The organism is Pseudomonas sp. 2 (assembly GCF_056627435.1).
Window position 1 is genome coordinate 56,874 of the sequence record NZ_JBWXNG010000018.1, and the last position, 81,688, is coordinate 138,561.

The 81,688-nt window shown below is 62.0% G+C and carries 75 protein-coding genes and 1 tRNA gene (1 of these 76 running past the window's edge); 43 read left to right on the top strand and 33 right to left on the bottom strand.

Annotated features, from left to right (window positions below):
- The 4 genes in view from AC1MEK_RS24530 to AC1MEK_RS24545 are tightly spaced (each overlapping or abutting the next) and all read left to right on the top strand, a layout consistent with a single transcriptional unit that may run on beyond the window.
- Window positions 1-164: the 3' portion of a monovalent cation/H+ antiporter subunit D gene (locus AC1MEK_RS24530; protein ID WP_480398863.1), read on the top strand. 1,513 nt of this gene lie to the left of the window's left edge; 164 of the gene's 1,677 nt are visible here — the last part of the coding sequence; its start codon lies beyond the left edge, outside the window; its stop codon occupies window positions 162-164.
- Window positions 161-649: a Na+/H+ antiporter subunit E gene (locus AC1MEK_RS24535; protein WP_480398864.1), complete on the top strand. Its 489-nt coding sequence runs from the start codon at window positions 161-163 to the stop codon at window positions 647-649. Before AC1MEK_RS24530 ends, AC1MEK_RS24535 begins: the two co-directional genes overlap by 4 nt.
- Window positions 646-924, top strand: coding sequence for a K+/H+ antiporter subunit F (locus tag AC1MEK_RS24540; protein ID WP_480398865.1), 279 nt, complete (start codon window positions 646-648; stop codon window positions 922-924). The genes AC1MEK_RS24535 and AC1MEK_RS24540 overlap by 4 nt, the downstream gene beginning before the upstream one ends.
- Window positions 921-1,289, top strand: coding sequence for a Na+/H+ antiporter subunit G (locus AC1MEK_RS24545; protein WP_480398866.1), 369 nt, complete (start codon window positions 921-923; stop codon window positions 1,287-1,289). Before AC1MEK_RS24540 ends, AC1MEK_RS24545 begins: the two co-directional genes overlap by 4 nt.
- A 19-nt stretch (window positions 1,290-1,308) precedes the next feature.
- Here AC1MEK_RS24545 and AC1MEK_RS24550 read toward each other — a convergent pair whose 3' ends face one another.
- Window positions 1,309-2,634 (bottom strand): LLM class flavin-dependent oxidoreductase, encoded by a 1,326-nt coding sequence (locus tag AC1MEK_RS24550; protein ID WP_480398867.1) that lies wholly within the window; start codon window positions 2,632-2,634, stop codon window positions 1,309-1,311.
- A 15-nt stretch (window positions 2,635-2,649) separates the two neighbouring features.
- Window positions 2,650-3,591, bottom strand: a complete 942-nt coding sequence (locus tag AC1MEK_RS24555) for an aliphatic sulfonate ABC transporter substrate-binding protein (RefSeq protein WP_480398868.1) — start codon at window positions 3,589-3,591, stop codon at window positions 2,650-2,652.
- Between the two features lie 193 nt (window positions 3,592-3,784).
- On the opposite strand from AC1MEK_RS24555, the gene AC1MEK_RS24560 reads away from it, so the two are divergent.
- Window positions 3,785-4,228, top strand: a complete 444-nt coding sequence (locus tag AC1MEK_RS24560; RefSeq protein WP_480398869.1) for a hemerythrin domain-containing protein — start codon at window positions 3,785-3,787, stop codon at window positions 4,226-4,228.
- A gap of 55 nt (window positions 4,229-4,283) precedes the next feature.
- Here AC1MEK_RS24560 and AC1MEK_RS24565 read toward each other — a convergent pair whose 3' ends face one another.
- From AC1MEK_RS24565 to AC1MEK_RS24580, 4 genes are all read right to left on the bottom strand, one after another.
- Window positions 4,284-5,282 (bottom strand): bile acid:sodium symporter family protein, encoded by a 999-nt coding sequence (locus tag AC1MEK_RS24565; protein WP_480398870.1) that lies wholly within the window; start codon window positions 5,280-5,282, stop codon window positions 4,284-4,286.
- A 107-nt stretch (window positions 5,283-5,389) separates the two neighbouring features.
- Window positions 5,390-5,626: a hypothetical protein gene (locus tag AC1MEK_RS24570; protein WP_480398871.1), complete on the bottom strand. Its 237-nt coding sequence runs from the start codon at window positions 5,624-5,626 to the stop codon at window positions 5,390-5,392.
- 187 nt (window positions 5,627-5,813) lie between these two features.
- Window positions 5,814-6,989, bottom strand: coding sequence for a GGDEF domain-containing protein (locus AC1MEK_RS24575; protein WP_480398872.1), 1,176 nt, complete (start codon window positions 6,987-6,989; stop codon window positions 5,814-5,816).
- A 234-nt stretch (window positions 6,990-7,223) separates the two neighbouring features.
- Window positions 7,224-7,311: transfer RNA gene (locus AC1MEK_RS24580), tRNA-Ser, on the bottom strand.
- Between the two features lie 135 nt (window positions 7,312-7,446).
- Here AC1MEK_RS24580 and AC1MEK_RS24585 point away from each other — a divergent pair.
- From AC1MEK_RS24585 to AC1MEK_RS24615, 7 genes are all read left to right on the top strand, one after another.
- Window positions 7,447-8,118: a Bax inhibitor-1/YccA family protein gene (locus AC1MEK_RS24585; protein WP_480398873.1), complete on the top strand. Its 672-nt coding sequence runs from the start codon at window positions 7,447-7,449 to the stop codon at window positions 8,116-8,118.
- Window positions 8,119-8,254: 136 nt separating this feature from the next.
- Window positions 8,255-8,647 carry a sulfurtransferase complex subunit TusD gene (tusD, locus tag AC1MEK_RS24590; protein WP_480398874.1) on the top strand — a complete coding sequence of 131 codons (393 nt, stop codon included), beginning with the start codon at window positions 8,255-8,257 and terminating at the stop codon, window positions 8,645-8,647.
- Between the two features lies 1 nt (window position 8,648).
- Window positions 8,649-9,011 (top strand): sulfurtransferase complex subunit TusC, encoded by a 363-nt coding sequence (gene tusC, locus AC1MEK_RS24595; protein WP_480398875.1) that lies wholly within the window; start codon window positions 8,649-8,651, stop codon window positions 9,009-9,011.
- Window positions 9,011-9,310 carry a sulfurtransferase complex subunit TusB gene (gene tusB / locus AC1MEK_RS24600; RefSeq protein ID WP_480398876.1) on the top strand — a complete coding sequence of 100 codons (300 nt, stop codon included), beginning with the start codon at window positions 9,011-9,013 and terminating at the stop codon, window positions 9,308-9,310. The genes tusC and tusB overlap by 1 nt, the downstream gene beginning before the upstream one ends.
- Window positions 9,307-9,642 carry a TusE/DsrC/DsvC family sulfur relay protein gene (locus tag AC1MEK_RS24605; protein ID WP_480398877.1) on the top strand — a complete coding sequence of 112 codons (336 nt, stop codon included), beginning with the start codon at window positions 9,307-9,309 and terminating at the stop codon, window positions 9,640-9,642. The genes tusB and AC1MEK_RS24605 overlap by 4 nt, the downstream gene beginning before the upstream one ends.
- Window positions 9,639-10,640, top strand: a complete 1,002-nt coding sequence (locus AC1MEK_RS24610; RefSeq protein ID WP_480398878.1) for a glycosyl transferase family protein — start codon at window positions 9,639-9,641, stop codon at window positions 10,638-10,640. The genes AC1MEK_RS24605 and AC1MEK_RS24610 overlap by 4 nt, the downstream gene beginning before the upstream one ends.
- Before the next feature lie 97 nt (window positions 10,641-10,737).
- The gene (locus tag AC1MEK_RS24615) at window positions 10,738-11,739 is read left to right on the top strand and encodes a glutathione S-transferase family protein (RefSeq protein ID WP_480398879.1); all 1,002 of its coding nucleotides are present in this window, start codon (window positions 10,738-10,740) and stop codon (window positions 11,737-11,739) included.
- A 119-nt stretch (window positions 11,740-11,858) separates the two neighbouring features.
- On the opposite strand, the gene cysG is transcribed toward AC1MEK_RS24615, so the two are convergent.
- The 6 genes from cysG to AC1MEK_RS24645 form a co-directional block, all read right to left on the bottom strand.
- Entirely contained in the window at window positions 11,859-13,253 is a 1,395-nt protein-coding gene (gene cysG / locus AC1MEK_RS24620) for a siroheme synthase CysG (RefSeq protein WP_480398880.1), read from the bottom strand.
- The gene (gene serS / locus AC1MEK_RS24625) at window positions 13,254-14,534 is read right to left on the bottom strand and encodes a serine--tRNA ligase (RefSeq protein WP_480398881.1); all 1,281 of its coding nucleotides are present in this window, start codon (window positions 14,532-14,534) and stop codon (window positions 13,254-13,256) included. It lies immediately after the preceding gene.
- Between the two features lie 62 nt (window positions 14,535-14,596).
- Window positions 14,597-14,971 (bottom strand): fluoride efflux transporter CrcB, encoded by a 375-nt coding sequence (crcB, locus tag AC1MEK_RS24630; RefSeq protein WP_480398882.1) that lies wholly within the window; start codon window positions 14,969-14,971, stop codon window positions 14,597-14,599.
- On the bottom strand, window positions 14,968-16,293 hold the full coding sequence (locus tag AC1MEK_RS24635) for a replication-associated recombination protein A (RefSeq protein ID WP_480398883.1): 1,326 nt from the start codon (window positions 16,291-16,293) through the stop codon (window positions 14,968-14,970). Before AC1MEK_RS24635 ends, crcB begins: the two co-directional genes overlap by 4 nt.
- Before the next feature lie 18 nt (window positions 16,294-16,311).
- Window positions 16,312-16,935, bottom strand: coding sequence for an outer membrane lipoprotein periplasmic chaperone LolA (gene lolA / locus AC1MEK_RS24640; protein ID WP_480398884.1), 624 nt, complete (start codon window positions 16,933-16,935; stop codon window positions 16,312-16,314).
- A 78-nt stretch (window positions 16,936-17,013) separates the two neighbouring features.
- Entirely contained in the window at window positions 17,014-19,422 is a 2,409-nt protein-coding gene (locus AC1MEK_RS24645; protein ID WP_480398885.1) for a DNA translocase FtsK, read from the bottom strand.
- Between the two features lie 469 nt (window positions 19,423-19,891).
- Between AC1MEK_RS24645 and aat the strand changes: the two genes are divergently transcribed.
- The 3 genes from aat (at window position 19,892) to infA (ending at window position 21,674) form a co-directional block, all read left to right on the top strand.
- Window positions 19,892-20,599, top strand: a complete 708-nt coding sequence (gene aat, locus AC1MEK_RS24650; RefSeq protein WP_480398886.1) for a leucyl/phenylalanyl-tRNA--protein transferase — start codon at window positions 19,892-19,894, stop codon at window positions 20,597-20,599.
- 47 nt (window positions 20,600-20,646) lie between these two features.
- Window positions 20,647-21,354, top strand: a complete 708-nt coding sequence (locus AC1MEK_RS24655) for an arginyltransferase (protein WP_480398887.1) — start codon at window positions 20,647-20,649, stop codon at window positions 21,352-21,354.
- Window positions 21,355-21,455: 101 nt separating this feature from the next.
- The gene (gene infA, locus AC1MEK_RS24660; protein ID WP_002553999.1) at window positions 21,456-21,674 is read left to right on the top strand and encodes a translation initiation factor IF-1; all 219 of its coding nucleotides are present in this window, start codon (window positions 21,456-21,458) and stop codon (window positions 21,672-21,674) included.
- An 868-nt stretch (window positions 21,675-22,542) separates the two neighbouring features.
- Here the strand turns inward: infA and clpA are convergent.
- A complete protein-coding gene (clpA, locus tag AC1MEK_RS24665; RefSeq protein WP_480398888.1) occupies window positions 22,543-24,813 on the bottom strand; it encodes an ATP-dependent Clp protease ATP-binding subunit ClpA in 2,271 nt (756 codons plus the stop codon).
- Window positions 24,814-24,842: 29 nt separating this feature from the next.
- On the bottom strand, window positions 24,843-25,205 hold the full coding sequence (gene clpS, locus AC1MEK_RS24670) for an ATP-dependent Clp protease adapter ClpS (RefSeq protein WP_480398889.1): 363 nt from the start codon (window positions 25,203-25,205) through the stop codon (window positions 24,843-24,845).
- A gap of 222 nt (window positions 25,206-25,427) precedes the next feature.
- Between clpS and cspD the strand changes: the two genes are divergently transcribed.
- From cspD to nuoN, 23 genes are all read left to right on the top strand, one after another.
- Complete coding sequence (gene cspD, locus AC1MEK_RS24675; protein ID WP_480398890.1) at window positions 25,428-25,694, top strand: cold shock domain-containing protein CspD; 267 nt, start codon at window positions 25,428-25,430, stop codon at window positions 25,692-25,694.
- A 569-nt stretch (window positions 25,695-26,263) separates the two neighbouring features.
- Window positions 26,264-28,489: an NADP-dependent isocitrate dehydrogenase gene (locus tag AC1MEK_RS24680; RefSeq protein WP_480398891.1), complete on the top strand. Its 2,226-nt coding sequence runs from the start codon at window positions 26,264-26,266 to the stop codon at window positions 28,487-28,489.
- A gap of 212 nt (window positions 28,490-28,701) precedes the next feature.
- The gene (locus AC1MEK_RS24685; protein ID WP_480398892.1) at window positions 28,702-29,142 is read left to right on the top strand and encodes an NUDIX hydrolase; all 441 of its coding nucleotides are present in this window, start codon (window positions 28,702-28,704) and stop codon (window positions 29,140-29,142) included.
- Between the two features lie 70 nt (window positions 29,143-29,212).
- Complete coding sequence (gene mnmA, locus AC1MEK_RS24690) at window positions 29,213-30,343, top strand: tRNA 2-thiouridine(34) synthase MnmA (protein ID WP_480398893.1); 1,131 nt, start codon at window positions 29,213-29,215, stop codon at window positions 30,341-30,343.
- Window positions 30,343-30,963 carry a high frequency lysogenization protein HflD gene (gene hflD, locus AC1MEK_RS24695; protein WP_480398894.1) on the top strand — a complete coding sequence of 207 codons (621 nt, stop codon included), beginning with the start codon at window positions 30,343-30,345 and terminating at the stop codon, window positions 30,961-30,963. The genes mnmA and hflD overlap by 1 nt, the downstream gene beginning before the upstream one ends.
- 131 nt (window positions 30,964-31,094) lie before the next feature.
- Window positions 31,095-32,465 (top strand): adenylosuccinate lyase, encoded by a 1,371-nt coding sequence (purB, locus tag AC1MEK_RS24700; protein WP_480398895.1) that lies wholly within the window; start codon window positions 31,095-31,097, stop codon window positions 32,463-32,465.
- A gap of 84 nt (window positions 32,466-32,549) precedes the next feature.
- On the top strand, window positions 32,550-33,716 hold the full coding sequence (locus tag AC1MEK_RS24705; protein WP_480398896.1) for a ribosomal protein uL16 3-hydroxylase: 1,167 nt from the start codon (window positions 32,550-32,552) through the stop codon (window positions 33,714-33,716).
- The gene (locus AC1MEK_RS24710) at window positions 33,709-34,134 is read left to right on the top strand and encodes a GNAT family N-acetyltransferase (RefSeq protein ID WP_480398897.1); all 426 of its coding nucleotides are present in this window, start codon (window positions 33,709-33,711) and stop codon (window positions 34,132-34,134) included. The genes AC1MEK_RS24705 and AC1MEK_RS24710 overlap by 8 nt, the downstream gene beginning before the upstream one ends.
- A 184-nt stretch (window positions 34,135-34,318) precedes the next feature.
- Complete coding sequence (locus tag AC1MEK_RS24715; RefSeq protein ID WP_480398898.1) at window positions 34,319-35,107, top strand: secretin N-terminal domain-containing protein; 789 nt, start codon at window positions 34,319-34,321, stop codon at window positions 35,105-35,107.
- A gap of 565 nt (window positions 35,108-35,672) precedes the next feature.
- Window positions 35,673-36,998, top strand: coding sequence for an isocitrate lyase (gene aceA / locus AC1MEK_RS24720; protein WP_480398899.1), 1,326 nt, complete (start codon window positions 35,673-35,675; stop codon window positions 36,996-36,998).
- Between the two features lie 487 nt (window positions 36,999-37,485).
- Window positions 37,486-37,899: an NADH-quinone oxidoreductase subunit A gene (locus tag AC1MEK_RS24725; protein WP_062380742.1), complete on the top strand. Its 414-nt coding sequence runs from the start codon at window positions 37,486-37,488 to the stop codon at window positions 37,897-37,899.
- A 10-nt stretch (window positions 37,900-37,909) separates the two neighbouring features.
- Window positions 37,910-38,584 carry a NuoB/complex I 20 kDa subunit family protein gene (locus AC1MEK_RS24730; RefSeq protein WP_480398900.1) on the top strand — a complete coding sequence of 225 codons (675 nt, stop codon included), beginning with the start codon at window positions 37,910-37,912 and terminating at the stop codon, window positions 38,582-38,584.
- A gap of 73 nt (window positions 38,585-38,657) precedes the next feature.
- The gene (gene nuoC / locus AC1MEK_RS24735) at window positions 38,658-40,439 is read left to right on the top strand and encodes an NADH-quinone oxidoreductase subunit C/D (RefSeq protein WP_480398901.1); all 1,782 of its coding nucleotides are present in this window, start codon (window positions 38,658-38,660) and stop codon (window positions 40,437-40,439) included.
- Window positions 40,440-40,441: 2 nt separating this feature from the next.
- Window positions 40,442-40,939 (top strand): NADH-quinone oxidoreductase subunit NuoE, encoded by a 498-nt coding sequence (gene nuoE / locus AC1MEK_RS24740; protein WP_274135645.1) that lies wholly within the window; start codon window positions 40,442-40,444, stop codon window positions 40,937-40,939.
- Window positions 40,936-42,300, top strand: a complete 1,365-nt coding sequence (gene nuoF / locus AC1MEK_RS24745) for an NADH-quinone oxidoreductase subunit NuoF (protein ID WP_480398902.1) — start codon at window positions 40,936-40,938, stop codon at window positions 42,298-42,300. The genes nuoE and nuoF overlap by 4 nt, the downstream gene beginning before the upstream one ends.
- A gap of 153 nt (window positions 42,301-42,453) precedes the next feature.
- A complete protein-coding gene (nuoG, locus tag AC1MEK_RS24750; RefSeq protein ID WP_480398903.1) occupies window positions 42,454-45,165 on the top strand; it encodes an NADH-quinone oxidoreductase subunit NuoG in 2,712 nt (903 codons plus the stop codon).
- On the top strand, window positions 45,162-46,151 hold the full coding sequence (gene nuoH / locus AC1MEK_RS24755; RefSeq protein WP_108239288.1) for an NADH-quinone oxidoreductase subunit NuoH: 990 nt from the start codon (window positions 45,162-45,164) through the stop codon (window positions 46,149-46,151). Before nuoG ends, nuoH begins: the two co-directional genes overlap by 4 nt.
- Window positions 46,152-46,162: 11 nt before the next feature.
- Complete coding sequence (gene nuoI, locus AC1MEK_RS24760; protein ID WP_047227738.1) at window positions 46,163-46,711, top strand: NADH-quinone oxidoreductase subunit NuoI; 549 nt, start codon at window positions 46,163-46,165, stop codon at window positions 46,709-46,711.
- A 9-nt stretch (window positions 46,712-46,720) separates the two neighbouring features.
- Window positions 46,721-47,221 (top strand): NADH-quinone oxidoreductase subunit J, encoded by a 501-nt coding sequence (gene nuoJ / locus AC1MEK_RS24765; RefSeq protein WP_480398904.1) that lies wholly within the window; start codon window positions 46,721-46,723, stop codon window positions 47,219-47,221.
- Window positions 47,222-47,223: 2 nt separating this feature from the next.
- Window positions 47,224-47,535: an NADH-quinone oxidoreductase subunit NuoK gene (gene nuoK, locus AC1MEK_RS24770; RefSeq protein WP_480398905.1), complete on the top strand. Its 312-nt coding sequence runs from the start codon at window positions 47,224-47,226 to the stop codon at window positions 47,533-47,535.
- On the top strand, window positions 47,532-49,379 hold the full coding sequence (nuoL, locus tag AC1MEK_RS24775; RefSeq protein ID WP_480398906.1) for an NADH-quinone oxidoreductase subunit L: 1,848 nt from the start codon (window positions 47,532-47,534) through the stop codon (window positions 49,377-49,379). The genes nuoK and nuoL overlap by 4 nt, the downstream gene beginning before the upstream one ends.
- A gap of 52 nt (window positions 49,380-49,431) precedes the next feature.
- Complete coding sequence (gene nuoM, locus AC1MEK_RS24780) at window positions 49,432-50,964, top strand: NADH-quinone oxidoreductase subunit M (protein ID WP_480398907.1); 1,533 nt, start codon at window positions 49,432-49,434, stop codon at window positions 50,962-50,964.
- A 7-nt stretch (window positions 50,965-50,971) separates the two neighbouring features.
- The gene (nuoN, locus tag AC1MEK_RS24785; protein WP_480398908.1) at window positions 50,972-52,429 is read left to right on the top strand and encodes an NADH-quinone oxidoreductase subunit NuoN; all 1,458 of its coding nucleotides are present in this window, start codon (window positions 50,972-50,974) and stop codon (window positions 52,427-52,429) included.
- A 910-nt stretch (window positions 52,430-53,339) separates the two neighbouring features.
- Here the strand turns inward: nuoN and AC1MEK_RS24790 are convergent.
- The 5 genes from AC1MEK_RS24790 to AC1MEK_RS24810 form a co-directional block, all read right to left on the bottom strand.
- Window positions 53,340-54,404 (bottom strand): AI-2E family transporter, encoded by a 1,065-nt coding sequence (locus AC1MEK_RS24790; RefSeq protein ID WP_480398909.1) that lies wholly within the window; start codon window positions 54,402-54,404, stop codon window positions 53,340-53,342.
- Between the two features lie 108 nt (window positions 54,405-54,512).
- Complete coding sequence (locus tag AC1MEK_RS24795) at window positions 54,513-55,850, bottom strand: sensor histidine kinase (RefSeq protein ID WP_480398910.1); 1,338 nt, start codon at window positions 55,848-55,850, stop codon at window positions 54,513-54,515.
- Window positions 55,847-56,515 (bottom strand): response regulator transcription factor, encoded by a 669-nt coding sequence (locus AC1MEK_RS24800; protein ID WP_480398911.1) that lies wholly within the window; start codon window positions 56,513-56,515, stop codon window positions 55,847-55,849. The genes AC1MEK_RS24795 and AC1MEK_RS24800 overlap by 4 nt, the downstream gene beginning before the upstream one ends.
- Window positions 56,515-56,763 (bottom strand): PepSY domain-containing protein, encoded by a 249-nt coding sequence (locus AC1MEK_RS24805; RefSeq protein ID WP_480398933.1) that lies wholly within the window; start codon window positions 56,761-56,763, stop codon window positions 56,515-56,517. Before AC1MEK_RS24805 ends, AC1MEK_RS24800 begins: the two co-directional genes overlap by 1 nt.
- Before the next feature lie 80 nt (window positions 56,764-56,843).
- Complete coding sequence (locus tag AC1MEK_RS24810) at window positions 56,844-57,152, bottom strand: PepSY domain-containing protein (protein WP_480398912.1); 309 nt, start codon at window positions 57,150-57,152, stop codon at window positions 56,844-56,846.
- A 167-nt stretch (window positions 57,153-57,319) separates the two neighbouring features.
- On the opposite strand from AC1MEK_RS24810, the gene AC1MEK_RS24815 reads away from it, so the two are divergent.
- The gene (locus AC1MEK_RS24815) at window positions 57,320-58,402 is read left to right on the top strand and encodes a patatin-like phospholipase domain-containing protein (RefSeq protein ID WP_480398913.1); all 1,083 of its coding nucleotides are present in this window, start codon (window positions 57,320-57,322) and stop codon (window positions 58,400-58,402) included.
- 106 nt (window positions 58,403-58,508) lie between these two features.
- Window positions 58,509-58,865, top strand: coding sequence for a 6-carboxytetrahydropterin synthase QueD (gene queD / locus AC1MEK_RS24820; RefSeq protein WP_480398934.1), 357 nt, complete (start codon window positions 58,509-58,511; stop codon window positions 58,863-58,865).
- Between the two features lie 436 nt (window positions 58,866-59,301).
- Here queD and AC1MEK_RS24825 read toward each other — a convergent pair whose 3' ends face one another.
- The 7 genes from AC1MEK_RS24825 to AC1MEK_RS24855 form a co-directional block, all read right to left on the bottom strand.
- Complete coding sequence (locus AC1MEK_RS24825) at window positions 59,302-60,264, bottom strand: omptin family outer membrane protease (protein WP_480398914.1); 963 nt, start codon at window positions 60,262-60,264, stop codon at window positions 59,302-59,304.
- A 191-nt stretch (window positions 60,265-60,455) separates the two neighbouring features.
- Window positions 60,456-63,119, bottom strand: coding sequence for an aminopeptidase N (gene pepN / locus AC1MEK_RS24830; protein ID WP_480398915.1), 2,664 nt, complete (start codon window positions 63,117-63,119; stop codon window positions 60,456-60,458).
- A 32-nt stretch (window positions 63,120-63,151) separates the two neighbouring features.
- Entirely contained in the window at window positions 63,152-63,982 is an 831-nt protein-coding gene (locus AC1MEK_RS24835; protein WP_480398916.1) for a DUF2797 domain-containing protein, read from the bottom strand.
- Window positions 63,979-64,239, bottom strand: a complete 261-nt coding sequence (locus tag AC1MEK_RS24840; RefSeq protein WP_062380693.1) for a YeaC family protein — start codon at window positions 64,237-64,239, stop codon at window positions 63,979-63,981. Before AC1MEK_RS24840 ends, AC1MEK_RS24835 begins: the two co-directional genes overlap by 4 nt.
- A gap of 29 nt (window positions 64,240-64,268) precedes the next feature.
- A complete protein-coding gene (locus AC1MEK_RS24845; RefSeq protein WP_480398917.1) occupies window positions 64,269-65,141 on the bottom strand; it encodes a rhomboid family intramembrane serine protease in 873 nt (290 codons plus the stop codon).
- Window positions 65,138-66,109, bottom strand: a complete 972-nt coding sequence (locus tag AC1MEK_RS24850) for a metallophosphoesterase (RefSeq protein WP_480398918.1) — start codon at window positions 66,107-66,109, stop codon at window positions 65,138-65,140. Before AC1MEK_RS24850 ends, AC1MEK_RS24845 begins: the two co-directional genes overlap by 4 nt.
- Window positions 66,109-66,999, bottom strand: coding sequence for an NAD(+) kinase (locus AC1MEK_RS24855; protein WP_480398919.1), 891 nt, complete (start codon window positions 66,997-66,999; stop codon window positions 66,109-66,111). Before AC1MEK_RS24855 ends, AC1MEK_RS24850 begins: the two co-directional genes overlap by 1 nt.
- 248 nt (window positions 67,000-67,247) lie before the next feature.
- On the opposite strand from AC1MEK_RS24855, the gene AC1MEK_RS24860 reads away from it, so the two are divergent.
- The gene (locus AC1MEK_RS24860; RefSeq protein ID WP_480398920.1) at window positions 67,248-68,231 is read left to right on the top strand and encodes a DUF1853 family protein; all 984 of its coding nucleotides are present in this window, start codon (window positions 67,248-67,250) and stop codon (window positions 68,229-68,231) included.
- On the opposite strand, the gene AC1MEK_RS24865 is transcribed toward AC1MEK_RS24860, so the two are convergent.
- The 7 genes from AC1MEK_RS24865 to AC1MEK_RS24895 form a co-directional block, all read right to left on the bottom strand.
- Window positions 68,194-69,477 (bottom strand): arsenic transporter, encoded by a 1,284-nt coding sequence (locus AC1MEK_RS24865; RefSeq protein ID WP_480398921.1) that lies wholly within the window; start codon window positions 69,475-69,477, stop codon window positions 68,194-68,196. The genes AC1MEK_RS24860 and AC1MEK_RS24865 overlap by 38 nt on opposite strands.
- 11 nt (window positions 69,478-69,488) lie before the next feature.
- The gene (locus AC1MEK_RS24870; protein ID WP_480398922.1) at window positions 69,489-70,721 is read right to left on the bottom strand and encodes an MFS transporter; all 1,233 of its coding nucleotides are present in this window, start codon (window positions 70,719-70,721) and stop codon (window positions 69,489-69,491) included.
- A 246-nt stretch (window positions 70,722-70,967) separates the two neighbouring features.
- Entirely contained in the window at window positions 70,968-72,308 is a 1,341-nt protein-coding gene (locus AC1MEK_RS24875) for an MFS transporter (protein ID WP_480398923.1), read from the bottom strand.
- Window positions 72,309-72,552: 244 nt separating this feature from the next.
- Window positions 72,553-73,446: a 1-aminocyclopropane-1-carboxylate deaminase/D-cysteine desulfhydrase gene (locus AC1MEK_RS24880; protein WP_480398924.1), complete on the bottom strand. Its 894-nt coding sequence runs from the start codon at window positions 73,444-73,446 to the stop codon at window positions 72,553-72,555.
- Between the two features lie 168 nt (window positions 73,447-73,614).
- Window positions 73,615-75,654 carry an oxidoreductase gene (locus AC1MEK_RS24885; protein WP_480398925.1) on the bottom strand — a complete coding sequence of 680 codons (2,040 nt, stop codon included), beginning with the start codon at window positions 75,652-75,654 and terminating at the stop codon, window positions 73,615-73,617.
- A gap of 182 nt (window positions 75,655-75,836) precedes the next feature.
- Window positions 75,837-76,940, bottom strand: a complete 1,104-nt coding sequence (gene gbdR / locus AC1MEK_RS24890; protein WP_480398926.1) for a choline metabolism transcriptional regulator GbdR — start codon at window positions 76,938-76,940, stop codon at window positions 75,837-75,839.
- Complete coding sequence (locus AC1MEK_RS24895; protein ID WP_480398927.1) at window positions 76,940-78,373, bottom strand: amino acid permease; 1,434 nt, start codon at window positions 78,371-78,373, stop codon at window positions 76,940-76,942. Before AC1MEK_RS24895 ends, gbdR begins: the two co-directional genes overlap by 1 nt.
- A gap of 400 nt (window positions 78,374-78,773) precedes the next feature.
- Between AC1MEK_RS24895 and AC1MEK_RS24900 the strand changes: the two genes are divergently transcribed.
- On the top strand, window positions 78,774-79,925 hold the full coding sequence (locus tag AC1MEK_RS24900) for a carbon-nitrogen hydrolase family protein (RefSeq protein WP_480398928.1): 1,152 nt from the start codon (window positions 78,774-78,776) through the stop codon (window positions 79,923-79,925).
- 3 nt (window positions 79,926-79,928) lie between these two features.
- Window positions 79,929-80,969, top strand: a complete 1,041-nt coding sequence (locus AC1MEK_RS24905) for an AraC family transcriptional regulator (RefSeq protein WP_480398929.1) — start codon at window positions 79,929-79,931, stop codon at window positions 80,967-80,969.
- Window positions 80,970-81,688: the final 719 nt, after the last annotated feature.

Genomic DNA, 81,688 nt, shown 5'->3' on the forward strand with positions numbered 1-81,688 from the left:
TGCTGCTGGGGCTTTGCATCGCCCTGACCTTCAAGGCCCAGGCGCTGTTGCGCTACACCCAGGACACCGCCCAGGCGCTGCACGATCCGCAGCAATACGTGCTGTCGGTGATGGCCGCCAAACCGGTGCCCAGCCCCACCGACATCGCCGAGGTGCAGCCATGAAACGTCTGTTTCCTGCGCCGCTTTTGTCGCTGTCACTGCTGGCGCTATGGCTGGTGCTCAACCTGTCCCTGAGTGCCGGCAACCTGGTGTTTGGCGCGCTGCTGGGCTTTCTCGCGCCGATCCTGTTCGCGCCGTTGCGTCCTTTGCCTGTGCGCATTCGCAAACCCGGTGTGGCCTTCAAGCTGTTCTTTCTGGTGGGGCGCGACGTGCTGGTGTCGAATCTGCAGGTGGGCTGGACCGTGTGGCGCGCGCGCAGGCAGTCGCCACGCTCGGCCTTCGTCAAGGTGCCGCTGGATCTTTCCGACGCCCACGGCCTGGCCGCGCTGTCGATGATCTGCACCGTGGTGCCCGGTACTGTCTGGTCCGAATTGGCGCTCGATCGCAGCGTGCTGTTGATGCACGTGTTCGATCTGGACGACGAGGCACGCTTCATCGAGCACTTCAAGCGCACCTATGAACGCCCCCTGATGGAGATTTTCCAATGAGCCCGCTGCTCGCCAACGCCATCCTGCTCACCCTGGGGTTGTTCACGGTGGCCATGGTCATGACCCTGATTCGCCTGTTCAAGGGCCCTTCGGCGCAGGACCGGGTATTGGCACTGGATTACCTGTACCTGCTGGCGATGCTCATGATGCTGGTGCTGGGCATTCGCTACGCCAGTGACACGTATTTCGAGGCGGCATTGTTGATTGCGCTGTTCGGCTTCGTCGGCTCGTTCGCCCTGGCCAAGTTCCTGCTGCGCGGTGAGGTGATCGAATGAATACGCTGCATGAGTTGCCATTCTGGGTCGAGGTGCTGACGGCCGTTTTGCTGGTGCTGAGCGGGTTGTTCGCGCTGACCGGGGCGATGGGGCTGTTGCGCATGAAGGACTTTTTCCAGCGCATGCATCCGCCTGCCCTGGCGTCGACGATAGGTGCCTGGTGTGTGGCGTTGGCGTCGATCATTTACTTTTCGGGGCTCAAGCAAGGGCCGGTGTTGCATGCCTGGCTGATTCCGATTCTGTTGGCGATCACTGTGCCGGTGACGACGCTGTTGCTGGCCAGGACCGGGTTGTTTCGCAAACGCATGGCCGGGGATGAGGGCGTGCCGCCCGAGGTGAGTGAGGGACGGCACGAGGGTCACTGACGTTCTCTTTTACCCGCGTTCAGTCTTCAAGCTCAGCCAAGCCCAGATGCTCTCGCAGCGTCGAGCCTTCATAGGCGGTGCGGAACAGCCCCTTGCGCTGCAAATGCGGGATCACGCTTTCGGCAAATTCGCTGAACGAACCCGGCAGATAGGCCGGAGAAATCACGAAGCCATCGCAGCCCCCCTGAGTGAACAGTTCGGCCAGTTGATCGGCGATCTGCGCCCCGGTGCCGATCAGTTGCGGCACGCGCACGCTGCTGGCGAAGATCCGGCCCAGCTCTTCCAGCGTCGTGTCCGCGCCCTGCATCAAGAGTTTTTCCGCAGCCGCAGGATGGATCGACGGCGCCCGAGCCACCTCGGCCAGCGTGGATGACAGCGAAAACGGCGACAAGTCGACATTCAACTGAGAGGCCAGGGTCACCAGCCCCAGTTCCGCGCGCGCCAAGGCATTGTGCCGGTCACGCTTGGCCCGCGCTTCGGCTTCGCTGCCGCCAATGAACGGCATCACCGCCGTCAGCACCTTGCAACTGTCGGCGTGGCGGCCCTGCTGCACCACCTGGCCGCGCACGTCCTCGCGAAACGCCTGCATCGCCCTGAGGTGCGGATGGATGGTAAAAATCGCCTCCGCCCAGCGCGCGCCAAAACGCCGCCCGCGCCCGGACGAGCCGGCCTGAATCAACACCGGCCGGCCCTGAGGCGTGCGCGGAATGTTCAACGGGCCATGCACCTTGAACCACTCGCCCTGATGCGCCACCGAGGTGATCTTCGACGGATCGGCCAGCACACCACTTTCCCGATCCAGCTTCAAAGCATCCGGCGCCCAGCTTTTCCAGAGCTTGAGCGCGACTTCGACGAACTCGTCGGCGCGGTCGTAACGCAGATCGTGCTCCAGGTGTTTTTCCTTGCCGAACAGGCGCCCTTCGCTGTCGTTCATCGAAGTGACGATGTTCCACGCCGCCCGGCCTTTGGACAGGTGATCGAGGGTGGCGAACTCCCGGGCGATGTGCGCGGGCTCGAAATAGGTCGTGGAGCGCGTGCATCCCAGCCCCAACTTGCTCGTCTGCCCCACCAGATACGAGAGGATCGGCAGAGGATCCAGCCGGGTCGCATCCTGCGCGCCATAGCGCAGCGCTACCTCGCGCGAGCCGCCCATCTGATCGCCCACCGCAAGCCGGTCGGCGAAAAACAGAAAATCGAACAGCCCCTCCTCCACCACCCGCGCAGTGCGCGCGTAGTAATCGGGGTCGAGGTAGTTGCCGACCGTCTCGGGATGACGCCAGGCCGCGTGGCTGTGGATAACCGGACCGCTGAGCAGGAAAGCCGAGAGGTGAATTTGACGACTCATGAATGCACTCCTGCCTTATTTACCTTGAGGCACCCAGACGGCGATGTCGGAAATCTTCAACGGCTTGGGAATCAGTTTCGCCTCGTAGTAGTAATCGGCGATGCGCTGCTGCTCGGCCAATTGATCGACCTTCACCGGCACGATGTCGTAGCTGCGGCGGCTGTTGGCCAGTTCTACGGTTTCCGGCGCGATATTGCCCCACAGCGGCGCCAGGTTCTTCGCGGCCTCCTGCGGATGGCCCTTGACCCACTGGCCAGCGTCATGAAGGGTGTCGAACACCACCTGCAACACCTCCGGGTGCGCTTTGGCGAAACTGGTGTTGGCGACATAGAAACGGTTGTAGTTGGCGACGCCGTCGGTGCCATCAGCCAGCACACGGACATGGTGCTCGCGCTGCTGGGTGGCCAGGAACGGGTCCCAGATCGCCCAAGCATCGACATTGCCGCTTGAAAACGCGGCCACGCCGTCCGGCGCTTCCAGGTACACCGGCTGGATATCGGCCAGGCTCAGGCCGGCCTTCTTCAGTGCCGAGATCAACAAAAAGTTGCTGCCCGATCCCTTGGAGACCGCCACGCGCTTGCCTTTGAGTTCGGCAACGCTGTGAATCGGTGAGCCGTCCTGCACGATGATCGCCTGGGCGCTGGGCGAAGGATTCTCGCGCGCGTAGTAGGTCAAAGGCGTATTCGCCGCCTGAGTGAACAGGGCGAAGGCGTCTGCCACGTCAGCGTGCAGGTCGACGCTGCCCGCATTCATCGCGCTCAACAGCCCGCTGCTGAACTCATGCCACTGCACGGTAAAGCCCAGCGGTTTGAGGCGCTGTTCGATCTGCCCGTCATTCTTGAGCAGCAGCCACAGCGTGGAAGAACGTTGGTAACCGATGCTGATGACTTGCTCGGCATGAGCGGTGACCGTTGCCAGCATCAGAGCGGCGGCAACGAAGAGTCTGCGAAGGGGCATGGCAATCCTTGAATGGGTCAAATGACGAAACGCTATGAGCACACGGGCTTAAAGTCATTTTCATTATAAAAATATCAAATGATTATGAAAGAAACGTATAGCTCTAAGCTTATGCCGCTCACACCAATGGAACGTCTGTTCACGGATATGGGTCTAGCCACTAGTAGCCCATCCGTCCATTGAGGGATCCACCTTGAACATTTTTGAAGCCCTGAGAGAAAGCCATGACCGGCAACGCGGCTACGCCGACGCCCTGATCCACACCCACGGCGAGAGCAAGGCACGCGTCGAAGCCTACAAACAGTTGAAAGCCGAATTGCAGGCCCATGAAACCGCCGAAGAGCGCTTCTTTTATGTGCCGCTGATGAAGTTCGATAACGGCGTCGACCTCAGCCGCCATGCCATCTCCGAGCACCATGAGATGGACGAGCTGATGGAAGAGCTGGATGAACTGGACATGTCCAGCCCGGCCTGGCTGGCCACCGCCAAGAAGCTGTCGGAGAAGGTGCACCACCACCTGAAGGAAGAGGAACAGAAATTCTTCCAGATGGCGGGCAAGCTGCTGGATGACAAGCAGAAGGAAAAACTGGCCGGCGGCTATGTGAAGGAATACGAAGAACAACTGGCAGAAGAATGACAGTCAGACATGAAAAAGCCCCGAACTGTCGGGGCTTTTTCGTACAGCGTGTCAGTCAAGGATCGACTTGCGCCATCATCTCCGGCACCGACTCCTGACGCTTGGCATAACGCTGGGCCAGGGATGCACAGACCATCAACTGAATCTGATGGAACAGCATCAGCGGCAGGATCAGCACGCCGATGGTACTGCCAGCAAACAGCACCTGCGCCATCGGCACGCCGGTCGCCAGGCTCTTTTTCGAGCCGCAGAACAGGATGGTGATGCGGTCCTCGATATTGAAACCCAGCAGCTTGCCCAGCACGTTGGAGATCACCAGGATCACCCCCAGCACCACGCAGCACACCACCACCAGGCCGGCAAGATCCCACGCCGGAATCTTGTGCCAGATGCCCTCGTTCACCGCTTCGCTGAACGCGCCGTAGACCACCAGCAAAATCGAACCCTGGTCTACGAACTTCAGCCAGCTCTTGTTACGCCCCACCCAGGCGCCGATCCAGCGCCGAGCGATCTGCCCGGCCACGAACGGCAGCAGCAACTGCACACTGATCTTGACGATGGCGTCCAGGGTCGAGCCGCCATCACCGTGCACGTTCAGCAGCAGCGTCACCAACAGCGGCGTCAGGAAAATCCCGAACAGGCTTGATGCCGCCGCGCTGCAGATGGCCGCCGGAATATTGCCGCGCGCCAGCGAAGTGAAGGCGATGGCCGACTGCACCGTCGCCGGCAGCGCGCACAGGTACAGGATGCCCATGTACAGGTCTTTGCCGATCAGCGGCGACAGCACCGGCTTGAGCGCCAGCCCCACCAGCGGAAAGATCACGAAGGTCAGACCGAACACCAGCAGGTGCAAACGCCAGTGGCCCGCGCCGGCGATGATCGACTCGCGGGACAATTTGGCGCCGTGCATGAAGAACAGCAGCGCGATCGCGATATTGGTCAGCCAGTTGAAGCCCACGGCCACTTGACCACTGGCGGGCAGGAAGCTGGCGATGATCACCACGGTGACCAGCGTCAGGGTGAAGTTATCGGGCAGGAAACGAGGACGGGTCATCTGATTTTTTCCGGATGTGCCAGGAACATGATCGCAACGATACGCCCCTGGCACACGACCGGCTAACGCCAGAAAGTCGATGAATAGCGGCTAACGGACACAAATGCTTACGACAGGCCGCCTTCGATCACCCGCAAGACCGTGACACGGCGTTTCCCCGGGTTATCGGCGATCAACTGGCTCAGGGCTGCCTGCCATTTGTGCACGTCCTTTTCCCGGGACAGCGCCATCAGGTGCTCCAGGCCCACCGCCTGCTGCGCCGTCGTGCCCGCACTCGTGCTGCCACCCTCGGCCATACGTTCACGCTTCAAAAGATTTGCTGCAATTTCCGAGAGGGTACTCAAGGCTGGCTCCATGGCACGCGCGTCGGAGGCGTGCCGAACATATCGGCGGGATGGGCGCAGGTCGGCGCGAGCGTCAATTTTTGATTGTCGCGGCCCCTGCCCCAGCGTCGCAGCAATGTTCAGACCACAACGATGGGCCGTTCGGGCAGTGGAGAGATGAGGTGATGAACGGTCGCAAGCCGCCGGTTCAGGGCGTTTGCACAGGCTCGACCGCCTGCGTGCGGTCGACCAGACGAATGCTGTCGCGCCCGCTGCGCTTGGACACATACAGCGCCGCATCGCCCTGCTCGATCAAGGCGCCTAGGCTCGCCGGCGGCTGGTCGAACAGGCTTGCGCCGATACTCAGCGTTACCGCCTCGGGGGTGGCAAACTCCTGGGAAGCAGCCGTGTGAAAGCGCTCGCGCAAGGTGCTGCCCAGCTCATGAATATGCGCGGCGGACGCATTGCTCAGCAGCAGCACGAACTCGTCCCCACCCAGCCGCGCGGCCAGCGAGCCATCGGGCAGAATCGAGCGGATCATCTCGCTCAGGGTGATCAGCAGCCGATCCCCGGCGGTGTGCCCATACAGATCGTTGACCGATTTGAAGTTGTCGATATCGATCAACAACAGCGCCCCCGGCCCTGCAGGCGAGACTTCTTCGAGCAGACGCGGCGCCCGCACTTCCAGCGCCCGACGGTTATATAAAGCCGTGAGCGGATCGCGCGCCGCCAGACGCTCGATGCGCTTCTCACGGCGATACCGCTCGGAGCCGGTCATCGACAGCGCGATCAGCATGATCGCAATCGCCCCCTCGACCAGGGAAATGCGGATGATTTCGCCGCCGAACGATGCCAGATCGATCAAGGTCCCCGGCACGATCGCCGTAATCACCTTGCACAAATAGAACAGCCCGTGGATCAGCAGCACATAGCGCAACTGCCCGGCGCCGACGCTGATGGTCTTGCCATGGGGGCGCAGCAGGAAACTGGCCTTGAGCGTCACCACCGCGATCATCGTCGACTGGATCGCCAGCATGACCTTCGACCACCACGGCTCGGCGGGCAAAAAGAGCATGCCCAGCCACAACAGAAAAATCAGGTACCAGGCCTTGTGCAGCCGCGACTCGGTGAACCGCACCACCCCCATCAGAAACAGGAAGTGCGCGGTGATCAGCAGGCCGTTGGCGAACCAGATCCCCACCACCAGAATGCCGCTGTTGCGCAACAGCGCGAGAATGCAGCCAATGCTGATGGTCGCGAACCCCGCGCTCCAGAACACCAGCGAAGGCTCGCGCACATTACCCCACTCGATCGCCAGGTACAGCGACGCTGCGGCCGCCAGGGCAATCGAAAGGGTCAGCATCGTGGAGGGATCGAGTGCCATGTACTGCCTGGGTCATGTGAGGTGCGAGAAAGAGCCGCAATTGTAACCGTTCAGGGCATTTTTTCGAGACTCTGGCGCCTCTGCCCTCCCGAAGAGTTGTATCGGGGGAGATACGACTTACTACATCGGCGCGTCGTGAAATGCCTTGAATGGGTCTTTTATGGGAAAGTTGTCCCGATCCAGACGCCAGAAACGACAAAGCCCTGAATAATCAGGGCTTTGTCGTATGAAATATGGCGGAGGCGCAGAGATTCGAACTCAGGGACCTGTTACAGTCGGCAGTTTTCAAGACTGCTGCCTTAAACCACTCGGCCACACCTCCGTTTTGTTGCGGGCGCCATAATACCGTAATGAAACAAGCTGTCAAACTCTCTGCCTCGCACCTTGCGCGGCCTCTGTTATGATCTTTGCAACTTGAGATTTCAAATCGCTCATTTCAACCACCAGGAGTAGCGCCATGCGCGAACAGGATTACGCAGTCAACAACCGCGTGCAGGTCGAGCAGCTAGAGGTTAGCCGCGTCCTGCGCAACACATACGGCCTTCTGGCCCTGACCCTCGCCTTCAGCGGCATAATGGCGTTCGTCGCGCAGCAGATGAACGTGCGCTACCCGAACGTGTTCGTGGTGCTGATCGGCTTCTACGGCCTGTTCTTCCTCACCGCCAAGCTGCGCGATTCGGTGTGGGGCATCGTGTCCACCTTCGCTCTGACCGGTTTCATGGGTTTCATCCTCGGCCCGATCCTCAACCGTTACCTGGGCATGCAGGGCGGCGCTGAAGTGGTGTCTTCGGCCTTCGCCATGACCGCACTGGTGTTCGGTGGCCTGTCGGCCTACGTGCTGATCACCCGCAAGGACATGAGCTTCCTGGGCGGCTTTATCACCGCCGGTTTCTTCGTCCTGCTGGCGGCGGTGCTGGCGAGCATGTTCTTCCAGATCAGCGGCCTGCAACTGGCGATCAGCGCAGGTTTCGTGCTGTTCTCGTCGGTGTGCATCCTGTTCCAGACCAGCGCCATCATCCATGGCGGCGAGCGCAACTACATCATGGCAACCATCAGCCTGTATGTGTCGATTTACAACCTGTTCATCAGCCTGTTGCAGATCTTCGGCATCATGAGCAGCGACGACTGATCGCCCTCAGCGCTCGAACGATGTAAACAAAAAGCCCGCTCCGGCGGGCTTTTTGCTGTCTCGCGTTCGTGAATTCTTTATCATGGCTTTCATTGTTCCATGTCGTTCCTCGCACCACTCGCTGACAGAGCCACCCATGAAGTTCGCCATCGCCCTCTATTCGCCCGCTCACGCGCCCTCCTCGCGCCGCGCCCTGCTGTTCGCCCAGGCGGCGCTGGAGGCAGGCCATGAGATCGTGCGGCTGTTCTTCTATCAGGACGGCGTGCACAGCGCTTCATCCAGCGTGGTCACGCCGCAGGACGAACTCGATGTGCCCAGCCAGTGGCGCGCCTTCGTGACTGACAACCGGCTCGACGGCGTGGTGTGCATCGCCGCGGCCCTGCGCCGTGGCGTGTTGAATGAAGAAGAAGCCGGACGTTACTCCCGCGCGGCAGCCAGCCTTGCGGCGCCGTGGGAGCTGTCCGGGCTCGGCCAGTTACACGATGGGATACAGGCGGCCGATCGCCTGATCTGTTTTGGAGGGCCATGAGATGGCCAAGTCGCTGTTGATCATCAGCCGCCAGTCGCCCTGGTCCGGCCCCAGCGCTCGCGAAGCACTGGACATCGCCCTGGCTGGCGGCGCCTTCGACCTGCCGCTGGGCATGCTGTTTCTCGACGATGGCGTGTTGCAGCTGGCGCAGTTGCAGAACGCCAGGGCGCTGCAGCAGAAAGACCTGACCGCCAACCTGCAGGCGCTGGAGATGTTCGGCGTCGAAGAGCTGTTCGCCTGCAGCACGAGCCTGGCCGAACGCGGCCTGGCAGCAGAAGGACTGAATGTCGAGCCGCTGAGTATCTTGAGCGACCGGGACATCACCGCGCTCATTGACCGTTATGACCAGGTGATCACGATCTGATGTCGACCTTGCACGTGTTATCCCATTCCCCGTTCGCCGATTCGCGGCTCAACAGCTGCCTGCGCCTGACGGGCAGCGCGGACGCCATCCTGCTGTGCGGCGATGCCCTCTATGCGCTCAATGCAGCCACTGCGCCGCGCCAGGCGCTAGAGGCTCGCGCCGAAGGCCTGCAATTGTTCGCGCTCGATGAAGACGCCAGCGCCCGCAACATCGAGTTGCCAGAATGGGTGAAAAGCGTCGACTACCCCGGCTTCGTCGCATTGTCGGTGCAGTACGACAAGGTCAACACCTGGCTATGAGCACACTCAACGTCAACGGGCGCGAGATTGCGCTGGATAAGGACGGCAACCTCGAAGACCTCAACGATTGGTCCTCCGAGGTCGCCCAGGCGCTGGCGCTGCAGGCTGACATCACGCTGACGCCCGAGCACTGGGAAATCCTCGAGGTGCTGCGTGCGTTCTACGCCGAATACCAGTTGTCCCCGGCCACGCGCCCGCTGGTCAAGTACACCGCCCTGAAGCTGGGGGCCGAAAAAGGCAACAGCTTGCACCTCAATCGCCTCTTCAACGGCACTCCCGCCAAACTCGCCGCCAAGCTGGCGGGCCTGCCCAAGCCGACCAATTGCCTATGACCGACTACGCCCCCCTCGTCCTGCAAACCCCTGCCGAGCACCCGTTCGCCGAATTCGTGCGCATTCTGGGCAAGGGTAAGCGCGGCGCGCGCAACATGACCCGCGAAGAAGCCCGCCAGGCCATGGGCATGGTGATCGATGGCAAGGTCGAGGACGCGCAACTGGGCGCGTTTCTGATGCTGCTGCGGCACAAGGAAGAAAGCGCCGAGGAGCTGGCCGGTTTCACCGAAGCGGTGCGCGAACGTTTGAAAGCACCACAGATGGCGGTGGACATCGACTGGCCGACCTACGCGGGTAAGAAGCGGCACCTTCCGTGGTATCTGCTGGCGGCCAAATGCCTGTCGCAGAACGGCGTGAAGGTACTGATGCACGGCGGCGGTGCCCACACGGCCGGACGCCTGTACAGCGAACAGCTGCTGGAGCTGCTGGGCATCCCGCTGTGCCGAAACTGGCAGGCTGTGAGTGAAGCGTTGAATGCGCACAATCTGGCGTTCATTCCCCTGGGTGACTGGGCGCCGCAACTGCAGCGCATGATCGATTTGCGCAACATTCTGGGGCTGCGCTCGCCGATTCACTCGCTGGCGCGCATTCTCAACCCGCTGGGCGCACGATGCGGGCTGCAAAGCATCTTCCACCCCGGCTATCAGGCGGTGCACCGCGATGCCAGCACGCTGCTGGGCGATCACGCCATCGTGATCAAGGGCGACGGCGGCGAGGTGGAGATCAATCCGGACAGCATCAGCCACCTTTACGGTACGACCGGCGGCCAGCCGTGGGACGAGGAATGGCCAGCGTTGTCGGAGCGTCGCCACGTCAAACCGGCCACCCTCGATCCGCAGCAACTGGTCGCCATCTGGAAAGGCGAAACCGAGGACAGTTATCCACAATTGGCGCTGATTTCCACCATCGCCCTGGCATTGCGCGGCCTTGGAATGCCCCGTGCAGAGGCCTTCGAACGCGCCGAGCAGTACTGGGCGAATCGGGATAAATCGATTTAATCGATCATTACACCCCACTCTTTGCGCTATTTCTTCGAACGATTGTCTTTAGACTGACCTCCAACGCACAACGGTGCACTCAATTTTGGAGTCAGACATGGGCCTTCTGGTGGAAGGACGCTGGCATGACCAGTGGTACGAAAGCAGCAAAGACGGGGCGTTTCAGCGCGAACAGGCCAAGCGCCGCAACTGGGTGACCGCCGATGGCCGCCCCGGCCCTTCCGGCGAAGGTGGCTTCAAGGCCGAAGCCGGCCGTTATCACCTGTACGTTTCCCTGGCCTGTCCGTGGGCCCATCGCACCTTGATCGTGCGCAAGCTCAAGGGCCTGGAAAAGCTGATCGAGGTGTCGGTGGTGAGCTGGCTGATGCGCGAGCACGGCTGGACCTTCGACAAGAACACCGGCTCGACCGGCGATGCGCTCGACGGCCACACCTACATGTATCAGCGCTACCTGGCCGACACCGCCGACTACACCGGCCGCGTGACCGTGCCAGTGCTGTGGGACAAGAAGCTGAACCGGATCGTCAGCAACGAGTCGTCGGAAATCATCCGCATGTTCAACTCGGCGTTCGACGAACTGACCGGCAATACCCTGGACCTGTACCCCGAGGCGCTGCGCCTGGAAATCAACCGCCTGAACGACCGGATCTACCCGGCGGTGAACAACGGCGTGTACCGCGCCGGTTTCGCCACCTCACAGGGCGCGTACGAGGAGGCGTTCGACGAAGTCTTCGCCGAGCTCGATACCCTGGAAAAGCTGCTGGATGAGAAGCGCTACCTGGCCGGCGAGTACCTGACCGAAGCCGATGTGCGCCTGTTCACCACGCTGATCCGTTTCGACGCGGTGTACCACGGCCACTTCAAGTGCAACCTGCGCCGCATCGCCGACTACCCGAACCTGAGCAACTGGCTGCGCGAGATGTATCAGCTGCCGGGCGTGGCCGAGACGGTGGATTTCAAGCACATCAAGCATCACTACTACGCCAGCCACGCGACCATCAACCCGACGGGTGTGGTGCCCAAAGGGCCAGATCAGGATTTCACCGGTGGGCATGATCGCGAGCGGTTGAGCGGGCACGGGATCATGAAAAACGCTTGAAAACGACGCAGCCTTCGTAGCAGCACGGCTTGCCGGCGGGAGCGATATGTCAGTCACATTAATGTCGACTGATACACCGCCCCGCCGGCAAGCCGTGCTGCTACGGGGGACAACAGCCGCTAAACGCTGCCTTGCGCCCCTTCGAACCACGCCAGCTTGTCCCGCAGCGTCACCACCTCGCCCACGATCACCAGCGTCGGCGCATGGACTTCATGCTCCGCCACCAATTGCGGCAGGTTGGCCAAGGTGCCAGTGAACACCCGCTGGTTGGCGGTGGTGCCTTGCTGAATCAGCGCAGCCGGGGTGTCGGCTGATCGACCGTGCTTGATCAGCTCGTCGCAGATGACCGGCAAACCCACCAGGCCCATGTAGAACACCAGCGTCTGCCCGGGCGAGACCAGGTCTTTCCAGGGCAGGTCGGTGCTGCCGTCCTTCAGGTGGCCGGTCACGAAACGCACGGATTGTGCGTAGTCGCGATGGGTCAGCGGAATCCCGCCGTAGGCCGCGCAACCGCTGGCTGCGGTGATCCCCGGCACCACTTGGAACGGAATGCCGTGGGCCGCCAGCTCTTCGATTTCCTCGCCACCGCGGCCAAAGATGAACGGATCGCCACCCTTGAGCCGCACCACGCGCTTGCCCTGTTTGGCCAGTTCCACCAGTTGCTGGTTGATCCGGTCCTGGGGCACGGCGTGATCCGCACGCTTTTTACCGACGTAGATGCGGTCGGCATCGCGACGGCACAGCTCGAGAATCGCGGGCGCCACCAGGCGGTCGTAGAGCACCACATCGGCTTGCTGCATCAGGCGCAACGCCTTGAAGGTCAGCAGATCCGGATCGCCCGGTCCTGCACCCACCAGGTACACCTCGCCGGTAGCCACCGGGGCTTCACCGTCGATCTTGGCCTGCAACAGGCGTTCGGCTTCGGCGCCCTGCCCGGCCAGTTGCCGATCGGCGATGGGCCCCTGAAACACGTCTTCCCAGAACGCCCGGCGTTGCTGGACGTTGGGAAACAGGTTTTTCACCTGATGGCGAAAGCGCGCCGCCAACCCGGCCAGATGACCGTAAGTGGGCGGAATCCAGCTCTCCATCTTGGCCCGGATCAGCCGCGCCAACACCGGCGCATCGCCGCCGCTGGACACGGCAATCACCAGCGGCGAGCGGTCGACAATGGCGGGAAAGATCACGCTGCACAGGGCCGGCGCATCCACCACGTTGACCGGCACCCCGCGCTGGCGAGCGTCAGCGGACACCTGGGCGTTGAGCGGCTCATCGTCGGTCGCGGCGATGATCAGCACACAACCGTCCAGATCCGCCACGCCGTAGCCGCGCAGAATCTGTTCGCCACCACTGCTGTCGATCAGCTCGCGCAGCTCCGTTCCGATCTCGGGTGCAACCACCCGCAGGACCGCGCCGGCGTCGGCCAGCAGGCGAGACTTGCGCAGGGCAATCTCGCCGCCGCCCACCACCAGTACCCGGGCACCGCGCAGGTTATGGAACAGTGGCAGAAATTCCATTTAGCCGATGACCTCGATGCCACCCATCCACGGCTTGAGCACCTCAGGCACACGGATCGAACCGTCGGCCTGCTGGTAGTTCTCCAGCACTGCGACCAGGGTACGGCCCACGGCCAGGCCGGAACCGTTCAGGGTGTGCACCAGCTCGGGCTTGCCGGTTTCCGGGTTGCGCCAGCGGGCCTGCATGCGGCGGGCCTGGAAGTCGCCACAGTTGGAGCACGAGGAGATCTCGCGGTATTTGTCCTGGCTGGGAATCCACACTTCCAGGTCGTAGGTTTTCACCGCACTGAAACCCATGTCGCCGGTGCACAGCGCCAGTACGCGATACGGCAGCTCCAGCAGTTGCAGGATGCGCTCGGCGTTGCTGGTCAGGCTTTCCAGGGCCTCCATGGATTTTTCCGGTTCGACGATTTGCACCATCTCGACCTTGTCAAACTGGTGCTGACGGATCATGCCGCGGGTGTCGCGACCCGATGCGCCCGCTTCACTGCGGAAGCACGGCGTGTGGGCGACAAATTTCAGCGGCAGTTGCTTGGCATCGACGATTTCGCCGGAAACGATGTTGGTCAGCGACACTTCGGCGGTCGGGATCAAGTACAGGTCGGCTTCGCCTTCGCGAGCGATCTTGAACAGGTCCTCTTCGAACTTTGGCAACTGGCCAGTGCCCTGCAGCGCAGGCGCCTGAACCAGATAAGGGGTGTAAGCCTCTTCGTAGCCGTGCTCGTTGATGTGCGTGGTGATCATGAACTGCGCCAGGGCGCGGTGCAGGCGGGCGATCGGGCCGCGCAGCAGCGCGAAACGGGCGCCGGACAGCTTGGCGGCGGTTTCGAAGTCCAGCCAGCCGAACTTCTCGCCCAGGGCGACGTGGTCCTTGACCTCGAAGTCGAACGAAGCCGGGGTGCCCCATTTGCGCACTTCGACGTTTTCTTCTTCGTCGGCACCGACCGGCACCGATTCGTGCGGCAGGTTCGGCATGCTCAGCAGCATGGCGTCGAGTTCGGACTGAATGGCGTCCAGCTCTTTCTTGCCGCTGGTCAGCTCTTCGGCCATGCGGTCGATGTCAGCCATCAGCGGCGCGATGTCTTCGCCGCGCTGCTTGGCCTGGCCGATGGATTTGGAACGGGCATTACGCTCGGCCTGAAGCTGCTCAGTGCGGGTCTGCACAGTCTTGCGCTGGTTTTCCAGCGCTTCGATGCGGGCCACGTCCAGTGTGAAGCCACGGGAAGCCAGGCGATCCGCTACGTCCTGAAGCTGGGTACGTAACAGTTTGGAGTCGAGCATTTCAGTGCCTCGTGATTGAATCAGGGTTTGTAAAATTCAGCGCTTTCTTGAGTTCAGCGCGATCAAAGCCGGGTCAGCGAAAGGCCTGCCCAGGTCGCCAGCAGCCCGCCCAGTACGCTGATCAACGCGTAGCCGATGGCCAGTGGCGCCTGCCCGCTTTCCAGCAGACGAATCGTGTCCAGCGAAAACGACGAAAACGTCGTCAGGCCGCCGAGAAAGCCGACGATCAGGCCGGCGCGCAACTCGACCGGCACGTCCGGGCGAATCAGAAACAGCCCGTACAACACGCCGATCAGCAGGCATCCCACCAGGTTGACCGCCAACGTTGCCGTGTAGAAATGCCGTGGCCAGTTCGCGGACACCAGGTTGGCAGTGGCAAAGCGCAATAATGTACCAGCCACGCCGCCAACCGACACGGCAAGAATCAACTGAATCACTCTTTTCTCCGCTGACGAGGGCTGGCGCGGTCGAGTGCGGCCAGATGCTTGAGTTTTTCGCCGATCTTCAGCTCCAGGCCGCGAGGCACCGGCTGGTAATACTGGCGCGGTTCGAGCGCTTCCGGGAAATAGTCTTCGCCAGCGGCATAGGCGTCGGGTTCGTCGTGGGCGTAGCGGTATTCTTCGCCATAGCCCAGTTGCTTCATCAGCTTGGTCGGCGCGTTGCGCAGGTGCAGCGGCACTTCCAGCGAGCCGTGCTCGGCAGCGTCACGCATCGCCATCTTGAAGCCCATGTACACCGCATTGCTCTTGGGCGCACAGGCCAGATACGCAATGGCCTGGGCCACTGCCAGTTCGCCTTCCGGGCTGCCGAGACGTTCCTGCACGTCCCAGGCCGACATGCACAGCGGCAGCGCGCGCGGGTCGGCGTTGCCGATGTCCTCGCTGGCCATGCGCACCACGCGGCGGGCCAGGTACAGCGGGTCGCAGCCGCCGTCGATCATGCGCGCGAACCAGTACAGCGCAGCGTCAGGGTTGGAGCCGCGGATGGACTTGTGCAGCGCCGAGATCTGGTCGTAGAAAGCTTCGCCGCCCTTGTCGAAACGACGGCGGCTGTCGCTGAGCAGGCTTTGCAGCAGCTCGGGCGCGATTTCGCTGTCGTCGTCGGCCAGGTCCGCGGCGTTCTCCAGCAGGTTGAGCATGCGCCGACCGTCGCCGTCAGCGGCAGCCAACAGCGTCTGGAACGCTTCGTCCCCCAGGCTCAGGTGCCGCTTGCCCAGCCCGCGGTCCTCGGTCAGCGCGCGGTCGACCAACTGGCGCAACGCCGCCTCATCCAGGCTCTTGAGCACGTAGACCCGGGCCCGGGACAGCAAGGCGTTGTTCAGTTCAAACGAGGGGTTCTCGGTGGTGGCGCCGATGAAAATCAGCGTGCCGTCTTCGACATACGGCAGAAACGCATCCTGCTGCGACTTGTTGAAGCGGTGCACCTCATCGACGAACAGAATGGTCCGGCGGCCGTACTGGCCCGCCTGCTGCTTGGCCACCTCAACCGCCTGGCGAATCTCCTTCACACCCGCCAGCACTGCCGACACGGTCTCGAAGTGCGCATCGGAAACCTTGGCCAGCAACCGCGCCAGCGTGGTCTTGCCCACGCCGGGCGGCCCCCAGAAGATCATCGAATGCAGCGCACCCTGCTCCAGCGCCTCGCGCAGGGGCTTGCCATGGGCGAGCAGGTGCTGTTGACCGACGTACTCGTCCAGGTTGGTCGCGCGCAAACGGGCGGCCAGTGGCTGGGCAATCGGCTCGCTGCTGAACAGGTCCATATACGACGGTGCAGCCTCTTATTCCTGAATGACGTCCGCGCCTTTCGGGATCTGGAACTGGAATTTGCTCGCCGCGACAGGCTCGTTGGCCTTGACGCCGGTGAACAGGATATTGGTGCGCTGGCCCACGCTGTCGATCAGTTGCATGTCGTTGATCATGCCGTTGCGAAACGACAGGCGCAGGTTGTCGAACAAGGTGTCCTTGGATTTGGGCTTGAGCACGAAATCGATCACGCCGCCGGCTTCCTTGGCGGTGATGTCGAAGCTCTCGCTGATTTTCGACACGTCACCGGACAGCAGCAGGGCTGGAGTCTGGGTCAGGCGCTGGTCAAGGGTCTTGATGGTGACCTGCTCCAGGTCCGGGTCCCACAGCGAAACTTTCTTGCCATCGGACACCATCAGTTGCTCTTGCGGCGCGTCGGTGTGCCAGTAGAACAGGCCCGGGCGCTGCAGGGTCATTTCGCCGGAGGTTTCCTGCAGCTGCGTGCCGCCACCGTCGAGGGTCAGCTGGGAGAAGCGGCCGCTCAGGGTCTTGGAGTTTTCCAGCAACTGGGTCAGGCGCGCCACGTCCTTGCTGTCAGCGTGTGCGGGGATTGCGGAAACAGCCAGTGCAGATAGCAACAACATGCGGATAACGCGCATGAGAGTCCTCTTTGAGTTCAGTTAACGCGCAATGGCGCCCTTTGGGGCGCCATTGCGTCACTTGCGACGACAGCAGTGTCAGTCACGCATGGGGGCTGGCGCAATCACTTCACGCGAGCCGTTGGTGTTCATCGCCGTGACCACGCCGGCCATTTCCATCGCCTCGATCATGCGTGCGGCGCGGTTGTAGCCGATCTTCAGCTTGCGCTGTACCGCGGAGATCGACGCGCGACGGCTTTCCAGCACGAAGTTGACCGCCTCGTCGTACAGCGCGTCGGTCTCGCTGCCTTCGCCGCCGTCGCCACCACCGCCGCCTCCTTCGAAGCCACTGCCGGCTTCTTCGACGCCATTGAGAATGTCGTCGTTGTATTGCGGGGTGCCACGCAGTTTCCAGGCCTCGACCACGCGATGAACCTCGTCGTCGGAAACGAACGCGCCGTGGACGCGGATCGGCAGGCTGGTGCCCGGCGGCATGTAGAGCATGTCACCGTGGCCGAGCAGCTGTTCGGCGCCGCCCTGGTCGATGATGGTCCGCGAGTCGATCTTGCTCGACACCTGAAACGCCATGCGCGTCGGGATGTTGGCCTTGATCAGACCGGTGATCACGTCCACCGAAGGCCGCTGGGTCGCCAGGATCAGGTGAATACCCGCCGCACGGGCCTTCTGGGCGATACGGGCGATCAACTCTTCGACCTTCTTGCCGACGATCATCATCATGTCGGCGAATTCGTCGACCACCACGACGATGGTCGGCAGCTTGGTCAACAGCGGCGCTTCGTCGTGAATGCTTTCGCGGTGATAGAGCGGGTCCGGAATCGGCGTGCCGGCGTCTTCGGCTTCCTTGATCTTGTGGTTGAAGCCCGACAGGTTACGCACGCCCATCTTGGCCATCAGCTTGTAGCGACGCTCCATCTCGGCCACCGACCAGCGCAGGGCGTTGGCGGCGTCCTTCATGTCGGTCACCACCGGGCACAGCAGGTGCGGGATGCCTTCGTAGATCGACAGCTCGAGCATTTTCGGGTCGATCATGATCAGCTTGGCGTCTTCGGGGCCGGACTTGAACAGGATCGACAGGATCATCGCGTTCACACCCACCGACTTACCGGAACCGGTGGTACCGGCCACCAGCAGGTGGGGCATCTTGGCCAGGTCGGTGATGATCGGCTTACCGCCGATGTCATGGCCCAGGGCCAGGGTGACCGGCGACTTGAAGTTGTCGTACTCGGGGGTCGACAGCACTTCGGAGAAGCGCACGATCTGCCGGTCTTCGTTGGGAATCTCGATACCCACCGTGGTCTTGCCGGGAATCACCTCGACCACCCGCACGCTGGTCACGGCCAGCGAACGCGCCAGGTCCTTGGCCAGGTTGGCGATGCGGCTGACCTTCACGCCGGCAGCCGGTTGAATTTCGTAACGGGTAATGACCGGGCCTGGATGGATCGAATCCACTGAGACTTCGACGCCGAATTCCTTGAGCTTGATTTCCAGCAGATGCCCTACGGCCGCCAGGGATTCTGGCGAGTAGTTCATCTGTTTCTTTTCGGCCGGGTCGAGAATCGAGATCGGTGGCAGTGTGCCTTCCACCGCGCTGTCGACGAACAGCGGCACCTGTTTTTCCTTCTGCACGCGCTTGCTCGGCTCGGGCGGACGGGTCGCAACCGGGGCGATCACTGCCGGAACGTGCTTCTCGCGGGCAGTCATGTGCTCGGCCAGGGCCTGTTCGCGCTCGATGATGCGCTCCTTGGCCTTGACCTGCTCGCGACGGTCCGGCACCACCGGCGCCACGACTTCGTCGACGCGCATGTCGACCTCGCGCAACTGCGCAACCATCTGCTTGCGCTCGTTGCGCTCGGCCCACCAGCGGTTGATCGCGCCCTGGAACAGCTCGAACAGGTCCAGGGTGATCTTGCCGGTGGTGTCCATCACCTTGAACCACGAGAGGTCGGTGAACACCGTCAGGCCAAACAGGAACAGGGCGATGAACAGCAAGGTGCTGCCCTGCACGTTCAGCGCGCGCTTGGCCAGATCGCCCAGGACCTCGCCCAGCACGCCGCCGGCCGAGCCTGGCAGGCCCGACGCCGAATGAAAGTGGATATGCGCCAGCGCAGCGCCGGCCAGCACCAGAAACACCAGGCCGATCAGCCGCCAGGAGAACAGCCAGCCGCTCCACTGCCACGGTTCGTGGCGCTGACGGAACACCTGATAGGCCTTGATGCCCAGCAGCAGCGGGAAGATATAGGCGAAATAGCCCAGCACCATGAACAGGATGTCAGCGCAGAAAGCGCCCGCGCGCCCGGCCGCGTTCTGCACCTGCGCCGAGCTGCTGGTGTGGCTGAAGCCCGGATCGCCCTGATCGTAGGTCAGCAAGGCCATGATCAGGTACAGGCACAGGAAGCCGAATGCGATCAGCGCACCTTCCTTGAGCCGGTAGTGCAAATGCTGCCGCCAGAGCGGAACGGGGCTGGGTGCTGCGGTGGATTTCTTCAAAACGCTTCAATTCCTGCGCGTTCGCGCGAACATCTCGTGGTTGACCCTGCGTCGAGGTTGACTAAGCGCCATTGCTTCGACGAAATAGTGCTGACCGATCCCTGCCGTGGGCGAGGCGAAAACAAATGTGAACCCACGCTCGACAGGCGATTTGAAATGAGGTTAAACAACATCGGGCATTGTACGGATTTGCACGCCGCACGCCACGTTAGTCTGGCGTGGACCTTGCCGATCTTCAAGTTTCGCTGATGACAAACGATTTGAGCATGCATTTTCTTTGCTGACAAAGGCTTATGACGGGTTTTTACCACAGCACACACGTGTCCAAGGGCCATGCCTGGCTCAATACAGCAAATGGCCGTGACATCTTTGCCACGCAAGGCCGCTCAACCGCCTGTGACCGCGTTCGCGCCGCGGAGTTGCACGCTCGGCGCAGCACTCCCCTCCCCTCTCGCAAAGTCTGGATGCCATGCTGACCTGGTTACAACGCGACACCCTCGAGTTTCCGCCACTGGCCAAGGCCCTGCGCGAACCCAATGGCTTGCTCGCCGGCGGTGGCGACCTGTCTGCCGATCGCCTGATCAGCGCCTATCGCCACGGCTGTTTCCCCTGGTATTCCCAGGGCCAGCCGATTCTCTGGTGGTCGCCCGACCCTCGTACCGTGCTGTTTCCCGAAGAGCTGCACGTCTCGCGCAGCCTGGCCAAGCTCATGCGCCAGCAACGCTATCAGGTGACCTTTGATCAGGATTTCGCCGCCGTGATCCGCGCCTGCGCCGGGCCCCGCGCCTGCGCCGGGCCCCGCGCCTACGCCGAGGGCACCTGGATCACCGGCTCCATGCAGGCTGCTTATATAGAGCTGCATGCCCGCGGCCATGCGCACAGCGTGGAAGTCTGGGACAACGGCGAGCTGGTGGGCGGTTTGTACGGCCTTGCCATGGGCCAGCTGTTTTTCGGCGAATCGATGTTCAGCCACGCCGACAATGCCTCCAAAGTCGGCTTCGCCACGCTGGTCGAACACTTGAAGGCATGGGGCTTCGTGCTGATCGATTGCCAGATGCCGACTCAGCACCTTCACAGCTTCGGCGCCCGCTCGATTCCCCGGCAAGTCTTCGCCGACTACCTGAGCAATCACCTGGATCAGGGCAACTTGGCCGACTGGTTACCTAGGCGAGTTTGAGTCCACTGGCATACACTCTTAACTAAAGTTTTTCTCGAGGGTTGATCATGACCGAGCTGGCGCGGCTTAAGTTTTATGCCACTCAACCCCACTCCTGCAGCTACCTGCCCGAAGAGCAAGCCACCACGCTGTTCCTCGATCCCAGCCAGCCAATGGATGTGCAGGTCTACGCCGACCTTTCGGACATGGGGTTTCGTCGCAGTGGCGACCATCTTTACCGCCCGCACTGCCAGAATTGCAGCGCGTGCGTGCCCGCGCGCATTCCGGTAGGCCTCTTCACGCCTGATCGTCAGCAAAAGCGCATCTTCAAACGCAACGCCGACATCGAAGTCACCAGCACCAAGCCGCACTTCAGCGAAGAATATTTCGATCTCTATCAACGCTACATCGAACAGCGCCACGCCGATGGCGACATGTTCCCGCCCAGTCGTGATCAGTTCTCCACTTTTTTAGTACGCGACCTGCCCTTTTCGCGCTTTTACGAGTTCCGCGTCGAGGGTCGGCTGCTGGCCGTGGCGGTCACCGACCTGCTGCCCAACGGCCTTTCGGCGGTCTACACCTTTTACGAGCCATCCGAAGAACGCCGCAGTCTGGGGCGCTATGCGATCCTCTGGCAGATCGCCGAAGCCGCGCGGCTGCAACTGCACGCGGTGTACCTGGGGTACTGGATCAAGAACTGCAAAAAGATGAACTACAAGACCCAATATCGGCCCATCGAGCTGCTGACCAATCAAAGATGGGTCACTCTTTACTGAATCCCTTGGCGTGCAGGCCACTTTTCGGGCACAATGCAGCCCGCTTTTGCTCGGCTGCCGTTTGCACCGGGCCATTCATTGGATACCGAGGGCTTTACTGCATGTCGAAAGAAGACAGCTTCGAAATGGAAGGCACTGTCGTCGACACCCTGCCCAACACCATGTTCCGTGTGGAGTTGGAAAATGGGCACGTCGTTACCGCGCACATCTCCGGCAAGATGCGCAAGAACTACATCCGTATTCTGACCGGCGACAAGGTCCGCGTTGAACTGACGCCGTACGACCTGAGCAAAGGGCGCATCACCTACCGCGCTCGTTAACAGGCTACGATGAAAACGCCCGGCATATGCCGGGCGTTTTTGCTCGTCCGGCTTGAAGATCAAAGTCAAAAGCGCTCTTCCTAACGTCAGATCTGTTTCGACTTCGTCGAGTTACTTGAAGGGACCAAGTAACCAAGTCCTTCTGCTCCTGGTTTGGGTCTGACTTCGTCAGACTTCCTTCATTCCGGTCTCGCTCCGTGGGCCCGGCGCGAATGGGCCATCCATGGCCCCGCGCCTCGCGCGGCATCCTGCCGCTTGGCCCACTCCACGAGACCTCCATTCAGCCTGCACCCAAGTCGCGATTTGTAGTGTCTGGGCTAGCGCGCATGAAGATCAAAAGCCAAATCAAAAGCGCGCGGTGAACTCAGTCCCGTAGCAGCCGAGCTTGCTCGCGGGTCGCCCTCAAGATCGCTCCCGCCGGCAAGCCGTGCTGCTACGGGCCGGTGTTCATCCGCGTTTGATTTTGATCTTCGAGCGCAGATCTGCCAGACGACACAAAACGCGACTTGGGTGCAGGCCGAACGGAGGTCTCGCGCAGTGGGCCAAGCGGCAGGATGCCGCGCGAGGCGCGGGGCCATGGATGGCCCATTCGCGCCGGGCCCACGGAGCGGGACCGGAGTGAGGGTACCCCGACGAAGGAGGGGCCCAGCCAGGAGCAAGACCCCTTGGTTACTTGGGGGGGCTTTTCCAAGTAACTCGACGAAGTCGAAACAGGTTTGACGTTAGGAAGAGCGCTCTTGACCTTGACCTTGATCTTGATCTTGATCCACCGCACACCACCGGCAAGCCAGAGTGCTACAGAAGCAAGGACCTTCAAGAAAACAAAAAGGCGCCAATCGGCGCCTTCCTGTGGTATCGCATTGAAACGTCAGGCCATTTCCGCCGTAGTCTCGTACTCGAACGTAATCTCGCCATCCTTGAAGTCGATGTGCACCACACCGCCATGCTCGGACAACTCGCCGAAGAGAATTTCCTCGGCCAGCGGACGCTTGATCTTGTCCTGGATCAGACGGGCCATCGGACGTGCGCCCATCGCTGCGTCGTAACCCCCTTCGGCCAGGTAACTCCTCGCCGCATCCGAGACCTCGAGCAATACGCGCTTGTCTTCCAACTGCGCCTGAAGCTCGGTGAGGAACTTGTCCACCACACTCTTGATGACCTCATGGCTGAGGCGACCAAACTGAATGATGGTGTCCAGACGGTTGCGGAATTCCGGCGTGAAGCTCTTCTTGATCACTTCCATCGCATCGGACGAGTGGTCCTGATGGGTGAAACCGATCGAAGCACGGGCTGCGGTTTCGGCACCGGCGTTGGTGGTCATGATGATGATCACATTGCGGAAGTCCGCCTTGCGCCCGTTGTTGTCGGTCAGGGTGCCATGGTCCATCACCTGCAGCAGCAGGTTAAAGACTTCCGGATGGGCCTTTTCGATCTCATCGAGCAACAGCACACAGTGCGGCTGCTTGGTGATGGCTTCGGTCAACAGACCGCCCTGATCGAAACCGACATAACCCGGAGGCGCACCGATCAGACGCGAAACGGTGTGGCGCTCCATGTACTCGGACATGTCGAAACGCACCAGTTCAATGCCCAGCGCCTTGGCCAGCTGACGCGCCGCCTCGGTTTTACCGACACCGGTAGGGCCGGCGAACAGGAACGAACCGACAGGCTTGTCAGGCGACTTCAGCCCCGCACGAGACAGCTTGATGGCGGTGGACAGCGAATCGATCGCCGCATCCTGACCGAACACCGTGAGCTTGAGGTCGCGCTCCAGGTTGCGCAGCAGTTCCTTGTCGGAGCTGTTGACGTGTTTTGGCGGAATCCGCGCGATTTTGGCGACGATGTCTTCGACTTGCGGCACATCGATACGCTTGACGCGCAGATCCGCCGGCTGCAAACGCTGGAAGGCGCCTGCCTCGTCGATCACGTCGATGGCCTTGTCCGGCATGTGACGGTCATTGATGTAGCGCGAAGCCAGCTCGGCCGCTGCACGCAGGGCCTCGTCGCTGTATTCGATGTTGTGGTGCTGCTCGAAACGACCTTTCAGGCCACGCAGGATGCCGATGGTGTCTTCCACCGAAGGCTCGGACACGTCGACTTTCTGGAAGCGACGGGCCAGGGCGCGGTCTTTCTCGAAGATGCCACGGAATTCCTGGAACGTGGTCGAACCGATGCAACGGATATCACCCGAGGACAGCAGCGGCTTGAGCAGGTTGGACGCGTCCATGACACCGCCGGACGCCGCACCGGCGCCGATGATGGTGTGGATTTCGTCGATGAACAGGATCGCGTGCGGACGTTTTTTCAGCTCGCCGAGCAACGCCTTGAAGCGCTTCTCGAAATCGCCGCGGTACTTGGTACCGGCCAGCAGAGCACCGAGATCCAGCGAATAGACGACGCTGTTGGCCAGCAGGTCCGGCACCTGGTTGTCGACGATGCGCTTGGCCAGGCCTTCGGCGATGGCGGTTTTACCCACACCGGCCTCACCGACCAGCAGCGGGTTGTTCTTGCGGCGACGCGCGAGGATCTGAGCGACGCGCTCGACTTCCAGCTCACGGCCCACCAGAGGATCGATGCGGCCCTGACGGGCCAGTTCGTTCAGGTTGCTGGCATAGGCATCCAGCGGATTGCCTGAAGAAGAAGACTCGCCGCCCTCGTCATCCTGCATATCTTGCTCACCTTCAGAGTGTTCGCCATGCCCTGGCACCTTGGAGATGCCGTGGGCGATATAGTTGACGACATCGATGCGGGCCACGCTCTGCTGTTTCAGCAGAAACACCGCCTGGCTTTCCTGCTCACTGAAAATCGCCACCAGCACGTTGGCGCCAGTGACTTCACGCTTACCGGAACTCTGCACATGGAACACGGCACGCTGCAGCACACGCTGGAAGCCCAGGGTTGGCTGGGTCTCGCGATCTTCGTCGTGGACAGGGATCAGTGGCGTGGTGGAGTCGATGAACTCCTGAAGGTCGTGTTTGAGTTTGTCGAGGTTTGCGCCGCAGGCACGCAGAACAGTGGCGGCGGCCTCATTGTCCAATAGAGCCAGCAGCAGGTGCTCCACGGTCATGAATTCATGACGTTTGGAGCGAGCCTCCTTGAAAGCCAAATTGAGGGTGACTTCGAGCTCACGGTTTAACATAGCTTCACCTCTTACCCAAGTGTCCGGCGTTAACCGTCCTTCTCGATCTCACAGAGTAGCGGATGCTGGCTTTCCCTGGCGTATTGGTTGACCTGCATGGCCTTGGTCTCGGCGATGTCGCGGGTAAACAATCCACACACTGCCCGTCCCTCTGTATGGACGGCCAGCATGACCTTGGTCGCCAGCTCACGATTCAGGTTGAAAAACACCTCCAGCACTTCGACAACGAAATCCATCGGGGTGTAGTCATCGTTGAACAAAACCACCTTGTACATCGGTGGCACCTGCAGCGTCGGCTTGGCCTCCTGTACCGCGATGCCCTCCGCGCCATCCTCGTGGGAGTGCGGGTCATCCTGATTGAATGTTAGTCGAATCTCGCTGATTGCATGCATGGTAAAGAAGGATCGTCGGAGGCGAAATTAAATAGATTGGTCATGATCATGCACGTTATCGATAGGACCGTCGCTTGACCTTGACTAACGGCTAAACAGTGTTACAAACAATAGAACCCACATTGGGTAAAAAGGGTCCGCGCAGTCAACCAAAATTTTTTAGGTCCGGCGGATGAGAGGTGATGATACTCCCATCGGAGTCCTTTGCAGAGGGATGTGACTATGGCTAGCGGTAAGGTCAAGTGGTTTAACAACGCCAAGGGGTATGGCTTCATCGTTGAAGACGGCAAGTCCGAGGATCTGTTCACGCACTTTTCGGCGATCCAGATGGAAGGGTACAAGACGCTCAAGGCAGGGCAGCCGGTTAATTTTGAGATCATTCAAGGTCCCAAAGGCCTGCACGCCGTGAATATCACCAAGCCAGAAGACAGCAAAGCGCATGAACAATCAGTAACCAAGCAGCACGAACACAGCAAAGATCACGCCTGAGCCGGACCGTTCACGCGCGCGACCTGAAAAGGCCGGTCATCCCCACCCAGGATCGACCGGTTTTTTTTGCCCACATGGCGGCCGTCAAAGACACTAAATTGTCCCGCCCCGGAAAACCGACGCCCTGAACGCTCCTCCTTTAGTCGAAAATCGACCCTGCAACTCACATGGAAAACTCGCCCCTCCCAACCTGCGACAGCTTGCCGCAGGGCGCGTAGTCCGGGGCTTTCAGCTATTTGACGATTTTCTGGCCGGCAATCGCCAGCGCAATCGGGCGGGCGATCAACGCACAGCGTTCACACTACTATCGTAGTAATGGCCGGGACCGGTGATATACTTCGCGCCGGTGACCACTGGGTCATTGGGGGCCGAGCCATCTGAAACGAGACTTTCAGCCCTCCACAGGCTGGACTCTTACCGGGGTTCAACCGCTTGACGCTCGACTGATGCACCCCATATCACGCGACGAAATTCTCGACTTTCGGCTCATTGATATCTGGGCGAAAGTGCCTACCCTGCGCATCTCGAAATTTTGTGTACGCTCAGCAAAGAAGAGAGTATTCCCAAAAATGTCCAACCGCTCGAAGATCATCTACACCTTCACCGACGAAGCTCCTGCCCTCGCCACCTACTCACTCTTGCCGATCATCGAAGCATTCACCTCCTCGGCCGACATCACCGTCGAAACCCGCGACATTTCTCTGGCAGCCCGCATCCTGGCCGGCTTCCCGGAGCAACTGGGCGCCAAGAAGGTTTCCGATGACCTGGCCGAGCTGGGCGAACTGGCCACCACGCCGGAAGCCAACATCATCAAGCTGCCGAACATCAGCGCCTCGGTTCCACAACTGAAGGCCGCGATCAAGGAGCTGCAAGCCAAGGGCTACGACGTCCCGAACTACCCGGACGAAGTCGTGACCGCAGCGGACGAAGCCGCTCGCGCCGCTTACGACAAGGTCAAGGGCAGCGCCGTGAACCCGGTGCTGCGTGAAGGCAACTCTGATCGCCGTGCACCGCTCTCGGTCAAGAACTACGCGCGCAAGCACCCGCACAAGATGGGCGCCTGGGCCGCCGACTCCAAATCCCACGTTGCCCACATGGACAACGGCGACTTCTACGGCAGCGAGAAATCCGCGCTGATCGAAGCCGCAGGCGCGGTGAAAATCGAGCTGATCGGCAAGGACGGCAAGACCACCGTTCTGAAAGACAAGACTTCCGTGCTGGCCGGTGAAGTCATCGACTGCGCGGTCATGAGCAAGAAAGCCCTGCGTGCTTTCGTGGCCAAAGAGATCGAAGACGCCAAGAAACTGGGCGTGCTGTTCTCCGTTCACCTGAAAGCCACCATGATGAAGGTCTCCGACCCGATCATGTTCGGCGAGATCGTTGCCGAGTACTACCAGGACGCGCTGAGCAAGCACGCTGAAGTCCTGAAGGAAATCGGCTTCAACCTGAACAACGGTATCGGCGACCTGTACGCCCGCATCAAGGATCTGCCAGCCGACCAGCAGGCGCAGATCGAAGCGGACGTCAAAGCCGTCTACGCGACCCGCCCACCTCTGGCGATGGTCAACTCCGACAAGGGCATCACCAACCTGCACGTGCCGAGCGACGTCATCGTCGACGCCTCGATGCCAGCGATGATCCGTGACTCGGGCAAGATGTGGAACAACGACGGCGTCCTGCAGGATGCCAAGGCACTGATCCCGGATCGTTGCTACGCCACCATCTACCAGGCCGTCATCGAAGACTGCAAGCAGCACGGCGCCTTCGATCCGACCACCATGGGCAGCGTGCCGAACGTTGGCCTGATGGCGCAGAAAGCCGAAGAGTACGGCTCGCACAACAAGACCTTCCAGATCGAAGCTGACGGCGTGGTTCGCGTCACCGACGACAAAGGCCAGGTGCTGATGGAGCAGACTGTTGAAGTCGGCGACATCTGGCGCATGTGCCAGACCAAGGACGCGCCGATCCAGGACTGGGTCAAGCTGGCCGTCAACCGTTCGCGCCTGTCGAACACCCCTGCCATCTTCTGGCTGGACCCGAAACGCGCCCACGACGCGGTGATGATCAAGAAGGTCGAGAAGTACCTGAAGGATCACGACACCACCGGCCTGGACATCACCATCAAGTCGCCTGTCGAAGCGATGAAGGTTTCCCTGGAGCGCATCCGCGCCGGCAAGGACACCATCTCGGTCACTGGCAACGTACTGCGTGACTACCTGACCGACCTGTTCCCGATCATGGAACTGGGCACCAGCGCCAAGATGCTGTCGATCGTTCCGCTGATGAATGGCGGCGGTCTGTTCGAAACCGGCGCAGGCGGTTCGGCTCCGAAGCACGTGCAACAGCTCAACGAAGAGAACTTCCTGCGCTGGGACTCGCTGGGCGAATTCCTGGCACTGGCCGCTTCCCTGGAGCACCTGGGCAACGTCTACCACAACCCGAAAGCTCTGGTACTTGCCACTGCCCTGGACAAGGCCACCGGCCAGTTCCTGGACAACAACAAGTCGCCATCGCGCAAGGTGGGCGGTATCGACAACCGCGGCAGCCACTTCTACCTGGCCACCTACTGGGCTCAGGCTCTGGCGGCGCAGACTGAAGACGCAGCCCTGGCCGCCAAGTTCGCACCACTGGCCAAGACCCTGACCGACAACGAGGCGGCCATCGTCGCCGAGCTGAACGGCGTACAGGGCAAACCTCTGGACATCGGCGGCTACTACTTCGCCACGCCTGAACTGGCCAGCAAAGCCATGCGTCCGAGCCAGACCCTGAACGACGCGATCGATTCGCTGAAGTAAGGCTCAAGCAACGTCGCTCAAGCACAAACCCCGGCTCTTACGCCGGGGTTTGTGTTTTCTGCGCACCACTGCGATTTGGACACATGACCTGTGGGAGCGAGCTTGCTCGCGAAAGGGTCTCAAGCTTCAACGTCACTGCCGACAGGTGAACCGCTTTCGCGAGCAAGCTCGCTCCCACAGTGGTTTACACCTGCCGCACGAGCGGAATATTCATGACCTGGCACCCCCACATCACCGTCGCCACCATCGTCGAAGACAACGGCCGCTTCCTGTTCGTCGAAGAACAGAAACTCGGCAAACTGGTGCTCAACCAGCCCGCCGGCCACCTGGACCCCGACGAAACCCTGCGCGAAGCCGCCATCCGCGAAACCCTGGAAGAAACCGGCTGGGACGTCGAGTTGACCGGCGTGGTCGGCATCTACCTCTACACTGCACCCAGCAACGGCGTGACCTATCAGCGCGTGTGCTTCTCGGCCAAGGCCCTCAAACATCACCCCGAGCGGACGCTGGACACCGGGATTGTCGGCGCTCCATGGCTGACCCGGGACGAACTGGCCAACCAGCCGGAGCGCTGGCGCAGCCACCTGGTGCTGGAGTGCCTGGACGATTACCTCAAAGGCCCGCTGTACAGCCTAGACGTGGTACGCAACTGAATAGCTTTTAGCCTTGGCGGCGACTCCCTGATAGAATCGCGTCCTTTTCCAGACTACCCATCGAAACCCTATGTCTGATTCAGCCTTTTCCAATCCAGAAAAGAAACGCGTGATCGTCGGCATGTCCGGCGGCGTGGATTCTTCGGTCTCCGCCCTCCTGCTCATGGAGCAGGGGTATCAGGTGGAAGGCCTGTTCATGAAGAACTGGGAAGAAGACGACGGAACGGAATACTGCACCGCCATGGACGACCTCGCGGACGCCCAGGCCGTGTGCGACCGGATCGGTATCAAGCTGCACACCGTGAACTTTGCCGCCGAGTACTGGGATAACGTCTTCGAGCACTTCCTCGAGGAATACAAGGCCGGGCGCACGCCAAACCCGGACATCCTGTGCAACCGCGAAATCAAGTTCAAGGCCTTCCTGGACTACGCCTTCATGCTGGGCGCAGACCTGATCGCCACCGGCCACTACGTGCGCCGCCGCGACATCGACGGCCGCACCGAGCTGCTCAAGGGCCTGGACCCGAACAAGGACCAGAGCTACTTCCTGCACGCCGTTGCCGGCGAGCAGATCGCCAAGACACTGTTCCCGGTCGGCGAGCTGGAGAAGCCCGAAGTGCGCGCGATTGCCGAGAAATACCAGCTGGCAACCGCCAAGAAGAAAGATTCCACTGGCATCTGCTTCATTGGCGAGCGGCGTTTCACCGACTTCCTCAAGCAGTACCTGCCCGCTCAGCCCGGTGAGATCAAGACCACCGAAGGCGAAAGCATCGGCCGTCACGCAGGCCTGATGTACCACACCATCGGCCAGCGTCAGGGCCTGGGCATCGGCGGCCTGAAAGACGCCGGCGACGAGCCGTGGTACGTGCTGGAGAAGGACTTGGCCAACAACGAGCTGATCGTCGGCCAGGGCAACGAACACCCGTGGCTGTTCTCCCGCGCCCTGCTCGCTTCGGAAATCTACTGGGTCAACCCGGTCGACCTGAGCAGCCCGCGCCAGCTGACTGCCAAGGTTCGCTACCGCCAGGGCGACCAGAGCTGCACCCTGGAACGCACCGCCAGCGGCTACCGCGCGGTGTTCGACGAGCCGCAACGCGCCGTGACGCCCGGCCAGTCCGTGGTGTTCTACGACGGTGAAGTCTGCCTGGGTGGCGGCGTCATCGAAACCGCCGAACCCTGGCACAGCAAGGACGCTCGTTGATGAGCCCGACCCAAGAGCAACTGACCGCCCTGGGCGGCGTGTTTCAGGCCGCAGTGCTGGTGGACCGCATTGCCAAGACCGGCCAGGCCGCGGAAGCGGCGGTCGGTTGCCTGATCGGCAGCCTGCTGAACATCGACCCCAAGGACACCCTGGACGTGTTCGGCGGCGACGACCTGAACCTGCGCGAGGGCTATCGTGCCTTGGCCAGCGCCCTGGAGCGCGACCCGGGCACCCTGCAGCGCGAGCCGCTGCGTTATGCCCTGGCCATGTTGGGTCTGGAGCGCCAGCTGTCCAAGCGCGATGACATGCTCGAAACCATCGGCAGACGCCTGCCGCAGATCAAATCCCAGGTCGAGCACTTCGGCATCGTTCACGAGAACGTGATCGCCGCCAGCGGCGCGCTGTATCAGGACACCCTGAGCACCCTGCGCCAGCGCATCCAGGTGCATGGCGACATGCGCAACCTGCAGCAACCGAACAACGCGTCGAAGATCCGCGCCCTGTTGCTGGCCGGAATTCGCTGCGCGCGACTTTGGCGACAAGTGGGCGGTCACCGCTGGCAACTGGTCATCAGCCGTCGCAAGTTATTGAAAGAACTGTATCCCTTGATGCATGGCTGATCGCCGGGTAACGGCAAACAGCCTGTTTAACCTTCGCCGCGCGATTCATCACGGCCATCCGACCTCGGCTGCGCCGTTTTTTCATGTATGATACGCGCCCATTTTGTTGCCCGACTGTCCGAGAGCACTCCATGCAGCTTTCTTCGCTCACTGCGGTTTCCCCTGTAGACGGCCGTTACGCCGGTAAAACCCAGGCCCTGCGGCCCATTTTCAGCGAATACGGCCTGATCCGTTTCCGCGCCCTGGTCGAAGTTCGCTGGCTCCAGCGTCTGGCGGCCCACCCGCAAATCTCCGAAGTCCCGGCCTTCTCCGCCGAAGCCAACGCCATCCTCAATGCGCTGGCCGATGACTTCGCGCTGGAGCACGCCGAGCGTGTGAAGGAAATCGAGCGCACCACCAACCACGACGTCAAGGCGATCGAGTACCTGCTCAAGGAGCAGGCGGCCAAGCTGCCGGAACTGGCCAAGGTCAGCGAATTCATCCACTTCGCCTGCACCAGCGAGGACATCAACAACCTGTCCCACGCCCTGATGCTGCGCGAAGGCCGTGACACCGTGCTGCTGCCGCTGATGCGTCAGATCGCCGAATCGATCCGCGAGCTGGCGATCCGTTTCGCCGCCGTGCCGATGCTGTCGCGTACCCACGGCCAGCCAGCCTCCCCGACCACCCTGGGCAAGGAACTGGCCAACGTCGTCTACCGTCTGGAGCGCCAGATCGCTCAGGTGGCCGCCGTGCCGCTGCTGGGCAAGATCAACGGCGCCGTGGGCAACTACAACGCGCACCTGTCGGCCTACCCGGACATCGACTGGGAAGCCAACGCCCGCGCCCTGATCGAAGACGAACTGGGCCTGACGTTCAACCCGTATACCACGCAGATCGAGCCGCACGACTACATCGCCGAGCTGTTCGACGCCATCGCGCGCTTCAACACCATCCTGATCGACTTCGACCGTGACATCTGGGGCTACATCTCCCTGGGTTACTTCAAGCAGAAGACCGTCGCTGGCGAAATCGGCTCCTCGACCATGCCGCACAAGGTCAACCCGATCGACTTCGAAAACTCCGAAGGCAACCTGGGTATCGCCAACGCGCTGTTCCAGCACCTGGCGAGCAAACTGCCGATCTCCCGCTGGCAGCGTGACCTGACCGACTCCACCGTACTGCGCAACCTGGGCGTGGGCTTCGCTCACAGCGTCATCGCGTACGAAGCCAGCCTGAAAGGCATCGGCAAGCTGGAGCTCAACGAGCAGAAGATCGCTGCCGACCTGGACGCCTGCTGGGAAGTACTGGCCGAGCCGATCCAGACCGTCATGCGCCGCTACGACATCGAAAACCCGTACGAGAAGCTCAAGGAGCTGACCCGCGGCAAAGGCATCAGCCCTGAAGCGCTGCTGACCTTCATCGATGGCCTGGACATGCCTGCCGAAGCCAAAGCCGAGCTCAAGAAGCTGACTCCGGCCAACTACATCGGTAACGCCGTAGCACAAGCCCAGCGCATCTGATCACCCGGCCTCTGCGCTGAACGCCCGGCCAAGCCGGGCGTTTTTATTCCGGTCTGAAAAACACGCTTTTTCAATAGGTTACACATGAATCCTGATATTCCATTTGAACTCCTGGGCGGCATCACGGCGCGTGAATTCCTGCGTGACTACTGGCAGAAGAAACCCCTGCTGATCCGCCAGGCGATTCCGGATTTCGAAAGCCCGATCGACCCCGACGAGCTGGCCGGCCTGGCCCTGGAAGAAGAGGTCGAGTCGCGCCTGATCCTCGAAAACGGCGTGCGCCCGTGGGAAATGCGCCGCGGCCCGTTCGAAGAAGACGAGTTCAGCAAGCTGCCGGAAACCGAGTGGACCCTGCTGGTGCAGGCCGTCGACCAGTTCGTGCCGGAAGTGGCCGAGCTGCTGGAGCAGTTCCGCTTCCTGCCAAGCTGGCGCATCGACGACGTGATGATCAGCTACGCAGCCCCGGGTGGCAGCGTCGGCCCGCACTTCGACAACTACGACGTGTTCCTGCTGCAGGGCCACGGCAAGCGTCACTGGAAAATCGGCCAGATGTGCGACAGCGACAGCCCGCTGATCGAGCACGCCGACCTGCGCATCCTCGCTGACTTCCAGGGTACCGACGAGTGGACCCTGGAACCGGGCGACATGCTCTACCTGCCGCCGCGCCTGGCCCACTGGGGCGTTGCCGTGGACGACTGCCTGACCTACTCGGTGGGCTTCCGCGCACCGAGCGCCTCGGAAGTACTGACCCACTTCACCGACTTCCTCAGCCAGTTCATCTCCGACGAAGAGCGCTACACCGACGCCGACGCTACGCCTCCGAGCGATCCGCACCAGATCCAGCACGACGCTCTGGACCGCCTCAAGGCCCTGTTGGCCGAGCACATGAGCGACGAGCGCCTGCTGCTGACCTGGTTCGGCCAGTTCATGACCGAGCCGCGCTACCCGGAAATGGTCGCTGGCAGCGAGCTTGACGACGCCGAACTGCTGGACGCGCTGGAACAGGGCGCGATCCTGATCCGCAACCCCAGCGCGCGCCTGGCCTGGTCGGAAGTCGACGACGACCTGTTGCTGTTTGCCAGCGGCCAGAGCCGCCTGCTGCCGGGCAACATGCGCGAGCTGCTGAAACTGGTCTGCGCTGCAGACGCGCTGCACATGGACAATCTGGGCAAGTGGCTGGCCGATGAAGACAGCCGTCACCTGCTCTGCGAGCTGGTCAAACAGGGAAGTCTGGGGTTTGCTGATGAATAAGATCCGCGTGCGGGTAGCCGACTGGCAGAAAGATAACGCCGACATCCGGCGCATCCGCGAAGCCGTGTTCGTTGCCGAGCAATCGGTTCCGCCGGAGCTTGAGTGGGACGCAGAAGACGCAGGCGCGCTGCATTTTCTGGCACTGGAAGGCGATTACCCGATCGGCACCGCCCGACTGCTGCCGGACGGTGAAATCGGCAGGCTGTCGGTGCTCAAGGACTGGCGCGGCCTGAAAGTCGGCGACGCGCTGCTCAAGACGGTGATCGACGAGGCCGAGAATCGCGACCTCAAGGAACAGAAGCTCAGCGCCCAGGTGTACGCCACGCCGTTCTACGAGCGCTTCGGCTTTACCGTGATCAGCGAGGAGTTCCTCGAAGCCGGCCTGCCGCACGTGGACATGGTGCGCAACTCGCGCTAAGCATTGCCAGCGTTACACGTGAACGCCCCGGCGCCCTCCCCTCAGCGACTATGCTGAAGCGAGGACGCCGGGGCGTTCTGCTGTCTGCGATTCAATTTGGCTGAGCCCGCGCCGACAAACTGGCAAGCTGTAACCTTATGCAACCCTGACACTTAGACGCGCCCCCTTCGCGGAGATCACCACGATGTCGTTACGTACACTGCTCGCTTCTGTGCTGTTGGCCTGCAGCTTTTCAGCCGTTGCCGCCACCGAAGTCATCCCCCTGAATTACCGGACCAGCGATGACCTGATGCCCACCGTCAAAGGCGTGCTGGGCAACGAAGGCACGGTCCAGGCCTATGGCAACAAGCTGATCGTCAACGCTGAGCCCGGCAAGATCAGCGAAATCAAGGACCTGCTCTCGCAACTGGACGTGGCCGCCAAGCGCCTGCTGATCAGCGTCGACACCAGCGACAACAGTGTGCAGAGCGATTCGGGTTACTCGGTCAACGGCACGGTGCGCTCGCAGAATGGCCGCGTCAGCGCCGACGGCCAGACCCGGATCATCAACTATGGCACCGCCAGCCGTGACGGCGGCATGCAGCAGGTACAAGCCAACGAAGGCACGCCGGCGCTGATCCAGGTCGGCCAGAGCATTCCGATCACCAACGTGCAGACCGACTCCTACGGTTACGCGCAGACCAACACCCAGTACCGCAACGTCACTCGCGGTTTCTACGTGACCGCCAGCGTGACCGGCGACATCGTGCATTTGAACATCAGCACCAACAACGACCGCATGAGCCAGCAGCAGGCTGATGCGATCAAGGTGCAGAGCACCGACACGCAAGTCAGCGGCCGCCTGGGCGAGTGGATCACCCTGGCGGGCGTCAGCGACCAGTCCCGCGCCGATGAGCACGGCGTCGTCCGCCGTTATTCCACCCAGGGCCGCGACGACATGACCCTGCGCGTCAAGGTCGACAGCCTCGACTGACCTCCCCACCTCAACACCGTAGCAGCACGGCTTGCCGGCGGGTCGCCCTCAGGATCGCTCCCGCCGGCAAGCCGTGCTGCTACGGATCTGTTTCAGCCCGCCAAATCACCATTTGTGTAGTGCCGCAAAACCCCACTACATCCCTCCCCAACCCGTGACCAACCGGTGCCAGGCCTGACTCTCCGTCTCCAGCACCATGCAGCCTTAAACTGACTGACGAGTCGTATTAGACAAAAGATGTAGTGACGCAAAAATATCACTACAAAGTGTTTGACGGCTGAAAAAGGCCGAGGCATGATGGCCTCGCTCCCACTGATTGGAGGCTGATGGAGAAAGCCTCTGAATCGTGCTCGAACCCAACAAGATTGAGCACATTCGCGTCATTTTCGCCCAAAAGGCAGCGTCATCGCTTCACTACCGTGACAGCGAAAATAACCAGGCTGATGAAACGCATGCTTTCCATTTCAGTGAGCAGCCCTAAGTGCGCCCTCAAGAAAGACAGGCACTGGCGGAGCACGGAGCTTCACCTCACAGACTCACAAGACCAAGCGACGAGGTTTACCCCATGGCACTGACACGCGAACAACAAATTGCAGCCATCGAGAAAGACTGGGCCGAGAATCCACGCTGGAAAGGCGTGACCCGCACCTACTCCGCTGCTGACGTCGTCCGCCTGCGTGGCTCGATCCAGCCTGAACATACGCTGGCGAAAATGGGCGCTGACAAACTGTGGAATCTCGTGACCCAGGGCGCCAAACCGTCCTTCCGTCCCGACAAGGATTTCGTCAACTGCATGGGCGCCCTGACCGGCGGCCAGGCTGTGCAACAGGTCAAGGCCGGCATCCAGGCGATCTACCTGTCCGGCTGGCAAGTGGCCGCCGACAACAACTCGGCCGAGTCGATGTACCCCGACCAGTCGCTGTACCCGGTTGACTCGGTGCCGACCGTGGTCAAGCGCATCAACAACTCGTTCCGTCGCGCTGACCAGATCCAGTGGAAAGCCGGCAAGAACCCGGGTGACGAAGGCTACATCGACTACTTCGCGCCGATCGTCGCAGACGCTGAAGCCGGTTTCGGTGGCGTACTGAACGCCTACGAGCTGATGAAGAGCATGATCGAGGCAGGCGCTGCCGGCGTGCACTTCGAAGACCAGCTTGCATCAGTGAAGAAATGCGGCCACATGGGTGGCAAGGTGCTGGTACCGACCCAGGAAGCGGTACAGAAGCTGGTCGCTGCGCGCCTGGCGGCTGACGTGGCCGGCGTGCCGACCATCATTCTGGCCCGTACCGACGCCAACGCCGCGGACCTGCTGACCTCCGACTGCGACCCGTACGACACGCCGTTCGTGACCGGCACCCGCACCCCGGAAGGTTTCTACAAGGTGCGCGCCGGCCTGGATCAGGCCATCGCTCGGGGCCTGGCCTACGCGCCGTACGCCGACCTGATCTGGTGCGAAACCGCCAAGCCGGACCTGGACGAAGCCCGTCGCTTCGCCGAAGCGATCAAGAAGGAGTACCCGGACCAACTGCTGTCGTACAACTGCTCGCCTTCCTTCAACTGGAAGAAAAACCTGGACGACGCGACCATCGCCAAATTCCAGCGCGAGCTGTCGGCAATGGGCTACAAGCACCAGTTCATCACCCTGGCGGGCATCCACAACATGTGGCACAGCATGTTCAACCTGGCGCACGACTACGCTCGCAATGACATGACCGCCTACGTGAAGCTGCAGGAGCAGGAGTTCGCCGACGCTGCCAAGGGCTATACCTTCGTGGCGCACCAGCAGGAAGTGGGCACCGGCTACTTCGACGACATGACCACCGTGATCCAGGGTGGCCAGTCCTCGGTGACCGCCCTGACCGGCTCGACCGAAGAAGAACAGTTCCACTGAGTGACACGCACCACGCAGAAGCCGCCTACGGGCGGCTTTTGTTTTAGCGCAGGACAAATACCCTACAAAACGAGTCAAGTATTACCGATAGACTCGCCTCATCGTCGCCTCAAAGTTAATAAGTGTCGCCTGGCAATAAATCCTTCTTTTGCAGTCGGAATTAGCCAAACTTGTCACTCAGGCGCGACATGCCGAAAACGAAGTTTCAAATGATATTAATTATCATTTCACTCGCAAACTTTCGTTACCCGCAGAAGGAAACATAATTAACCAAACCGGCGGTAATCCCCGTGTTACGCGGGCCCGCGCACCAAAACCGTGATCTGGCTCATTAATCCCCTGAATAAATTTGATGTAGAAAATTTACTTGCCCTTCTTTTGCACATAAAATCCCAGAAATTGATTGCACTGCGACATTTCGTCACTGCTTCTGCTTCTCTTTCTTTTCAAGCTCAGAGACCCTTGATCTCTGTTAAGGACTGCCAGCATGCCCGAATCGACAGGTCTGATTGCCCACAACTGGGGCTTCGCCATTTTCCTTTTGGGCGTCATTGGCCTGTGCGCCTTCATGCTCGGCCTGTCCAGCCTGCTCGGTTCCAAAGCCTGGGGCCGCAGCAAGAACGAACCGTTCGAATCCGGCATGCTGCCTACAGGCGGCGCTCGCCTGCGGCTCTCCGCAAAATTCTATCTGGTCGCGATGCTGTTCGTGATTTTCGATATTGAAGCCCTCTTTCTGTACGCTTGGTCTGTGTCCGTCCGCGAAAGCGGCTGGACCGGCTTCGCCGAAGCTCTCGTTTTCATAGCAATTCTGTTGGCAGGTCTTGTCTACCTATGGCGTGTAGGGGCGCTCGATTGGGCTCCCGTTGGACGTCGTAACCGGCAGGCGAAGCTAAAACAATGAGGCTTTGGCAATGCAATACAATCTCACCAGGATCGACCCTGATGCTCCTAACGAGCAGTACCCCATCGGCGAGCGGGAGACCGTCGCCGATCCGTTAGAGGATCAAGTCCACAAAAACATCTTCATGGGCAAGCTCTCGGACGTACTGAGTAATGCCGTCAACTGGGGTCGCAAGAACTCCCTTTGGCCGTATAACTTCGGTCTGTCCTGCTGCTACGTGGAAATGACCACCGCCTTCACGGCGCCCCACGACATCGCACGCTTCGGCGCCGAAGTCATCCGGGCATCACCGCGTCAGGCGGACTTCATGGTCATTGCCGGTACATGCTTCGTGAAAATGGCACCGATCATCCAGCGCCTCTACGAGCAAATGCTCGAGCCTAAATGGGTCATCTCCATGGGTTCGTGCGCCAACTCCGGTGGCATGTATGACATCTACTCTGTCGTTCAGGGCGTGGACAAGTTCCTGCCTGTGGATGTCTATGTGCCCGGCTGCCCGCCCCGTCCAGAGGCTTTCCTGCAAGGCTTGATGCTGCTGCAGGAATCCATTGGTCAGGAGCGTCGTCCCCTGTCCTGGGTCGTCGGCGATCAAGGCGTGTATCGCGCCGAGATGCCGTCACAAAAGGAACAGCGCCGCGAACAGCGTATTGCGGTGACAAACCTGCGCAGCCCCGACGAAGTCTGACCCCGCTTTCTTTTACAAAAAGAAGCCTGAACCTGGGTTCATTCTGTACGTTGACCGATAGCGATCGAGACCTATGACTGCAGACACCGCTCTGTACATCCCGCCTTACAAGGCTGACGACCAAGACGTCGTCGTTGAACTGCACAACCGTTTTGGCGCAGACGCATTCACCGCCCAATCCACAGTCACTGGCATGCCAGTGCTGTGGGTTGCGCGCGCCCGGCTGTTCGAAATCCTGACCTTCCTGCGCAACGTGCCCAAGCCGTACTCGATGCTGTACGACCTGCACGGCGTGGACGAACGTCTGCGGACCAAGCGCCGTGGCTTGCCGGACGCCGACTTCACCGTGTTCTACCACCTGCTGTCGGTAGAGCGTAATAGTGACGTGATGATCAAGGTCGCCTTGTCCGAGGGCGACCTCAGCGTGCCGACCGTCACCAGCATCTGGCCGAACGCCAACTGGTACGAGCGCGAAGTGTGGGACATGTTCGGGATCGACTTCCCGGGCCACCCGCACCTGTCGCGCATCATGATGCCGCCGACCTGGGAAGGTCACCCGCTGCGCAAGGACTACCCTGCCCGCGCCACCGAGTTCGACCCCTACAGCCTGACGCTGGCCAAGCAGCAACTGGAAGAAGAAGCCGCGCGCTTCCGTCCGGAAGACTGGGGCATGAAGCGTTCGGGCACCAACGAGGACTACATGTTCCTCAACCTGGGTCCGAACCACCCGTCCGCCCACGGTGCGTTCCGTATCGTGCTGCAACTGGACGGTGAAGAGATCGTCGACTGCGTGCCGGACATCGGCTACCACCACCGTGGTGCCGAGAAGATGGCCGAGCGTCAGTCCTGGCACAGCTTCATCCCGTACACCGACCGGATCGACTATCTGGGCGGTGTGATGAACAACCTGCCGTACGTGCTTTCGGTCGAGAAACTGGCCGGCATCAAGGTGCCGGAGAAGGTCGATGTCATCCGCATCATGATGGCCGAGTTCTTCCGCATCACCAGCCACCTGCTGTTCCTGGGCACCTACATCCAGGACGTGGGCGCCATGACTCCGGTGTTCTTCACCTTCACCGACCGTCAGCGCGCCTACACCGTGATCGAAGCCATCACCGGTTTCCGCCTGCACCCGGCCTGGTACCGCATCGGCGGCGTCGCCCACGACCTGCCACGCGGCTGGGACAAGCTGGTCAAGGACTTCGTCGAATGGCTGCCAAAGCGCCTGGACGAGTACACCACTGCGGCGCTGAAAAACAGCATCCTGAAAGGTCGTACCATCGGCGTTGCCGCCTACAACACCAAAGAGGCCCTGGAATGGGGCGTCACCGGTGCCGGCCTGCGTTCCACCGGTTGCGACTTCGACCTGCGCAAGGCGCGTCCGTACTCGGGCTACGAGAACTTCGAATTCGAAGTGCCGCTGGGCCACAACGGCGATGCCTATGACCGCTGCATGGTCCGCGTCGAAGAGATGCGCCAGAGCATCCGCATCATCGACCAGTGCCTGCGCAACATGCCGGAAGGCCCGTACAAGGCGGATCACCCGCTGACCACGCCGCCACCGAAAGAGCGCACCCTGCAGCACATCGAAACCTTGATCACGCACTTCCTGCAAGTTTCGTGGGGCCCGGTCATGCCGGCCAACGAATCCTTCCAGATGATCGAAGCGACCAAGGGCATCAACAGTTATTACCTGACGAGCGACGGCGGCACCATGAGCTACCGTACCCGGATTCGCACCCCAAGCTACCCGCACCTGCAGCAGATCCCATCGGTGATCAAAGGCAGCATGGTCGCGGACTTGATCGCGTACCTGGGTAGTATCGACTTCGTTATGGCCGACGTGGACCGTTAAGCATGAACAGCACGCTCATCCAGACAGACCGTTTCGCCCTGAGCGAAACCGAGCGCTCGGCCATCGAGCACGAAATGCATCACTACGAGGACCCGCGCGCGGCGTCCATCGAAGCCTTGAAGATCGTCCAGAAGGAACGCGGCTGGGTGCCGGACGGCGCCATCTATGCCATCGGCGAAGTGCTGGGCATCCCGGCCAGCGACGTCGAAGGCGTAGCCACGTTCTACAGCCAGATCTTCCGCCAGCCGGTGGGCCGTCACATCATCCGCGTGTGCAACAGCATGGTCTGCTTCATCGCCGGCCACGAAGACATCGTCGGCGAGATCCAGAGCAAGCTGGGCATCGGCCTGGGCCAGACCACCGCTGACGGGCGCTTCACCCTGCTGCCGGCCTGCTGCCTGGGCAACTGCGACAAGGCGCCGGCGGTGATGATCGACGACGACACCTTCGGCAATCTGCAGCCTGCGGGCGTCGCCCAGCTGCTGGAGAACTACGTATGAAGATCACCTCCTTCGGCCCGGCCAACCTGATCACCCGCACTCCGGAAACCCACCCGCTGACTTGGCGCCTGCGTGACGACGGCGAGCCGGTGTGGCTGGACGAGTACCAGGCCAAAGACGGCTACGCAGCCGCGCGCAAGGCCCTGACCCAACAGACGCCGGACGAGATCGTCCAGTCGGTCAAGGACTCCGGCCTCAAGGGTCGCGGCGGCGCAGGCTTCCCCACTGGCGTGAAGTGGGGCCTGATGCCCAAAGACGAATCCCTGAACATCCGCTACCTGCTGTGCAACGCGGACGAGATGGAGCCCAACACCTGGAAGGACCGCATGCTGATGGAGCAGCTGCCCCATCTGCTGGTGGAAGGCATGCTGATCAGTGCCCGCGCACTGAAGGCCTACCGCGGCTACATCTTCCTGCGTGGCGAGTACGTCACCGCGGCCAAACACCTGAACCGCGCAGTGGAAGAAGCCAAGGCCGCAGGCCTCCTGGGCAAGAACATCCTGGGCACCGGTTTCGACTTCGAACTGTTCGTGCACACCGGCGCCGGGCGTTACATCTGCGGTGAAGAAACCGCACTGATCAACTCCCTGGAAGGCCGTCGTGCCAACCCGCGCTCCAAGCCGCCCTTCCCTGCCGCCGTCGGCGTGTGGGGCAAGCCGACCTGCGTGAACAACGTCGAGACACTGTGCAACGTGCCGGCGATCGTCAACAACGGCAACGACTGGTACAAGTCGCTGGCCCGCGAAGGCAGCGAAGACCACGGCACCAAGCTGATGGGCTTCTCCGGCAAGGTGAAGAACCCGGGCATCTGGGAACTGCCATTCGGCCTGCCTGCCCGCGAGCTGTTCGAAGACTACGCAGGCGGCATGCGCGACGGCTTCAAGCTCAAGTGCTGGCAGCCAGGCGGCGCCGGTACCGGCTTCCTGTTGCCTGAGCACCTGGACTGCGCCTTCTACGCCGGCGGCGTGGCCAAGGTCGGTACCCGGATGGGTACGGGTCTGGCGATGGCGGTCGACGACAAGGTCAACATGGTGTCGCTGCTGCGCAACATGGAAGAGTTCTTCGCCCAGGAGTCGTGCGGTTTCTGCACACCTTGCCGCGACGGTCTACCGTGGAGCGTGAAGATGCTGCGTGCCCTCGAGAAAGGCCAGGGTCAACCGGGCGACATCGAGACGCTGCTGGGGTTGGTCAACTTCCTCGGCCCAGGCAAGACCTTCTGCGCCCACGCACCGGGCGCCGTGGAACCTCTGGGCAGCGCGATCAAATACTTCCGTCCGGAATTCGAGGCAGGCATTGCACCGGCAGCACGTGCAGCCGCTGGCCTCGTTCCAGGCAAAGCGCCAACGATAGTCGGCGCATAAAAAGACTGACCGGTCGATAAGCCCGAAAGGCCTGTCGACCTTGCCCCGATTGCGCCACTGATGTTCGAACGTCAGCGGCTGTTTGAACCGGGGCAGTACCGAGATTCCATTAGCCACGCCCGCTGACACCGGGCCAACGAAGACCTTTGAACCATGGCTACTATTCACGTAGACGGCAAAGCGCTCGAAGTCGATGGCGCAGACAACCTGTTACAGGCCTGTCTGTCGCTGGGGCTCGACATCCCTTATTTCTGCTGGCATCCAGCCCTTGGCAGCGTCGGCGCCTGTCGCCAGTGCGCGGTCAAGCAGTACACCGACGAGAACGACACCCGTGGTCGTATCGTCATGTCCTGCATGACCCCTGCCACGGACAACACCTGGATTTCCATCGATGACGAAGAATCCAAGGCGTTTCGCGCCAGCGTCGTCGAATGGCTGATGACCAACCACCCGCACGACTGCCCGGTCTGCGAGGAAGGCGGCCACTGCCACCTGCAGGACATGACCGTGATGACCGGCCACAACGAGCGCCGGTATCGCTTCACCAAACGCACCCACCAGAACCAGGACCTGGGGCCGTTCATCGCTCACGAGATGAACCGCTGCATCGCCTGCTATCGCTGCGTGCGCTTCTATAAAGACTACGCCGGCGGCACCGACCTTGGCGTGTACGGCGCCCACGACAACGTGTACTTCGGTCGCGTCGAAAGCGGAACCCTGGAAAGCGAGTTCTCCGGCAACCTCACCGAGGTCTGCCCGACCGGTGTGTTCACCGACAAGACTCACTCCGAGCGCTACAACCGCAAGTGGGACATGCAGTTCTCGCCGAGCATCTGCCACGGCTGCTCCAGCGGCTGCAACATCAGCCCCGGCGAGCGTTATGGCGAAATCCGCCGTATCGAAAACCGCTACAACGGTTCGGTCAACCAGTACTTCCTGTGCGACCGTGGCCGTTTCGGCTATGGCTACGTCAACCGCGAAGACCGTCCGCGCCAGCCACTGCTGGGCACCACCAAGCTGAGCCTGGACGACGCCCTGGACAAGGCCGCCGACCTGCTGCGCGGCCGTACCATCGTCGGTATCGGCTCGCCACGCGCCAGCCTGGAAAGCAACTTCGCCCTGCGCGAACTGGTGGGCAGCGCCTACTTCTACTCCGGTATTGAAGCCGGTGAGCTGGAGCGTCTGCGCCTGATCGCCCAGGTCCTGAAAGACAGCCCGCTGCCGATCCCGACCCTGCGTGAAGTCGAAGAGCACGACGCCGTGTTCATCCTCGGTGAAGACGTCACTCAGACCGCCGCGCGCATGGCCCTGGGCCTGCGTCAGTCGGTGAAGAACAAGGCCGAAGACATGGCCGCTGCGATGAAAGTCCAGCCATGGCTCGATGCCGCCGTGAAGAACATCGGCCAGCACGAGCTGAACCCGCTGTTCATCGCCAGCCTGGCTGAAACCCGTCTGGACGACATCGCCGAAGAGTGTGTACACGCCGCTCCCGACGATCTGGCCCGCATCGGTTTCGCCGTCGCTCACGCCATCGACCCAAGCGCCCCGGCCGTCACCGGCCTGGACAGCGAAGCCCTGGAACTGGCTCAGCGCATCGCCGCAGCGCTGCTCGAAGCCAAGCGTCCGCTGGTCGTCTCCGGTGCCTCGCTGGGCTCCAATGCGCTGATCGAAGCCGCTGCCAACATCGCCAAGGCCCTGAAACTGCGCGACAAGAACGGCTCCCTGAGCCTGATCGTGCCGGAAGCCAACAGCATGGGCATGACCCTGTTCGGTGGCGACTCGGTCGACGCCGCGCTGGATCAAGTGATCTCGGGCAAGGCCGACGCCATCGTCGTGCTGGAAAACGATCTGTTCACCCGCACCGACGCCGCCAAGGTCGAAGCTGCACTGAAAGCCGCGAAAGTGGTGATCGTCGCCGACCATCAGAAGACCGCCACCACCGACCGTGCCGATCTGATCCTGCCAGCGGCCAGCTTCGCCGAAGGCGACGGTACCCTGGTCAGCCAGGAAGGCCGCGCCCAGCGCTTCTTCCAGGTGTTCGATCCGACTTACCTGGACAGCAGCATCCTGGTGCACGAAGGCTGGCGCTGGCTGCATGCCCTGCGCGCCACCCTGCTGAGCCAGCCAGTGGACTGGACGCAACTGGACCACGTCACCGAAGCCTGTGCGGCAAGCAATGCGCAACTGGCCGGTATCGTCGGTGCCGCGCCATCTGCCTCGTTCCGCATCAAGGGCCTGAAACTGGCCCGCGAACCGCTGCGTTACAGCGGCCGTACTGCCATGCGCGCCAACATCAGCGTCCACGAGCCACGTACTCCGCAGGACAAGGACTCGGCGTTCGCGTTCTCGATGGAAGGTTACTCGGGCTCTGCCGAGCCGCGCTCCCAGGTGCCATTCGCCTGGTCGCCGGGCTGGAACTCGCCACAGGCGTGGAACAAATTCCAGGACGAAGTCGGCGGTCACCTGCGTGCAGGCGACCCGGGCGTGCGCCTGATCGAAAGCAGCGGCGACAAACTGAGCTGGTTCGCCAGCGTGCCGCGCGCCTTCTCCCCTGCCCAGGGCACCTGGCAGGTCGTGCCGTTCTTCCACCTGTTCGGCAGCGAGGAAAACTCCTCCAAAGCCGCGCCGGTTCAAGAGCGCATCCCTGAAGCCTACGTGTCGCTGGCCAAGTCCGAAGCGGACCGCCTGGGCGTCAACGACGGTGCCATGCTCGCCGTGAACGTGGCTGGCCAGACCCTGCGTCTGCCACTGCGCATCAACGAAGAGCTGGGCGCAGGTCTGGTGGCACTGCCATCGGGTCTGGCCGGCATTCCTCCGGCACTGGCCGGGAAAACCGTTGACGGTCTGCAGGAGGCAGCACAATGACGTGGTTTACCCCTGAAGTAATCGCTTCGATCATCGCCGTGCTCAAGGCCATCGTGGTGCTGCTCGCCGTGGTGGTCTGCGGCGCGCTGCTCAGCTTCGTCGAACGTCGTCTGCTGGGCTGGTGGCAGGACCGTTACGGTCCTAACCGCGTCGGCCCGTTCGGCATGTTCCAGATCGCCGCCGACATGCTGAAGATGTTCTTCAAGGAAGACTGGAACCCACCGTTCGTTGACCGGATGATCTTCACCCTGGCACCGGTCGTGGCGATGAGCGCCCTGCTGATCTCGTTCTCGATCATCCCGGTCACCCAGACCTGGGTGGTCGCGGACCTGAACATCGGCCTGCTGTTCTTCTTCGCCATGGCGGGCCTTTCGGTGTACGCCGTACTGTTCGCCGGTTGGTCGTCGAACAACAAGTACGCCCTGCTCGGCAGCCTGCGGGCTTCGGCGCAGACCGTGTCGTACGAAGTGTTCCTGGGCCTGTCGCTGATGGGCATCATCGTGCAGGTCGGTTCGTTCAACATGGGCGACATCGTCCAGTACCAGGCCGACCACCTGTGGTTCATCATTCCGCAGTTCTTCGGCTTCTGTACCTTCTTCATCGCAGGCGTGGCCGTGACTCACCGTCACCCCTTCGACCAGCCGGAAGCGGAACAGGAACTGGCCGACGGTTACCACATTGAATACGCCGGCATGAAATGGGGCATGTTCTTCGTCGGTGAGTACATCGGCATCATCCTGATCTCGGCGCTGCTGGTGACCCTGTTCTTCGGCGGCTGGCACGGCCCGTTCAACATCCTGCCGCAGCTGTCGTTCATGTGGTTCGTCCTGAAAACCGCGTTCTTCATCATGCTGTTCATTCTGTTGCGCGCGTCGATTCCACGCCCACGTTATGACCAGGTCATGGATTTCAGCTGGAAGTTCTGCCTGCCGCTGACCCTGATCAATTTGCTGGTGACCGCCGCGGTCGTTCTGGCGGCCCAGTGAGGATTTGACCCATGTTCAAATATATTGGCGACATCGTTAAGGGTACGGGTACCCAGCTGCGCAGCCTGGTCATGATCTTTGGCCACGGTTTTCGCAAGCGCGACACCCTGCAATATCCGGAAGAAGCGGTTTACCTGCCGCCGCGCTACCGCGGCCGCATCGTCCTGACGCGCGACCCCGACGGCGAAGAGCGCTGCGTGGCCTGCAACCTGTGCGCCGTGGCCTGCCCGGTCGGTTGCATCTCGCTGCAGAAGGCCGAGACCGAGGACGGTCGCTGGTACCCGGACTTCTTCCGCATCAACTTCTCGCGTTGCATCTTCTGCGGTCTCTGTGAAGAAGCCTGCCCGACCACCGCGATCCAGCTCACGCCGGATTTCGAAATGGCCGAGTTCAAGCGTCAGGATCTGGTGTACGAGAAAGAAGATCTGTTGATCTCCGGCCCCGGCAAGAACCCTGACTATAACTTCTACCGCGTTGCGGGCATGGCGATCGCTGGCAAGCCGAAAGGCGCTGCACAGAACGAAGCCGAGCCGATCAACGTCAAGAGCTTGCTGCCTTAAGGAAGAAAGATGGAATTCGCTTTCTATTTCGCATCCGGCATCGCTGTTGTGTCCACCCTGCGGGTGATCACCAACACCAACCCGGTGCATGCCCTGCTCTACCTGATCATCTCGCTGATCGCCGTGGCCATGACCTTCTTCAGCCTCGGCGCGCCGTTCGCCGGTGCCCTGGAAGTGATCGCCTACGCTGGCGCCATCATGGTGCTGTTCGTGTTCGTGGTGATGATGCTGAACCTGGGCCCGGCCTCGGTTCAGCAGGAACGCGCCTGGCTCAAGCCGGGCATCTGGCTCGGCCCGATCCTGCTGGGCGGCCTGCTGCTGGCCGAACTGCTGTACGTGCTGTTCGCAGAGTCCACCGGTGCCGGCATCGGCCACACCACCGTGGATGCCAAGGCCGTGGGCGTGAGCCTGTTCGGCCCTTACCTGCTGGTGGTTGAACTCGCCTCCATGCTGCTGCTCGCGGCAGCGGTGACGGCGTTCCATGTCGGCCGCAACGAGGCGAAGGAGTAATCATGAACTCAGCTATTCCTCTGGAACACGGCCTGGCGGTTGCCGGCGTCCTGTTCTGCCTCGGCCTGGCGGGCCTGTTGGTACGCCGCAACATTCTGTTCGTGTTGATGAGCCTGGAAGTGATGATGAACTCTGCCGCTCTGGCCTTCGTCGTGGCGGGTAGCCGCTGGGCGCAGCCGGACGGCCAGGTGATGTTCATCCTGGTGATCAGCCTTGCCGCTGCCGAAGCCAGTATCGGCCTTGCGATCCTGCTGCAGCTGTATCGCCGCTTCCACACTCTCGATATCGACGCTGCCAGCGAGATGCGCGGATGAACCTACTCTTTCTGACTTTCGTATTCCCCCTGATCGGCTTCCTGCTGCTGTCGTTTTCCCGCGGCAAGTGGTCGGAAAACCTGTCCGCCCTGGTCGGCGTCGGCTCCATCGGCCTGTCGGCCATCGTCGCCGCCTACGTGATCTGGCAATTCAACGTGGCCCCGCCGGAAGGCGGCCACCTGACGCTGGTGCTGTGGCGCTGGATGTCGGTGGACGGCTTCGACCCCAACTTCGCGCTGTATGTCGATGGCCTGTCCATCACCATGCTGGGCGTGGTGGTCGGCGTGGGTTTCCTGATCCACCTGTTCGCCTCGTGGTACATGCGCGGTGAAGACGGCTACTCGCGCTTCTTCGCGTACACCAACCTGTTCATTGCCAGCATGCTGTTCCTGATCCTGGGCGACAACCTGCTGTTCATCTACTTCGGTTGGGAAGGCGTGGGCCTGTGCTCGTACCTGTTGATCGGTTTCTACTACAGCAACCGCGCCAACGGTAACGCCGCACTCAAAGCCTTCATCGTGACCCGCATCGGCGACGTGTTCATGGCCATCGGCCTGTTCATCCTGTTCCAACAACTGGGCACGCTGAACATTCAAGAGCTGCTGGTGCGTGCGCCACAGCACTTCAAGGTCGGAGATTTCTGGATCGTGCTGGCGACCCTGATGCTGCTGGGCGGTGCGGTCGGTAAATCCGCGCAACTGCCGCTGCAGACCTGGCTGGCGGACGCGATGGCGGGCCCGACTCCGGTTTCGGCACTGATCCACGCGGCAACCATGGTGACCGCGGGCGTCTACCTGATCGCCCGTACCCACGGCCTGTTCGCCCTGGCGCCGGACATCCTGCACCTGGTCGGCATCGTCGGCGGTGTGACGCTGGTGCTGGCCGGTTTCGCGGCACTGGTGCAGACCGACATCAAGCGGATCCTCGCCTACTCGACCATGAGCCAGATCGGCTACATGTTCCTGGCCCTGGGCGTCGGTGCCTGGGAAGGCGCGATCTTCCACCTGATGACCCACGCGTTCTTCAAGGCCCTGCTGTTCCTGGCCTCGGGTGCGGTGATCGTCGCCTGCCACCACGAGCAGAACATCTTCAAGATGGGCGGCCTGTGGAAGAAACTGCCTCTGGCCTACGCCAGCTTCATCGTCGGCGGCGCGGCCCTGGCGGCATTGCCGATCGTGACCGCAGGCTTCTACTCCAAGGACGAGATCCTCTGGGAAGCCTTCGCCAGCGGCCATCAGTATCTGCTCTACGCAGGTCTGGTCGGTGCGTTCATGACCTCGATCTACACCTTCCGCCTGATCTTCATCGCCTTCCACGGCGAAGCCAAGACCGAAGCTCACGCCGGCCACGGGATTTCCCACTGGCTGCCACTGGGCGTGCTGATCGTGCTGTCGACCTTCATCGGTGCCTGGATTCATCCACCGCTGGCTGGCGTGCTGCCAGAGAGCGCGGGGCATGCAGGCGGCGAAGCCAAGCACAGCCTGGAAATCGCCTCGGGCGCCATCGCCCTGGCCGGTATCCTGCTGGCAGCGGTGCTGTTCCTGGGCAAACGTCGTCTGGTCACGGCCATCGCCAACAGCGGTCCGGGTCGTTTCCTGTCCGCCTGGTGGTTCGCCGCCTGGGGCTTCGACTGGATCTACGATGTGCTGTTCGTCAAGCCTTACCTGGCAATCAGCCGCATTCTGCGTGGCGACCCGCTCGACCACACGATCGGCGTGATCCCGCGTCTGGCCAAAGCCGGTAACGGCCTGATGAGCCGTACTGAAAATGGTCAGCTGCGCTGGTATGCCGCCTCGATCGCCGCAGGCGCCGTACTGGTGCTCGGCGCGATTGTGCTGGTCTGATGAGTCGATCTGACATGAACCTTGCGACCCTGCGAAAGGAATTGAGCCCGTCATGATTCTGCCTTGGCTAATCCTGATCCCCTTCATCGGCGGCCTTCTGTGCTGGCAAGGTGAGCGTTTCAGCGCCACCCTGCCGCGCTGGATTGCGCTGGCGACGATGTCCCTGCTGACCGCCCTGGCCCTGTGGCTGTGGAGCGTCGGTAACTACACCTACGCGCCAATGCCGAGCGCGGACCCCAGCTGGGCCCTTGAATTCAAGGCCCAGTGGATCCAGCGCTTCGGCATCAGCGTGCACCTGGCACTCGACGGCCTGTCGCTGCTGATGATTCTTCTGACCGGCCTGCTGGGTGTGCTGTCGGTCCTCTGCTCGTGGAAGGAAATCCAGCGTAACGTCGGCTTCTTCCACCTGAACCTGATGTGGATCCTGGGCGGTGTCGTTGGCGTGTTCCTGGCCATCGACCTGTTCATGTTCTTCTTCTTCTGGGAAATGATGCTGGTGCCGATGTTCTTCCTCATCGCGCTCTGGGGTCACAGCTCGGCAGACGGCAAGAAGACCCGTATCTACGCCGCGACCAAGTTCTTCATCTTCACTCAGGCCAGCGGCCTGATCATGCTGGTGGCGATCCTGGGCCTGGTGCTGGTGCACTTCAACCAGACCGGCGTCATCACCTTCGGCTACGCGGACCTGCTGAAAACCAAGCTGGCACCGGGCACCGAGTACATCCTGATGCTGGGCTTCTTCATCGCCTTCGCGGTGAAGCTGCCGGTGGTACCGCTGCACTCCTGGCTGCCTGACGCGCACGCCCAGGCGCCAACTGCAGGTTCCGTGGACCTGGCCGGTATTCTCCTGAAAACCGCGGCCTATGGTCTGCTGCGCTTCGCCCTGCCTCTGTTCCCGAACGCGTCGGCAGAGTTCGCGCCCATCGCCATGGCCCTGGGCCTGATCGGTATCTTCTACGGTGCCTTCCTGGCGTTTGCCCAGACCGACATCAAGCGCCTGATCGCCTTCTCCAGCGTCTCGCACATGGGTTTCGTGCTGATCGGCATCTACTCCGGCAGCCAGCAGGCCCTGCAAGGCGTCGTCATTCAGATGCTGGCTCACGGTCTGTCCGCCGCTGCACTGTTTATCCTCAGCGGCCAGCTGTACGAGCGCCTGCACACTCGCGACATGCGCGAAATGGGCGGCCTGTGGAACAAGATCGCGTACCTGCCGGCCATCAGCCTGTTCTTCGCAGCCGCTTCGCTGGGTCTGCCGGGCACCGGCAACTTCGTCGGCGAGTTCCTGATCCTGATCGGCACCTTCGTCAGCGCACCGTGGATCACCGCCATCGCCACTTCGGGCCTTGTGTTCGGTTCGGTCTACTCGCTGATCATGATCCACCGCGCCTACTTCGGCCCTGCAAAGACCGAAGAGATCCTCAAAGGTATGGATGGACGGGAATTGATCATGGTGCTGGGCCTGGCGGTGCTGCTGGTGTTGCTGGGTGTCTACCCGCAGCCGGTACTGGACACCTCCTCGGCGACCATGCATGGCGTGCAGCAATGGCTCGGCACTGCCTTCACTCAACTCGCTTCGGCCCGGTAAGAGCGCTATGGACCTGACGATTCAACACTTTATTGCGCTGGCGCCGCTGCTGATCACCAGCCTCACCGTCGTGGTGGTGATGCTGGGCATCGCATGGCGTCGCAACCACTCGCAATCGTTCCTGCTGACCACAGCGGGGCTCAACCTGGCACTGTTGTCGATCTATCCGGCCCTCAAGGTCGCGCCGCTGGTGGTCACACCACTGCTGCAGATCGACAGCTTCGCCCTGCTGTACATCGGCATCATCCTGGTCTCGACCCTGGCCTGCGTCACCCTGGCGCACGCCTACCTGGGTGAAGACAAGCTGGGCTACCCGGGCAACCGTGAAGAGCTGTACCTGCTGATCCTGATGGCTGCTGCCGGCGCGATGGTGCTGGTTGCCGCGCAACACCTGGCGGGCCTGTTCATCGGTCTGGAACTGCTCTCGGTGCCGGTCTACGGCCTGGTGGCGTACGCCTTCTTCAACAAGCGTTCGCTGGAAGCCGGTATCAAGTACATGGTGCTGTCGGCGGCCGGTTCCGCCTTCCTGCTGTTCGGCATGGCGCTGCTGTACGCCGACGCCGGCAGCCTGAGCTTCAGCGAAATCGGCAAGGCCATCGCGGCCACCGGCATGCCGAGCGGCATGGCCAGCCTGGGTCTGGGCATGATGCTGATCGGCCTGGGCTTCAAGCTGTCGCTGGTGCCGTTCCACCTGTGGACTCCGGACGTCTACGAAGGCGCCCCTGCCCCGGTCGCCGCCTTCCTGGCGACTGCGAGCAAGGTGGCGGTGTTCGGCGTGATGGTTCGCCTGTTCCAGATCTCCCCGGCGGCCACCAGCGGCGTGCTGAGCGACGTGATGTCGGTCATCGCCGTGGCCTCGATCCTGATCGGTAACCTGCTGGCGCTGACCCAGACCAACCTCAAGCGTCTGCTGGGTTACTCGTCCATCGCGCACTTCGGTTACATCATGATCGCGCTGGTGGCGAGCAAGGGTCTGGCGGTCGAAGCGATCAACGTTTACCTGGTGACGTACGTGCTGACCAGCCTGGGTGCGTTCGGCGTGATCACGCTGATGTCCTCGCCGTACAGCGGCCGCGACGCCGATGCGATGTTCGAATACCGTGGTCTGTTCTGGCGCCGTCCGTACCTGACCGCCGTGCTGACGGTGATGATGCTGTCGCTGGCCGGTATTCCGCTGACCACCGGTTTCATCGGCAAGTTCTACATCATCGCCACGGGCGTGGAAGCGCACCTGTGGTGGCTGACCGGTTCGCTGGTGGTGGGCAGTGCGATTGGTGTGTTCTATTACCTGCGGGTGATGGTGACGCTGTATCTGCAGGACTCGAAGATCCAGCGCCACGATGCGCCGTTCAACTGGGCGCAGCGTGCCGGGGGTGTGATGCTGTTGGCGATTACGCTGCTGGCGTTCTTCCTGGGTGTGTATCCGCAGCCGATGCTGACGCTGGTGCAGCACGCTGGATTGTGATGGTTGTTTGATGTCTGTTGAAAAGCCCCGTATCGCGAGATACGGGGCTTTTTTGTTGAGTGCGGCTTTCTGAAGGTCAAGGTCAAGATCAAAGGCGCTCTTCCTAACGTCAGATCTGTTTCGACTTCGTCGAGTTACTTGGAAAAGACCCCCAAGTAACCAAGGGGTCTTGCTCCTGGTTTGGCCCGACTTCGTCGGGTTCCCTCTCTCCGGTCTCGTTCCGTGGGCCCGGCGCGAATGGGCCATCCATGGCCCCGCGCCTCGCGCGGCATCCTGCCGCTTGACCCACTCCACGAGACCTCCGTTCGGCCTGCACCCAAGTCGCGATTTGTGGTGTCTGGGAGATTTGCGTACGAAGATCAAAAGCCAGATCAAAAGCGTGAGGACGATGCCCTCCGTTCTGATCGTTCCCACGCTCCGCGTGGTAACGCATTGCGTGACGCTCCGCGTCACTGGGACGCGGAGCGTCCATGGCGGCATGCCCACGCGGAGCGTGGGAACGATCAACGGGACGGTGTTCACTCGCATTTGATCTGGCTTTTGATCTTGGTGCGCGATGGCTCAAGCGACACAAATCGCGACTTGGGTGCAGGCTGAACGCAGGTCTCGCGGAGTGGGCCAAGCGGCAGGATGCCACGCGAGGCGCGGGGCCATGGATGGCCCATTCGCGCCGGGCCCACGGAGCGGGACCGGAGTGAGGGTACCCCGACGAAGGAGGGGCCCAACCAGAAGCAAGACCCCTTGGTTACTTGGGGGTCTTTTCCAAGTAACTCGACGAAGTCGAAACAGATCTGACGTTAGGAAGAGCGCTCTTGATCTTCAGAATCAAAAATCTCAGCCGCACCGACGAAAGTGATCTTGCCCATCCATCTCACAAGCAACACCCTGAAAAATCGCCCACGGCGAAACACTAGCCAGGCAAATTCACCGTCTTCTTGGCACTGGTAAACAACCCCCAAGTCGACATAAACAACGCCGCAATCATCGGCCCGATCACAAACCCGTTCAGCCCGAACACCGCCATGCCGCCCAGGGTCGAGATCAGGATCAGGTAATCGGGCATGCGCGTGTCCTTGCCCACCAGAATCGGGCGCAGCACATTGTCCACCAGGCCAATCACGAACACCCCGAACAACCCCAGCACCACGCCCTGCCAGAACATGCCGCTGACCAGGAAGTACACCGCCACTGGCGCCCAGACGATCCCCGCCCCGACCGCCGGCAAGAGCGAAAGAAACGCCATCAGCACCGCCCACAACAGCGAGCTGGGAATATCCAGCACCCAGAAAATCAGCCCGCCCAGCGCACCCTGGGTCACCGCGACCACCACGTTGCCCTTGACCGTCGCTCGCACCACGCGGGTGAACTTGAGCTGCAGGCGGCGCTTCTGTGGTTCGGCCAGCGGAATCGCAAGTCGGATCCGGCGGACCAGTTCAGGGCCGTCGCGCAAAAAGAAGAACAGCAGGTACAGCATGATGAAAAAGCTGACGACAAAATCGAAAGTGCCCTGCCCGAAGCTGAACGCCTGGGTGGCCAGGTACTGGCTGCCTTGCATGGCGGCCTTGGAGATTTTGTCCTGCAGCCCGTCGAAATCGCCCAGGCCCAGCCGATCGAGCCAGTGCTGCATCGATATGGGCAACAGCGCCTTGAACTCGGCCAGGTATTTGGGGATGTCCAACTGGCCGCTTTCGACGTTCTTGTACAACGCCGCGCCCTCCTGAACCATCAACATGCCAGTGATGATCACCGGCAAGATGGCGATCAGCAGGCAGACCAGCAGGGTCAGCAGGGAAACCGCATTGCGCTTCCAGCCAAAGCGCGCCAGGAACCGCCGCTGCAACGGCGCGAACACCACCCCCAGTACCACCGCCCAGAACACGGCGCCGTAAAACGGCAGGAGAATCCAGATGAACGCCAGGCTCACCAGTATCAGCAACAGCATCAGGGTCTTGTTTTGCAGCGCGGTTTCGTTCATGTCTGTTCCAGGTCATCGAGCCGCAGCGAATCGGCGGCCTGATCATTAGTCAGCCCGCTGCGGCAGGAGTGCCCTGTGTAAAACCCGTGAGACAGTGACGTGCAGCCTTCAGGCAAGCGGCTGAGCGATGCCCTGGCGGTCGGGCAGATCGATGCGCACCTGCAATCCGCCCAGAGGGCTTTCGAGCAGTTGAATCCGCCCGCCCCAGGATTCGACGATGTCCTTGACGATGCCCAGCCCCAGGCCATGCCCGGTCACCTGTTCGTCCAAACGATTGCCGCGGCCCAGTACATCGTCGCGCTGCTCGACGGGGATTCCCGGGCCGTCGTCGTCGATCAGCACGCAGAAACCGTCAGGCACCTGGGTGATGCACAGGCAGACGCTGCTGTCGGCCCATTTGCAGGCGTTGTCCAGCAGATTGCCCAGCAGTTCGAGAATGTCTTCACGATCCCAGGGCAGCACCAGCCCGGAGGCGACGTGGTTGTTCAGCTCCAGGTGCTCGCCGTGAATCATGCGCAGGGTCGAGAACAGGCCCGGCAATTCGACATCGCAATCGAAACGCATGCCCGGCAGCGCATCCCCTGACAGCCGCGCCCGGTTCAGCTCACGCTCAAGTCGTTGCTGAATCTGCCGCAATTGCTCACGCAAGGTGGCTTGCACCTCGGGATGGCGTTCGAGCTTTTGGCCCTCGGCCAGACTCAGCAGCACCGCCAGCGGCGTCTTCAGGGCATGGCCCAGATTGCCCAGCGCATTGCGCGAGCGCTTGAGGCTGTCTTCGGTGTGGGCCAGCAGGTGGTTGATCTGCGCCACCAAAGGCTCGAGCTCCAGCGGTACCTGTTCGTCGAGCTGGGAGCGCTGGCCCTGTTGCAGCTGCTGGATCTGCTCACGTGCGGCATCCAGCGGGCGCAAGGCCCGGCGTACGGTGATGCGCTGCAGCACCAGAATCAGGATCAGGCCGGCCAGCCCGAGGATCAGGCCAATCCGCTGCACCAGCGCAAAGCTCGCCTTCACCGGCGTGTAGTCCTGAGCCACGGTGATGGAAATCTTCTGGCCGAACTTGCGGTAGTCGTTGTGCAGCAACAGCAGCGACTGCTTGCTCTTTTCCAGTTTCAGATCGGCGTGCAGGCCCGGTTGCTCCGGCTGTGGCAGCTCCAGGTCCCACAGCGAGCGGGAGCGCCAGTGGCCGCCATCGAAGTCGATGCGAAAGTAATGCCCCGAATAGGGCCGCTGATAACCGGGCGAGAGCCGGTGTTCATCCAGCTGCAGGCCGTTGGGCCCGCGTACGATGGCCACCAGCAGCAGTTCGCTGTCGTTGCGCAGCCCGGATTCGAGGTAGCGTTGCAGGCCGATCTCGAACAGCCACAGGCTGACCTGCGCCAGAATCAGGCCGATGACCAGCAGCACGCTGATCAGGCCCAGGCTCAAGCGCCGCTGGATGGATCTCACCCCCCTGCCCCGCCGAACCGGTAACCCTGCCCGCGACGGGTTTCGACCACACCACGCCCAAGCTTGCGGCGCAGATGATTGACGTGGACTTCGATCACATTGGAATCGCGCTCGTTTTCACCGTCGTAAAGGTGCTCGGCCAGGTGGCTCTTGGAGAGGATTTGTTCGGGGTGCAGCATGAAGTAACGCAGCAGGCGAAATTCGGCGGCGGTGAGCTGGATCTCTTCGCCATCGCGGCTGACACACTGGCGCCCCTCATCCAGGTGCAGACCGGCCGCTTCGAGGGTGGGCTGGTTGGCCAGGCCCCGCGCACGGCGCAGCAACGCCTGAATCCGCAATTGCAGTTCTTCGGGATGAAAGGGTTTGGTCAGGTAATCATCGGCGCCGGCCTTCAGGCCCTCGATGCGCTCGGCCCAGGAGCCTCGGGCGGTGAGAATCAGCACCGGTGTCGACAGCCCGTCGCTGCGCCATTTGTGCAGCACCTCGAGCCCCGGAATGCCCGGAAGCCCGAGGTCCAGCACGATGAGGTCATAGGGTTCGCTCGCGCCCTGATGGATCGCGTCGCGGCCATCGGCCAGCCAGTCGACCGCATAGCCCTGACGGCTCAACGTGCCGACCAGCTCATCGGCCAGCGGCACGTTGTCTTCAACCAGTAACAGACGCATCAGTCATCTTCCTTGTCTTCCAGCAGCCGACTGTCACGGGCGTCAAACTTCAACTCGCGGACCACGTGATCGACGGTCAGCAGTTCGATTTCGTAAACCAGCCGGTCGTGTTTCTCTTCCAGCTCCGCCTCCAGCAGCTTGGAGCCGGGGTAACGCCCCAGGGCCTGTTCGATGAATTGCTCCAGCGGCAGGATCACGCCCTTTTGCCGCAGGGCCAGCGCCTCATCCTGATTCAGGTCCCGCGCCATGCACACGGCCGAAGCCAGCACGACGCAGGTCGCCAGCAGACAGTAAACCAGGCATTCGATGGGGCGTTTACTGGCAAACATCACGTGTCCTGATGGTCCTTGATGACCTGGCCGTTGGCAGCGTCGACTTCGACGTCCCACTCAACGCCCTGGGCGTCGCGCAGATCGACCTTATAAACATGCTTGCCATAGTGCTCTTCCAGCTCGGTGTCGGTAATGGTCGCGTTCGGGTGTTTGGCCAGTGCCGCCGCGTTGAGTTTTTCGAAAGACTGAATAGTACCCGCATCGCGCAGTTTGAGGGCTTCGTCCGGGCCAAGATCCCGGGCTTGAACGTAACCGGCGGTGACAGCCAGAGCAGCAGCGGCAAAGAAGGCAGTAAGGGTTTTCATGGTGTTTTCCTTTGTGGTTCGAGGTGTTTATGGGCTCCACGATAAACAGCCGAACTTAATTCAACCTGAATTTTTCTGGCCACCTGCCATCACCTTCTACCACGACCTTCATCCTCCACGCCTGCGTCACTGGCTATAATCCGCGCCTTGCCAGACATGGAGTGAACATGAGCGCCATCCAGATCAAAACCAACGCCTTGACGATCAAGGCCGGCAAACGCGCCATGGCGAGGATTCGCGAGCACGGCCTGGCAGCGGCGGATGTCGGCATCATTCCCGGCGCGGCCGGCGGCCCCAAGGCGCTGGGCATTCAGGGGCTGGACCTTGCGCTGTTTGGCGAATGGCTGCCTCGTGCACCTCGTGAACGTTCTCTGATCGGCGCTTCCATCGGTTCCTGGCGCTTCGCCAGTGCCTGTCTGCCCGACCCGGTCCAAGGCATCGAGCGGCTGGGCCAGCTGTACAACGAGCAGAGCTTCGCCAAGGGCGTGACCATGGCCGAGGTCACCCGCAGTTGCGTGAAGATGCTCGACGACCTGCTGCAAGGGCGCGACGCCAGTGTGCTGAGCAACCCGCACTACCGCCTGAACATCATGATCGTGAAAAGCCACGGGCTGCTTGCGCTGGATCATCGTGGCGGCCTGGGGCTGGGCCTGGGTTCGGTGATCGCCAATAACCTGCTGGGCCGCGCTCGCCTGTCGCGCCATTTCGAGCGAGTGATCATGCATGACGCCCGCCTGGCTCCGCCGCTGGCGGCACTGACGGATTTCCCCTCGCGCTGCCTGCCGCTGGAAACGGGCAATCTGCGCCAGGCGCTGCTGGCCTCGGGCTCGATCCCCATGGTGATGCAAGGGGTCACGGACATCCCCGGCGCAGGGCCCGGCACCTTCCGCGACGGCGGCCTGCTGGACTACCACCTGGACCTGCCCTACCACGGCAGCGACATCGTGCTCTACCCGCACTTCACCGACAAGATCATCCCCGGCTGGTTCGACAAGACCCTGCCCTGGCGCCGCGGCGATCTGGATCGCCTGCAGGACGTCGTGCTGCTTGCACCGTCCCGGGAATACCTCGCGACCCTGCCGTTCGGCAAACTACCCGACCGCAGCGACTTCAAGCGCTTCGTGGGCCAGGATCAGGAACGTCAGCGCTACTGGCGCACGGCCATGGAACAGAGCCGCAGGCTGGGCGATGAGTTCATTGATCTGGTGGATGGCGGCAAGCTGGCCGGGCGGCTGGAGATTCTGGTTTAACCGCACGGTCAGGTTTTGCCTGCGCGCAGACAAACCTTTGCTGGTAAACTCGCCCATCTGCATTCATCGCCCTGGCGATCGCCCTCTCTTCAAGGCCATTACTACCGTGGAAATCTTCAAGGAATTTACGTTCGAATCCGCCCACCGTCTGCCTCACGTTCCCGAGGGGCACAAGTGCGGGCGCCTGCATGGTCACTCCTTTCGCGTGGCGATCTATCTGGCGGGCGAGCCTGATCCGCATACCGGCTGGATCCGTGATTTTTCCGAGATCAAGAGTATTTTCAAGCCGCTGTACGAGCGGTTGGATCATAACTATCTGAACGATATTCCTGGCTTGGAGAACCCAACCAGCGAGGTGTTGGTGAAGTGGATCTGGAATGAGCTCAAGCCGCTGCTGCCGGAGTTATCGGCGATCCGGATTCATGAGACATGCACCAGTGGGTGTGTTTATCGCGGGGATTGATTTTTCGCAGGTTTATGCGGTTGCTTAAACCTCTGACAGTCAGCGAGTGCTCAGTGGCTTTTCATGGCTCTGCCTAACGGCAGATCTGTTTCGGCTTCGCCGAGTTACTTGATGACCCCAAGTAACCAAGGGTTCTGCTCCTGGTTTGGCCTCGACTTCGTCGAGGTTCCCTCACTCCGGCGATGCTCCGTGGGCCCGGCGCGAAAGGGCCATCCATGGCCCACGCGCCTCTCGCGACATCCTGTCGCTCGACCCACTCCACATCACCTGCGTTCGGCCTGCACCCAAGTCGCGATTTGTGTCGTCTGGGCTATCGCGCATGAAGATCAAGATCAAAAGCACAATACCGACCCGTAGCAGCACGGCTTGCCGGCGGGAGCGATCTTGAGGACGTCCCCGCTGGCAAGCCGTACTGCTACGGGGGCGTCAACGCTCTTTAGAAGTGGTAGTTCAGCGCCAGAGTGGACAGCACTGTCCGGCTGGACTGCGAGCCGGATTTTCCGCTGTAGCGCGTGACTTCTCCCGTGTCTCGGTTGTTGACGGTCTGGCTGCCCTTGGCCTCGGCGTAGACCTGATAATCGACACCGGCTTTCACGGAAAACTGCGGGGTGATGCGGTAGGACGCGCCCAGTGCCAGGCTTTGCATCTGGCCGGTGTTCCCGTTGCTCCCGGCAAAGGTGGTGTTGCGCGCGTGGTGGGTGTCGAAATCTTCAGCCTTGACCCACTGGCTGTATTTGTAGCGACCTTCCAGTGACCACTTCCCATAGCTATAGAGACCCACCAGTCCTAGATAAGGCGTGTCATAGGTTTGTCGATAGCTAACGCCTTTCTCACCCGCGGGAAAATGGCCGGACTCATCACGAAACCCGTCATCCGAAGAGTAGGTATAGCGCCCGCCGCGAGCCTGCCAACCTAACCGAGTGCGCTGATAACCCATCATCACTCCCAGCGCCAGATCGTCATGCTTGAGGGCCCAGGCAGTCGCTGCGAACTCCGCCTGCCAGGCTTGCTGAACGCGAGTGTTCGGATGATCGGAATAATCGCTCCAGCCAGCTTGGTCTTCCTTGAGCCAGTCGTAATCCTTCATGTGCCCGTCGCCCTTGCTGATCTGCGTCCAGCCGCGGGCTTCAAGGGTCAGCCAGTTCAAGGGGTCGTAAGCCAGCCCAAGATGCAGGGTGGGAATCTGCTTGAGCTCCCAGTTCAGCTGGCTGACTTTCTTGCCGCCATCTTCAACGTCATACACCTTTTCCTGCGCCTGGCCATTGAGCAGCCCCAGCCCGAGGCTCACCCCGACCGCTCCCACCTGAAAACGTTGTTCATCGGTCACCTTCGCATCAGCAACGGCGTCCTGTACCAGCAGCGCGAGCCCCAGCAATGCCAGTGTCTTGTGCCCTTTCATCAACCTCTCCACACCTTCGAATGAGGGTGCGAAGCATGCTTTTGAATGCAGGATCGTTCTGCCAGCACTTTCCCATCACGCGTGTGTGAAATCTAAACCCGAGAAGTCAGACACATCCTACAAAGCGACCGGGCAGAAAAAAGGGCCGCCTGTGTGCACAGGAGGCCCTTACTCGATCCGCCAGCGTCGAATTACGCCAGGCTTTTGCTCACCACTTCATACACGTCAGGCGACAGCTGGCCGGACGCACGAATGCGCTCCAGCTCGCCTTTCATCAAGGCCTGACGCTTGTCGTCGTATTTGCGCCAGCGGGTCAGCGGCGCCAGTTGGCGCGAGGCGATCTGCGGGTTGAAGCCGTTCACCTCGATGACCAGGTCCGCCAGGAAGCGGTAGCCGGTGCCGTCCGCCGCGTGAAAGTTGATCAGGTTCTGGCCGGCGAACGCACCGATCAGCGCACGCACCTTGTTCGGGTTCTTCATCGTGAACGCCGGGTGCTGCATCAGTGCCTTCACGCGATCCAGGCCACCCGGCAAGGTGCTGGCCGCCTGGACGCTGAACCACTGGTCCATGACCAGCGCGTTGTCCTTGAAGTTCTCGGCGAACACCGCCAGCGCCTTGGCCTTCTCCTCCTCAAACGGCGAGTTGACCAGCACGGCCAGCGCGGTCAGGCGCTCGGTCATGTTGTCGGCGCTGTCGAACTGATCGATGGCCGCGGCCAGCACTTCAGGCTTGCCGGTGAGCATCAGGTAGGACAAAGCAATGTTCTGCAGCGCGCGGCGGGCGAAGTGCTCGGACTCGGCCACATAAGCGGTGTTGCGCGACAGCTCGCGATTGGCCTGGTAGCGCTTCCACAACGCTTCGCTCAGGCCATTCGCCAGTTGCTGACGGGCGAACTCGCGGGCGGCGTGGATGGCATCGACATCGGCTACTTCGCTGATTTCGGTGAGGTAAGCCTCGCCCGGCAGCGACAGCATCTCGGCAACCATCGCCTGATCCAGGCTCTCGTCAGCCAGCACGGTGCCCAGCGCCGTCAGCAGGCGCGGATCCAGCACCAGTTGCTCGCCCTTCTGATGCTGAGCAATCAATTCCTGCAACACTTGAACCGACAATTGCTGACCCGCGTCCCAACGGTTGAAGCCGTCGCTGTCGTGCTGCATCAGGAACATCAGTTGATCGCGGTTGTACGGGAAGCTCAGTTTCACCGGCGCCGAGAAGCCACGCAGCAGCGAAGGCAGCGGCTTTTCAGCGACGTCAATGAAGGTGAAGGTCTGCTCGGCCTCGGTCACGGAAATCACCCGCGAAGTGCCCGCAGCCGCAGATTCGCCCTGCAGACGCAGTGGAATTTCCTGACCCTGTGGGTTCAACAATCCCAGCGCTACCGGAATCACGAACGGCTTCTTCTCCTCGCCCGGCTGGCCCGGCGTGGTCGGCGCGCTCTGGCGGAAGGTCAGGCTGTAGGTTTTGCCTGCGGCATCAAAGGACTCGCTCACCACCAGACGCGGCGTACCGGCCTGCGAGTACCAGCGTTTGAACTGGGTCAGGTCGATGCCGTTGGCGTCCTCCATGGCCTTGACGAAGTCGTCGCAGGTCACGGCCTGGCCGTCGTGGCGTTCGAAGTACAGGTCGCTGCCCTTGCGGAAGCCCTCGCCCCCCAGCAGGGTGTGGATCATGCCTACGACTTCCGAGCCTTTTTCGTACACGGTCAGGGTGTAGAAGTTGGAGATCTCGATGAAGCTGTCCGGACGCACGGCGTGGGCCATGGGGCCGGCGTCTTCGGCGAACTGGTGGGTGCGCAGGTAGGCGACGTCCTGAATGCGCTTGACCGTGGCCGAGTTCATGTCCGCCGAGAAACCGGCGTCGCGGAACACGGTGAAGCCTTCCTTGAGCGACAGCTGGAACCAGTCGCGGCAGGTCACGCGGTTGCCCGACCAGTTGTGGAAGTATTCGTGGGCGACGATCGCCTCGACCCGCTGGTGCGCGGCGTCGGTGGCGGTTTCGGCGCGGGCCAGCACGGCGCTGGAGTTGAAGATGTTGAGGCCCTTGTTCTCCATGGCGCCCATGTTGAAGTCGTTGACGGCGACGATCATGAAGATGTCCAGATCGTATTCGCGGCCGTAGACCTCTTCGTCCCAGCGCATGGATTTCTTCAGGCTGTCCATGGCGTGCTGGCACTTGTCGATGTTTTCCTGTTCGACGTAGATGCGCAGGGTCACCTCGCGTTGGCTCATGGTGACGAAGGTGTCTTCGATGCACCACAGGTCACCGGCGACCAGTGCGAACAGGTAGGCCGGCTTCTTGAACGGGTCTTCCCAGGTGATCCAGTGGCGGCCCTCGCCTTCCGGGCCGTGGTCGACCGGGTTGCCGTTGGACAGCAGGATCGGGAAATCCTGCTTGCTGGCGATGACCGTGGTGGTGAAGCTGCTCATCACGTCCGGGCGGTCGAGGTAATAGGTGATCTTGCGGAAACCCTCAGCCTCGCACTGGGTGCAGAACATGCCGCTGGACTTGTACAAGCCTTCGAGGGCGGTGTTGGTTTCCGGGTGGATCTTCACGCTGGTGTCCAGGGTGAAGGTTTCGGATTTGGGCTGGACGGTCAGGCTGTCCGGGGTCAACTCATAGTCCGAGGCCGTCAGATCGACGTCGGCCAGTTTGACCGACAGCAGTTCCAGCAGTTGGCCGTCGAGGACCAGCGGCGGCAAACCAGCTCCGCGTGCCGGGTTGCGACGCATGACCAGTTGCGCGTGTACCAGGGTGTGATCGTCGAACAATTCAAAGGTCAGGTGCGTCTCGTCAATGAGGTACTCAGGCGCCTGATAATCCTTCAGGTAAATCATTTTCGGCTGTTCGGTGCGCATGATGGTGTCCCTTCTTCTACTGATGCGGGCTACTAGTGATGCACGGCGAGTTGATAGGCCGTGTACTTGCGGATGTTGATCACGCCGGTGTCGAAGATCAGGTATTGACCCTTGATGCCCAGCAAGGTGCCTTCGGCGATCGGGTCCTTGTCCAGATTGAAGCTCACCACCTTGGTCGGGTAGGCCTGGACCGGGTATTGAATCTCGATGGGGGCGAGGTCGTCGAGCAGCTGGATGGCCTGCAAACCGAAGCGCGCCTGCAAGGCCGCAATGCCCTCGGCGCAGGATTCGAACAGTTGCTGGCGGATGGCGATCAGGTCCACCGCCGGCGCGTCGCCCTTGAGCAGCGCGCGCCAGTTGGTGCGGTCGGGCACCTGGCTGCGGAACAGGTCTTCGACGAATCCGGACTGCTGGCGGGTGGCGACGCGCACGATCGGCAGCGCCTGGCTGGCGCCCTGGTCCAGCCAGCGGGTCGGTAGCTGCGTGGCGCGGGTGATGCCCACTTTCACGCCCGACGAATTGGCCAGGTAAACCACGTGATCGGTCATGCAGAACTGCTCGCCCCAGCTCGGCTCACGGCAGGTGCCGTGCTCGTGGTGGCATTTTTCCGGGCTCATGATGCAAACGTCGCACTGGGCCAGTTTCTGCATGCACGGGTAGCAGTAACCCTGGCTGAAACTGGTCTTGGTCTTGCGACCGCAGTGGCTGCAATGGATGGCGCCCAAATACTCCAGACGCACGGTCTGGCCGATCAGCGGGTTGACCGGGATCTGCGAGTCGCCCAGACGAAACGCATATTCGGCCCGTGTGGCGTCGAGCCGCACGGACATTTTGTTGACGGAGCCGCGGCCAATCTCGATCAATGGATGGCATCCGACTTGAAGAGGATGTTGGGAACCGGTGCCGACTTGGATGCGCATTCCTGCGGGCCCATGTAGCCGATGCGCTGCTCTTCGGGCACGTTGCGCACTTCCCAGGCGATCAGCGCCTGCAGCGACAGCTCACGCTGTTCCTGCGTCAGTTTGCGGCCATCGGACCATTTGCCGATTTCCACGGCCAGTTTCAGGCTCTCGTAGATGTCCGGGGTGATGTTTTCGATCATTTCGACAAAAGAGGACATTAGGTTCTCCCAGAAGTAAGCGGGCGATTTTAATGTTTACGGCGGGCTAATGCACCGCCCACAAGACCTGTTGCACAACCGATGATCAGACCGCCCACATGGGCGCCGTTGGCGATCTCGCCAAAGCCCAGCAGGCCGACCACGCCGGACATGCACACCACCAGCCAGATCAGCATCATGCCCAGCACGCCGCGCGGCAGGCGGTACATGGCGTTGGGCGCCAGCAGCTGGAAGATCCAGCAGTGGCCAAGCAAGGCGTAGAGCACGCCGGACAACCCGCCGAACAGAGTCGGGCCGCTCCAGACATACTGGCCGTAGTTGGAAAACGCGGCGAACAGCAGGGTCAGGCCCAGCAGCATCCAGCGGCCCTGGCGCATTTCGATGCGCCGCCCCAGCTCCCAGAACCACAGCCCGTTCATCACCAGATGCAGGAGGCCGAAGTGAATGAGCATGGGCGACACGATGCGCCACCACTGCCCCGCCGCCAGCGACACCTGCAGCGGCGTGAACATGACGTAATCGCCGCTGACGCGAAAATCGTTGAAGGTCAGCCAGCTCAGCGCGTCAAGGTTATCGCCCAGCAGCGTGACACCGGCCACGATCAGGCACAGCAACAGAATCGCCACCGTCACCGGCGCGGCACGCAGTTGCAGCCACGGGCTCGGGCGGCTGACCGCCACCAGTTCGCGCCCCGGCGGCAACTGCGCCGTGGGGTCGCCCTGCGGGTATTGGCGGTACAGTTCGCGGATGTCGTCGGCCAGGGTCGGCGCGTCGGGCACCCAGAGCACTTGCTCGCCCGCTTCCTCACTGACCCGATGAGGCACGTTCAGGCGCCGGAGCAGTTCGACGAAGCCGTTCAGGTCGGTGTTCATCGGCAGGCGCAGCGCCGCAACCGGCTTCAACGGGCTGTCTCCGGCCGCTTGACGTCGACCCAAACGAACTTGCCCGGATCGATCACAGTCTCCTGATCCAGCCGGTAGGCGACCAGCTTGCCGTAGAGTACGGCGCTGTAATCCAGGCAGGCCAGGTTCGGCCGGATCGGCGCGGGCACGCCGCTGCGCCAGTAGTGGCCGACGAACAGCAGCGGCTGATCGATGCCATAGCGCAGCAGTGCGTTCTTCTCGGTGTCGGACAAAGGCCGCTTGGCCACCGGTTCCGGCAGCGCGTCGGGCTGGAACACCACGTCGCCGTAGGTTTGCGGGTCGTCTTCCCAGAACTTGGTGCGGAACGACGCCCGCGTCAGGCCGTCGCCGCCGGTCAGGGTCATGCCGTGGGGCAGGCGCATGTCGGTGCCGCGCAGCAGGCGGTCGAACACCGCACTGGCGAAACTGCCCTGCACTGCCGAGGCCTGGACGAATGCCTTGTCGATGCGGCCATCGCCGTGCACACCGCGCAACGGCTCGATCAGGCTGGCGTCCCAGCAGGCATGCACCAGGCGGAAGCGCCCGGCGTCGATGAACAGCGGCAGCTCGTAGAACCAGTCGAGAAACGCCTTCCACTCGCCGGGATACGGCTCGAACTGCGCCAGCGTCTCGCCCAACAGCCGTGCATGACGCGGGGTGTGCTCGCGCACGAACTGCTTGCCGGTGTCCGCAGGCGCAGGGGTCTCCCAGCCCAGGGCGTTGAACTCATGGTTGCCCATGATGCAGAACGCCTGCCCGGCCACGACCATGTCGTGCACGATGTGCAGCGCCTCGCGAATGCGCGGGCCGCGGTCGATGATGTCGCCCAGGAACAGGGCGACACGCTCGGGGTGGCGCCAGACGCCGCCCACCAAGCGATAACCAAGGGTGTCGAGCAAGTGCTCAAGGGTCTGGGCACAACCATGCACGTCACCGATCAGATCGTAGCTACGCGCCGGATCGAGCATCAGTCGCCCCCGCCGCCAAGTCGGCTGCCCCAACCGAGTTTGGTGCGGCAGACTTCGTAATAGTTGTGATCGAGCGGGTGGATCAGGCGCAGTTTCTGGGGCTTTTTCTTGACCGTCACGGTGTCACCCGGCGCGCAGGTGAAGTGGTTCTGTCCATCGCAGGAGACCTGTGGATAAATCGTCATGTCCTTTGAGACAACGATTTTCAGCTCACTGTTGCCATCGACGACAATTGGCCGGCCAGAAAGGGTGTGCGGGTACATCGGCACGATGACGATGGCATCGAGCTTGGGGTGCATGATCGGCCCGCCCGCCGACAGCGCATAGGCCGTGGAGCCGGTAGGGGTTGCGACGATCAGCCCGTCGGCCTTCTGGCTGCAGACGAACTGGCCGTCGATGTAGATCTCGAATTCGATCATGCGCGTGGATTTGCCGGGGTGCAGCACCACGTCGTTGAGCGCGTCGCCCTGGCCGATGGCCTCGCCGTGGCGACGCACTTCGGCCTGGAGCAGGAAGCGGTTTTCCACCAGATAGTGGCCGTCCAGCACCTCGGCGACCTTGACTTCCAGCTCGTCGGGGCGGATGTCGGTCAGAAAGCCCAGGCTGCCGCGGTTGATCCCCAGCACCGGCACGTTGTGCTTGGCCAGCGCCCGCGCCGCGCCCAGCAGGCTGCCGTCGCCGCCGACGACGATGACCATGTCGCAGACCTCCCCGAGCATCTTGCGCGAAGACGTCTGCAGGCCGTGGCCGGGCAGGACTTCGGCGATGGTGTCTTCGAGAATCACATGCAGGTGCCGCGACATCAGGAATTTCTTGAGTCGGCGGACGGTCTCCAGCACCTGGGTACTGCCCAGGCGACCGATGATGCCGATATTACGAAATTGCTCCATGGGGCTCCCGCAGGGTCGATACGTGTAAAGAAAGCGATTATGGGCGATGGGGTCGATAGCGGCAAACCAGCAAATGCCATCGTGACACATCTGAACACCTCCCTGCGCTTGAAGGCAGATCCTGTGGGAGTGAGCTTGCTCACGAACAGGCCGGTCCATCCACCACATCTTTGGCGGACAGGAGGCAGCGTTCGTGAGCAAGCTCACTCCCACAGTGAGTTTTGATTTGTCACTGCTATCCTGCATCAATGATCCTTTTCCCGACCCTTTCGCATCTCCCCCGCCAACTGCGCACGCCACAGGTGCGCGATCTGGCCTGGGTCATCACCTCGCCGCCGATGCTGGCCATCACCCAATGGCCGCAGCGCCATCCGCTGCGCGCCAGTGGCTGGGTCGAAAACCCGCAGGCACTGGAAGCTTTCCTAAGGCGTCTGGACCAGGACAGCAGCGAGCTTCTGGAATGGCTGTCGCGCAGCTCGATCCGGCGCCTGGGCCTGTACTACGAGCGGCTCTGGCACTTCGCGATCCTGCACGCGCCGGGGGTGGAGATGATCGCGGCCAACCTGCCGATCCGCGTCGAAGGCCATACCCTGGGCGAGCTGGACATGCTGCTGCGCGACCGCGACGGCATTCATCACGTGGAGCTGGCGATCAAGTTCTACCTGGGCCTGGCCGACGCCGACGGCCGGGACGCCGCGCACTGGCTCGGCCCCGCCAGCCATGACCGTCTTGACCTGAAACTGGCGCACCTGAACCGCCATCAGTTGCCGATCTCCCGGCGCGAGGAAAGCCGCCAGGCACTGGCCGCGCTGGGCATCGTGACCTTCAGCGCCGAGCTGTGGATGGGCGGCTATCTGTTTTATCCGGGGTCGAACGCTGTGCAGCCGCCCGCGGGTGCCCATGGCGATCATTTGCACGGGCAATGGCTGCACCGCAAGGACTGGCCGCAGTTCGCCGAGCGGTATCCCTGCGCACGCTGGCAACAGTTGCCGCGCCACGCCTGGCTGGGCCCGGCGCGCTACGACACGCCCTGGAGCGATGAGGTTTTCGCGCAATGGCTGGAACAACTGGAGCCGACGACCCCGGCACAGTTGCTGGTGCGCCTGACCCGGCACCCCGACGGCGACTGGGAAGAAGCCCAACGGCTGTTTCTGGTGCCCGATGCGTGGCCCGCGGAACCCGACCCGGCGGCCGCTACAGACTCAGCCGCAGCACCAGCGCCGCCAGGGTGATCAGCAGCACGGGCAGGGTCAGCACGATGCCGACCCGGAAGTAATAACCCCAGCCGATGCTCACGCCCTTGCGCGCCAGCACATGCAGCCAGAGCAAGGTGGCCAGGCTGCCGATCGGCGTGATCTTCGGACCCAGGTCGCTGCCGATCACGTTGGCGTAGATCATCGCCTCCTGCAGCGGGCCGTGGGCCTGGCTGGCATCGATGGACAGCAGGCCGATCAGCACCGTCGGCAAGTTGTTCATCACCGACGACAACAGCGCCGTGAGTACGCCGGTGCCCATCGCCGCGCCCCACAGGCCATGCTCGGCGAAGCGATCCAGCCAGCCGGCGAGGTAGGTGGTCATGCCTTCGTTGCGCAGCCCGTAAACGACGAGGTACATGCCCAGCGAAAAGATCACGATCTGCCACGGCGCTTCTTTCATTACCTTGCGCGTGGAGATCTTGTGGCCCTTGGCGGCGATGCCCAAGAGGATTGCCGCGCACACCGCCGAGATGGCGCTGATGGGAATCCCCAGCGGCTCCAGCGCGAAGCAACCCACCAGCAAGATGCCCAGCACCCACCAGCCGGCGATGAACGTGGCGCGGTCATGGATCGCCGACACAGGGTCGGCCAGTTGGGTGGCATCGAAGGTCTTGGGGATGTCGCGGCGGAAAAACAGCAACAGCACCAGCAAAGTCGCAGCGACGCTGACCAGGTTGACCGGCACCATCACCGAGGCATAGCGGTTGAAGCCGATGCCGAAGTAATCCGCCGAAACGATGTTCACCAGGTTGGACACCACCAGCGGCAGGCTCGCGGTGTCGGCGATGAACCCCGCCGCCATGACGAACGCCAGGGTGGTGGCCTGCGAGAACCGCAGCGCCAGCAGCATCGACATGACGATGGGCGTGAGGATCAATGCTGCGCCGTCGTTGGCGAACAGCGCCGAAACCAGCGCCCCCAGCAGCACGATGAACGCGAACAGCCAGCGCCCCCGGCCCCTGCCCCAGCGCGCCACGTGCAGCGCCGACCAGTTGAAGAAACCGGCCTCGTCGAGCAACAGGCTGATGATGATCAGCGCGATGAAGGTGCCGGTGGCGTTCCAGATGATGTGCCAGACCTGCGGGATGTCCGCCAGGTGCACGACCCCGAAGAGCAGCGCCAGCACCGCGCCGAACGTCGCACTCCAGCCGACGCCCAGCCCCTTGGGTTGCCAGATCACCAGGGTGATGGTGGCCAGAAAGATCAGAAACGCTGTCAGCATGGAGGTCCGGTTCAGGTTCGCACGGTTTTCGGTTTGGTGCGCGGCAACAAAATTGCCAGTATCCCGAACAGAGGCAGGAACGAGCACAGCGTGTAGACATACACGATGCCGTGAAGGTCCGCGAGGTGCCCCAACAAAGCGGCGCCGATGCCGCCGAAGCCGAACATCAGGCCGAAGAAGATCCCGGCGATCATGCCGACATTGCCCGGCACCAGCTCCTGGGCGTAGACCACGATGGCGGAAAACGCCGAGGCCAGGATGAAGCCGACGATCACGCTCAACACGCTGGTCCAGAACAGATCCGCGTACGGCAGCGCGATGGTGAACGGCGCCACGCCCAGGATCGAGAACCAGATCACCGCCTTGCGCCCGATCTTGTCGCCGATCGGCCCACCGAAGAACGTGCCCGCGGCCACGGCGGCGAGGAACATGAACAGGTGCAGCTGCGAGCTGGCCACGCTCAACTGGAACTTGTCGATCAGGAAGAAGGTGAAGTAGCTGGTGAAGCTGGCCATGTAGAAATACTTAGAGAACACCAGCAGCGCCAGCACCACCAGTGCGCTGGTCACCCGCGCTTTGGACAGGCCGTGCGTGGCGGCCTGGCCAGCCTTGAGTTTGAACAGCGCCAGATGCTTCTTGTACCAGCGGCTGATGGCGTACAGCAGCCCCACCGAGAACAGCGCGATCAACGCAAAGTACGCAATGTGGCCCTGGCCGAACGGAATGATGATCGCCGCCGCCAGCAGCGGGCCGATGGCCGAACCGCTGTTGCCGCCGACCTGGAAGCTCGATTGCGCCAGACCGAAACGCCCGCCCGAAGCCAGCCGCGCGATCCGCGAGGCCTCAGGGTGGAAGGTCGAGGAGCCGATGCCGATCAACCCGGCCGCCAGCAGAATCAACGGGAAACTGCCCACGGTGGCGAGCATCAGCACCCCGGCCAGGATGCACAGCGAGCCGACCGGCAGCACCAGCGGGTTGGGATGGCGATCGGTGTAGTAGCCGACCCACGGCTGCAGCAGCGAGGCGGTGACCTGGAACGTCAGGGTGATCAGCCCGACCTGAGTGAAGCTCAGGTCATACGAGGCTTTGAGCATCGGGTAGATCGACGGCAGGATCGACTGGATCAGGTCGTTGAGCAGGTGCGCCAGCGCCACGGCGCCGATGATGCGCATGACCAGCGGACTGGATTGAGGGGCCGCGGTTGACGCGGTCGAAGGGCTGGTGACGGCCATCGGTTCATCCATCGTACGATTGGAGCGCCGCACGCGAGATGTTTGCAAAAGATGTCTGCGGCACAAGGGGACGTCAATGTGCCATTTTTTAGGGCGCCAGTGCCATGTTTTGTTACAACAATTGTGAGGGTGCTATCGATTTGACCTGCTCCATACCTGTGGGAGTGAGCTTGCTCGCGAATGCGGTGTGTCAATCAACATATCTGTTTCAGACACAACGCATTCGCGAGCAAGCTCACTCCTACAAGGGCTACTGCATCAAGCGATCGACCGCGCCGCCGCTGGCGAATGCCTGTCGCCTTCAATCTCATCCAGCGAAACCTTCGACGTCTCGCGCAACGCCAGACCGCCCGCCAACCCCAACAGCGCCACCACGATCAGGTAAAACGCCGGCGACAGGTTGCTGCCGGTCGCGCCGATCAGCCAGGTCGCCATCAGCGGCGCGGTGCCGCCGAAGATCGTGTAGGCCATGTTGTAGGTGATCGCCGACGCCGTGTAGCGGGTGCGGGTCGGGAAGGTTTCCGACAGCAGCGCGGCGGTCACCACGTTGCACAACACCGCCCCTGTCGCCAGCAGCATCACGCCGATGATAGAACCTGCGAACGAGCCGGAACTGGCCATCAGGAACGACGGATAGACCATCACCGCCAGCAGCACACAGGCGGTGACCACCGTGGCCCGCCGCCCGACCTTGTCGGAAAACGCCCCGGCCACCGGGCACATGGCGGCGGCGAACAGCAGCGCAATCAACGACACCAGCAAGGCCGTCGCCCGGCTCAGGCCGCCGGCCACTTGCAGGTAGGTCGCGAAATAGGTGGTGAACATGTAGAACGACAGCGCCGTCAACGAAATGAACGCACCCAGCGCGCAGATGGCGCCGCCGTGATTGCGCAGGGTTTCCCTGAGCGGCGAATGGGCCACCGCGTCTTCATCGGCAACGGCCTGGAACGCCGGGGTTTCGTCCAGTTTCCAGCGCAGGTACAGGCCGACCAGCCCCAGCGGCGCCGCCACCAGAAACGGCACGCGCCAGCCCCAGCTGCTCATGGCTTCGCTGGTCAGCGAGGCTTCCAGCGCGTAGGCGAAAATCGCCGCCGAGGCGAAGGCGGCGAAGGTCGAAACGGGCACGAAACTGCCGTACCAGGCGCGTTTGCCCCGCGGCGCGTGTTCCATGAGATAGGCGCAGGCCCCGGCGTATTCGCCACCCGCCGAGAACCCTTGGGCGCAACGGATGATGGTCAACAGGATCGGTGCCGTCACGCCGATGGCGGCGTAAACGGGCAGCAGGCCGATGATCGTGGTCGCCCCGGCCATCAGCAAAATGGTGAAGGCCAGCGTGCGCTTGCGGCCGATCTTGTCGCCGAGCATGCCGAAGAACAGCCCGCCCAACGGCCGAAAGGCGAAGGCCACGGCGAACACCGCGAAGGTCTTGAGCAATGCTGCATTGGCGTCGCCGCTGGGGAAGAATTCCTGGGCGATGGTGGTGGCGAGAAAACCGTAGACCGCGAAGTCGAACCATTCGACAAAATTGCCGATGCTCGCCGCAACGATGACTTTTCTCAAAGTGGCAGGGTCGACCTGCTCGATGGCTGGAGTGGTCATGCAAACCTCGGCGCGCGTAGGAAATACCCGATTATCGGTACAGTCCCAAGGCTGCCTGACTCCAGAAGTGTCGCCGACATACTCAGGACCGACGTGTCGGGGGTTCTAAACCGCAGGTTTCGTGCCAAAGGATGATTCAACATCAATCCCGTAGCAGCACGGCTTGCCGGCGGGGCGATATGTCTGTGACGAAGATGTCGACTGACACGACGCTCCCGCCGGCAAGCCGTGCTGCTACGGATCTCTATTGCCTTTGTAGGCTTCGTTTGCCTTGAAGGCCGCCGGTGTGCACGAAGATCAACCGCGCACCCCGCGCGACCTGCCCTGCCTCGACCGCCTCAAACAAGGCCAGCAACGCCTTGCCGGTATACAAGGGCTCAAGCGGCACACCACTTTCTTGCTCACTGGCTGCAATGAACGCCATCAGTTCGTCATCGATTTTCGCAAACCCTCCGCGGCTGGCATCGATCAACTCAAAGCCACCTGCATCGACACCCAGAATCTGCGCCACATTCACATCCACGCCATGGCCGACCGGCACCGCCATCGCGCCATAGACCTTGCGCCGCCCCGCTTCGGCCAGCACCAGCCCGGCCAGTGTGGTGCCCGTGCCACAGGCCAGCCACCAGGCATGGTAATCCTCCCAACCCAGGCTGCTCAGTTGGTTACGCGCCTGGCTCACGATGTCGGCACAACCCAGCGCACCGTCGAGCCCGCCGCCGCCCTCGGGCACCGGGTACAGCTGTGGATAACGTTCGCGCCAGGGTGCCCAGAATCCGGGCTCATGCCGCGCGCGGTATCCGGCGTAACCCAGCCAGTGCAGTTGCATGCCCAACGCCTGCAGATCCAGCACGGTTGGGGTTTCGATCGGCTGGCCACGCAACAGGCCGACGGTCTCAAAGCCAAAGCGCTTGCCCGCTGCCGCCAACGCATGCAAATGATTGGAATGCGCCCCGCCCAGGCTGATCAATCCCGAAGCACCGGCCTGCGCCATTGCACCGAGATGGTGTTTGAGCTTGAACCATTTGTTGCCGCTGATCAGCGGGTCGATCAGGTCAAGGCGCAGGATCGCGGCCTGAATGCCCGCGGTGGCGAGCCAGGAGAGGTTGAGGGGGTGCAGGGGGGCGTGGGGGAGCATGGCGAGGGGACATCAAACAAAGAAAGCAGAGTCTACCTCGCTCGAATAAACGACGCAGAACCTGTAGGAGCGAATTCATTCGCGAAAAGCTTTCAGGCGACAACAATGTGTCGCCTGATCCGGCCATTCGCGAATGAATTCGCTCCTACAGGGGGATCGCGGAAGTCGTTACAGCTCTGCCGCCAGGCGCGAACCCTGATTGATCGCCCGCTTGGCATCCAGCTCGGCGGCCACGTCGGCGCCGCCGATCAGGTGCACGCTCTGCCCCGCCGCCTGTAGCCCGTCGTACAGCTCGCGCAGCGGATCCTGCCCCGCGCAGATCACCACGTTGTCCACCGGCAGCAGTTTTTCCTCGCCCTCGGCGCCGATGCGGATGTGCAGCCCGGCGTCGTCGATCTTCAGGTATTCGACGCTGTTGAGCATCTGCACATGCTTGTTCTTCAGGCCCGCGCGGTGAATCCAGCCGGTGGTCTTGCCCAGGCCGTCGCCGACCTTGGAGGTCTTGCGCTGCAGCAGGAACACCTGGCGCGCAGGCTTATGGCCATGGGGCTTGATCCCGGCCACGCCGCCGCGGGCTTCCAGCTCGCCATCGATGCCCCACTCCTGCCAGAATGCATCGCGATCCAGGCTGGTGGCCACGCCCTGATGCACGAGGAATTCCGACACGTCGAAACCGATACCGCCGGCGCCGATCACCGCCACCGTCTTGCCCACCGGCTTGCGCTCCAGGATCACATCCAGATAGCTCAGCACCTTGGGGTTGTCGATACCCGGAATCGCCGGAACCCGTGGCGAAATGCCGGTGGCCAGAATCACCTCATCGAAGCCCTCGCCCAGCAGATCCTCGACCGCCACCCGAGTGTTCAGGCGCACATCCACGCCGGTGGTCTCAAGCTTGCGTTTGAAGTAGCGCAAGGTCTCGAAAAACTCTTCCTTGCCCGGCACGCGCTTGGCCACGTTGAACTGACCGCCGATTTCGCTGGCCGAATCAAACAGCGTGACCTCATGCCCGCGCTCGGCAGCAACGGTCGCCGCCGCCAGCCCGGCAGGGCCGGCACCGATCACCGCGATCTTCTTCAGTTGCGTGACCGGCAGGTAGTTGAGTTCGGTTTCATGGCAAGCGCGCGGGTTGACCAGGCAACTGGTGAGCTTGCCGTCGAAGATGTGGTCCAGGCACGCCTGGTTGCAGCCGATGCAGGTGTTGATCTCGTCGCTGCGCCCGGCGGCGGCCTTGTTGACGAACTCCGGGTCGGCCAGGAACGGACGGGCCATCGACACCATGTCGGCATCGCCCTCGGCCAGCACCTGCTCGGCGACTTCCGGGGTGTTGATGCGGTTGGTGGTGATCAGCGGGATCGACACCTCGCCACGCATCTTCGCCGTGACCTTGGCGAACGCGGCGCGCGGCACCTTGGTGGCGATGGTCGGGATACGCGCCTCGTGCCAGCCGATGCCGGTGTTGATCAGGGTCGCACCGGCCTGCTCGATAGCCTTGGCCAGTTGCACCACTTCGTCCCAGGTGCTGCCGCCTTCGACCAGATCGAGCATCGACAGGCGATAAATGATGATGAAATTGCGCCCCACCGCTTCACGCACCCGACGCACGATTTCCACCGGCAGGCGCATGCGGTTCTCGTAACTGCCGCCCCAGCGGTCGGTGCGGTGGTTGGTGTGGGCGACCAGGAACTGGTTGATCAGGTAGCCTTCGGAACCCATGATCTCGACCCCGTCGTACTCGGCGGTCTGGGCCAGGGTCGCGCAGTTGACGAAATCCTGAATCTGCTTCTCGATGCCTTCCTCGTCCAGCTGCTTGGGCTTGAACGGGTTGATCGGCGCCTGAATCGCGCTCGGTGCCACCTGCTTGGGGCTGTAGGCGTAACGGCCGGTGTGCAGGATCTGCATGCAGATCTTGCCGCCCGCCTCGTGCACCGCCTTGGTCACGATCCGGTGATGCTCGGCCTCCTCCAACGTGGTCAGCTTCGCCGAGCCGGCATACACGCCGCCCTCGACGTTGGGCGCCACGCCGCCGGTGACCATCAGCCCCACACCACCCCGGGCGCGCTCGGCGAAATACGCCGCCATGCGCTCGAAGCCACCGGGCTTCTCCTCAAGCCCCGTGTGCATCGAGCCCATCAGGGTGCGGTTGCGCAAAGTGGTGAAACCCAGATCCAGCGGGGCCAGCAAATGCGGGTACGAAGAGGCGGCCATAAAAACTCCATCAGATTCATCACGAAGGCGCGAGCACTCTGTGGCGCTCGTCGATTCAATCAGGGACTTGAACTATAGCCCTGTTCATGACGCAGACAGTAAACAGCCCCTCGGTCACGCTCAATGACTGAAAGTGACAACTTATTGATCCAAATGCACAGCACCAGGATCAACCCGACCCTTTATTGAATCCGCACGCTGGCGAAGCTGGCTTCCTCCCGCGCCTGATCCAGCGCCTCCAGCGGTCGCGACAACGGCGACAGGGTCGAGGTGTGATGCACCGGCACCAACGCCACGTGCTGGGCGGTTTTCGGACCCACGCGTTCTTCGCGCGGCGGAATGCCGAAATATTCGCGGTAGCATTTGGAGAAATGCGGCGTGGAGACGAACCCGCAGACCGCCGCCAGTTCGATGATCGAAATCGAGGTCTGCTTGAGCAACTGCCGCGCGCGGATCAGCCGCAGTTTCAGGTAGTAGCGCGACGGCGTGCAGTTGAGGTACTTCTGGAATAGCCGCTCCAGCTGGCGTCGCGACACGTCGACGTAGGCGGCCATTTCGTCCAGGTCGATCGGTTCTTCAAGGTTGGCTTCCATCAACTGCACGATTTCCTGCAGCTTGGGCTGATGGGTGCCCAGGGTGTGCTTGAGCGGCACGCGCTGGTGATCCTGCTCGTTGCGGATGCGCTCGTAGACGAACATGTCGGAAATCGCCGCAGTGAGTTCGGTGCCGTGATCGCGGCCGATCAGGTGCAGCATCATGTCCAGCGGCGCCGTGCCGCCGGAGCTGGTGTAGCGCCCCCGGTCGAGGCTGAACAGGCTGGTGTTGACGCTCACCCGCGGGAAGGCTTCCTGCATCGCCGCCAGGCACTCCCAGTGCACGCTGCACTCGAAACCGTTGAGTAGCCCGGCACTGGCCAGCGCCCAGCTGCCGGTGCAGATCCCGCCCAAGCGCCGGGACTGCCGGGCCTGATTCTGCAGCCACTGAATGTGTTCGCGGCTAACCGCACGCTGAATGCCGACGCCACCGCAGACGATCACCGTGTCGGAAATCGGCGCCTGGGCAATCGACGCATCCGGGGTGATCGGCAGGCCGTCGCTGGCCCACACCTGATTGCCGTCCTGGCTCAGGGTGTGCCAGCGGTACAGCTCACGGCCCGACAACTGATTGGCCATGCGCAGCGGCTCCACCGCCGAGGCCAGGGAAATCAGGGTAAAGTTGTCCAGCAGCAGAAAGCTGACCGACTGGGTCGCACGGGTTTTCACGGTGGCATCGTTGGGGAGCGGCATTACGGCGTCTCCTGCCCCTGAGCGGGCGATGATCGTGGTACGCGAGTGGCCATGGGCGCGCGCTCGTGCTGACGCGCCAGCAGGATGCCGATAAAGGAAATCGCCAGCGCCAGGCCGATGGTCGAGGTCACTTCGGCGCGGTGTTCGGGGGTGACCAGCATCACGCCCAATGCGCCCACGATGAAGGCGATGACCAGCCAGGTCAGCCAAGGGAAACACCACATGCGAAAGGTCAGCTCGACGTTCTCGCGCAACAGGCGTTTGCGCATGCGCAGCTGGGAAATGGCGATCACCAGGTAGACCAGCAAGGCGATGGCGCCTGAGCTGGCGAGCAGGAACTGAAACAACCCGGCCGGCGCGAAGTAGCTGATGACCGTGACGATGATCCCCAGCACGCTGCTGCCGATCACGGCTGCGCGAGGTACGCCGACCTTCGAAGTCTGCTTCATCATCTTCGGCGCTTCACCACGACGGCCCAGCGAATAAAGCATGCGCGAGGCGATGTAGATCGAGGAGTTCATGCAACTCGCCACCGCCACCAACACCACCATGTCCACCAACAGATCGGCGTGGGGAATGTTCATCAGTTCCAGGGCGCGCTGGTAAGAGCCGACGGTGGGCAGCAGCGGGTCATTCCACGGCACCACGGAAATCACCACCATGATCGACAACAGGTAGAACACGCTGATGCGCCAGATCACCGAACGGGTGGCCTTGGCGATGTTGCGCGCCGGGTCGCTGGATTCGGCGGCGGCGATGGTCACCGCTTCCGTGCCGATGAAACTGAACATGATGGTGATGAACGCGCCGACCACCGCCGACGCACCGTTGGGCGCGAAACCGCCGTGATCGGCCATCAACTGGCTCAGGCCACTGGCCTGGTGATCGGGTACCCAGCCCATCAGCACCGCAAAGCCAAGGGCGATGAAGCCGATGATCGCCGCCACCTTGATCGTGGCGAACCAAAACTCGAACTCGCCGTATTTGGCAACGCTGAACAGGTTGGTGGCCATCAGGCCGACAATCGACAGCAGCGCGAACAGCCAGGCATCGACCTGGGGAAACCAGGTGTTGAGCACATGCCCCGCCGCCAATGCCTCGATGGGAATGACCAGCACCCAGAACCACCAGTACAGCCAGCCGATGGTGAACCCCGCCCACTGGCCGATGGCCTGATCGGCGTAGGTGGAAAACGAGCCGGTGTCGGGACGGGCAACGGCCATCTCGCCGAGCATGCGCATGACAAGTACGACCAGAAGTCCGGAGAAGATGTAAGCGAGGATGGTGGCAGGACCGGCTGCGGCGATCGCATGGCCGGAGCCGACGAACAGGCCGGCGCCGATGATCCCGGCGATGGAAAGCATGGTGACGTGACGCGGCTTGAACCCTTGCGCCAATTGGCTGCCGGGGTTCGTGGAATCCAGACTGTTCATTGTTCTTATTCTCTGTATTTGAGTGGGGGCGCCGACTGACCGTCAGGCGAATCTCACATCCCGGCTATCCCTTCGGCCCCCTTCTCCAAGCAACAGGATCAAACAATTGCTCCACTTCGATCAGTCAGTGCGGCAAGCGCACGGCGTACAAAAGCTCAGGGAAGATACGCCGCGCCTGCGCTGAATCTGTAGTCTGATAACGCTGTGCAATTGACCAGATGCGACATTTTCATGTCGCATCCAGATGGCCATTGGACACTTCTGCGCCAATGCCAGCGTGCCTCGGCCGGGCCGGATTTCCCTTACCCAGGCACTGATGCCAAAATGGCCCGGCCCGCGCTGTCCCGTACAGGCAGCGCCCCACATTCACACGTCTCGCTCAGGTCCGCCGTCACTCCACATGCGCAAAGTTCTTGGTTCACTCGCCCTCACCGTGCTGCTCATCCTGCTGGTCAGCTACGGCCTGTGGACCAGCAAGCGGCATGTCGGCCACTACCTCACGGACCTGCGCATTCAACTGGTGGTCAACGACGGCGAACCGGGGCACAACGGCAACCTGCTGGGCATTCAGCCCGAGCTGTTTCCTTCCGACTATTCGAGTCTAAAGCGCCTGCACCGCAAGCTCGCGGCGTATCTGCAACAGGCGCGCGATGACGGGCTGATCAATGACAAGACCATCGTGGTGCTGCCCGAGCACATCGGCACCTGGCTGTTCGCGGTGGACGAGAAGTCGCAGTTCTACCAGGCCACGACCATCGAAGAGGCCATGAACTGGCTGGCCTTCAGCAACCCGCTGCTGTTTCTCGACGCGATGTTTCACGCCCGGGGCGAAAGCCGCATGGACGACATTCACCTGCGCATGAAATCGCGCAGCATGGCCCGTGATTACCAGGCCGTATTCGGCGGCCTGGCCAAGGAATTCGGTGTGACCCTGGTGGCCGGCTCCATCGTGTTGCCCAACCCTGAAGTGCAGAATGGCCAGCTCACCGTTGGCACCGGCGCGCTGTACAACAACAGCGTGGTGTTTGGCCGCGACGGGCTGCCCATCGGCCAACCCCAGCGCCAGTTGTTTCCAAGCTGGTATCAGCGCGGCTATATCCGCGCCGGCAAGGACGCACCGCTGAACGTGGTCGAAACGCCGGCGGGGCGTCTGGGCATTCTGATCGGTACCGACAGCTGGTACCCGCAGAACTACGCGCGGCTAAACGAGAGTGGCGCCGAGCTGATCGCAGTGCCAGCGTTCGTCGCCGGTAATGGCAGTTGGTCGCAACCCTGGCGCGTCGGCAAGCATGAGGTGCTGGCCGCCGAGTTGAACCTGGGGCCGGAACCCCTGACCGAAGGCGAGGCCTGGCGGCGTCTGGCCCTGACTCAGGCCAGCAGCGCCCGCGCCGGCATCAGCGTGTTCATGCGCGGCCAGTTCTGGGATCAGGGCAGCGCCGGGCACAGCTTCGCCAGCCGCAACGGCCAGAGCATCGCCGAACAATCCATCAGCGCGGCGCTCAAGGGCGCCAAACCCGGCCACGGGGCGCGCCTGATCAACCTGTGGTTGTAAGCGATGAACGCGCCTCGGATCAGGCTCGGCGATCTGTCGGTGGGGTTTGTGCACAGCCTGGCCGATGCGGTGCGCAGCACTGGGCAGGATCCGCAGCCGCTGCTCGAACAATACGGCCTGGATGCGGCGCGGCTGGCGCAGGTCGGAGCGCGGCTGTCGATCCCGCGCTACATGCGTCTGGGGCACGCGGCGATTCAACTGACCGGTGACCCGGCGCTGGGCTTGCGCATGGGCCTTTCAAGCCGCCTGGGCCACGCAGGCCTGGCCGGCATCACCGCAGCGCAAGCACCGACGGTGCGGGAAGCCGCGCGCACGCTGATCCGCTTCGAAGCGCTTTACGGCGCCAACTATCGTGGTCAGTCGAGCTTCCACGAAGACAGCCGCGGCGCCTGGCTGCGTTTCTACTCCATCAGCCCCTACAACGACTACAACCGCTTCGTGGTGGACTCGATCCTGTCCGGCTGGCTGCAGCAGCTGTCGACGCTGGCCGCGACCAAGATCACCGCCGAGCGCATAGAGATCGAATTCCCGGCGCCTGCCTATTCGGCCGACTACGCGGGCTTGAGCGAACAGCCGGTGAGTTTCGATGCCCCGATCAATCAGTTGCGCCTGAGCCAGCACAGCCTGAGCCTGCGCAATCCTGACCATGTACCAGGCACCTGGCGCCACTTGCTGGAATTGTGCGAGCGGGAACTGGAACAACTGACCCGCACCCGCAGCCTGCGCGAGCGCATCACGGCGTTGTTGGGACCTTTGTTGAGCGGTGGGAGAGAGCCGGATCTTGGCGAGGTGGCGGCACGCTTGAAACTGCCGGCCTGGACCTTGCGTCGCAAGCTGGCCGAGGAAGGCACGCAGTTTCGCGCCATCCTCAATGACACCCGTCGGGATCTGGCGGCGACCTACATTCGCGACACGGAACTGGCCTTTGGCGAGATCGCCTACTTACTGGGTTTTGCTTCGGCTGAAGCCTTTGCGCGGGCCTTCAAACGCTGGAACGGCCAGACTCCCGGGGAGTTTCGCCGCAGCCAGCGTCAGGTCGGCTGATCTTGCTTACAACTCGGTGGCGTCGTCGGCCGGCTCCAGCGGATCGAGTTCGTTAGCGCGAAATTCCAGCAGTTCTTCTTGGTAATCGTCCATTCTCTGTGCCCTCGTGGCCATTTCCTGTCTTTGGTGAACTTCACCCTAAAGCGCCTACATGACCGATACATGAAGGCTTGTTGAATACTAGACGAAGTGCGTGCGGGAAAGTTTATGGCCATGACTGTTGAAACGATGTCATTCGTCGTATCAGCACGGCTTGCCGGCGGGGCGATTTCAAGGACGACCCGCCGGCAAGCCGTGCTGCTACGGTTATGCGTTCTCTCTTGCCTCTTGACGGGAAACATCCGCACACAATAGTCTTCGACCCATGAACGAATTCCAGCACAACCTCAGCCAACGAATTATTACCGCCATTCCAGTCATGGCGGGTTAGCCGACGTTTTGCACCGAACCCGCCCTAGAGGCGGGTTTTTTCTTTCTGTCTCCCGGGCCCCGAAACGTGAAACCCGAAACCAGGAGTCAGACATGAGCATCATCCGCCCCTCCCTCGCCGCCGTTGCCGCCTGCCTGATCATCGCCGCCCCGTTGACGAGGACGACCCGATGAACCAGATGCTCGACAACGCGGTCGCCCAGCCTGATCTGCTCAGCCACTACGCCCGGAAAATCCTCACCTCCCGCGTCTACGACGTCGCCGTGGAAACCCCGCTGCACGGCGCCCGC

Excerpts from the sequence above, each read along its gene's own strand:
- AC1MEK_RS24535 (WP_480398864.1), top strand. The coding sequence starts at position 161 with ATGAAACGTCTGTTTCCTGCGCCGCTTTTGTCGCTGTCACTGCTGGCG.
- AC1MEK_RS24880 (WP_480398924.1), bottom strand. The coding sequence starts at position 73,446 with ATGCTCCCCCACGCCCCCCTGCACCCCCTCAACCTCTCCTGGCTCGCC.
- AC1MEK_RS24870 (WP_480398922.1), bottom strand. The coding sequence starts at position 70,721 with ATGGATGAACCGATGGCCGTCACCAGCCCTTCGACCGCGTCAACCGCG.
- tusB (WP_480398876.1), top strand. The coding sequence starts at position 9,011 with ATGTCGACCTTGCACGTGTTATCCCATTCCCCGTTCGCCGATTCGCGG.
- AC1MEK_RS24585 (WP_480398873.1), top strand. The coding sequence starts at position 7,447 with ATGCGCGAACAGGATTACGCAGTCAACAACCGCGTGCAGGTCGAGCAG.
- AC1MEK_RS24895 (WP_480398927.1), bottom strand. The coding sequence starts at position 78,373 with ATGAACAGTCTGGATTCCACGAACCCCGGCAGCCAATTGGCGCAAGGG.
- cysG (WP_480398880.1), bottom strand. The coding sequence starts at position 13,253 with ATGGAATTTCTGCCACTGTTCCATAACCTGCGCGGTGCCCGGGTACTG.
- AC1MEK_RS24635 (WP_480398883.1), bottom strand. The coding sequence starts at position 16,293 with ATGGACCTGTTCAGCAGCGAGCCGATTGCCCAGCCACTGGCCGCCCGT.
- AC1MEK_RS24685 (WP_480398892.1), top strand. The coding sequence starts at position 28,702 with ATGACCTGGCACCCCCACATCACCGTCGCCACCATCGTCGAAGACAAC.
- AC1MEK_RS24805 (WP_480398933.1), bottom strand. The coding sequence starts at position 56,763 with ATGGCGCGGGACCTGAATCAGGATGAGGCGCTGGCCCTGCGGCAAAAG.
- aceA (WP_480398899.1), top strand. The coding sequence starts at position 35,673 with ATGGCACTGACACGCGAACAACAAATTGCAGCCATCGAGAAAGACTGG.
- AC1MEK_RS24850 (WP_480398918.1), bottom strand. The coding sequence starts at position 66,109 with ATGCTCGATCCGGCGCGTAGCTACGATCTGATCGGTGACGTGCATGGT.
- AC1MEK_RS24715 (WP_480398898.1), top strand. The coding sequence starts at position 34,319 with ATGTCGTTACGTACACTGCTCGCTTCTGTGCTGTTGGCCTGCAGCTTT.
- AC1MEK_RS24610 (WP_480398878.1), top strand. The coding sequence starts at position 9,639 with ATGACCGACTACGCCCCCCTCGTCCTGCAAACCCCTGCCGAGCACCCG.
- tusC (WP_480398875.1), top strand. The coding sequence starts at position 8,649 with ATGGCCAAGTCGCTGTTGATCATCAGCCGCCAGTCGCCCTGGTCCGGC.
- nuoM (WP_480398907.1), top strand. The coding sequence starts at position 49,432 with ATGATTCTGCCTTGGCTAATCCTGATCCCCTTCATCGGCGGCCTTCTG.
- nuoG (WP_480398903.1), top strand. The coding sequence starts at position 42,454 with ATGGCTACTATTCACGTAGACGGCAAAGCGCTCGAAGTCGATGGCGCA.
- AC1MEK_RS24840 (WP_062380693.1), bottom strand. The coding sequence starts at position 64,239 with ATGTCCTCTTTTGTCGAAATGATCGAAAACATCACCCCGGACATCTAC.
- nuoJ (WP_480398904.1), top strand. The coding sequence starts at position 46,721 with ATGGAATTCGCTTTCTATTTCGCATCCGGCATCGCTGTTGTGTCCACC.
- cspD (WP_480398890.1), top strand. The coding sequence starts at position 25,428 with ATGGCTAGCGGTAAGGTCAAGTGGTTTAACAACGCCAAGGGGTATGGC.
- AC1MEK_RS24885 (WP_480398925.1), bottom strand. The coding sequence starts at position 75,654 with ATGGCCGCCTCTTCGTACCCGCATTTGCTGGCCCCGCTGGATCTGGGT.
- nuoL (WP_480398906.1), top strand. The coding sequence starts at position 47,532 with ATGAACCTACTCTTTCTGACTTTCGTATTCCCCCTGATCGGCTTCCTG.
- AC1MEK_RS24790 (WP_480398909.1), bottom strand. The coding sequence starts at position 54,404 with ATGAACGAAACCGCGCTGCAAAACAAGACCCTGATGCTGTTGCTGATA.
- AC1MEK_RS24860 (WP_480398920.1), top strand. The coding sequence starts at position 67,248 with ATGATCCTTTTCCCGACCCTTTCGCATCTCCCCCGCCAACTGCGCACG.
- AC1MEK_RS24575 (WP_480398872.1), bottom strand. The coding sequence starts at position 6,989 with ATGGCACTCGATCCCTCCACGATGCTGACCCTTTCGATTGCCCTGGCG.
- AC1MEK_RS24730 (WP_480398900.1), top strand. The coding sequence starts at position 37,910 with ATGCAATACAATCTCACCAGGATCGACCCTGATGCTCCTAACGAGCAG.
- nuoN (WP_480398908.1), top strand. The coding sequence starts at position 50,972 with ATGGACCTGACGATTCAACACTTTATTGCGCTGGCGCCGCTGCTGATC.
- nuoC (WP_480398901.1), top strand. The coding sequence starts at position 38,658 with ATGACTGCAGACACCGCTCTGTACATCCCGCCTTACAAGGCTGACGAC.
- AC1MEK_RS24815 (WP_480398913.1), top strand. The coding sequence starts at position 57,320 with ATGAGCGCCATCCAGATCAAAACCAACGCCTTGACGATCAAGGCCGGC.
- AC1MEK_RS24810 (WP_480398912.1), bottom strand. The coding sequence starts at position 57,152 with ATGAAAACCCTTACTGCCTTCTTTGCCGCTGCTGCTCTGGCTGTCACC.
- AC1MEK_RS24550 (WP_480398867.1), bottom strand. The coding sequence starts at position 2,634 with ATGAGTCGTCAAATTCACCTCTCGGCTTTCCTGCTCAGCGGTCCGGTT.
- pepN (WP_480398915.1), bottom strand. The coding sequence starts at position 63,119 with ATGCGCACCGAACAGCCGAAAATGATTTACCTGAAGGATTATCAGGCG.
- nuoH (WP_108239288.1), top strand. The coding sequence starts at position 45,162 with ATGACGTGGTTTACCCCTGAAGTAATCGCTTCGATCATCGCCGTGCTC.
- nuoK (WP_480398905.1), top strand. The coding sequence starts at position 47,224 with ATGAACTCAGCTATTCCTCTGGAACACGGCCTGGCGGTTGCCGGCGTC.
- AC1MEK_RS24905 (WP_480398929.1), top strand. The coding sequence starts at position 79,929 with ATGAACGCGCCTCGGATCAGGCTCGGCGATCTGTCGGTGGGGTTTGTG.
- AC1MEK_RS24605 (WP_480398877.1), top strand. The coding sequence starts at position 9,307 with ATGAGCACACTCAACGTCAACGGGCGCGAGATTGCGCTGGATAAGGAC.
- lolA (WP_480398884.1), bottom strand. The coding sequence starts at position 16,935 with ATGCGCGTTATCCGCATGTTGTTGCTATCTGCACTGGCTGTTTCCGCA.
- AC1MEK_RS24565 (WP_480398870.1), bottom strand. The coding sequence starts at position 5,282 with ATGACCCGTCCTCGTTTCCTGCCCGATAACTTCACCCTGACGCTGGTC.
- hflD (WP_480398894.1), top strand. The coding sequence starts at position 30,343 with ATGAGCCCGACCCAAGAGCAACTGACCGCCCTGGGCGGCGTGTTTCAG.
- AC1MEK_RS24540 (WP_480398865.1), top strand. The coding sequence starts at position 646 with ATGAGCCCGCTGCTCGCCAACGCCATCCTGCTCACCCTGGGGTTGTTC.
- nuoE (WP_274135645.1), top strand. The coding sequence starts at position 40,442 with ATGAACAGCACGCTCATCCAGACAGACCGTTTCGCCCTGAGCGAAACC.
- tusD (WP_480398874.1), top strand. The coding sequence starts at position 8,255 with ATGAAGTTCGCCATCGCCCTCTATTCGCCCGCTCACGCGCCCTCCTCG.
- clpA (WP_480398888.1), bottom strand. The coding sequence starts at position 24,813 with ATGTTAAACCGTGAGCTCGAAGTCACCCTCAATTTGGCTTTCAAGGAG.
- AC1MEK_RS24710 (WP_480398897.1), top strand. The coding sequence starts at position 33,709 with ATGAATAAGATCCGCGTGCGGGTAGCCGACTGGCAGAAAGATAACGCC.
- mnmA (WP_480398893.1), top strand. The coding sequence starts at position 29,213 with ATGTCTGATTCAGCCTTTTCCAATCCAGAAAAGAAACGCGTGATCGTC.
- aat (WP_480398886.1), top strand. The coding sequence starts at position 19,892 with ATGCTGACCTGGTTACAACGCGACACCCTCGAGTTTCCGCCACTGGCC.
- gbdR (WP_480398926.1), bottom strand. The coding sequence starts at position 76,940 with ATGCCGCTCCCCAACGATGCCACCGTGAAAACCCGTGCGACCCAGTCG.
- AC1MEK_RS24800 (WP_480398911.1), bottom strand. The coding sequence starts at position 56,515 with ATGCGTCTGTTACTGGTTGAAGACAACGTGCCGCTGGCCGATGAGCTG.
- AC1MEK_RS24545 (WP_480398866.1), top strand. The coding sequence starts at position 921 with ATGAATACGCTGCATGAGTTGCCATTCTGGGTCGAGGTGCTGACGGCC.
- AC1MEK_RS24655 (WP_480398887.1), top strand. The coding sequence starts at position 20,647 with ATGACCGAGCTGGCGCGGCTTAAGTTTTATGCCACTCAACCCCACTCC.
- serS (WP_480398881.1), bottom strand. The coding sequence starts at position 14,534 with ATGCTCGACTCCAAACTGTTACGTACCCAGCTTCAGGACGTAGCGGAT.
- purB (WP_480398895.1), top strand. The coding sequence starts at position 31,095 with ATGCAGCTTTCTTCGCTCACTGCGGTTTCCCCTGTAGACGGCCGTTAC.
- AC1MEK_RS24725 (WP_062380742.1), top strand. The coding sequence starts at position 37,486 with ATGCCCGAATCGACAGGTCTGATTGCCCACAACTGGGGCTTCGCCATT.
- AC1MEK_RS24555 (WP_480398868.1), bottom strand. The coding sequence starts at position 3,591 with ATGCCCCTTCGCAGACTCTTCGTTGCCGCCGCTCTGATGCTGGCAACG.
- AC1MEK_RS24865 (WP_480398921.1), bottom strand. The coding sequence starts at position 69,477 with ATGCTGACAGCGTTTCTGATCTTTCTGGCCACCATCACCCTGGTGATC.
- nuoF (WP_480398902.1), top strand. The coding sequence starts at position 40,936 with ATGAAGATCACCTCCTTCGGCCCGGCCAACCTGATCACCCGCACTCCG.
- AC1MEK_RS24855 (WP_480398919.1), bottom strand. The coding sequence starts at position 66,999 with ATGGAGCAATTTCGTAATATCGGCATCATCGGTCGCCTGGGCAGTACC.
- AC1MEK_RS24680 (WP_480398891.1), top strand. The coding sequence starts at position 26,264 with ATGTCCAACCGCTCGAAGATCATCTACACCTTCACCGACGAAGCTCCT.
- clpS (WP_480398889.1), bottom strand. The coding sequence starts at position 25,205 with ATGCATGCAATCAGCGAGATTCGACTAACATTCAATCAGGATGACCCG.
- nuoI (WP_047227738.1), top strand. The coding sequence starts at position 46,163 with ATGTTCAAATATATTGGCGACATCGTTAAGGGTACGGGTACCCAGCTG.
- infA (WP_002553999.1), top strand. The coding sequence starts at position 21,456 with ATGTCGAAAGAAGACAGCTTCGAAATGGAAGGCACTGTCGTCGACACC.
- AC1MEK_RS24615 (WP_480398879.1), top strand. The coding sequence starts at position 10,738 with ATGGGCCTTCTGGTGGAAGGACGCTGGCATGACCAGTGGTACGAAAGC.
- AC1MEK_RS24900 (WP_480398928.1), top strand. The coding sequence starts at position 78,774 with ATGCGCAAAGTTCTTGGTTCACTCGCCCTCACCGTGCTGCTCATCCTG.
- AC1MEK_RS24825 (WP_480398914.1), bottom strand. The coding sequence starts at position 60,264 with ATGAAAGGGCACAAGACACTGGCATTGCTGGGGCTCGCGCTGCTGGTA.
- AC1MEK_RS24875 (WP_480398923.1), bottom strand. The coding sequence starts at position 72,308 with ATGACCACTCCAGCCATCGAGCAGGTCGACCCTGCCACTTTGAGAAAA.
- AC1MEK_RS24705 (WP_480398896.1), top strand. The coding sequence starts at position 32,550 with ATGAATCCTGATATTCCATTTGAACTCCTGGGCGGCATCACGGCGCGT.